The following is a 115,343-nucleotide window of genomic DNA, read 5'->3' on the forward strand; positions in this document are numbered from 1 at the left end:
GCTGTATCTAGGCCAGAGAAGGGAAGGACTGCTGACGCAGTGCTTCGTAGAGGACGATGGCGGCGGCGTTGGACAGGTTCAGTGACGGATATACTCTGACTGCGGGATTCGCAGACATTGCCCGGCGCGTGCCTGTGCGAATGCCCAGGGCAGTCCAGTAATGGGTTATTTTTTAATTATTGTCATTTTATTTTTGTTTTTGCTATTGATTAATAAAATTTAAAAAATACTCACCTATTTTTTGAGCCATTAATGGTGGAACAGCATTTCCAATTTGTTTTGCTTTAGAGACTTGAGTACCATAAAATTTATAATGCATAGGAAAAGTTTGTAATAAAGCAGCTTCTCTTAAAGAGATGGCTCTGTTCTGTTCAGGATGCCCATATCTTCCATTAGAATAACTTATACAACGTGTAGTTAAAACACTAGCTGGCTTATCCCAAGCCATTCTGGAATAAGTATCATTATGTCCTTTATATTTTTTATGGCAATTTAATTTAAGATGGGATGGCCAAGTTTCTCGACCACCACCTTCTTTGGTGTGTTTAATGCGTTCTAAATTTATTGTTGATAGCCTAGCTGCCTGATGATCTTCAATGTACATATGTTTTTCGCCTGCTTTAATTGCGGGTAAGTTATATATCCAATCTCGTACAGTCGAAAACTCATTATCTTGGAGATAGTTATGAAAAGGAAGTGTAATCTCTAAATTTTTAGCACCAATTAATACAAGACGTTTTCTATTCTGTGGAACTCCATACCATAGTGCTGAAACAATTTTAAAATCATAGCTATAGTTTAAATTTTTGAGTAGATTTAAAAAATCGTTGAATGGTGTAGGTAATTTTCCAACCTTTTGTATTCCAGGGACATTTTCAATAAATACTAAATCGGGTTGAAATTCTGCGACAAAACGACCAAACTCATTAAGTAAAGATCTTCTAGGATCAGATGCATATTTATTTTTATTTTGTTTAGAAAAGGGTTGACAGGGAGCGCAACCAGAAAAAAGAACAAATCCTTTCGATTGTGCTAATTCAACTTGTTCTCTTATCGAAGATGTTGGAATATTATGTATGTCATCGTTTATAACTTTTGCATGTGGAAAATTCAACTTAAATGTTTCGCATGCATCTTTATCATAATCTATACCTAACATGATATTCATTTGTGCTTGCTGAAATCCTTGACTGGTTCCGCCACATCCAGAAAAAAAATCAAATACTGATATAGACCTATGCTTCATAATTATTCAACATTTGTTTTATTTCTTCTAATTCCGCAGGATTAGTTTCAAAAATACGATTAATCAATGTTTTGGATATCGTGAAAATTTCTTCCGATGAAACCTCTCCATACCCGATTTCCTTTATTGTATACTCCTTGATTCGTTTTTTGAAATAATCTTTATTATCTTTGGTTTCAATATCTGGAATGTTGATTTTGTCATCTTTATCTAAAATTTCAACTATAAATTTTTCTGGGTAATCAAAATTAAAATAAAAAACATTGTTTTCAATAAATTTCCAGACTTGTGATAATAATTCATTTTTTTCTGTTTCATTACTACTGCCACTGCCACTTGGATATACTTTTACTTTTCCGTAATAATTTTCTATTGTTTCTGCCAATTTAGCTTGAGGAATATTTTCATGATTTGGAAATTGATTATTATTTTCTATATATGCTTTTGTTTTTTTATCACCATCTAAAAAAATAATGCATTTAATATTAGCAGCAGCAAGAACAGATGTAGCTTTTGTTGTTATTATATCACCGCCACCCACATAAAACTTACATGTAAATCTACTTGCCAAATTGTTATTTTGATCAATTATACGAGTTATGATTTCATGAGCGAGTTTATCTTCCACATAAATGACAATTTTTTCTGTTTGAACCCCAATTTCTTCAAATGCATGTAAATAATGAATATTTTTTAATATTTCTACTTTGTGTGTGCTTTGATTTTCAATAAATAATCTAATTGCACTTGGCGGTAAACCTTCAATTAAAGCAGGTGCATGAGTTGAAATAACGATCTGATGTTTATTTATTAATGCTTGATTCATTAAAAAATCCATTAATTGTACCTGAGCACTAGGATGTAACGAAACTTCTGGTTCATCTAATAGTATTAGACTTCTTTCCTTACAACGCATAATCTTGAAAATCAAAGAAACAATGGAATACTCACCACTACCCGCAAAAGCTTCAGAGTATGTTAAATTATGTGAATTTAGGATCGCTGTTCCGCCTTCAACTTTATCAAAAAATCTATGTTCTATATAGTGAATACTAGAATAATTTTTGCCTAAAATATCAGATATAATTTTCACTTCTTCTGGTTCTAACTGATAATTAATTTTGTTTATTATTTTCTCACTACCATTATATTTAACTTTAAAAAGATTTTTTTTTATTGCTTGACTAAGCCTATTAGTTCCTCTACGAATTACTTCTTTTTTATTTGATAATTGACTTAATTTGTTTGAATGATAAAAATATTTATCAAATGCGCTAATGTGAGCTTTGAAATTAACATATAAAACAGGTTTATTTAATTTTCTCCACCTAGTTTTAGTTTTTTGTGCTGAAGATGGATGTTTGTTGAAAAGCTTCATTCCATCTTTTAAAATTGGTCTAGATGTTTCCCAATAGTCAGAATCACTGGATTTTTGATTATTAATTTGTAATACTTCTGCAATTTCTTTAGTGTTTGGATCTTGATAGGTGTAAAAATATCTTGGGAATTCCTCTTCGGTATTAAAGCTATCTATTAATGTTCCAAACCAGTAATCGCTTAGATTAGTATTTTCACGTATAGCATATAGTGCCAAAAGTGCAGAACTTTTATTTGTTCCATTTTTTCCGATTAGTACAGTAATAGGAAAATCTAATTCTAATTCTTGCGATGAAGCAATATTTTTAAAATTATGAAATACAACCTTGCGAATGAATGGCTCAAAATTAGTCATTTGATTTTTATAGCATTGTGTTAATTTCTCCAAATTTGATTTATTCATAACTTCCTTTGGTCAACTTGGTCATATAGGTAATAAAAAATTAAATATTAACAAAATTAGAATGCTACTATTTTGATATCAACTTAAAAAAACAAATATAGAGTTAATTTATATAGAATTTATTGTTTTTTATAATTATTTATTGTTGTTTTAAAAATACAAAAATGAGTATTAAGACCAAATTTTATTATATAATTTATCTTGATCTAATTTTTACTGTTTATTTTATATTCAAAAGTTTTTTCTTTTTATTATATTATCCTAATTACATACATAACAATTTGAAAATAATGAATCAGCAAGATAGTCAGTTCTCATCTAATCAGTTATTTCTTTCGGTTATTTTAATGGTAGCAGGCGCACATCTGTGTAATGACCTAATTCAGTCGATGCTGACAGCTACTTATCCCTTACTGGAAGAAAAATATCAGTTAAGTTTCGCTCAGGTGGGTTGTATTAGTCTGGTATATCAGCTTACAGCTTCAATTTTACAGCCCGCAATCGGTTATTACACAGATAAGCATCCGAAACCTTATTTATTACCATTAGGTATGGTTTCAACGACGTTTGGCTTGTGCATGCTGGGTTTGGTCAGTCAATTCTATTTATTATTACTGGCCGCAGCATTTCTGGGAGTAGGATCATCTACTTTCCATCCTGAGGCATCCCGTGTTGCACGTAATGCTTCTGCTGGTCGGTTTGGCTTAGCTCAGTCGGCATTTCAGGTAGGCGGTAATCTGGGTTCATCACTTGGGCCGCTACTGGTGAGTTTGGTTGTGCTGAGATATAACCGGCAAAGTAATATTCTGTGGTTTATCGTTATTGGTGTAATTGCTATTTTGCTTTTGTGCCGCATCAGTGCATGGAGTGCTCGTCATCTGGCTGCAAATAAACACAAGGCAACATCAAATTGTACTTTACCTTATGATAAAAGTAAGACCGTTCTGGCCTTATTCATTCTTGCCGTACTGATTTTTTCTAAATTTTTTTATATGGCCAGTATGAGCAATTATTATAGCTTTTATCTAATTGAAAAATTTGCTCTAACTAAACAATCTGCAGTGTTATTTCTATTTTTATTTCTGGCCTGTGTGGCAATTGGTACGTTTGTCGGAGGTCCGGTAGGTGACCGTATTGGTCGGAAATATGTTATTTGGTTCTCTATTTTAGGGGCTGCGCCTTTTACTCTGGCCTTACCTTATGCAAATCTCTGGGGTACGGCGCTGTTAAGCTGTTTGATTGGTTTAATTATATCTTCTGCTTTTTCGGCAATTGTGGTTTATGCTCAGGAGTTGATTCCCGGACGCGTCGGGATGATTGCCGGTCTGTTTTTTGGTTTTATGTTTGGGATGAGTGGAATTGCAGCAGCAGTTTTAGGGTATGTGGCCGATAAAACCAGCTTACAACTTATTTTTAAATTTTGTTCTTTCCTGCCATTACTTGGAATACTGACAATTTTGTTACCGGATGTGGAGCGGTATAAACGCTAAAATACCCAAAGGCCACTGTTCATGGCCTTTTTGTTGACATACGAAATCAGATTAAATGATTTTGAGTTGTTTTAAAGACAGTTTCAGGAAAGCATAAAAGATAGGCGCAAAAATCAATCCGATTACGCCAAATAAGCTTTCAGACAATACCATTGCAATCAGCAGTTCGCAAATGCCGGCGTGGATTTTGTTACCAATTATTTTGGCATTGAGTATATATTCGATTTTATGGATGATAATTAGATATAACAGGACAATTACCGCCATCCAGAAGGAAATAGTAAATGCAACCAGACACATAATAGTATTGACTATGAGGTTGCCAATAATGGGGATCAGCCCAAGAACGAAAGTAGCCAGTATCAGGCTTTTGCTGAAAGGCAGATGAATACCGAATAAAGGTAATATGATAAGCAGGAAAATAGCAGTCAGAATGGTATTAAAAAAGGATATCACTACCTGTGAGAAGGCAACATATTGAAATACCAGTACCAGACGATTTAACCCCTCTTTGAGTGCCTGCATATAAATTGTTGATGAGGAATGGGTTTCAGTGATATTGCGTTTGTTCTGCTGATAGCCGGCAATCAAACCGATAACCATACCAATGATGATGATTAGCAATGAATGAAATAATTGCTTAACTACAGACTGAAGATATAGAACATGTTCTTTGATAAAGTTTAGTGCATTGGTTCGCAATTCAATCAGATTATCAGGAATATATTTATTTAGTTCTTTGGGCAGTGAGCTGGCAATGCTGTTAAATAAGCTTTGAATATGAGTAAGGGTTTGTTGCGGATCTTTGGCTACGCTGATTACCCAGCTAATCAGGTAACCAAAGCCGCTAATGAGTATTGCCATGATGAGCAGTGAAAGTAATAATACGGAAAAAAGTTTGGCTTTATTGCCCCAGCGATGCATTTTTTTGGCCAGAAAATCTTCAAGCTTCTGTGTCAGGGTATAGGTAAGTAAACCGGAAATAACACCGGACATTAAGTGTATTTCCATAAATATGATAAAAAAGACAGAATACATTACTACAAAAAACAGTCCTATTTTTTGTTGCTCATCTAACAGCATAATTTTTCCCGGGTTAATTTTTATAACAATAAAATTTTATTTCAGACAGAATTCATCTTGCTGGCTGTCTTGCTGCCAACGATACTCGATTCTGGTTGCGATTTGTCGGGCAACGGTTTCTCCGGCCCTGTCTTGTACAAAGGCTAAAGCCATATCCATACCTGCACTAATACCTGAAGATGTGTAGTATTTCCCATCTGTAACCCATCTGGCTTTTTCTATCCATTGAGTTTGTAACGATGAAGTTTTTACCCATTCGAAAGAGAGTTTATTGGATGTTGCTCGTTTTCCATCAAGTAATCCTGATTTAGCCAGTAGGGCACTACCCGTACATACTGTTAATACATACCGGCTTTTTTGTGCCAATTGCTTTAGCTGGTTGATATAGTCGGCTTCAAGGATAAGTGTTCTAGCTCCTGTTCCACCAGGAATGAAAAGCGTATCGATTTCGGACTGCGGCATCGTGTTAAAACTTTCGGTAGCAATCTGTACACCATCTCGATTGCTTATTAGGCCACCATCACGGGAATAAAACTGCATTTTCCAGTCTGGAACTTTTCCAAATATTTCTACAGGTCCGAAAACATCAAGGGTTTCGAAATCAGGATATAGAATAATAGAGATATGCATTATTTTTCCTTAGTGTAGACGGGTTGAAAAGATAAATTTCTGGATATTGTTTTGAATATGAGTAGCATATCATTTTTTCACTTCTCAGATGCTTATTTGTACTTGGATAGTGGAGCCTAAAATTAGGCAAATCCAAAAATATAGGATATGAATTTATCTAAATATAATTAAAATTCAGATTATTTTTCAGTTAGATATGAAGTTGTGAAGTATTCGAACTTAATCCGTGGATAATTCAGTTGTAAAAATATAAAAATGTTGTAATCAGAATAACTGGTAATGCTGAAATAAATTGAAAATGAGCTGACTGGCAGAGGTGAACTGAGAAAAGACGGTTGAAGAGTTTGAAGCTTATAAAACTGAGAATAACAATAAGCATACATGGATAATAGTTTTTCCAGTATTGCTTAAGTTTAGCTGATGTAATTTTGTTTTATAAATGCAGGATTAAAAAACACATAGGCTGTCAGGTTTAATAAAAGGCCAGACTTTGCTGATGCTCTTCTGACCTTTTATTAAGCAATTATGGCTTAATTGTTTTCAATAATGCGGTTATTGAGTGGCTGAACCGGCCGGTTGTTATTTTTCGGCAAATAATGAGAAATTTCTTCGATTTCATCCTTGGACAGGGTAATCGGCTGACGGAATAAGATCCACGTTACCGGTTCACTGCATGGTGGAGTGGTCAGTGAACCGGTATAGCGATAGTAGCTGTGATTTTTCGGATAAATGTGTTCAGGGTTGAATAATATATCGGTATTTTCACTGCTATTTTTGGCAAGTTGTTTAAATACGGATAATTTTTCAAAGTAGGAATTTTCTTTGCCTTCCTGTACAAATACGGCAATGACAAGATTACTGTGATCAGCAGCCTGATGAACAAAATGTAATTCCAGCGGATAGCGGACACCATTAATCGTGTGCTCAGCCGGTTCATGAGCATGAAACTGAACCAGTTTGTATGTTTTGTTTTCGTAGCTAAATGTGCTGTTTGCATCAAAGTTAAACTGGAGTGAATGACCATTATCAATAATTTGCTTAATATCGGCATGTTGATAATTAAATTTCAGTGCCGGTAATTGCTTATTGTTTTTGCTGTCAAAAATATCAATCGGAGATTGAGTTTTGCCTGATGCACAAGTTTGTGCATCAGGCAGGTTACCCCAGTTTTCCGGTGCATTATCACCTTGATAACCCCAGTGGGTTTGTTCTGCCATGGCAGAGGTAGCCAGACCAAGGCTAAGACATAAAGCTAAAATATTTTTTCTCATGATGTAGTTTCTATGGGTTTATTATTTTTTAGTTTAGTCTTATTTGGTAAAGCTGGGTAGTATTTTGTTGTTAGAATTTAATATATTATTAATATATTAAATATTTTTTATATGGTATTCTATTTCTGGTTTAAATCATGTTGAATCTAAATTTTAAATTACCATCCATAGGAACTGCAATTTGTGATGGTGTTATATAAAAAACATCTATTAATTTGCTATCAAATAAAATATATAAATCAAGTTTGCGACAGTACTTACTGTTAAATGGTAAACGTAGTATATGCAGAGCTCTTTAGATTAGTAAAATTAGTCTAATGCAGAACCTCAAAAAGTATTTTTGTATATCGCTAACTTTACTATTAAAAATCCATTCATCTTTTGAATAAGTATCTCCATCTGATATGAATTTTTTATATTCATCTTCAAAATCAATTAAAGCTACAATTTTGTATTTTCCTTCGTTATGTTGATATAACAATGCCCACCAATGGAGATGGGAATTATTATTTTGTATTTTGTGTAGTACGCCATTTTCTTGAAAATAAAAAATAGCTTCATTATCTCGCTTTATTAAATATGGTTGATTAATAGATTTAAGGTAATTATAAACTAAGAAGGAGTAATAATTGGCGTCATCGGCCATAACATAGAAATCATCACCCATATTAGTTTTTAACTTATTAATTGTATTTTCACTGGGAGTGACTAATATAACTATATCTTTGTCAAAAATAATTTTTGTTTTTTTCTCGAATAGTATTAAATTATTTTGTCCTGCTAAAGCCGTGTGGAAAGAAAAAAATATTAAGCAGAAAAATATAAATAATGTTTTTTTCATAATAATTAAAGCCCCCCTTCTAATTGTTGATTTATCTGGATATGATAGCAATCATTTTCAATTAAAGCATGAACTGCTTAAGCTCTTATTTGAGCTAAAAATTGCTTAGAATCAGTTAATCCAGAATTGACATCATGCTAAACATATATAATTAGTTTATCATCAAAAAGTTAATTTTTATTGTAAATCTCTATTTATCAATTAATAATACATTTAAATTTTTTCTACCTTTTGGCGTAATTGTCAATTCACGATTATTATCATTTTGTTTAAACCATTCTTGTTGTAGCATTGATTGAAGTAATAAAGCTCCTAATGGACCACCAATATGATCCCTATGCTCAGTAAAATCTATACAGCGCTTTCCAACACTAGCTGTATTAGAAGCGTTGAGTAATAGCTTATGTCCTTTAAAAAAATTTTTACCATGTTCAGTAACTATAAAAAAATTATCTTGTATAACAATAAATTCATTATTAATAAATGACTGCGTAAGTGCAACAGACCATGAACCGGCTAGATGTTTATAACATGTTCTTGCCTCTTTAAATTTTTCTTTAGTGTTAGTATTGGATAAAAATAAACACTCTTTCGGGGGAATAATATTAAAAGTTGATTCAATAAACATTGCGGTATCTTGATTTTTTATTTCATAGTAATGGTGTTTACCACATGCCCTGTGATGAATAAGATCAACATCTTCTAGTTTTTTTAAATGAAAACGCGTAGCCTGTGGTGACAGATTCAGTCGATTTGCTAACCATGAGGCTGAAAGAGCTCTGCCATTCATTAATTCAGTGATAATTATAACTCTACTGAAATCAGACATTGCGTCTGAAAATCGTATTAAATCCTTACAATATAATTTATTCACTCTTTAGAATCTCCATAAAAATCTATGATTTTTTTTATTATTATTCAATTTGAAATCAATTAAGCACAGCGAATTAATATACGCTTTTTAGCTAATTTGTTTAAATTTCTTTTTAAACATTATTCCTGAAAAGTAAATAAGCTAATCAGATATTTTCACCAATAAAAACAAGAGAGAAAAGATTTGAGTCAATATGAAAAATGGATATTTTATTATTGCAAATTTGATGGTTGGTTGAGGGTGAAATTACTTTCTTCTGCAGGCAATTAGCTAATGGTGTAATCAAATTAAGACGGGGACTATAAATGACTAAAGTAGTAGATAGTTCTAAACCAATATATTCTATTTATATTACATGTTGTTTAGGATTGTTCTTATCAACACTGGATACCGGTATTATAAACTTAGCTCTGAATACATTTTCCATCGACTTTGGCGTTTCTTTGGAATATATCGGATTGTCTGTTACTTTATATTTATTATTTTTAATTATTTTTCTTGTTCCTGGCGGTTGGCTTGGTGACTTTTGGGGGCAAAAAATAGCGTTAATAGCAGGTTTCGTGCTTTTTGGTCTAACCTCATTGATAGCTGGTTTTTCTGAGTCTGCCAATCAGCTTATTATAGCAAGATGCGGACAAGGAATTGGTGCCGCGCTATTGCAGGCAAATTGCTTGGGGCTGGCTGGTTTACAATCAAGTAAACAGAAAATAAGGTTAAATTCTTTCATAATGTTGGCGATAAGTTTAGGACCAGTTTTAGGGCCTTCTTTCGGCGGTGTTATTTTAAAATTATGGGGATGGCAATTTTTGTTTCTAATTAATGTTCCATTGTGTATTGTGGGATGTTTTTTTAATTTAAAAATAACTAAAGCAGTAAACACACTAAAAAGAGAGACTTTTGATTTAAAAGGAATGATACTTTTTTTTATGATGTTAGTGGCTTGTGTTTCTCTTATTTATTCTGATAATTTAAATCTGTTATTGATTGAAAAAAATTTTATTGGTATTTCTACTTTAATCATTTTTTTTATTTTTTTGAGGATAGAGTCAAAATGCTCCAATCCTTTTTTTCCTGTCAAATTATTATTCATCTCGTCAATTAGATACGTTTCAATTGGCAGTTTGATATTTGGGTTGACAGCGGGCATCATTTTTTCAGCGTCACCTCTCATGTTTATCAGAGAAGCTGGTTATCCAATCAATTATATAGGATTAATCTGTACTGCCGCACCCATTGGCGTTATTTTAAGTGTGTTTGGCAGAAAAGTAATAAATTCAAGTTGTAATAAAATTATACTAATTTATGCTTTACCGCTTATGCTATTTGCTTTTGCCTTGCTTTTCTTTGTGAGTTTTAATATTTCAATTTTTAATTATGTTATAGCTGCTTTGTGCTACGGTTTAGGGGGCGGACTGTTTCAAGGTTCATTAATTCAGATGGCGATGGATCAAAAAAAAGATAAACAATCAACGATTGGAGGCTTATTAAGGCTTTTTCAAAATGGAGGACTTATTATTGGGTCAGCATGTTCTTTAATGTTATTAGAAGCAAAGATTTCACCTTTAGAGAATATTTCTACCTATCAAAAATTATGGGGTATTACTTTTAGTGTACTCTCTATTATGTTTGTTTATTCATATGTCTCTTTATTTAGAATAAAAAAATAAATACAGTCTCATTTTTACTTATGTGGCTAACAATTCAAATAAATTCTTATTGAAGATAAATCATCATATGGAAAAGTACTCGAAGGAGTCGATCAATTACGTTCAATTGAGTAGAATAAATGATTATATAAGAATGCGTTGGCAGAGATGAGCACTGGTAATAATGCCTTTGTGTATTACCCCGTCCGCAGATATTGTTAAATCACCCGTTATTACATGAACGAACTTTGGTTATCGGTTGTTTGCTAAGTTGTTACATGCAACTGGCTGGAAAATAGGCTATTGTGTAGCAGCTGCTGTATTGATGACAGAGTTTCGCAAGGTTATCAGTTTGATGTATTTGGTATCCATACGCCTGTACTGTATGCTATTGCTGTTTATCTGGCAGATGCTTCACATTATGAAAAGTTAGGCTGCTTTTTTCAGCAAAAATACGATTTTATGCTAGCTGGGTTGCGTTATTCACGTTTTGAGGTTTATGTGCCTCAGAGAATATATTTTAGGGTACTCAATTACGGAGATGTCAGCACTGCGCCGGAAAATGAATTTGTGCGGAAATTGGTGATTACACATCGGGTAACTATGGTACTGCTGGCGGCATTTTATCATGATGGATTTAGCCAGTAGAATTATTGTGCACTGGGTAAAATAAATTATGGTAGTAAAAAATTAGGACAGATGATTTATCTGTCCTTTTTATTTATCAGTTAATGATAAAACAGACTGGTGATAATCTGAATATATAACCAGCAGCCAAAGCAGATGAATGCACAGCCGCCAATGCGGTCGATAGCCAGACTCCAGTGCAAATAATTGCGTTTAATAACAGGTAAGGAAAACAGCCATATCATTAAGCATAAAGTCAGTAAAACCTGTACCAGTAAAATAAGCATAATTTCATATTTTAATGTGGGTTTATGTACATTAGCCATAGCCATGGACATAACGCTGCCCAGATAAAAAATGATTTTCGGATTGGACAGATTGGTAATCAGACCTTTCCAGAAAAAATGCTTTTCCTGTATTGGTGCAGTAATGGAATTATTCTGGGGTATAACTGTACGCAGCATCTGGTAGCCGCAATAGATTAAGTATGAACCGCCAGCCAGCATCAGGATATTCTGTAACCAGGGCAGCTGCTGCAATAAGGCGCTATAACCTTCAATAGTCAGTAATAACCAGAAAGCCACGCCTGTAGTAATGCCAAGTGCTACGCAAAATGCAGCCCAGCGTGAATAATTCAGTGCGGTTTTGCTGATAAGCAGCATATCCGGCCCCGGAGATAGCTGTCCCAGAAGATTAAGCAAAACGATACTGGCAATCATAGATTGTGTTTGATTAAGCATAAACAGATTCAGAGTTAAAACGGCTATTTGTTACGACGTTTGGCACGCGGATGAGTACTGTCATAAATTTGTGCCAGATGATTGAAATCCAGCTTAGTGTATTGCTGGGTAGTGCTGATGGATTTATGCCCAAGCAGTTCCTGTACGGCGCGGATGTCGTGAGCATTTTGTAAAACATGGCTGGCAAAACTATGCCGCAGCATATGCGGTGATAAATGGCGATCGCTGCCATGAGTAATTGACCAGACATTTAAACGGTTTTGAATTTGACGCGCACTCAGACGTGTGCCGCGCTGACTGGTAAAAACGGCATTTTCTCCCGCAATGGCATAACGGTGGGGCAGGTAGCGCCGTAAAGCATCAATACTTTTCTGACCCAAAGGAACCTGACGCTGTTTGTTCCCTTTACCACTAACATGAACCCAGTTTTCATTCAGCATTAGGTGATGCAAATCCAGTTGCACGAGTTCGCTCAGGCGTAAACCACTGCCATACAGTAATTCGAAAATAGCCTGATCGCGCAGTGATAGAGTATCTTCGGCTGTGGGCTGGTCAAATGTGTGATTTAGTTTTTCCGCCGGAACGGCTTTAGGCAGACGTGCCCCCGCTTTAGGAGCTTTAATGTTGTTAGTTGGGTTGGTTTCAATTTTTCCATGGCGTTGCAGGAAATTAAAATAGGCTCGCCACGTACTGAGCTTACGAGCCAGAGAGGCAGGCTTATCACCCATCCCGCTAAGTTTTTTCAATGCACCGACCAGATGCAGCCGTGTAATGCTTTCAGCAGTAAGATTATCGGGCAGAATCCGGCTGAGTTGAATCAGGTCACGAGCGTAGGCAGTACAGGTTAAAGCAGACAGACCACGCTGCTGTAAGTGCTGAAAAAATTCATTCCAGAGTATCCAGTTGGGGGATGAAGTAGTCTGCATTTAATTACTCTGTGCAAGGAGATGACGAAAAGCCTCTGGTGTGCGACTGATACGCTGGCGTTCATAATTAAAAAAAGCCATACCGGTTTTTACCATGGCAATAGCAGCACCGTCACTGACACGGGTTATACGGTACAAAATACTGAAACCGGTGTTGCTCAGATCAGATATACCCAAATCAAAGTTTAATTCATCACCATAAAAGCTTTGTCCCTGAAATTGCAGAGCAGCATCAAGCATAATCAAACCGGTACCCCCAATATCCATTTCACTAAAGCCGAACGAGGCCAGCAGGCGCAGCCGTGCTTCATGGCACAGACGTAATACAGCATCATTGGCCAGATGATTACCATAATTAATGTCACCGATATATACCTTGATTGTGGTATGAAACAGCCAGTGTTCGGGTGGTTCGATATGAATACGGCTCATGGGTTTTCCTTACTGAATTCAGGCTAGATGGTAGCAGTTTTTGAGGTATTCTGTAGCCGGCTGGTGTTTGTATCAGGCAAATTTGTGCTAAGCTTTGCCAGTATTTCTTAGGTTGTATTGTTGTTTTTCAGTTTATTAACAAACGCAGTTATGGTTTGTCGGGCAGGGAGAATAACGATGTATCACAAAATTATGGTACCGGTAGATGAAAGTGCAGCTGCTATGCGAGCCTTGCAGGAAGCAATAATGCTGGCTAAATTATGTAATGCGGTTCTACGGGTAGTCAATGTTGTGGATCTGGCACAGTTTAGCTGGGGTGGTGTAGGAGCGCTGCCCTCTGAAGAAGTACGCAAAGCAGTTAATGCAGCAGGTAAAAAAGGTTTAGAGCAGGCAGAAAAACTACTTAAAGAATCCGGTATGCAGTATGAAATTGAAGTGCTGGAAAGTGCCGGTGATAAAGTGGCTGATATGCTGATTCAGGAAGCGACGGAACATAATGTTGATTTGCTGGTGATGGGTACTCACGGCTTCAGTGGTTTTATGCATATATTAATGGGCTCTGTGGCTGAAGGTGTTTTACGCCAGTCTGATATTCCGGTGATGTTATTACGTGTACGTGATGATGATTGATTAACAATTTGTTATTTCTATTGAAATCTGGCAGGCAATAAGCTCGGTTATTGCCTGCTATTTATTTATGTAAATATCAATTCTAATCAGGATGGATGATTTACTGGCGAAGATTCGGATTGTGGTGCAGTGATTCGAGGGCAATATTAATAAAATTAGGGGCAATACTGGTAATATCTATATTATCCGGGTCAGTCAGCCATAAATTGGTTAATCCCATAAACAGAGCCTGAAAATACAGGGCAGCCTGCTGGATATTGATATTTGCCGGCAAAATATGCTGCTGACAGCACATATGAAATACAGCACACAGATTTTGCCACCATAAATTTTGGTATTTTTGCAACAAAGCCACAATCGCATGGTTGTCAGCAGTGTGCTCACAATTTAAATGCAGGATATGACAGAATTTACGATAATTATTATCACTAGCCATACGTTGAAACATGTGTTTTAGCGCCTGCATCAGATTGTTCAATGCGTCAGGAGAACTGGTGTCAATGTCATGCTGCAATTGGCTGCTCAGTTTACTGAAAACCTGTTGGAATAACGCATCGAATAAGTCTTCCTTATTTTTAAAATGCCAGTATAAAGCACCGCGAGTCACGCCGGCTGCGCTGGCAATTTCTTGCAGTGAAGCACGGCTGACACCGCGCCGGTAAAATATATCCAGTGCAGCAGCCATGAGAGCCTCTTTGGTTTGCAGGGCTTCTTCTTTGGTCTTGCGCATAATAAATTTCCGTTTATCTGTAAATTAAATTAGGCAAATCTGTATTTAATTCAGATTAGCACAAGATTTTTTGATTAAAATAACTTAAGTATTAAATTATTGCATCTGGTATACATACATTGTTGCATGTATAATGCGCAGCGTAAAGCTATTCTTATTTAATCGTCTGTTGTCGCATTGCTGGCTGCCTGATATTTAGATTTCGGCAGCCCTAAGTGTTGGCACCAGCGCTATTTTTGTCATATTTTTAGCACAGTATAGTAAAAAGTTATTTAATTTTTAAAGTATATATGCACATATTGAGGTGAATATGGGAACGAATCGAAAAGCAGATAAATGGCGCATCAGTGCGATAGTACTGGCAAGTGCGCTGGCATTAGCTGCATGTGGCAAAGGCGACAAAGCACCAGCACCACCTGCACCAATGGTTAGTGTACTGACTGTACATCCGGAAACGGTGACTGTAGATACCGAGCTGACTGGTCGTTTGAAGCCGATTCGCGAGTCACAAGTACGTGCCCGTGTGGCTGGTATTTTGCTGAAACGTCTGTTTACAGAAGGTACTTATGTTAAAGAAGGCCAACCACTGTTTCAGATCGACAATGCGCCTTATGTAGCTTCTTTGCAATCGGCACGTGCCAGTCTGGCAACCGCACAGGCTAATGCGGCGAAGGCTGATGCCGATATTGTCCGTTATCGCCCGCTGGTTGCAGCTAACGCAATCAGTAAACAGGAATTTGATCAGGCAATCGCACAACAGCGCCTGGCGCATGCACAGATTGACAGCGCACAGGCTGCAATTAAAAGCGCACAGATTAATGTTGGTTATGCCTATGTCCGTGCTCCGATTTCAGGCCGTATTGGTAAGGCGCTGGTAACTGAAGGCGCTTTGGTCGGCCAGAATGATGTTACTCAGCTGGCGCTGATTCAGCAAACACATACTTTATATGTTGACCTGACCCAGACTGCCGCACAGGCAATGAAGATCCGTCAGGATATTGCTGCCGGTAAGATGAAAACCATCAATGGTGCCGTCGAAGTGGCCATCAAGCTTGATGACGGTAGTGAATATCCGCAAAAAGGTCGTTTACTGTTTACAGATATGACAGTAGATGAAGGTACCGGTGAAGTTAAAGTACGTGCCGAAATTCCTAATGATGATGATATGCTGCTGCCCGGACAGTTTGTACGTGTAGAGATTCCGCAGGCTGAAATTCAGAATGCCATCGTCTTGCCTCAGCAGGCAATAACCCGTGGTGCCAGTGGTGATACGGTTACGGTGGTTAATGCTGATGGCAGTCTGGCTGTGCGCAATGTAACCGTAGTACAGCAAAAAGGCACAAACTGGGTAATCAGCGGAGGTTTGCGTGCGGGAGATAAAGTAGCAATGGATGGTCTGGCACTAGTGCAGTTAACCGGTGCGAAGAAAGTACAGACTCAGCCGTGGAAACCTGCACCTGCTAATGGTGCGCCTATGCCTCAGGCTAAGGCTGCTTCTGCATCTGCACCTAAAGCTTCTGCGGCATCTGCCTCTCAGGCTCAGTAAGGAATCTGTAATATGTCACGATTTTTTATTAACCGACCGATTTTTGCATGGGTGGTGGCGCTGTTCATCATCATTGCCGGTATAGTGTGTATTACCAAGCTGCCTGTTGCCCAGTATCCGACAGTAGCTCCACCCTCCATCAGCCTGACTATTTCCTATCCGGGTGCTGATGCCCAGACCATTGAAGATACTGTATTGTCACGTATCGAACGTGAAATGAACGGTCTGGAAAACCTGGAATACATGGAAGCAAAATCGTTATCCAACGGTACGGGTACATTAACCCTGACCTTCTACCCGGGTACTGATGATGATATTGCACAGATGAATGTGCAGAATGCGCTTTCACGAGCAGAACCGCGTTTGCCGGCTATGGTCAAACAGACTGGTGTACAGATTGCTAAATCACGGAGTAACTTCCTGATGGTAACCATGTATACCAGTGATAGTCCTAATCTGACCCCGGCAGATATGGCAGACTATGTGGTACGTAACATTCAGCCGGAATTACAGCGTATTGACGGTGTAGGTAATGTAATGGTGTTCAGTTCTGAACGCGCCATTCGTGTCTGGCTGGATTCAGACAAGCTGCGCAGTGTTAATCTGACACCGGCAGCAGTTAATGCCGCAGTAGCTGCACAGAACCAGCAGATTTCTGCAGGTAGTCTGGGTGCTTTGCCTTCACCTGATAATATTCAGACTACAGCGACTATCATTGTCCCAGGTCAGCTGAAAACAGTTGAACAGTTTGAAAATATTATTGTTAAAGCCAATACCGATGGTTCACTGGTACGTCTGAAAGATGTTGCTCGTGTAGAGCTGGGTAAACAGGATTACTCTACTGGTGCCCGTTTGAATGGTAAAGACGTGGTGGGTGCAGGTATTCAGCTGACGACTAAAGGTAACGCACTGGCTACAGCCAATGCAGTTAAGGCTAAGCTGGCCGATTTGCAAAAATATTTCCCTGCCGGCATGAGCTGGTCTGCACCATATGACAGCTCCACTTTCGTTAGTATTTCCATTGAAAAAGTGGTACATACTCTGGTAGAAGCGATTGTACTGGTATTCCTTGTTATGCTGGTATTCCTGCAAAACATTCGCTATACCCTGATTCCGACGATTGTGGTACCGATTGCTTTGCTGGGTGCTTTTACCATCATGTACTTTGCCGGTCTGTCGATTAACGTACTGACCATGTTTGCCATGGTGCTGGTAATCGGTATTGTGGTCGATGATGCCATTGTGGTGGTGGAAAACGTAGAACGTATCATGGCCGATGAACATTTGCCGCCAAAGCCTGCTACAGAAAAGGCTATGGGGCAGATTTCCGGCGCTGTAGTCGGTATTACAGTGGTACTGATTACCGTATTTATCCCGATGGCGTTCTTCTCCGGTTCTACTGGTAATATTTACCGTCAGTTCTCTATTGTGATGTCGGTAGCCATTTTCTTCTCTGCTTTTCTGGCATTGTCGCTGACACCGGCCTTGTGTGCTACTTTGCTTAAACCAGTTAACGAACATGAAGCGGAGAAAAAGGGTTTTTATGGCTGGTTTAACCGCAAATTTACCAGCGGTGCCAAAAAATACGAATCCAAAGTGGCTTATGTACTGCATCGCAGCGTACGTATGTTCATCATCTATGCTGCTATCACAGCCTGTGCGTTATTAGTAATGGTACGTCTGCCGACTTCATTCCTGCCGGAGGAAGATCAGGGTTATTCCATTGCTTTGATTCAGTTGCCGCCGGGTGCGACTCAGCATCGTACACTGGATACTTTCAAGAAGATGGAAGAATTCACTCTTCATCAGCCTGAAGTGAAAAACATGGTATCCGTACTGGGCTTCAGTATGACCGGTCAGGGGCAGAACGTTGGTCTGAGCTTCCTTGTACTGAAAGACTGGTCAGAACGTAGCGGTGCGGAACACAGCGCCAATTCACTGGCTAACCGTATTACCGGTGCTATGATGGGTTCAGTACGTGATGGTTATATCTTTGCTCTGGTACCGCCATCCATTCCTGAACTGGGTACCAGTACCGGCTTTAGCTTCCGGCTGCAAGACCGTGGCGGTAAAGGTCATGAGGCGTTACTGGCCGCGCGTAATCAGCTGCTGGGTATGGCGCGTGAAAGTAAAGTGCTGACACAGGTACGTCCGGACGGTATGGAAGATGAACCGCAATTGCAGATTGATATCGACCGCGATGCTGCTAATGCACAAGGTGTGTCATTCGGTGATATTTCAACTGTATTAAGTACTGCTCTGGGTTCCAACTACGTTAACGACTTCCCGAATAAAGGACGTATGCAGCGCGTAATTGTACAGGCAGATGTGGCTTCCCGTATGACACCTGAAGACCTGAGCAAGCTTACCGTTAATAACGCACAGGGACAGCCCGTACCATTATCCGGCATCATGAAGACACGCTGGATTACCGGCCCGGCACAAACTGTCCGCTACAATGGCTATACCGCTATGGCGATTACCGGTAATGCTGCTCCGGGATACAGTACTGGTGATGCCATGAATGAAATGGAAAAAATTGCCAGCAAGCTGCCGGATGGTTTTGGTTATGAGTGGACAGGTCTGTCTAAAGAGGAAAAAGATGCGGGTAACCAGTCTACCATCCTCTATATGTTCTCACTGCTGGCTGTATTCCTGTGTCTGGCCGCACTATATGAAAGCTGGACAATTCCATTATCCGTAATGCTGGTAGTACCGCTGGGTCTGCTTGGTGTCGTGCTGGGTACATGGATGCGCGGTATGGAGAACGACGTTTATTTTCAGGTGGGGTTAATTACCGTAATTGGTCTGAGTGCTAAAAACGCCATTCTGATTGTGGAGTTTGCCAAGGAGTTGCAAGAGCAGGGTAAAAGTCCGCTTGAAGCTGCACTGGCTGCCGCTCACCTGCGTTTCCGTCCGATTCTGATGACATCCATTGCGTTCATTATGGGTGTAGTGCCTCTGTACTTTGCCAGTGGTGCCTCTTCTGCGAGTCAGCGAGCCATTGGTACCAGCGTATTGTGGGGAATGTTAGTGGGTACCTGTCTGGCTCTGTTCTTTGTACCTGTATTCTATTCAACTGTACGCAGTCTGTTCAGCAGGAAAAAGAACGACAAAAATGGCGGTACTCCTGACAATGACAAAAATCTGCCGATGACAGTAAACAGTGATGGCAGTGTCAGTGTGCAGTCTGCCAACCAGACAGACAAAGAGGATAAAGCATGAAACACATAGTGAAACCTACTCTGCTGGCTGTATTAGTTGCCGGAGTAGTGTCTGCCTGTTCGATGGCACCCCGCTATCATCAGCCGAAAGTAGAGCTGGCAGAAACCTTTCCAGGTGCAGCAGCCAATGACCGGTATGCCGGTTCAGTGGCTGCCGCCAATCTCGGCTGGCAGGACTACTTCGCTGATGAGCGTTTGAAACAGATTATCAATCTGGCTTTAATTAATAACCGTGATTTGCGTGTGGCCGCATTAAACGTGGAAGCGGTTCGGGCTCAGTATGCTATTCAGCGTGCAGACCGCCTGCCTGCATTAGGTGCGACAGGTAATGGCGGACGTTCGCGTGTTGCGCAGGACTTAAGTGCTATGCGCGATGCTGCGGGTCAGCAAACCAGCTATATTGCAGAATCATATAATGTCGGTTTAGGTGTAACCGCATTTGAGCTGGATTTATTCGGACGGGTTAAAAGCCTGTCTGATGCGGCTCTGAATCAGTATTTCCAGCAAAAGCAGGTGCGCGATTCTACCCAGATCAGCCTGATTGCCAGCGTGGCCAAAGCCTACTTTGCTGAGCGTATTGCTCAGGCACAAATGGACTTATCCAGCCGTGTATTAAAATCACGTGAAGAAAGCAAGCGTCTGACTGATCTGCAATTCAGATCCGGTGTGATTTCACAGGTACAGGTAGATGTAGCAGAAGCACAAATCGAAACAGCCCGTGCCGATTATGCTGCGGCTAAACAGGCGCGTGAACAGGCTCACAATGCCTTAACTTTGCTGGTGGGTAAACCATTGCCGGACGATTTACCGGCAGCAGCACCACTGAGCCGCCAGTTCGTGAATGTGGAGCTGCCGGCCGGCTTGCCGTCGACCATCTTGTATCAGCGGCCGGATGTACGTGCAGCTGAGTTTGCGCTTAAATCTGCTAATGCCAACATCGGTGCGGCACGGGCAGCATTTTTCCCGCGCATCAGCCTGACCGGCAGTATTGGCTCCGGCAGCAACGATATTGGTCATCTCTTCAATGGTCCGAACCGTACATGGAGCTTTACGCCACAGATTACCCTGCCGATTTTCACATGGGGGCAAAACAAAGGTAATCTGGATCTGGCAACAGCGCGTAAAAACATTGCTGTAGCCCAGTATGAGCAAACTGTACAGGCTGCTTTCCGTGATGTGGCCGATGCACTGGTGGCGCGTGATTCCCTTAAAAAGCAGTATGAGGCAAAATCACGTGGTGAACAGGCACAAACTAATCGCTACAAGCTCACACAGTTACGGTATAAACACGGCATAGCCAGCTCACTGGAACAGCTGGACGCAGAACGTGACAGTTATGCAGCACAGCAGGCATTACTCAATACACAGCAGACTCTGCTGGAAAACCGTGCCGATCTTTATAAAGCACTGGGTGGCGGCCTGAATCAGCAAACGGTCACACCTGCAGAAAACACTAGCGTTACCACGACAACTACTACCACAACCACAGTGCGGTAATTGTCTGAAATCCGGATGGCAGTATTACTCTGCCATCCGTCTGACGACATAAGCAGCTTACTGAAAATACAGTGCAGGCAGTAACCTGAACCGGTAATCAGCCTGTATCAGATCTGTACTTACTACAGTTTGCCTGATTCAACAGCAACATTTTCAGCTGTTCATGTCATACAAAATGATTTAACCCTTGAATAGATTCCGCTTTTCATGGTATAAATCGCGTTTTACAAAATTATTAGAAGTTTGGAGTTAACCATGGCACGTGTATGTAAAGTGACCGGTAAGCGCCCGATGAGTGGCAACAACGTGTCACACGCCAACAATAAAACCAAACGCCGTTTCTTGCCTAATCTGCAATCACGTCGTTTCTGGGTTGAAAGTGAAAACCGTTGGGTACGCCTGCGCGTTTCTAACGCCGCCTTGCGTACAATCGACAAGGTAGGTATCGATGTAGTATTGGCCGACCTGCGCGCTCGCGGTGAAGCTTAATCATATTGTGATTTAAGGATAGAGCAATGCGCGACAAAATTAAACTGGAATCTTCTGCTGGTACTGGTCACTTTTATACCACTACCAAAAATAAACGTACCATGTCCGGTAAATTTGAAATCAAAAAATTTGATCCGGTAGTGCGTAAACATGTACTGTACAAAGAAACCAAACTGAAATAATTATTTCTTACTGGTTTGAAAAACCTGAGCAGTTTATTGCTCAGGTTTTTTTATTACAAATAATCAAAATCAGATTATCTTTGCCGGTTAAGATTAAATAATTAAACAATGGACAATAATATGCCTGAAATTCTGGAAGCATTACAACACCGAATCGAAGAGTTGGAAATTGAAAGTGTACTACAGGCAGAAACTATCCAGGGCCTGAGTGATACCATAGCACGAATTCAGCAAACTCTGGATTTACAGCAGGCACAACTGCGTCTGCTTTATCAGCGCCTGCCGGACAAGATAGAAAATGGTAATGAACCATTTAATCCGGCTAATGAAATTCCGCCCCATTATTGATTAATTTTGTCCGGAATATTACAAAGCAGAAAATTTCAATTTCAGATGTACTGCGTTTTGATTAATTGGAAATCTGATTAATATAAATGTTGAAGCAGAGTTTTAAATAAACAATTTTTTATAGAGAATAAACAATCATACAATTTCTAGTGTTGTTTTAAAATTTAAATTTATTTTTAATAGAAATAATATTCTATATGAATATTATTAAACTTTCCCATCAGTTATCCTGACGGGAAAGTCATGTATATAAAATATTTAGTAGCTTTTATCCAGCCCCATTTGCCAGAAATCAGCTTCTAATTGCGTCGCTTTAGTAAAAATTTTGCTCAGTTGCTGAAAGCGCTGTGAATCAATATCGGCTAAACGCTGATTAATCCAGTCAATTTCTTCCTGCATGGCAATCTGAAATTCATCATTTGCGTACATTTCTACCCAGCTTTGATAAGGGTTATTAATTGTTTGATACCATGGCTGATCTTTAAGCCAGCAGGCAATAATTCCATATCCAATTAAGCATGGTGCCAGTGCAACATGTAAATCCAGTAATTCCCCCTGTTGTCCGGCATCAAGTATATAGCGTGAATATGCAATATTTGCTTTGGCTTCGGGCAGAGTACTAAGCTCCTGTTCACTGATACCCCATTCCTTACAATATTGTATATGTAATTCCAGCTCAGTATCCATAATAGCCTTGAGACCTGCTAATGCCTTGCGTATTTCAAATACATCATAGCTTTTATAAACCGCGAGTCCCCATGCACGCGCAAACTGAATTAAAAAAAGATAATCCTGTTTTAAATAATGCTGAAAACACGATTTATCCAATATTCCTTTACCCAGCTGGCGGATAAAATCATGCTGAATATAGCGGTTCCATTCATCCTGACAGGCTTCTGTGAGTGATTGAAATGATGGCATAAAAGCTCCTTTAATAAATAATATATTAAGGAGTAACAAAACAGACTTATTATTCGAAAAAAGCGTGTTTTATACTCCCTTCGGCGGTACTAACCGCATCAGGTTCTACGGGTGTAATCTCAGCCAGCGGCACCCCGGATAAATTAACCGGTAAAGGTTAAAAGAATGTCAGACAACTAGCAGAAAAAATATTGAACCAGCTATAAGATGTACTGACAACTATAGTATACAGTTGTTTTCAATAAATATATATTGAATAAATATTCTCTAGATAGAATATTGGGCATTATTCAGAGATCAAATTTTTATTTTATTATTCAAATTTATGTCTGAAATAGAATTAAGACTGATAAAAAATATGTTGCTTCTTGAGCGGAAAGTTTACCTGCCGTTATTGTAGCGGGCGAATGGTAGAGTCTACATTTAATTATCAATGGTAAATGTTTTGGTAAGATTACATCTTACACTTTGTTTTTATATTTATTACATAACTAAATTTTTTAAAATCATGTAATCAGAAAATGTAGCTAGTAAACTGCATATTAGCTGTATAGCATGCAGTTTACTGATAGAGAGTTGAAATTTAACTACAATAGTAGTGAAAATTTTTATATCTAAATATTTATTCATAAGAAAATTTATTTAGATATCCTCAGAAATTTTTCTGATTGTTATCTGCTTTAGTTGATGTATAAACTATTTTATTAAGTGTAGATTTTAGTATTCAAACTTTCGCTTCGGAAAGTGTTTTATATTTTGATATCAGTTGAATACAGTCGGATAACTGTATTTTTCCTTTGATTTCATATGCAGTTATCTCAATACGATTTTCTTTTTTATTACAATAATAGTCTATTTCTGCGCCGCAAAATTTAGGTTGCCCTAATTTAAATGCAGGGTTAAGACAAATTTTTAGCTTGATATGCATGTTTTTAATTATCTGATATGAGGTTATTTGTTCCCAGGGAATAACTTCATCAAAACAAGGAAGAACTAATCCTTGCGGCGTCATGGTAAGTAGTGCAGAACCTATACATTTATACAATTTGTAACATCTAGATGAAAAATAAATACTTATCAGAACTGAAGATATTTTACTTCCATAATCCATTTTATGACCAAATCTTATTATCAAATATGTCATAATAATGAAAAAGATTGCTATTAATGCGCGAAAAAATAATCGAATATATCCGCCTTGTATTATGGTAATGGTTTCTTGATTATGATCATAATTCACATGATGGTTTGGTTCACGCTGGTTCATTTTTATTACTTTCCGTGTATCAATTTGATGTAAATGTGCTGATTCATTATTAAATAGATTGCTTAGAGAAAGCTGTTTCACTGATATTGATAGGTTAACTGCATAAGCTATATTGTTCCTGTACTGATATTAAGATAGTTGTTGAACTAAAAATAGATCCTCTCTTAAAATAAATATATAAATATGCTTTTGTCTTTAAAGTTGTTAACTTATAACTCTTTAAATTTTGATATTTTTTTGATTAAATATCAAAAGATATTTTAAGTTAATTTATTTTAACAATAATATAATACAAATACAATTGAACTAAATTGGCTCTTTGTTGGGCTTGTATTGAGTCGTTTGGGTTGTACTATTATTCAAATTATTTCCTAGAACCGAAATTGATTGTTGCATATACATACACTGATATACAAATTAAAAACTCTGATAAAGTAAAGAATGCAGGACTTTGAACATATTTAATATACTAAAATTCGCTAATTTTAAAATTTATTCATAAAGAAATTACTTAAATATTGGTAAAAATTTTATTGATTATTATCAGTCGTAATTTATCTACTGATTATTTTTTGTTTTGTACAAATAACTGAAGCTCTATTCGGGCATGAACAACTCTTATATAGTCTGATATTAAAGACTCACAATCCGGTATCTTTATTTTGCCTCTGATTTCGTATGCAGATATCCGGATATGATTATTTTTTGCCATATTTTATTTTTGCGTAACATGGTTTGAATTCTCCCGGTTTGAATGCTGGATTGAGATAAAGAATTAGCTTTTTGTACATTTGGCCAGTTATCTCAAAAGAGTCTATTTGCTTCCATGGAATAGCTTTATCAAAGCAGGGAAGAATTAATCCGCGTGGCTTCATGGTAAGTAGTGCTGAACCAATGCTTTTATACATTTTGTAGCATCTGAATAAGCAAAAAGCACTGATCATTGAGAGGATAATGACACCTATCAGCCACTCTGAATCATGTGCTTTATTAGTTGTAATACAAGCATATGTTATTAAGATAAACAGACCAGCCAGCAGGGATCGCAGAAACGATCTGATTATTCCGCCCTGTTTTAAGGTAATGGTTTCCTGATGTTGACTACTGATATGTTTCAGATAACTTAATTTAGTTTCTGCTGTTTCCTGTATATCATTTTGATAATCTGATTGCAGGATGTTTAGTTCTTTACTAAATAAATCTTTCAGAAGCGTGGTTGGACTAATGTTGATGAGCAAACCACTCAAACGGTTTAATTCGCCATATTTAATGTAAGACAGTCGTTGAGCTAAAGTCGGGTGCCGGGCATAAACAGAAGGTGATTTTTTTAGAAGTTTGCTAAGCGATGGTGTTTCTGAGTGTTCTACATAGTGTGTAACATAATCTAAAGGCAGAAAGTTTATATGTGTTTTATAGTAATAATTTTCCAATGCCTGATTAATTCGTGTTTGCAAAAGATGCATTTTACTTAAGGCTAAAGCAAATTGCTCTTTATGGGTAACTTTTAAAACATTTAAATCCGCCATAGTTTCTGTGGAACGATACCACCAATGAATTGCTTTGTTGAACGAACAATAAAAATATTTGGCTAGCAAATATGGAGGGTAGAATAAATAATTTTCGAATAAAGAATAGGATAAATAATTCTGGTATAAAAAATTAGCTGTTTCAGTTAACTTATCAATCTGACGATTAAAATTTGCAGATACATTTAAATCATTACTGGCAATATGACTTAATCTCTGCGCAATTATGCTGGATAATTCTGCTAAGGTTAAATAATTAATATAAGTACTGTCCAGATATAAAGTATTTCCTGTTAATACTATTCTGTCCGGATACAGACGAACCGGTTTATTACTCACCCTGAAGCCATTTCCTATGCAAAGTACAATATGGTTTGGCATAGCGTTTAACCCAAGCTTTTGTACAATTTCCCTAATTAATTTCCATAATTCCGGATTGGTTTCAGTCGTGATCAGCACACCGCTTACTCTGGCTGTTCCTGTATTATCCTGTTTGTTATATCTGTGTAAATAGAAAAAGCATAATCCTGCTACAACAAACAGAGGGATGATTGCCTTCTCCGGTCTTGTACCATCAGTAAGTATTATGAAAACGAATAAAAAAGACAGAATAAGACTGATGGGCAATATCAGCAAAATTGCCTGTATCATATGCGACGCACGAGTAAAATTAATGCGCAATTGTTTTAAAGATTTATCTGCTTTTCTACCCAAATGCTGAATCAGGAATAAAGCAACTACTCCGGAAAAAAGACACACGATACCGCTAACTATGCCGCCTGTAGCGAGTGGTCTGGCATATGTAAGTGCGAAATTATGCTTTTTAATTTCTTGCTTTATTTGTTGACGCTTGCAGTTATTCTCATAACTTTCAGGCTGCTGTAGTAACTCTTGCTGTTGTAATGAAAGCTGAAAGATTTCCTGATTGATGCTCTGGATTTGTGATGAGGAGGGGTAATAGTAAATGCTTAGCCGAATGCTAATAAGTGGTAATAAAATGATGAAAAAAAAAGATAGATTTTCTCTTTGAGCGAAAAGATATGAAGATTTGTACTTTTATGCAAGATAATCACCTGCTATATTACTTTCTTTCGTAATCTTACAGAAAAAACAATATGAATCAGTTAACAATAATTCAGGATCTGTAATTTACCAAACTAAATACATTTCTACCATTAAAATACATAAAAACAAATGATTTTATATACTTTAATGTCTCATTTTTATTAAATTTACTGACCAGGTCAGGTATTTGCCTATTTATTATCCGGTTTTTCTGTTCCGGTTTGCAGAATAGCTGCTAAACCACCATCGTCTGCCAGAAAATCAAATGCCTTTACGGTTGGTTCGGTTAGTGTCCAGAGAATTTCTTTATAATTAAATCCCTGATCGATTTTTAACCGGATTAATCCGTGTCCGTCCAGATAGATAAGATTGCCCAGTACATGATCAAGGCTATGTTGTGTTACTAACTGGTCAAAAAATTCCTGCGATGAGGGATTCGGAAAACAATCGGTAAGTTCGGTAAGGATCTGATATTGAAGAGTACGGTCAAGTTGCATGGCTGTCTGTGATAATCAATATAAATAATGGAATAATTGTAATATAGCCTGATTAAGTTCTGGTAGCAGGCTGCTCGGTTTTGTAATCCGGATGTGTGATTTTAATTATGATGATGGTTTCAGGAAGTATTTTGTATTTGTCTGGTTCTCATTGATACATTTAGAATGTTAAAAAAATAATAATCTGAATTAGGCAGTGGTAAACCGACAGTAAGCGGTGATGAGAGATACTTATTATATAGAAATCAGCAAATTTTATTCTGATAATATAATTGATAAAATAAATTTTTTATTACTCTGAAAGATAAATTCAGAATATAAAATAACCTAAAACAAGGTTTGTATAATTTTATACAAGAGTAATTTTTAATAATTATGAAGAAGTGATGTTTTTATATTAATAAAAAATTATATTTTTGCAAGGCCGATCTGTCCGGATTTAAAACATATTTATGCTTACTGTCATTTATAAGAATACTGTAAAAAGCAGCTGAGCAGTATTAGAAAAATATGACTTAAAATTAATAAGAATAATTCCTATTTGCACTTGTATAAAAGAATCATTATTGATTACAATGCGGCATCTTTATATTAATTTGTGTCAAAAGGGGTTAACTTAATATGCGCCGCTCACCCAAGATTATTGCGCTGGCTGTAGCTTATATCGGCTTTCCTGCAGTAGTTTATGCCGAAGGCGAAGCTCATTTGCCAACAATTCATGTTGAGGGTAAACGTGTTACGCCAAGTGTATTCAAAGATACTAAAGTTAAGGCAGATACTATTAAGAAACAAGGTGCGGTGGATTTAAAAACGGCATTAAAAGATATTCCGGGTGTAGAGGTATTGGATACTCAGGGTACACGACAGGGTAATGATAGTGTCAATATTCGTGGTTTAAGTGGTAACCGGGTTGGTATGACCATTGATGGAATTGAGTTGCCTGAAGCAAATGAAATGAAGCATACGGGACAGTATGCGATTTTCGGTCGTGGTAATTTTATGGATGTTTCCGCGCTCAGTAGTGTTGATATCAGTAAAAATGCCCGTGGTTTTGGTTTGGGCGGTGTTGTTGCTATGCACACACTTACCCCCGATGAGATTTTGCAGGATAAAGATCAGGGTGGTTATATTGATACTCAGTATAACAGTGTGGATAAATCTACAGCGGTAACAGGTGTCGGTGCAATGAGAAGTGACCGCTGGCGCGGAATGGTACTGGGTACTTACCGTAAAGGTGATGAAGTGGATAACCGGGGTAATATTGGCGGCAAAGGGGCTTTGCGTACTAAATCAGACCCTGTTGATCACAATAGCCGGTATTTCCTTACTAAGCACGAATTTGATATTAATGACAAAAATACCCTGAATTTTACTGCTGAATATTTGAGCCGGAATCAGTGGACTGATTCATTGTCTCAGGTAAATAGTACCTATACTGATGTACGCGGTATAGATGACAACAAGAAAACACGGTTTTCACTGGGACATGATTATCACAGTGATGAGGGATTGATTCAATCAGGTAAAACTCAGATTTACTGGCAACAGACTAAAACAGATTCAAGTACCCAGCGTGACTATGTCAAAGGTTGTACCAGTATGGTTCCTGACCGGAATAATCGTTGCGTTTTTAACTTTACCAATAAAGATAATGTATGGGGATTGACAACAGACTGGTCATCGCATTTTGATACAGGTAGTCTGAGTCAGGAATGGCGCTATGGTCTGAGTTTTGCGCACCATGAATTAACTAGTGACTGGCAAGGATATTATGCCAGATCGAAGCCTAATGCCGATAACACTACTATTCGGGCCAGTGCGTATATAGATGCAGATCTGCAATGGGGCAATTTGGTTGTCAGTCCAGGTTTATCGGCTGCTTACTATAATATGAAGCCTAATTCCAATGGCTTTGTAACCGGAATCAATGGTGAAATCGGTGAATTGCGCAAAAAACATCAAAGTGCATTAACACCTCGTCTGGGTATTTCGTATCAGATTACTCCATTGCTGGTACCGTATTTTCAGTATGCCCGTGGTTTTAATGCGCCATCATCTCAGCAGCTGGCTTCTTCATGGAATCCGGGAAACTACAGCTCCTGGGGTAATCCGAATCTAAAAGCGGAAACTGCAAATAATTTTGAGCTTGGTTTACGCGGTAAAAATGATGTTTTTGAATACGGTATAGCCGGATTTGATAATCACTATAAAAACTTTATTGATTATGTAAATATTTCTGATGTGGTGAAGCTACCGGCTGATGCTGTATGGAGCCGTCCGGGCAGTAAACAGACGCTGGTATTGCAGGCACAGAATTTCAGTAAGGCACATATTTACGGCGGTGAAGCATATGCACGCTGGAAGTTCGCGCCAGACTGGAAAGTAAATGGTTCAATAGCCTATTCGCGTGGCTCGATTCGCCAGGAAGGCGTAGACAGACCGCTTAACTCAGTGATGCCGGTTAAAGTGAAACTTGGTCTTGCCTATGATAAGGAAGTGTGGGGAGCTAATGTTGATTTAACCTATGTGGCGAAAAAAGATGATAGCGACATTCAAAATGTTCCAAAAGGAACAAGTTACTATAATCCATCCAGAAATTACGCGCTGGTTGATTTGGGTGGCTATTGGAAACCAACTAAGCATCTGAGTTTCCGTGCCGGTGTGAATAATGTTTTTAATAAGAAATACTGGAACTGGGCAGATATTGCTTACATGATGCCGAATGTAAACAGTCAGTCGGGCACTTCTGGGCAAAGCGACGGCAATGCGACTAAGTTAACCAGAGACAATGCTGATTTCTATTCAGCTCCGGGACGGACATTTAATGTAGGGTTGCGCTACACCTTTTAAATAAATCTGAAATTAAAATAATTAGCTGAATTATTTGCTAAATCACTATCAATAATAACTTTGTAAAGGAACGAGACATGAGTTTATGGCAACAATATCTGGATAAAAAGGCAACTGTCGAAGGAGGAATGTACTTTCCGCGTCAGGCAGCAGCTGATCTGGGTGTGAGTGAAGGCGCATTAATGGCAGATGCTCCGGACTCTGTTTATCTGGGCAGCCGGATTCGCGATCTGGTACTTAAGCTGGAAACCCTGGGAGAAGTTTTGAGTGTGGTGCGTAATGATGCCGCAGTACATGAAAAAGTTGGTGTTTATGAACATGTAACGCTAACTGCGCGTACAGGGCTGGCGCTGAATGTGGGCGGGCTGGATTTACGTTTTTTCCTGCATAACTGGCATCATGCTATCGCTACAACTGTGGTGATTGGTGAAAGAACCATGCGTTCGATTCAGTTTTATGACGAATACGGCATGAGTATTGAAAAAATTTTCATGCGTGATGAAACTAAACTAGACGCATGGCAGGCTCTGATTGATGAATTCGCAACCAGTGGCAAACCGGAATTTCTGCCGGCACCGGAAATTAATGTAACGATACCGGAACCATTGTCACCAGAGCGCGAGCAGGCCTTTCAGGAGCGCTGGAATGAGCTGAAAGATGTACATCATTTTGGTGGTTTGCTGGAGACTTTTAAAATTGACCGCCAGCAGTCTTACCGTCATGCACCGGCAGGCAGCACTAAGCAGGTCGATCGCAGTGTATGGGAAGAAGTTCTGCAGTATGTTCAGGCAAATAATCTGGAAATTATGGTATTTGTCGGTAATCGTGGCTTAGTGCAGATTCAGACCGGTAAACTACACAATGTAGTACGTTCACATGGCTATCTGAATGTACTGGATGCCAAAGTACCGGAAGAAGGCTTTGATTTGCATCTGCGCGATAGTGATATTGTGGAAACCTGGGTGGTACGTCGTCCGATCAGTGAAGGTTATGTGACCTGTATAGAAGGTTTTGACAAAAATCGTCAAACTGTGGTGCAAATTTTTGGTCGCCGTGAAGAAGGTAATGATGAAATGCAATCATGGCATCAGCTGATGGATGGCTTGTTAGCAGGCTAAGCAGCCGGGGCAGATATGCATTTTGTAGTTATGGTGAAATCATAAATTACTAGGAATATGGATATCTGCCATTGTAATATGAGTAATTAAAGGGTGGATTATGAAAAAATTACTGTTGGCAGCGGCTATGTGCGCTGCTTTTCCATTTGCGTTTGCTGCTCGTATTGTTACGCTGACGCCTGATGTGGCAGATATTGTGGTGGAGTTGGGTAGTGCTAAAGAAGTAGTAGGGCGCGAGAGGGCTTCTACTAATCCGGCTTTAAAGAATGTGCCCAGTATCGGCTTGTTTCACGGGCTGAGTGTGGAACCGATTGCGGCCAGAAAACCAACTCTTGTTCTGGGTTCGTGGATGGCACAGCCAACCAGTATTTACGCCAATCTGAACCGGGTAGGTGTTAAAGCGGTGAATGTTGCGCCAAAGGATGATATTAATGGCTATGCGGCCGGTATTCGCCAGATCGGACAGCTTATTGGTAAGAGTAAAGAAGCCAATGCATTGGCAGATCGCTGGCTCAGTCAGGTGAAACAGATGCCGAAAACCGGTAAGCGCTATCTGATTAGCTATGATGGTCGTTATGTTTCCGGCCGGGGTACTGCTGCGGATGAACTCATCAGGAGGGCTGGTGGTATTAATGCAGCCGCTGCTATTGAAGGTATGAAACCGATGTCACGCGAGGCATGGCTGGCCGCGAAACCGGATATCATTCTGATTGCCGAACGCAACCAAAAACTGACAGGCGGCGTGCAGGGCTTGATTAAACGGCCGGAAATTGCTGCTTCTCCAGCCGCAAAACAAAAGAAAATCTATTTTATGCCGTCAAATGATATTTTTCGTTATGGCCTGAATACTCCGCAGGTTATTCCTAAACTTTATAAACTGGCACAATAATTATGACGCAAGTGCAGCAAACGGCCGGTACGCCTGATCACAATAGGGTGAAAAGTGCGTTCTGGCCTAAACTGGTTTGGTTTATCGCCGCTATATTATTCAGTTTACTGTTGAGCTGGTTTTGTCTGGGACTGGGTATGGGTGGCTGGCAATGGCCGCAATCCATGGATGAGATAACACTAGGTATCCGGCTGCCGCGAGTACTGGTAGCGCTGATAGTGGGTGCCGCACTGGCCGCTTCCGGTGCTGCATTGCAGGCATTATTTGATAATCCGCTAGCGGATCCGAGCCTGATAGGTACCTCCGGTGGTGCCGCACTGGGGGTTATTGCCGTCCTGGCAGGTGGCTGGGGTGCAGTAACAGTACCAATGGCTGCGTTTCTGGGGGCTTTGCTGGTATGTGTTCTGATTCTGACGGTACATCGTCTACTAGGCGGAGGAACATTGGGGCTACTGGTGATGGGTTTTGTTATCAGTGCCTTTTGTGGTGCATTGGTAAGCATGATTCTGTTTATGTCGGATGATATGGTTTTACGCAGTGCAACTAGCTGGCTTGCTGGCAGTCTGGCTGAGTCCGGCTTTACTTCACCATGGTATGCACTGGTAGTAATGCTGCTGGGGTTGTGTGTTCTGGTGGCAGTGGGCAGGCGACTGGATATTCTGATGCTGGGAGAAGAAACAGCCATTAGTATGGGTGTTGCTGTCGGGAGTACCCGGATATGGGCAGTGATAGGCTCTGCTCTGTTAACCGGAGCAGCGGTATCAATGGCCGGTATTATTGGTTTTCTGGGTATGATGGTACCGAATGTAGTTGCCCGTAATCGCGGCGGCAGCCGGCGTAAAATTATTCTGTTGTCTGCCTGGCTGGGAGCAATATTTTTGCTGCTGGTAGACAGTGTATCGCGCTGGCTGAGTTATCCGGTTGATTTACCTGTAGGTATCGTAATTTCTTTACTTGGCGGACCATTTTTCCTGTGGTTGTTTTTACAGCCATTGCGTCGCTAGGATCTGGATATGGAAAATTTATTTACCATTCGCAATGTACATGTACAACCACGTGGCCGTTGTATTTTATCGGTACCACAACTTGATTTACCGGCCAATCAGCATATCAGTATTATCGGGCCGAATGGTGCAGGTAAGTCAACTTTACTGCGTGCACTGTTAGGTCTGCATGGTTCCGGTGTCAAATTATTTGGAGAATCGGTTGACAATAGTTTAAAGCGCCGGCAGATTGCATGGGTGGGGCAGCACGGACAATATAATTTGCCGCTTACGGTAGTTGAGTATGTGCAGCTTGGCTGCTCTCCTCAGGGCGGTTGGTTTAAGAAAGCCCGGGCACCCGCAGCAAAGCTCCAGCAATTACTTGATGTTTTCGACTTATGCTCACTGGCACAGCAACGCATAGGCAGTTTATCCGGAGGTGAACAGCAGCGTGCTAATGTGGTACGTGCGTTGCTTCAGAATGCACCATTACTACTGCTTGATGAACCATGTAATCATCTGGATATTCGTCATCAGCACCAACTGATGCATTATTTACATGAGCATCACGATGATTTTTCTGTTGTTATGGTACTGCATGATTTAACTATGGCAGCAAATCATTCTGATTTTATTGTATTAATGAATGAAGGACAGATAGTTGCTTCAGGAACACCTCAGGATGTTATGCAATCTGCTTTGCTGAGTGAAGTATATCAATGGCCCATCCGGCGTATTGAAGAGGATGGTAAACTGTTTTTTCGTATGAACCATCAAGCGTTGCATTCGGCTGCCGCATAATATCACAATGAATCTCCATGGTTAGTATCAGCACGTTTCATGCTGAATCAGAGATAAAATGACCAATAATAACTTGGTATTTGTCTGCTATGTGTTCTGGTATTTGCAGCAAATACCTGATTGCCGGCAGATGAAAGTGTTAAAAAATTCCGGTATAGTGTGTATGACACAATTATCTAATACCTTTAAATCAGGAACTTTATATATGCAAAACGCCATACGTAATTTTTTATTTGGTTCTGTAGTTGCGGTGGCGTTAGCTGCCTGTGGTGGTGAATCTGCCTCAGGTACTGCTTCCAGCTCCGGTGAGAGTACAGGTCAAAAGGTAGTAATGGGGCTGGATGACAGCTTTCCGCCTATGGGCTTTCGTAATGAAAAAAATGAGTTGGTTGGTTTCGATATTGATATGGCTCGTGAAGCAGCCAAGCGTGCCGGTCTGAATGTTGAGCTTAAGCCAATCGACTGGAGTGCCAAAGAATCGGAGCTTAACAGTAAACGTGTTGATATGCTGTGGAACGGATTAACCATTACTCCACAGCGGCAGCAGCAATTATTATTATCCAAACCGTATATGGACAATCATCAGATTATTGTTGTCCGTCCCGATAGCGGAATTAATACTAAAGCTGATCTGAATGGTAAAATTGTGGCGGTTCAAGATGGCAGTAGTGCTGTTGATGCAGTAGAAGCTGATCAGAATACAGCCAAATCATTCAAAGAATTGAAGAAATATGCAGATAATGTGACAGCATTAATGGATGTATCCGCCAAACGTGTAGATGCACTGGTTGTAGATGAAGTAGTCGGTCGCTATTATGTTTCAAAAAAACCTAATGAATATAAAGTATTAGGTGATAATTTTGGTACGGAGCAATATGCTGTTGCTTTCCGTAAAGATGATCAGGCTCTGGAGCAAAAAATTCAAGGGGCTCTGGATAGTATGAAAGCAGACGGTACATCTGCTAAAATTGCTACGAAATGGTTCGGTAAAGACATCATTAAATAAATGTTGTTTTACTTTGGAATCAACGCTGCCTGAATAGAATTTATTCAGGCAGCGTTATTGTTGTTTTAAGGAATACACATGAATTATGTGTTAAATATGCTGCCTGAACTCTGGACAGGAGCAAAAATTACTCTGAGCCTGTTTGCCATTACTCTATTACTGTCTATTCCGTTAGGGTTGGTATTGGCATTATTGCGCCTTTCCGAAATCAGGGCGCTGGATTATATTGTTAATTTTTATATCTGGGTGATGCGCGGCACACCTTTAATGTTGCAGATTTTCTTTATTTACTTTGCTTTACCGGCAGTAAATATTTTACTGCCGGCATATACTACAGCGGTAGTAGCGTTTGTGCTTAACTATGCTGCTTATTTTGCAGAGATTTTCCGTGCCGGAATTCAGGGGGTAGGTAAGGGACAGTATGAAGCAGCAAAGACATTAGGGATGAGCTACGGCCAAACCATGCGTCGTATTGTTTTACCACAAATGTGGAAAAAAATTCTGCCGCCGTTAAGCAATGAAACGATTACACTGGTTAAAGATACATCGCTGGTATATGTGCTGGCATTACAGGATGTGATGCGGGTAACTTATCAGCTGGTACAGCGTGAATTTAATCTGATGCCGTTTTTTGTGGCGGCTGCATTCTACCTGATTATGACCCTGATTCTGACCTGGGGCTTCCAGAAAATGGAGAAACGCTATGCACGCTACGACGACTGATTTAATGATAGATGCCCGCGGTATTTATAAGGCTTTTGGTAATACTGAAGTACTCAAAGGCGTCGATATTCAGGTAGCACGCTCAGAAGTAGTTGCCATTATCGGTTCTTCCGGTTCAGGCAAATCTACATTACTGCGTTGTCTGAATTATCTGGAAAAGATAGATGCGGGCAGTATTGCCATTGAAAATGATTTTCTGGTACAGAACAATATCCACAATCGTGCTCATTATGTATCTGAAGGCCTGATAAAAAAAATCTGTACTCGGATGGGTATGGTTTTTCAGCAGTTCAATCTGTTTCCGCACATGACCGTATTACAAAATATCATTGAAGCTCCAATAACTGTGAAAAAAATGAAGCGTGATGAGATTGTTCCGCTGGCACAGGAGTTGTTGCGCAAGGTTGGTCTGGCTAATAAACAGGATTATTATCCGTCTCAATTATCTGGCGGACAAAAGCAGCGGGTTGCTATTGCCCGTGCACTGGCTATGCAGCCACAAATTATGCTGTTTGATGAACCTACTTCAGCTCTTGATCCTGAATTAACCGGCGAAGTATTGAAAACGATGCAGCAACTGGCTGAAGACAGAATGACTATGGTTGTGGTCACTCATGAAATGGGTTTTGCGCGTGAGGTGGCCAATAAGGTGCTGTTTATGGATAAAGGTGTGATTGTTGAATCGGGTGAAGCGAGAAGCTTTTTTGCTAATCCGCAGCATGCACGGACACAGGCGTTTTTGAGCTCGATGTTGAAGTAAATTTATTAATATTAAAGTTTATACAAGTTGTAGTTATTGTTTATATTAGATGTTTGATTAAATATCAATGCGGAGATATGCATTCCGTACTAAACAGTATGTAGTAATAAATATGACTAAAAGTAATTTGATAGCTACTAACAATACATATAATATTGAGAATCAGGTTCAATTAGCCTTAGATTTGGATGAATCTGCTAATAGTAAAGAAAAATCATTAGCAGATTATTATAATTCTTTTAGCCCATTTATTGTTTATGCAGATGAGAGCGGTACGCCAACTATGGATAATGATAAAAATTATCCAGTTTTTGTTTTGGCGTTTTGCATTTTTAATAAGCGTATTTATACTGAAAAATTGGTGCCTTTAATCCAAGCATTGAAATTTAAATTTTTTGGGCATGATATGGTTATTCTACATGAAAAAGAAATAAGAAAACATGAATACCCTTTCAATTTTAATTTCAAGGCTTTATCTGATGAATTCTTAAATGATTTGAATAAAGTAATGTGCGAAACTAATTTTATTTTAATTTCCACTATCATCGATAAACGCAAGGGTAAATATGAAGATAATTTATATAATGCAGCTATGGAAGTATGTCTGGTTAATCTTTATAATTTTATGAGAGAGAAAAATAGTCACCTTAGAAAAACTTATGTTGTCATAGAATCACGGGGCGCAAAGGAAGATAAAAGCATTGAATTAGCATTTAGGCGTATTTGTGATGGACATAATTCATTAAAGACTAATTTTCCATTTGAGATTTTGATTAAGAAAAAAGACGCTAATAGTACTGGATTACAGTTTGCTGATTTGTGTGCTAGACCTATTGGTAGGAATCATTTAGATTTTAATAATTCTGAGAGACAACTCAATAGGGCTTTTGAGGTATTAAAGTTAAAATTTTATTGTGAAGGTGGCCGGCTTAATGTAGGAAACAATTATCTGAATTATGGGCTAAATATTTTGCCGGAAAAATAAAGTCCAAAAAGCAGAAGAGCCTTGAGAATACTCAAGGCTACAGCGCCGACTGGGCTACCCAATCCATTTGTTTAAAGTATACCTAAGGTAAAATTTTAATTCAATAAAAATTTAGGAAAGTATTAATATCTTAAAATGATACTGGCATATACAAGATAGTTTGGTTTATCTTGATATTGGATTAATAAAAAGATATCTTACTTGTCAGTTGTTTTATTGCTTGATTTGCTCATCCAACTCTTTAATTTAACATTATGTTATTTAAGTATTGTATATTCTTTCTATATTCTAGAAAGAATATACTTGTTCTGGTTTAATGATAAAGTAATATTATAAATTAAGAATTACTAGAATGCTCTTCTAAGTTTAATTCAAAATAGATAAATTTATAATATATAGTTTGATATTATATTGCTGGTTTAATCCATAGCTGCTGGTTTTTCTGGTCTATTTTCACGCTATATTTTTTCAGGAAATCCACGCCAAGTAAGCCGTCTGATTCAAATTGTTCCGGCATACCGTCCATAATAGCCGCCCGAATGGGGAATTTACGGATAGATGGGTTAGTCAGAATGATTTTAACAGTCTGGGGATTGCCTTTTTTATTCAGGCGCAGGGTGGCTCCTTCGGATTTGGGTGCGGGTATTTTATTGCTGCTGTTGAATGATGCTGGCAGTAATTTTCCTTTGATAAAGGTCATTGATGCTCCGGTATCCAGAACAAGGCTGTATGTTTTTTTCTGGTCGGTAAGGTTGATGATAATGCCTTCTTTGGGATGAATGTTGTAGGGGAAAGCAATCCATTGCTGGTTTATCTGGGTAGAATCCTGACCATCGTCGATTATGATTTTTTTGTGCGCAAAATCTAGGGTAAGGATGTGATTCTGAAAGAGTGGCAAACCGATAACTGGCAGGTTGTCATCTGGTGCAGGTGCCTGTTGCGGTTCCGCAGTGCTGGAATAACTCCAGCCCCATGGTTTCAGTTCTTCTGCATTGATGTTGTCAAAGTTAAGCCCGTTGATATCTAAATGTTTTATCAGAAATTTTTGTGTTTCATTAATTTTTCCACTTAAATCCAGATTTTTATTGGTATTTTGGTTTTTGGTCGTATCTGGCAGTTGTTGCAGTGTATTTAGCGGTAAATGCAAGGCTGTCTGTGAACCTGTATCAAGCTGAAACTGGCTTGGTTTACCGTTGATATTTAAGACTACTTTGGCAATATGGGTATCTTTGGTAAAGGTTACCGGTAATACTACTTCTTTTGCCATGGCCATTTTTATGGCTATGCAGATAAAAATAAAAAACAGGCTTGATAAACGCATGGATTTTATCCTTTTTTACAATATGGGGTAATATTGGAACTATGCGTTTATACTTGGTTAATTGGTAATAGGCAAGAACAATTAAATTTAATAATCAGACAGATTGGTTATATTTTTTTTTTAAAGGCAGGAGCTACACACTTAGAATGTTTATTTTAATATTTATTGACTATTAATTTTTGTTAGTTGTTTAAGATAGAAATATTATTTTTGGTATAAAACTAAAATCTGGATTAAATATTCTTGCTTAAGTTTGCCATGGATTTTTTTATCAATATCGGAAGTTATTGATAGGTATTTTATTATTATGTGTTGGTTGGTGGCGATTTTCGCCTTATTCACCTCGGGTGGTTATGCCCTCATATTTAAATGACGGTGTGGATTGTTCACAGTTTCGGCCGATGGCTACGGGTGATGAACCATTGCAAACAGAAGTACCTACAGGAATGCAGCCATTTGTGTTATCAAAAGTGAAAATGACTCCTTTGGCTGGGTTTAGTATGCCTGCACGTGTACTACATCGCGCTTTTTATCTTTATGATGAACACACTAGTATCTCTACAACTGACTGGTTTGTGGGGTGGGGGTATGGCTAATGGAAAGGTAGTAAAGCGCCTGAAATTTGAGCAGAGAGCCCGTTTTGGTGGTGTTGCCGGCACTAAAGATGGGGCTCTATGCCATATCTTATGATGATATGTACCTGAATGCTTCGAATGTCCATTTGATTCCGGCAAATAAAAAAATAGCTACTCAGATTAGTGGTATTAAGGTTGGGGATAATGTTCGTGTGGATGGTTGGCTGGTTAGGGTCGATATGGGAAATAGATATGTGGTATCGTCATTGTCACGCACTGACAGGGGAGCGGGAGCGTGTGAAGTAATACTGGTGTGTAATTTTACCCGGCTTGCTTCTGAAAAGGTATGGCCGGATTATAAGTGACTTTTGTTTCAAGACAGCCATTAAATGAATATTGAATATCAGGATGTAGAAGAAAATTTTGGTAATTTAATTTCTTTACTAAATAAGAGTTTTATCTCTAAAGAAATAGATGAAATAAAAGATTTTGTTGATTATGGTGAATATGGATTAGCTTTAGATACTCTGATTGATATTATTAAGGAAGAAAATAAGGAAATAAATAATGATATTTTTCAATATATAGCAAAATTATCTAATCTCATGGAGCAAAATATGGAAGTTATAACTAAAGACTTAATTAAATATATAAATTTTGATATGGGGGCGGAATGATGTTTGCCAGATGGTTGCTTGCATTGATGCTGGCTGCTATGGCCAGTACGGTATGGGCTGATGTTTATTTAAAAGATGAATTGATTGATTTTAATCGTGATGCGGCGGCTGGTGGTAAGGGCACTTTGTATGGGCAGTTTGCATTCAGACGAGATGCGGCAAAGAGAGACGAAGCGATCAAGGAGATTGGCTGGATGACGTTGCAACCGGGTGATTCAATCGGTTTTCATCGGCATGAGCATAATGAGGATACTTATATTATTGTTTCTGGGATAGGTCTGTTTACTGATTCTGATGGTAAATCTTATCAAGTTACGGCTGGTGATGTGACGATTGCGCGTAAGGGGCAATCGCATGCTTTGGCCAATATAGGTAAGGAGCCGCTGGTGTTTATTGATGTGATTGCTGAGCAATAATTTCAGGTACAGTTTTACTGCTCAGATGGATAGCCGGAACGGCATGTTTTTGCTCTTTGAATCGTAATTTAATTGGATGGGGATGAAACTGTATACATAAAAAACCGTCAGACCTTGGGTGTGTCTGACGGTTTTTGTGTAAGCAGGTTTATTCTGCGTCAGCAGCCTTAGCTACAGTTACCATAGCAGGGCGTAATACACGGTCGGACAGGGTATAACCTTTTTTCATTACCGAAACTACTGTATTGGGTTCTTGCTCACTTTCTACACTTTGCAAGGCCTGATGACGGTGTGGATCAAGTTTGTCGCCGGCTTTAGGATCGATCTCTTTAATATTAGACTGATCGAAAGCTTTTTGTAATTCGGTCAGCGTCATTTGTACGCCCATTTTCAGTGCGTCAAAGTTACCGCTTTGATCTTGCAGGGCCATTTCCAGATAATCTTTAACTGGCAGCATAGCACTGGCAAATTTCTGTCCGGCAAATTTATGTGCGCTTTCCAGTTCATCCTGATGACGTCTGCGCAGATTTTGTTCATTGGCGAGTGAACGTAACTGTTCGTCTTTGAGTTGTCCTTCAAGTTCGCTAATACGTTCCTGTAACTCTTCTACGGTAGCTTCAGGAGCGACAATTGGTTCTGTGGTTTCGGTATTATCGTTAACCTGTGTTTCGTTTTCGGTATTGTTTTCCGGTTGCATATTTTTTCCTCTGCAAAAGGGTAAGTTATGTGATTAAATTGGGTCGTTGTATATCGATTTCAAGCGACTGTAACAGATTTGTAATCACTTTTACTTATTAATTTTAATACATTGATTTTTATAAAAATTAAATATATTTATATATCAATATCCAAGTATTTTATTTTGGATATAAAAATAAATATTTCATTGGAAAAATTTAGGTTATATGTACTGGTGATGAGCGGACAGAATGGAAATACTGTCCGCAAAACAGGATGATATCTAGCCGGTATTACGCAACCCTTGTGCAATACCATTAATTGTCAGATGGATGAGCTGGAGTATCTCACTATTATCCGGCTGCTGGCGCAGTTGTTGCAGCAGATGTATCTGCAACCAGTTCAGTGCATTCAGATACGGAATACGCAAGGCCAGAGAACGTGCCAGAGTGCGGTTATCACTCAGATAATGCTGACGTTGCAAAATATTAAGCAAAGCCTGCCGGCTGCGCTCAAACTCTTCAGATAGCATGGTGTAAATGGTTCTGGCAGCTTGCTGATCACTGGCAAGATCTACATAAGCCTCAGCAATAGTAAGATCGGCTTTGGCCATGACCTGATCCATGTTGGAAAGCATGGTTTGAAAAAACGGACTATTTTTGACCTGCTGCTGTAAGCGTTGCAGATTGGTGCTGTCCTGTTCAATCAGTTCCGCTACTGCACTACCGAAACCGTACCAGGCCGGCAGCATCAGGCGGTTCTGGGTCCATGAGAATACCCATGGTATGGCGCGTAAGTCTTGAATTTTGGCCAGTGTTTTCCGGCTGGCGGGGCGGCTGCCAATATTCAAGCTCGCAATTTCCTGAATCGGGCTAGTTTGCAGAAAATAATCAATAAAGCCCGGAAAGGTAATTAATTGCCGGTAATGTGTGAATGCGTTGGCAGACAATGCATTCATCAGTTCGCTGTCAGGCTCACTGTTGTGCATGGGTAAAACAGTAGCTTCAAGAGTAGCAGCAATGAGTGCTTCAAGATTACGTTCTGCATTGGTCGGATCAGCATATTTGGCGGTAATAACTTCTCCTTGTTCAGTAATGCGTATTTGTCCGGCTACGCTGCCAGCCGGCTGTGCCATGATTGCATCGAATGAAGGTCCGCCACCGCGACCGACACTGCCACCGCGGCCATGAAACAGGCGCAGACGGATATGGTGCTGACCAAACAGTTGTACCAGTCTCGATTCAGCCTGATAAAGTGACCACTGGCTGGTTACATAACCACCATCTTTATTACTGTCGGAATAGCCCAGCATAATTTCCTGCAGGTTATCACGACTACGCAAAAAAGCACGATACCAGGGCAGATTAAATAATTTATCCATAATACTGATGCAATTATGCAAGGCATCAATGGTCTCAAACAGAGGAACAATATTAATCCGGCTGGTCGGTTTCTCATTACTGATGCTCAGTAAACCAGTTTCTTTCAGCAATAACGCTACCACCAATATATCGCTAACGGTTTCGGCGTTAGAAATAATGCACTGATTGATAGCGGTTTCACCATAGTTATTTTTAATATTCGCCGCAGTCTGGAATATAGCCAGCTCACGCATGGTGTGCGGACTATACTGAATATAAGGGCTGTATAGCGGGCGCTGGGTGCTTAATTCACGTAACAGAACGCGCTGTTTGGCTGCTTCACTTAATGTCTCAAACGTTTCAAGACCGGCATGTGTAAACAGTTCGGCTACAACTTCGGCATGTTTGGCTGCATGCTGACGCAAGTCGATGGACATCAGATGAAAACCGAACAGGGAAACAGAACGAATCAGGTCAGCCAGTTTGCCTTGTGTGAGCAGGGCACTGCCATTTTGTTGTAAAGAACTGGCTATATTATTAAGCTCCTGCAAAAGTTCCTCTGGTTGTTTATATGGAGGCAGACCATGATGCTGCTTGTGTGGAGCAATATTCAGTTGCCGCGAGGTGGCATTTAGACGTGCCTGTATATAGGTAAGAGCACGGCGGTATGGTTCTTCGCTATGAGCCGTTGCGGTATCCGGTGACTGCTCGGCCATATGATACACGCTGCTGTCAATCTGAACACGACGAGAAGAAAGCGGCAGCAACTGATGCAGCTCATCCAGACATTGATGATAATGCTTTAACAAAGTATCACCCTGAAAGATGAAAGCTTCCTGTAAAGTATCTGCATTAACATACGGATTACCGTCACGATCTCCGCCAACCCAGCCACCGATACTGAGTACATCAGGAAGAGTTATTTGCGGATACGTGCTGGTGAGCTGCTGTTGCAGTTTGCGGTAAAGGGCTGGTACCGCTTTAAAAAAACTCAATGGAAAATAGGTAACACTATTATAAATTTCATCACTTACGCTGATTTTGAAATGGCGCGTTTCATCAGTCTGCCATAAGGCCAGCAGAATAGCTTCAGCCTGTTGCTTTAGCTGTTCGTTATAGTGATTATCAGAATGGTCGTATTCACTGAGAATGGTGCGGATATGACGCTGAAAGCACAGAATGCACTGGCGCTGTACTTCAGTCGGATGAGCGGTTAGCACTGCACTGATACTGGTTTGCTGCAGAATCTGTTCCAGTTGTGCAGCACTAATCTGCTGTTGCTGAATCTGGTTGATAACATGAGTAAAACTGGTGCGTCCGGGATGCTGTCTGTCATTTTCATATGCCTGGCGCCGCCGTTCATGGTGGGCATCTTCGGCAATATTCAGTACTTGTGCAAACAGGCTGCATGCACGAATCAAATCTTGCTGTTGTTGTAAATCCAGAGTAGGCACCACCTGTTGAATGATGGTTTGTGGCTGATTACCACTGAGTAGCTGGCGCAATACAGTTTGTACAGTAGCTGTGGTTTCGTTTTGCAGGACGTTAAATAGTGCTTCAGTCAGGAATTTGATATCTGCCGACAGGGGCGCATCTTTACGCTCGTCCAGAAGTGATGTTGGCATTGTGTTCTCGCTTTTGCAGACTTGTGTTTATATTGAATAACCTACGTCCATGATATTACGTGGTGATGATACGGGCAATACTACTGATTCGATAAGAGTTATAACCTCAGCTTCTTAGGTTACAAAAATATATTCTTTCTCAATCACCCGAACAGCCTTTTATATTGTTGGCTGATTCTGATTTAACAGAATGATTGAATTTATTTTTACATTCTGTTTTTTTGACTTATTAATCATTTTCTTGTTGTGGTTGGTATTTTGCGCTTGGAACATAGCCCGAACAGGATGCTTCCAATGTGTGCCGGTGTGTCTGATACAGCTACCGGTATTGTTTGTGCCTGCCAGGTCTGTGGGAGAAAAGGTTATGCTGTTTTTAAAACAGCCATCTGTACTGCCCGGTTTTTCGCTTAGTCTCGGCATAAGTGTGTTATCGCTGTCAGTACTGGTGCTGTTGCCATTTACGATGCTGGTATGGACTGTTACTGATCTGGGCTGGCATGGTTTTATACAAGTCATTTCTGAACCAAGGACACTTGCTGCGGTATGGCTGACTTTGAAAATGTCTTTACTGGCAATGCTGGCCAGTGTACTGCTGGGAACTTTGGTGGCATGGGTATTGGTACGTTACCACTTCTGGGGTAAGGATCTGGTTAATGCATTGGTAGATTTGCCGTTTGCTTTACCTACTGCAGTAACAGGGGTGGCTTTGGCTACCTTATATGCACCTACAGGGTGGATAGGTGCAGTATTAACCCGGTTTGGCTTGCAGATAGCATTTACACCGGCTGGGATCTGGCTGGCATTGTTGCTGGTAAGCCTGCCATTCGTCGTACGCGCAGTACAGCCGGTGCTGGCAGAATTATCAGGAGAATATGAAGAAGCTGCGGCTATTCTGGGTGCTTCCAGATTAACCATTGTATTCAGGGTACTGCTGCCGGAAGTTTTACCGGCACTGGTAATGGGGGCAGGTATGGCTTTTGCACGAGCTACCGGAGAATACGGTTCCGTAATTTTTATTGCCGGTAATGTGCCATTTAAATCAGAAATTCTGCCGCTGATTATTGTCAGTAAATTTGAATTGTTTGATTTGCCTGCAGCGGCAGCAGTCGCATTATTTATGCTAATAATTTCCTTTACCATTTTGTTTATGCTGAATTTATGGCAATGGCGTCTGAGCCGGCGTATGCAGGGGCGATACTGATGAGCACAGTTAAAACCAATGAGTTGCTTACTGAGCCGCGCTGGCTGCGCTACTTGCTGATAAGCATAACGCTGCTGTGTCTAGGTTTGCTGTTACTTTTGCCGCTGTTATCGGTATTCAGTTTTGCGCTGGCAAAGGGCTGGCAATTGTATCTGGCTGCTTTGACTGATGAAGAGGCACTCTCAGCCATTCGTTTGTCCTTGCTGATTACTGTTATTGTGGTGCCGGTGAATGTGATACTGGGTGTGGCAATGGCCTGGTTGTTAACCCATTTTTCATTTCGTGGTAAACAGTTATGGACAACCTTGCTGGATCTGCCATTTGCAGTCTCACCGGTCGTGGCGGGGCTGATGTTTGTTTTACTCTTCGGAAGTAACAGCTGGTTCGGTGATTGGATGGAAACACATGGAATACAGATTATTTTTGCAGTACCGGGTATGGTGCTGGCGACTCTGTTTGTTACTTTCCCTTTTGTGGCGCGTGAGCTCATCCCTTTAATGCAGGCTCAGGGAAGTAGTGAAGAACAGGCTGCACTGATACTGGGTGCCAGTGGCTGGCAAATGTTCTGGCGTGTCACATTACCCAATCTGAAATGGGCTCTGGTTTACGGCATTATTCTGACTAATGCCCGTGCAATGGGTGAGTTCGGGGCTGTCAGCATGGTTTCAGGCCATATCCGCGGTGAAACCAATACAATGCCTTTACTGGTAGAGATGATGTATAACGAATACAACATGGTAGGGGCATTTGCTGTTTCCAGTTTACTGGCCTTGCTGGCTTTATGCACGCTGGTATTACAGAAGTATCTCGACTGGCGGCAGACACGTTTGTTCAAAGATGCACGGCGCGAGCAGATTGCAGTAAGCGACTGAATAAGTAAAGTACCGTGCTGGGTAGCGATTATGAGTATTCGTATTAAACAATTAAATAAATATTATGGTGATTATCATGCCTTGCAGAATATTAATCTGCAGGTACCAACCGGTTCACTGACGGCATTGCTTGGTCCGTCCGGCTGTGGGAAAACCACCTTGTTACGCATCATTGCCGGACTGGAACGCGCAGATTCAGGTGAGCTGTTTTTTGCTGATGATGAGGTCAGTAATCTTCATGTGCGTGAGCGCCGGGTCGGGTTTATGTTTCAGCACTATGCCTTATTCAGGCATATGACCGTATTTGATAATGTGGCTTTTGGTTTACAGGTACTGCCTAACCGCATTCGTCCGAATAAAGCAGAAATAGCTGCCCGGGTGCATGAATTATTACAACTGGTGCAGCTTGACTGGCTGGCTAAAGTATATCCGCAGCAACTATCCGGAGGTCAGCGCCAGCGTATTGCTCTGGCACGTGCTCTGGCTACCAGACCAAAGCTGCTGCTGCTGGATGAGCCGTTTGGTGCACTGGATGCTAAGGTGCGCAAGGAATTACGCCAGTGGCTGCTGGAAATTCATCATCAGCTTGGGATTACCAGTGTACTGGTTACACATGATCAGGAAGAGGCGCTGGAAATGGCCGACCAGATAGTGGTGATGAATCAGGGAAAAGTTGAGCAAAGCGGAGCTGCCTCATCTTTGTATGATAATCCTGAAAATGTATTTGTTACTGAGTTTCTGGGTGAGGTTAATGTATTTGAAGATGCCTGTATTGAACACGGGCAATTGTGTCTGGGGCATTATCATGAACCTATTACCACAGGAGAAAAAGCCCGTCAGAATGTAGCTGTTTATATTCGGCCTCAGGAAATACAGGTATTAACACATATTCAGGATAATGTAATTGCCAGTGCATGCGTAGAAGAAATACATGCTATCGGTGCACAAATAAGGTTATGGTTGCGCCGAGAGGATAATAATCAGCGTATACAGGTATGGCTGTCGCCGGCCGAGTTTCGTACGCTGTCATTGCAGCCGGCTCAGACAGTATGGTTCAGACCTCAGCGGTTAACTATGTTCAGATTGCCGGAGATGGTAGATTACGTGATTTAATTATATTAATTTTATTCGGAAAGTATTTAAATAATTAAATTAGAATAAAATCTGATTCGGTTATATATATGTTTTTATTTATATAATTTCAAATATTTTAAGTCAGAGAATATTAATTGCAGGTATTTTTTATCTGCAGAAAAAAGATTAATTAAGTGGCAGCTAAGCTATCAATACCAATAAAGATATAATTCAAAAAAAATTATCACAATAAATATTGAATAAATAAAAAACGGCTACCGAAATGATATTCGGTAGCCGCTTTAATTAAATCATCTATGATTTAATTACCCCAATAGGCAGCAAAATTATTGTGCTGAACAAATTGTTGTATCTGATCTGGCATGCCGGAAAGAGAACTATCATGTCTGGCGGTAAAACCGGACATAGCTGAAGCCAGTTGCTGAGCCTGAGTGGCTACAGCCGGACTTTCATTTGCTACAGGAGTAGAATTTCTGGTCAATAAATCACGGTTAAGTAAACTTTTTGGAGTTATACCATAGCCGGATTTACCGGTTTGGGCAGACAAGTAATTTCCTTTAATAATATCTTGATAGCTGATGGTTTTATCATCAAATATAAAGTTGAAAGAATGGGCTCGTGCACTATAATCAAAGTATCTACTTAAAGTTACAGAATCATCAGTACCATATGCCCGCACGATCAGATCATAACCGGAACGGCTAAATACAGCATTGGTAAGATTTGTTCCCTCAAAAACAATATCATTATATTCACTGGATATATCATTCCCCCTATCATCGATAATATCCTGTCCGTGACCACGCTGAAACAGATAACGATCTTTTTCATTTCTACCACCATCCAGATAATCGTTACCGGCACCGCCATTCAGTATATCAAAGCCACTGTCTCCATGTAGGTAATCATCGCCGTTACCGCCATTCAGAATATCATTTCCGTCTTTACCATTTAGAATATCATTTCCATCATCACCATTCAAAATATCATCTTTGTCTTGACCATATAGCTTGTCATTACCATAACCGCCACTAATAATGTTTTTGCCCTTCCAGCCATTAATTGTGTCATTACTGCTATCGCCATAGGTAATATAGGTGTAATAATTCTGAAAATCTTGATAGGTGATAATTCTATCTTCAAAAATGAATTTATATGCATTATAATTGCCATTATAGAAATAATGATTAATAGTAACAGAATCATTCGAGTCATAGGCATGAATAATCAGATTTTCGCCAGAGCTGGTAAATACGGCATCAGCAAACTTAGCACCTTGGAAAACAACTTCATTAACATCATCGAAGGGATAGCTATCTTGAATAATGTCTTGCCCGTGTCCGCGCTGAAATAAATAACGGTCTGCGGAATAACCACCATCAAGAAAATCATTACCGGCACCGCCATTCAGGATGTCATTGCCACCGTCACCATACAAACTATCATTGCCATCACCGCCATTCAGAACCTCATCCACATTTCTACCTACTATGCCGATCAGAATGTCATTACCGGCACCGCCATTCAGAATATTTTTACCGTCTGCCCAGCCTGTGATTATGTTATCAGTATCATCACCATTTGCAGTAAAAGTAAAATTATTTCTGATATATTGATAATCAATGGATTTATCGTTAAAAATAAAATTGAACGCGTTAGTAGAATTATTAGTAAAATAGTCAGTTAGGGTAACAGAATCCTCAGTTCCATAGGCACGGATAATCAAATCTTTGCCAAAACAGGTAAAAACTGCATCGGCAAAATTGGCACCTTCAAAAACGATATCATCAATCTCATATGATTTATAATTATCTCCAGTATCATTGATAGTGTCCTGTCCGTGTCCGCGCTGAAACAGGTAACGGTCTTTTCCTCTGCCGCCTCCACTCAGGATATCATTACCGGTACCTCCGTTCAGTATGTCATAACCAATACCGCCATTTAAGATATCATTGCCATTACCGCCATTCAGGATATCATTGCCGTCTTCACCCCATAAGATATCGTTGCCATCATTTCCGTTCAGAGTATCATTGCCACTTTGTCCGTATAGAGTATCGTTACCCACACCTCCGTTCAGAATATCGTCACCATTGGTACCTGTTACTGTTTTATTGATATTCTCCGTGGGCGTAAAAGTGTAATTATTTTTAATATATTCATAATCGATAGTTTTATCTGTAAAAATAAAATTAAAAACTTGATCAGAACCGTAATTAAAATAATTAGTTAGCGTAACGGAATCATTTGAGTGATAAGCATGTATGATTAAATCTTTCCCGGAACGGGTAAAAGTGGCATCAGTAGAATAGGCATCTTCAAAGATAACGTCGTTATATAAGGTGTGGCTACTATTATATTCCCCAAAATCATTAATAATATCCTGTCCGTGACCATACTGAAACAGGTAAGTGTCTTTTTCATTATAACTACCGTATAGGAGGTCATTGCCTGCACCTCCGATCAGGACATTAGAACCACTGCCACCATATAATTTGTCATCGCCATCACCGCCATTAAGAATATCGTTACCGTTTTCTCCGTTAAGTTCGTCATCGCCATCATCTCCATTCAGAACATCATCTTTGTTTTGCCCATATAGAAAATCATTACCGCCACCACCGCTAAGAATATTTTTACCATCCCAGCCATAAATTTTGTTATTGGTATTATCGCCAGTAGCGGTAAAAGAATAATTATTATTAACAAGGTCGGAATAAGTAATTACTTTGTCATCAAAAACAAAATTATAGACATGATAACGATCTACATTATTATAAAAATAATTATTTATAGTCACGCAGTCATCGGTACCATAGGCATGGATAACCAGATTATTGCCAGAACGGGTAAACACTGCATCTGCAAAATGTGCCCCCTGAAAGATCACTGTATCTGTTTCCACGGCTATGCCCATATAATAACTTTCTTCGATGATATCCTGTCCGTGTCCGCGCTGAAACAGATAAGTGTCTTTTTCATTGCCCCCACCATCAAGAATATCATTGCCTACACCACCATTGAGGATATCCGAACCTTTACCACCATCTAATCTATCGTCGCCGGCACCACCATTAAGAGTATCGTTACCCTCTTGTCCATCTAAAGAGTCATCGCCGTCATCGCCGTTTAAAATATCATCTTTTTGATTTCCATATAGAATATCATTACCGGCGCCACCATTTAAAATATTTTTGCCTTCCCAGCCATTTTCCCAGTTTCTACGACTATCACCTATAAAAGTAAGGGTAAAATTATTTACTATATATTCATAATTAATAGTTTTATCATCAAAGATAAAATTAAAAGCCTGTTTATTGCTACCGAGAAAATAACCATTTATAGTAACAGAGTCATCAGAACCATAGGCATGGATAATCAAATCATCTCCATACCGGCTGAATGCAGTATTGGCTGAATAGGCTCCTTTAAAGATAAGATCATTACTGTTTGCTGTATCACTGGCAAAAATCCCTCGACCGATAATGTCTTGTCCGTGTCCTTTTTCGAACTGAAAAATGTCTTTTTGTCCGCCTCCTCCATAGAGTATGTCATTACCCGTCCCGCCGATAAGAATATCATTACTACCATCACCATATATTGTATCGTTGCCGGCACCACCATTCAGAATATTTTTGCCTTCCCAGCCTCTAATAATATTATTTTGATCATTGCCGTTAGCTGTAAAGGTATAATTATTTTTGAGATATTCATAAGTGATCGTTCTATCATCAAAGATAAAATTAAATGCGCGACTGTCTAACCTACTATCTATTTTACTATTTGCGCTACTGCCTAATATATAGTCAAAATAATCAATTAAGGTTACAGAATCATTTGAACCATAGGCACTGATAATCAGATTATTGCCAGAGCGGGTAAAGACAGCATCCGCAGATTTCGCACCCTGAAAGACAAGGTCATTAATTGCAGAAGTCTGATTAGGTTTACTCATATCGTTAATAATGTCCTGTCCGTGCCCTTTTTGGAACAGGTAACGATCTTTTTCAAAATCTCCGCCATTAAGAATATCATTACCGGCACCACCATTTAATGTGTCATAACCGTAGCCGCCATTAAGAATATCGTCACCGTTTTCTCCGTTGAGTTCGTCATTGCCATCGCCGCCATTCAGGATATCATCACCATTTCTACCCCACAGAACATCATTACCATAACCCCCGTTCATAATATCCTTACCTACCCAGCCGATAAGGGTATTGTCACCGGCATCACCATTGGATGTAATACCATAATCGGTTTTGAGATTTTCGTAAGTGATGGTTTTATCATCAAAGATAAAGTTAAAGGCACGGCTGCTTTTATTCTGATCAAAATAATCCGGCAAAGTAACGGAATCAGTAGTGCCGTAGGCACGGATGATCAGATCATTACCGGCACGGGTAAATAGGGCATTTACTGAATTGGCTCCCTGAAAGACCAGATCATTGCGTTTCTGTTGCCAGTAAGAAATGGCGTAATCATCCCCTTTATCATTGATAATATCCTGCCCATGTCCCTGCTGGAAGATATACTGATCTTTTTCGTAATCGCCGCCACTGAGGATATCGTTACCAGTGCCGCCATTGAGAATATCAAAACCATTGCCGCCAGTTATCGCATCATTGCCGGCACCGCCATTGAGCTGGTCATTGCCGGCATCGCCATAGAGAATATCATCGCCATCATTACCATTAAGAATATCGTTGCCATTACCTCCGCTCAGGGTATCGTTGCCGTAACCCCCATTGAGCTGGTCATTACCGGCATCGCCATAGAGAATATCGTCGCCATCATCGCCGTTGATAATATCGTCGCCATCAGCTCCATTCAGAGTATCATTACCGGTACCGCCATAAAGGGTGTCGTTACCATTACCACCATTTAAGATATCATTGCCGGCATCGCCGTAGAGAGCATCATCGCCGTCGTTGCCGTTAAGAGTATCGTTACCATTACCTCCATACAGGAGATCTTTACCCTGCCAGCCATTAATGATATTGTCATTATTATCGCCGTTTACACTAAAGGTATAACTACTTTTCAGATTTTCGTAGGTTATCGTTTTATCATTGAAAATAAAGGTAAATGCACGGCTGTTTTTGTTATAGTCAAAATAATCATTTAAGATAACAGAGTCTCTGGAGTTATTAGTGTAAATAATCAAATTATTACCGGAGCGTTTAAATAATGCCTCAGCGGAATTGATATTTTCAAAAACAATATCATTGCGTTGTTGTTGCCAATAAGAGTCAGAACTATCATATCCCTGATCACTGATAGTATGCTGTCCGTGGCCGTTTCTGAATACGTACCTGTCTTTTACCCAGTCATTACCCTGAATAAGACCATTAGTGTTTGCTGAATTAGGACTTTCTGCAAAAGCTGCTGATTTCAGAGAGTTTATTTCAGTTCTTGGCTGGGAATTATTTTGCTGTCTGTATAAATTGTTTAAAGTTTCCATAATCCTGAATCTCCTTGATTAAAGTTTATATTCTTAAATAAAGTTTGCTGACTAGTCAGAATCAGCGCTAATTATGATGTTTAAATTTTAATCATTATAAATCAAAGCTTTATGTATCATAATCTGAGAGTATATATACTCTGTATAACCGGTATAAAATTTGATTTATATCAAATAATATATATTTTTTTTAAAAATAATATGATTTTTTATTATGTAAATATCTGTTTTTTATTAAAAATTATGCATAATTAATTTTATTTTTAATTTATTTAATATATTTATGAAATTTAAAATATGACAAATTGAATTTTAATTGCTTTGTAATGTATAAAAGGACATATCTGGCTATATGCAGATATGCCCTTGCGATTTACTGATGATTAGTGGTCGCTGATGCGTTCAATAATTGCGCCCACTCCGCCTAGCTTCTGTTCTATATTTTCATAGCCGCGATCAAGATGATAAATACGTTCAACAGTAGTTTCACCACTGGCTACCAGACCGGCAAGTACCAGACTGGCAGAGGCACGTAAATCGGTAGCCATAACAGTTGTACCGGATAATTGATCTACACCTTCTACAATTGCAGTATTACCTTCAGCGGATATCCGGGCACCCATACGATTAAGTTCGGGTACATGCATAAAACGGTTTTCAAAAATGGTTTCTACTACTTTACTGTTACCGCTGGCAATACTATTCATTACCATAAATTGTGCCTGCATATCGGTAGGAAATGCCGGATAGGGGAGGGTGCGGATATCGATAGCTTTGGGACGCTGTTGCATGTCGATGCTGATCCAGTCGTCACCGGCTTCAATAATTGCGCCGGCTTCACTTAGTTTTTCCAAAATGGCCTGCATAGTTTTAGGTGCGGCATGTTTAAGAACGACTTTGCCGCCGGTCATAGCCACAGCACACAAAAAAGTTCCGGCTTCTATGCGGTCGGGAACGACACGGTGACTGCATCCATGCAATTTTTCTACACCGGTAATAGTAAGAGTCGGTGTACCTATTCCCTGAATATTGGCACCCATTTTAACCAGGCAATCGGCAAGATCGGTAACTTCCGGTTCCATGGCAGCATTTTCCAGAATAGTCGTTCCGTTTGCCAGTGTTGCAGCCATTAACAGATTTTCTGTGCCGGTTACGGTAACCATATCCATAACAATATGTGCACCTTGCAGACGTTTTGCCCGGGCTTTGACATAACCATGCTCAATACTGATTTCTGCCCCCATGGCTTCAAGCCCTTTGAGGTGCTGGTCTACCGGTCTCGATCCGATGGCACAGCCTCCGGGCAGGCTGACCTGAGCCTCACCAAAGTGTGCCAGTGTGGGACCCAGTACCAGAATAGATGCACGCATGGTTTTAACCAGATCGTATGGTGCACAGGTATTATTGATACTGTTACAGTTTATTTCAAATTCCTGAATATTATCTGTAAGTACACGTGCTCCCATGCCCTGTAACAGTTTTTGGGTGGTTTTAACATCACGAAGCATGGGCACATTGGTCAGATGCAGGGTATCACGAGTCAGTAAGGAGGCACATAACAAAGGTAAAGCGGCATTTTTAGCGCCGGAAATAACAATTTCACCGTGTAATGCGCCGTTAGCACGGATTTTTAATTTTTCCATATGGATTCTCAATTATGGCAATAGTGTCTGTTTGCCGGATTAATGCTGTTTGACAGCCCATTCGTCAGGAGTGGCGGCAGTGGTAATGGATAGTGCATGTAATTCATTACTGGCAATCTGCTGCGCTAGCCCGTCTTTAATCATACGATGGCGTGCCAGCCGGTTTTTTCCGTTAAAGGCACTGGATACAATCCGGGCAAAGAAATGATGACCATCACCTTCAACCTCAAGATATTCACAAGGTAGAAGGTTTGCAATCATGGTTTTAACTTCTTCTGGTGTTAACATAACGTGCTCCGGAATAGTTATTAATAAGGCGGCTATTATAGCGTTTTGCTGTGTCTAATTGCGTAATTTCCAGCCTGATTTCAGGATGCCGCAGACAAGAAAACACAGGACGATAGCAAAGCTGCCGACTACCGCTAGTGCAAGCCAGGGAGAGGAATCACTCTGGCCAAAAAAACCAAAACGGAAGCCGTCAATCATATAAAAAACCGGATTGAAATGGCTGAGTGAACGCCAGAATTCAGGCAGGCTGTTGATAGAATAGAATACACCGGACAGAAATGTTAAAGGCATGATAAGAAAGTTCTGAAAAGCGGCCAGCTGATCAAATTTTTCTGCAACAATGCCGGCAAGTAAGCCAAACATACCCATAATGGCACATCCGAGCAGTGCAAATGTTATTATCCAGCCGATATGATGTGGCATGGTTAATCCGAAAAAAGCTGTTACTGCTATGACTCCAATACCTACCATCAGTCCGCGTAGGATGGAAGCGCCGACATAAGCGCAAAAGAAAGCAATGGTACCCAATGGCGGCAACAGAATAAATATCAGATTACCGGTAATCCGTGACTGAATCAGGCTGGAAGATGAGTTGGCAAAAGCATTTTGCAGCATGGACATCATAGCCAGGCCCGGTATCAGAAATACATTGTAACTGACTCCCGGTAATATATCAGGACGCCCCTGCATTACATGAGCAAATATCAGCTGATACAGCAAGGCGGTGAGGATAGGAGCAGATAAAGTTTGAAACCCTACTTTCCAGAATCGCAATACTTCTTTTTTAAAAAGGGTGTAGCAACCAATTGTATTCATTTTGTGCCTTTCGCATGGTCACTGGTCAGGCGCAGAAAGACGTTTTCCAGATCGTTTTCCAGAATATTCAGATTGATAACATTAATTCTCTGATTCTGCAGAATTTGTAATAAGGCTGTTAGCTGGTTGTAGTCAGCGAGTTTGAGCAGATAATGGTTATTATCATCTTCTTTAATCAGATAATGACGTAAATTATCCGGTAATGTTTGATCTGTAGTTAATGCCAGCCGTAATTCTGTTTCGGTATCCAGTAAGTTGCGTGTGCTGTCAAGTGCAACAATTTCGCCATGTTTCAGCATGGCGATGCGATTGCATAATGATTGTGCTTCTTCCAGATAATGTGTGGTTAGAATAATGGTATGGCCGTCTGTATTCAGCCGGGTAATAAACTGCCACAGATTCTGACGTAATTCTACGTCTACTCCGGCTGTGGGTTCGTCCAGTACGATAACAGGCGGCCGGTGTACTAAAGCCAGAGCAACCATAACGCGGCGTTTCATCCCGCCAGACAGATTACGTGTGTTTGTGTCGGCTTTATCTGTCAGTCCGAGACCAGCGATAATTTCATCTATCCAGTCATCGTTATTGCGCAGACCAAAATAGCCGGACTGAAACTTCAGTGCTTCACGTACGTTAAAAAAAGGATCGAAAACCAGTTCCTGCGGAACGACACCCAGAAGTTTACGGGTAGTGTTAGCTTCCAGTTGTACATCATGACCACAAATGCTGATTTGTCCTGAAGTCAGGCGGCTTAGTCCCGCCATCGCGGAAATGAGAGTAGTTTTGCCGGCACCGTTAGGGCCGAGTAAACCAAAAAACTCACCGGGCTGGACGCTAAAGCTGACACCTTTTAAAGCAGTAAAACCATTAGCATAGGTTTTTACTGCTTGTTTAATACAAAGAGCAGGGGAAGTCATAAAATTGAATATTTGTGAGGTTATAAGTAATATTTGCCGCTGTTTATCAATGCTTTAATGGTGTTATTTCTTCACTTAGCGGCTGATCTTCATCGGCTGGCAGATTATAATTTTCACTAGCCCATGCTCCCAGATCAATCATTTTGCAACGCTCTGAACAGAACGGACGAAAGCGGCTGGACGGAGTCCAGTCAACATTTTTTCCGCATATCGGGCAAATAACAGTGGTGATTTTTTCAGTCATTATTTGATTACCGGATCAAAGCTGCACATGACCAGAGTAAATGGTATATCAGTGGTTAAAACCTGGCCACGTGCCTGTTGTTGTGATGCCTGTAAAAAGCGAATATGGGTAAAATATTTATTAGCAGATACTTCTGGCAGTGCAGTGGCATTCTGGGAAACATTAATACCCAGTAGGTGAATGTTCTGTCCAAGACTGTTATGCTGATAACTTCCGCTTGTTGCCAGACAGTCTACAGACAGACTGTTTTGACGCAGAATTTCCAGTAGCAATTTGATGGCTTCATAAGTAGGTAACAGACTCTGGATCCACTGGCGTAACTGTAATTCACGTTCTGCCGGCTTTTTTTGCTGCCAGTAATAATAGGAAGGCAAATCATACGGACTGGTACCGCCGGGTACGAACATGCGCTGCTTGATTGCCATCAGCCATTCATTTTCGCGCAAATGCTGTCCGAATTTTTGCTGAACACTTTGCAGATTTGTAATTGCAGTTTGTATATCTACCAGGACATTTTTACCTTCTTCACCACGTTGTCTGGCCAGACTTTTTTGTCGTTCCAGTTCTTGCAGAATATCCAGTTTCAATTCGGCACGTGCTGCTGCTTCCATGATTTCGAATAGTGAGAATAATGCACAATGATGTGCCCAGATTTCACTGCGTATCACTACTTCATGGAAGTGTTTGAACAGATGTGCTATGCGCAGGAAATTACGGACGCGCTCAGACAAAGGATGTTCGAAATGGATAATATCTGTCATAACTTGGCTGGTGTTAGAGCTTGATAGAAATGATGCAGCTGGATAACTTTCCGGTTTAGTTCCTGCCAGTTGCCATCGTTGATAATGATGTCATCGGCAATGGCTTTCCGGATATTGCTGTCAGCCTGCTGTGCCATGATAGCACGGATTGTTGATTCGTCCAGATTACTACGCTGCCGAACTCTTTGAATACATATGTTAACCGGTGCTTCGATAATGAGTATACGTTGTACCAGTTGTTGAAATTCCGGTTTTTCTGCCAGTAAAGGAATTTCAATAATTCCATAATGCTGATTCAAAACAATTTGCTGTTTTGCTTGCTGAAGGCTTTGCAGAATTAACGGATGGAGAATATTTTCCAGCAGAATACGATTCTGTGAATCGGCAAACACCCAATTACGCAGTTTTGGCCGATCCAGACTGCCGTCAGTAAGAAATAGATTATTCCCGCACTGTCTGCGGATTTCAGGTAACGCCAGACCGCCAGGAGCAGTAAGCTGGTGTGCGATTTCATCTGCATTCAGTACTGGTATGCCCAGAGCAGTAAAACAGCTTGCTACGGCAGATTTTCCACTACCTATGCCACCGGACAGACCTATCCAGAACGTCATGTACTAAACCCGGAAAGACGCAGCCACCAGTGAATCAACTGATTAATCTGACTGTTTGTCATCCACACAATCCAGCCTGCAATGGCCAGTGCCGGACCAAAAGCCATAGGCTGGCTGCGGGCAACTCTGAGAATAAGTGAAGCAATAATACCGACAATTGCTGCCATAAATACAATTAAAGGCAATGCAGAAGCACCCATCCACGCACCAAGGGCAGCCAGTAGTTTAAAATCACCATAACCCATACCATCTTTACCGGTTAGTAGTTTGAATAACCAGAAAAGTGACCACAAGCTCAGATAGCCTAATGCAGCACCCCAGACAGCAGAAGCTAAGGGAACAAATTCACAATACCAGTTAAACAGTAAACCCAGCCAGAGTAGAGGTAAGGTGATTTGGTCAGGTAACAGCTGGGTTTCGGCATCTATAAAGGTCAGTGCAATCAGTGCGGCAGTCAGTATCAGACCGCCCGCAGCAATAGGTGTGACATCATAACGCCAGACTACTGCAGCAAATGCAATACCGGTTAATAATTCCACGCAAAAATAGCGTGGGCTGATGGATGCTGAACATGAAGCACAGCGTCCGCGTAGCAGTATATAACTGACAAGAGGTATATTCTGCCACCAGCGGATTTTATGCTGACAGTGCGGGCAGGCTGAATGCGGAACACAGAGATTAAAGCGACTGGTGTGTTCTGCAGGCAGTTGCAATGCCATTCGTGCTTCTGCCTGCCAGCTTCGTTCCATCATAATGGGTAAACGATAGATCACAACATTCAGAAAACTGCCAACAGCACATCCCGATATTAATGCAATGACGCTAAAAAACAGAGTATCAGTTAACATCAGGTATTAACCTACGGCATTACCGATATTAAATAGCGGTAAATACATGGCAACCAGAATTATCCCGACAATACCACCGAGTACAACCATAATAATCGGTTCCATCAATGAAGACAGTTGTGCAACGGCAGTATCTACATCTTCTTCATAGAATTCTGCGGCCTTATTGAGCATGTCATCCAAAGAACCTGATTCTTCACCGATTGAAGCCATTTGCATCACCATGTTCGGAAACAACTCTGTTGCCTGCATGGCTGAGGTAAGAGAAATACCCTGATTAACTTTGGCACGGATTTCCTGAGTAGCTTCTTCATAGCGAATATTACCGGAAGCTCCGGCAACTGAATCAAGAACTTCTACCAATGGTACGCCTGCTGCAAATAGAGTTGCTGTTGTACGAGACCAGCGTGCAATGGTGGCTTTACGAACGATTTGGCCGAAAATAGGCATTTTTAACAGCATATAATCAAAACGTTTTTTCAGATCATCTGAGTTCTGATACCATTTAAATAAGCCAATTACACCACCTATCAGTGCAATGATGACAAATATGCCGTAATGTACAAAGAAATTGGAAATATTCATCATGAACTGAGTCAAACCAGGTAATGGTACGCCCATACTCTCGTAAACTTTACCAAATGAAGGTAATACGAACATCATCATGACGATTACCAGTGCGATTGCTACGACTACTACCACAGCTGGGTAGGTCAAGGCACTTTTAACTTTTTTCTTGATACCCTGAGTTTTTTCTTTATATACCGACAGCTTGTCAAGAATAGCCTCTAGTACACCACCGGCTTCACCCGCATGCACCAGATTACAGTAAAAATGATCGAAATATTTCGGATGTTTAGAAAAAGACTCTGCCAGAGATGTACCTTGCTCAACATCAGAGCGGATTTGCAACAGTAGCTGGGTCATTGCCGGGTTAGAATGCCCTTTGGCTGCAATATCGAAAGCCTGCATCATAGGCAGACCAGATTTCATCATGGTGGATAATTGTCGGGTAAAGACGGTAATATCTGCCTGACTGATTTTCTTTTGGCGCTGTTTTTTGACCTTGGCAATCTGTATTACACGAATTTGACGCCGGGTTAGCTTGGCGCGTGCATCAGCCTCGTCTTTTGCGACAACTTCTCCGCGTACAATCTGTTCAGTTTTAAGGTTTTTGCCTTCAAAACTGAAACTGGTACCTGAAGATTTGGTTTTGGATACTGCTACGGGTTTATTCATAGTGTTCTCTCACAGTATTGACTTAATTGTATAGGCGAACAATCAGTTTTAATCATTAGTGCTTGCAAGAATCTCGTCCAGAGACGTAATGCCTTCCATCACTTTCAGTAAACCGGCATGGCGTAAATCGACCAGACCTTCCTTGAGCGCCTGAGTGCTGATATCTACTTCATTACCATTATTCATGATAATACGTTGCATTTCATCACTGACCGGCATAACTTCATATACGCCGGCACGTCCTTTATAGCCTTTGCCCTTACACCTTTCACAGCCGACCGGCCGGTAAAATGTCCATTCTTTGGCGAGATCTTCATCTGAAAAACCTGCTTTTTTCAGTGCAAATTCAGGCGGACGCTCTGCCGGTGCCTTGCAGGTACATAAACGCCGCACCAGACGCTGTGCCATAATCAGATTTACTGAGCTGGCAATATTAAACGGAGCAACGCCCATATTCAGCATACGGGATAATGTAGCAGGGGCATTATTGGTATGCAAAGTTGAAAATACCATATGGCCGGTTTGTGCAGCTTTAATGGCAATATCTGCGGTTTCCAAATCACGGATTTCCCCCACCATAATGATATCCGGATCCTGGCGCAGAAATGATTTTAACGCAGCAGCAAATGTCAGTCCTTGTTTATCATTAACATTTACCTGATTAATACCAGGCAGGTTAATTTCCGCAGGGTCTTCAGCAGTGGAAATGTTAACACTGTCGGTATTAAGAATATTAAGGCAGGTATACAGTGATACGGTTTTACCGGAACCAGTAGGGCCGGTAACCAGCACCATACCGTATGGCCGGTGGATGGCCTCAAGCAGTAATTCTTTCTGAAATGGCTCAAAACCAAGTTGTTCAATATTCAGAGTAGCCGCATCCGAATTCAGGATACGCATTACAATTTTTTCCCCGAACAGAGTGGGCAGTGTGCTGACACGGAAATCAATCGGCTTGGCACCTTTACGGAACTGAACCTGAATACGTCCGTCCTGAGGAATACGTTTTTCTGAAATGTCCAGTTTGGCCATTACTTTAATACGTGAAGCGATCTGGCCGCGAATATTCAGTGGCATACGTACCACTTCACGCAACTGTCCGTCAACGCGAAAGCGTACTCGTGCCATTTCTTCATAAAATTCAAAATGGATATCTGATGCGCCGCTGTTTAATGCATCACCTAGTATTTTAAAAACAAATTTTGCAATTGGTCCATTTTCGCCATCTTCGTCATCTGCAGACATGGCGTTATTTTCTACAGCACTGGAGTCACCAATTGAATCCATATCTTCTAGAAGGTTGGTGGATTCCTGACCAAGATTTTCCAGTAATTGGCGTAACTGACTATCGCGGACTATAACCAGATTCAGTACGCAGCCGGCATCTGTGGCAATTTTCTGGTAATGCTGAATTGATGTAGGATCAGATACAGCCAAAAACAGTCGATTACCGCGCTTGAATAGCGGCACGCAAATGTATTGCTGCATAATTTTCAGATTAATTAAATCCAGCGGTACCAGACTTTGATTATATGGCTCCAGATTCAGGTAAGGAATACCGAATACACCGGACAGAAAGCTGGCCAGTTTATCAGCATTGATGGCTCCAGATTGTAGTAGTGCCGGTATAACCGGACGTTTTTGTTCCAGTTCCTGACGCAGTTTTTCTGCTTTTTCTGCGTCAATAATCTGGTGCTTATATAAAACCCTGATCAGTCCAAGACTCATACAAATTAATTCCCGTCTCCATAACTTCTGAGTTTACATTCTGGTAAATGCTGTACCTGTTCAGGTTTGACTGAAATATTACTGCATACAGCACACTTTTTTCTAACCTGTATCAGATAAAAGACCAGAGTAAATTCATGTTAATGTTTAATTGTGCTAATTATAAGTGAATTTGTGTATTTAAACAGCCTATATATCGGTTTAATTACAAATTTCCCAGTAATCTGCATATAACTGTAATTCCATTTGCTGGTGCCACTGGTTGGCAATTAGCCGGTAAACCACGCGAATATGTTCCGGTAAGGTGGCTGTACAGCGGAAAAACATAACTTCATATTCACAGTTGTTCTTGTGTAACACTGCTTTAATATGGCCGGTACCCACTATTTGTTGTCTGATTACTTTAAATTCATCGCAAAAACGGGGTTCAGGAAAATTCTGGCCCCATACCAGAGCCGCCAATTGCTGTGCTGTGGCTAAGTTCAGATATTGATTGTCTAATGAACCATCAGTCTGGTACGTATAGTTTAAATCCACCGGCCGGATGAGTTGCCGGCAGACTGCCTCAAATTCATTTTGGAAAACTGCCAGATGTATTTCGGAAATACTTAAGCCTGCAGCCATAGCATGTCCGCCAAACTTCTGGATAATATCCGGCCGGCGTTTACTGACCATATCCAGTGCATCACGCAGATGTAAACCGGTAATGGACCGGCCGGAGCCGCGTAATGTACCATCTTCCGCCTGAGCAAAAACAATACTAGGTCGATGAAAGGTTTCGCGTAACCGGCCTGCTAAAATTCCGGTTACTCCCTGATGCCAGTTATCATGATAAGCAACGATGCTATAGCTGTTTTCTGTATTGAAGCCGGCCAGTTGTAGATTAGCTTCATCCTGCATGCTGCGCTGAATCTGACGACGTTCATGGTTCAGATCATTCAGTTGTTCGGCCAGATCGGTTGCACTTTCCATATCATCGCTCAACAGACAGGCTATACCCAGACTCATATCATCCAGTCTGCCGGCAGCATTCAGACGGGGTCCGATAGCAAAACCCAGATCAAATGCATGTGCCTGTTGCGGATTGCGTTTGGCCACTGCAAACAAGGCACGAATTCCTGCTTGCATTTTATCAGCTTTAATTCGTCTGAGCCCCTGAGTTACCAGCAGGCGATTATTCTGATCAAGAGGTACCACATCGGCGATGGTGCCCAGTGCCACCAAATCAAGCCATTGAGCAAGATTGGGTTCCGGATGTTTACTAAACCAGTTTTGCTGGCGCAGATGGTAACGCAAAGCCATTAGTACGTAGAACATCACACCTACACCAGCCAATGCTTTACTGGGGAATTGATCACCTGGTTGATTAGGATTAACAATAATACATTCAGGCAGTTGTTCACCCGGCAGATGGTGGTCAGTAATCAGGACGTCCATTCCTAGCTGTTGTGCGCGTTGTACGCCGGCTACACTGGCGATACCATTATCCACGGTAAGCAGCAGGTTCGTACCTGCCTGAGCTGCAAGCTCAGCAATCTGTTCAGTTAAGCCATAACCATGTTCAAAGCGGTTGGGGACGAAAAAATCGGTTTGCGCTCCCATTGCCTGTAATCCGCGTATCCCTAAGGCACACGCTGTGGCTCCGTCTGCATCATAATCGGCAACAATCAGAATTTTTTCCTGCCGTTCGATTGCCTGAGCCAGTCGCTCACTGGCGGCCTGAATATTTTTCAAATTCTGAAACGGTAACAGCGCAGACAAATTGTATTCAGTTTCACTTTTGTTTTTAACTGCTCGTGTTGCATACAGTTTGGCCAGCAGAGGATCAACACCCTGAGCAAGCAGAGTTTGCAGAGCATCAGTATCTACCGAACGGGTAATAATATGTGCCGGCTTCATAAATTCAATCCGGTAAAAGGTTGGGTTTTAGTCCGGAACAAACGAAATTTGGGCTTGCGAATCTGAAGAAATCCGGTTTCACATCGGATATTCAGCTGGCGGATATGTCGGTTTTTTAATCCTGACAGCAAAGGTTGCCACCAGTCTTGTTCCCATTGATGCAGTATTTGTGCATAGGTATAAACATCACCCTGATTTACTGGTAAGCATAAACTATCATTAAACAATACAATTTCCTGCTGGCCTGAATCTGATAGAGTATCCATTAATGCTGCGTAATTTAGCGGTAATTCATGCGCATGCAATGCCCACGAACTATTGGTATAAAGTAGTGTGTCGTGCTTTGCTGTGCCAATAAGGTCTTTTTCAAACCATAAACCGTTAATCGTGGGCAGACCGCGTGTGCTGCGTTCCTGATTAAGCGGATGCTGATGCAGCAACATTTGCAGCTCAGTTTGCTGTTGCAGAATCAGAGTTGCATCTTTACCCGAAGGTTTGGCGGTGCCGTCTATGCAGCCTGACAAATCAAGTAAAGATGACAGGGTAAAATCAAGTACCTGTGGCATGGTAACTAGCCATAAATCCGGTCTGACCGGAAAAAACCGCCAGCCGTCTGGCTGTAACCATGTACTCAATACTTCACAGAAGGCTTTTGCCTCTTCTGGATTCAAACCAAGAGCATTTCCGTCAAGATACTGAAGCTGATGCATGCCGGCTGTCTGGTTTATAGGTGTGACAATAAAGCCGCAATATTCCGGGTTTAGGTTTAATTGCTGCTGAGCCTGTTGAACCCATGAACCTTTCCACAGATATTGCTGATATAACTGACTTCTGTTTATGGTTTGTAATGTATGTTTGCTCCATTGCCGCAGGGTATTCAGTGCTGGTAGCTGTAAGTCAGGTATCGCAGCTTCCTGATGTGGCCATAATAAACCCGGCAGAACGAGAGTTATACTTAAATCAGCAGACATGAATACACAATATTCCCAGTATAAAAATCAATATCACTTTGAGTTTTTATCAAATCAGATTGTTAATTTGATACTATATTTTTAATTCATTCCATCACGGAGTTATTCAAATACAGCCTGACGAATTTTTTCAACATCAACATTTTGGATATATCTTTGTATGTTTGGATAAATCTTGTAATGATGATTCAATTCCGGCTTCATCAATTCTTCGATAACCTGTTTTTTAGTCCAATTCTGAAAAATTAACCGATACATCGCAATAACTACTCCGGTACGATCACTGCCATGCCAGCAATGAATTAATACCGGTTTAGGCGAGTTTTTAATAGCTTTAAGAATTTGAATGATTTTTTCATCGGTTATATTCTCAGCCCGCATATCAATCCGGATTTCAGACATGTCCGTATTAGCAATTTTGTCCTGATCACTATGCCATGAACGCAAGTTAATTATTGTTTTAATCCCTAATTTATTAAGCTGTTCAGCCTCTTTTAAAGAGGGTTGTTCAGATCGGAATACATCATCAGATACTTTATAAAAATTGCCGGGTAACTGATTAGAATTAGCATAAGACTGACAACTGCTGATAATGAAACATACGCAGCACCATAAAAAAATGTTTGCTATTCTTGTCATTCTAAAACCATGGAAAGATAACGGTAAAAGTATGCGGATGAATTTAAGGCTGTGGCTGTAACCAACGCTGTAATAGCAATGCATTATCAATACTCAGCAACGCAGTATCAGCTAATGCTGCCTGTGGCAGTAAAGTAGTCTGTCGCAGTAAACCGTCACGGATGAAATGTATCCGTACTGTTTCACCAACATGAATACGTGCCCATTGCTGATTAAAATCGGTAATAATTTCATCATTAATAGCAATCAGCTGGTCACCGGCACTCATACCTGCATTCTCGGCACTGCCTTGATTAAATACTTGTTGCAGGCTGACACCAAATGAGGCTGGCTGAACGCGGGCACCCAGGTCTGCATCGGGCTGTTCGGCAACGGAATAATGCTCAATATATGCACCACCATGCTGGCGAGGCAAGGCAGCCCAGTAGAGCTGTACACCAGCCTGCTGTAATTGTTCTATCAAAGGCAAGTCTGCTGTGGTCATAATGTATTGCTGATAAACCTGAGTTAAGTCTATTCCGGTAGCTTGCTGGGCTATTTTCAGCCATTCATTTTCCGCCAGCCCCATACCCCGCTGACGCCAGTCCTGATACAGGGCACGCATAATATCATCCAGATTTTTTTGCTGGCCGGTATGCCGGCGGATATAGTGATCCAGACACAGAGCTGCCAGTGCGCCTTTCTGGTAATAGCTGACAATACTGTTGGCACTGTTTTCATTCTGTTTGTAATATTTTGTCCATGCAGTAAAGCTGGAATCTGCCAGACTTTGCTTTAAACGGCCGGCACCCTGTTGTACACGGGTAATGGTTTTGGCCAGTAATTGCAGATACTGTTCTGGTGTAATCACACCGCTGCGTACCAGAAACCAGTCATCATAATAGGAAGTGATACCTTCAAAAGCCCACAACAGCTGTGTATAAGCTTCATCATCCAGTTTGCTGTTTAAAAATGCAGAAGGAATAATAGATTTTACGTTCCATGCATGAAAATATTCATGGCTGAACAAACCTAGTAATGTAATATAAGCGTCGGTATTTTTTCCGTCTTTTTGCGGCAGATCATGCCGGTCGGCCATGAGGGCAGAGGAGGATTTATGTTCCAGTCCGCCATAAATGCCATTTCCGACAAAAAGTAAAAAGCTGTAGCGTTCAAACGGTGCCGGTGCGGCAAACATAGCAATTTCACTGGCACATATTTTGCTTACATCATCTACCAGACGCTGCTGATCGAAAGATGAGAAATGGCCGCTGATAACAATTTCATGTTCAATGCCGCCTGCACTAAATGGCAGACGCAGCAAATAGCCCATTTCCACCGGATAATCAATTAAAGAGCGGTAATTACTTACCTGATAAACATGGGGCTGTGTTGTTTGCGGCATGGTAGTGGCAATATCCCAGTTTTCAGGCAGGCCGGTAATGATTAACTGGCAGTTTTCCTGTTCACGCTGATTATGCCGTAAAAACAGACAGGCTCCGTCAAAGAAACCTCGTTCAGTATTTAAAAAAGAACCGCGCACTGAAGTATCGAAAGCATATACCAGATAAGTGATCTCCCAGTTACCTGCCTGTCCGTTGCAAGCCCAGGTATTTTTATTTATCTGTTCAGCTGATGCCGGTGTATTGTTGCAACTGGCCGATAAAGTGACAATATGACGGGCAAAATCACGAATCATGTAACTACCGGGTACCCAGCTGGGTAAACTCAGACTGAAATTCTGATTATCCAGTTGTGTAAAACTAAGGCGTACTTGCCACAGATGCTGAGTCAGAGAATGGGGTTGCAAATGATAGTTAAGCATAATTTGTGCCTCAATGAAGCGGAAAAGAAATATCAGCACTGTCTGTCAGAGAAAAATTGCCAAGATTAATATTAACCTGGTTGAATTTATTCTGGTGTTTGTATGGCAAACAGGTACTGATTCTGTTTGCCACAATAGGTACAGGCTGTCTGAAGCCTGTATAAGCGGATTCAGACAGCCTGTACTTCTGCTGGTGAAACGGGTTACGCGAGTGGAGTAACTTCCATGCCAAACATAGCACGTGCAGTATTCAGCATCTGGCAGCTAAAGCCCCATTCATTGTCGTACCACGCCAGTACTTTTACCATATTACCATTAGTAACTTTAGTTAATGTACTGTCAAATATGGAAGCCTGAGTTGTATGATTAAAATCGGTGGAAACCAATGGCAGAGTATTGTAGCCCAGAATATGTTTCATACTGCCTTCACTGGCTGCTTTAACTATGGCATTAACTTCTTCGACACTGGTGTTACGGGCGGCTTCAAACGTTAAATCAACCAGTGAAACATTAATTGTGGGAACACGTACTGCAAAACCATCAAACTTACCCTGTAATTCCGGTAATACCAGTCCGATAGCCTTAGCTGCTCCGGTTTTGGTCGGAATCAGATTTTCAACAGCACTGCGGGCACGGCGTAAATCTTTATGGCGAACATCAGTCAGTACCTGATCATTGGTAAATGAATGAATGGTTGTCATTAAGCCTTTTACCATTCCCAGTTCGTCGTTAATGGCTTTTGCCACCGGGGCCAGACAGTTGGTTGTGCAAGAACCATTGGATATTACTGTCATTTCCGGTGTTAATACCTGATGATTAACTCCGTATACCACGGTAGCATCCACATCGGCACCGCCGGGTGCGGAAATCAGAACTTTTTTAGCACCACTTTGTAAATGAATGCTGGCTTTTTCTTTGGTAGTAAAAGCACCGGTACATTCCAGCACCAGATCGATACCCAGTTCACCCCAGGGTAATTCTGCCGGGTTACGGGTAGAAAAAAAACGGATGCGGTCGCCATTAATAATTAAAGCATCATTATCAGATGAAACATCTGCGGCAAAACGGCCATGAACTGTATCAAATTTTGTCAGGTGTGCACTGGTTTCCAGTGAACCGCTGGCATTTACCGCAACAATTTCCAACTGGTTGCTCAAGTTATAGTCATAGATTGCACGCAATACCTGGCGGCCAATACGGCCATAACCATTAATGGCAACTTTTAACGTCATGCTTATTCCTTTTTAAATCAACAAAACCAATCAGGCAAATTTGGGATGTACAGAGCGAAATGGTTTAAACCGTACCAAAAACATCATGTATTATAGCTGAACCAGTCTGTTTCCACATCTGTATCAGCGCATACCTGTTCCAGCTGACTGTGCTTTCAGCATTTGCTGAAATGCATCTGACATGCTGTTAATATCCACCCAGCCCATGACACTGAATAATAATAGCAGTATGCCTCCGGCCAGACAGGTAATTAAGAAATAGATAATGTATCCCAAAAATACTTTAAATATATTTTGCTGACTGATGCGAACAAATCCAAAGATCTGTACTACCAATGTCCATAGTAGCCATAAAGACCCAGGAGTGGCTAATACCTGTGGCCAGTATAGTGTGGCTAGTGTAGGCAGGATCAGCACTTCAGTGGCCAGTACGTAACCATACCAGCGTCCTGGCTGCTTATTGTAATAGCCTAGAATAATCTCCATTGCCATGCTCAGAACACCCCAGCGCACTACCGTTAATACAATGACAAAGATGGTTATGCCGGTTTGCCGTCCCAGAATCTGTGACATATTGGCCATATTCAGCAGACCAAGCGCAAGTAAAACGGTAACGAAGATTAATGGATTGTAACGATAATGTGTTTTGGGATAAAAGCGCAGGCGCAGAGCAGCACAGGCGTCCAGAAAAAATTGATACATCAGGTTAATACCACAATTAGGGTTGTAAATAAGGATAGCTATTTTAACCGGCAGCCATTCTATCGCATCATAATCAAGTACAGACCAGAAGGCTGATATGTCTATTTTACCAAGCAAACATGTTTGTTGTTTTGTATGATGGCTGATATTATTGTGTAATCAATACACAATATAGCTTTGCCGATAACGTCACGATTGTTTTGTATCGTGAATTTCTGCTGCTTTCAATGTGTTTTCCATTAAGGTAGCTATGGTCATAGGGCCTACTCCGCCCGGTACCGGTGTAATCATAGATGCACGTTCTCTGGCTGCATCAAACTCTACATCCCCGCATAACTGTCCGTTTTCCAGACGGTTAATTCCCACATCTATTACTACAGCCCCGGGTTTAATCCATTCACCTTTAACAAAGTTCGGAATGCCGACGCCTACAACCACAATATCAGCAGCAGCAACTTCCTGTGCCAGATTCCGGGTAGCACTATGACAGATTGTGACTGTCGCACGTGCCAGAAGTAATTCTAACGCCTGCGGTCGGCCGACAATATTTGAAGCGCCTACTACAACAGCTTTTTTACCGGTGATTGGTACCTGATAGGCATCCAGTAATGTCATTACCCCTTTAGGTGTACATGGACGCATTAGTGGCATTTTTACCGCCAACCGGCCAACATTATACGGATGAAAACCATCTACATCTTTATGGGGTACAATCCGTTCCAGTACCTGCTGACTGTCAATATGTGCAGGCAGTGGTAATTGCACCAGAATTCCGTCTATACCATTATCTGCATTCATTTCGTCAATCAAGGCCAATAATTCGGCTTCTGTGGTATGTACAGGCAGCTCGTAACTGCGGGATTCAAAACCAATGGTTTCACAGGCACGCTTTTTATTGCGTACATATACTGTACTGGCCGGATCTTCACCAACCAGAACCACAGCCAGACAGGGGCGGCGTAGCTGATTATCCAGACGCTGCTGTACACGAATGGTTAATTCTTGCAGGATTTGTTGAGAAATTTTTTTACCATCAATGAGTTGAGCGGTCATGAGAAAATTCCAGAGAAAAAGATTATGCCGATGGCAGGTAATTATCAGCTAATATTTACAAGAATAGCATTGTCGCATTTTTTTTAAGCGGTTTCATCTGCTTTTATATATAGCCATTCATATAAATCAGCCATATTTCAAAAATATGGCAAAAAAATTTACTTTACCTCTTGACGATAGTTTTTCATGGCTGTATAGTTCGCCTCTCTCGTCGGGGTGTAGCGCAGTCTGGTTAGCGCATCTGCTTTGGGAGCAGAGGGTCGTGAGTTCGAATCCCACCACCCCGACCATATCGACCGAATCCTTGTCCGGATAGATTTGAGAGTACGCGCCCGTAGCTCAACCGGATAGAGCACCGGCCTTCTAAGCCGGGGGTTACAGGTTCGATTCCTGTCGGGCGCACCAAAGTTTGAAAAGTTTTATGGTGGCTGTAGCTCAGTTGGTAGAGCCCTGGATTGTGATTCCAGTTGTCGTGGGTTCGAGCCCCATCAGCCACCCCAATATAAAAGCCCAAGCCGTTTGCTTGGGCTTTTAATTTTTATGGTACCCTTCGGGAATACACTATCGCCTGCTAAACATGCTATCTATTACGTCTTACTATAATAGTTGCTTATAAAACTGCTATCCTGCTATGAATAAAGCTGCAACTGAACTTCCCATTTTAACCATAGCCTTGTGTGCCGGCGAAGCATCTGGTGATTTACTGGGTGCCCATTTGATGAATGCGATTCGTACACGATATCCGCGGGTACAGTTCGTTGGTATTGGCGGACCGCGGATGCTGGCAGCCGGAATACAAAGTCTCTATGATCAGGAAAAACTGGCAGTACGCGGTTTTGTTGAAGTTGTCAAAAAATTACCGGAAATTCTGGCCATTCGTCGCGGCCTGATTCGTTCACTGAAACAAATCAGACCACAGGTATTTGTCGGTATTGATGCACCGGATTTCAATCTGGGTGTTGCCGAAAGTTTAAAACAGGCCGGTATTGCTACCGTACATTATGTCAGTCCGTCTGTCTGGGCATGGCGGCGTAAACGGGTAAAAAAGATTGTTAAACAGGTGGACGAGGTATTATGCCTGTTTCCGATGGAACCGGAACTATACCGGCAGGCAGGCGGACGGGCACGTTTTGTCGGGCATCCTCTTGCCCAGACTTTGCCACTGGTTATTGACAGAAAGGCGAAAAGGCAGCAGCTGAAACTGTCTGAACAGGCTCCAGTGTTTGTTTTAATGCCGGGCAGCCGGGTCAGTGAAATTGATTTCATGGCACCGATTTTTTTACAGGCTGCTGAAATTATTCACCAGCGTTATCCTCAGGCCCAGTTTTTACTACCACTGGCTACGGCGGCAACACGGCAGCGTATGCAGGATATCCTGGCTCAGCCGGTATGGCAAAAATTGCCGATACGTTTAATGTCTGCACATGCAGAAATGGCCTGTCAGGCAGCCGATGTTGCACTGGTTACCAGCGGTACGGCCACGCTGGAAGTGGCTTTATGCCAGTGCCCTATGGTAATCAGCTATAAAATCTCACCTTTAACCTATGCATATGTCAAACATAAAATTAAAGTGCCGTATGTTGGTTTGCCTAATATTCTGTTAGACAGAGGTGTGGTACCTGAATTACTGCAAAGTAATGCAACACCACAAAAACTGGCAGAGGCTGTGATTCACTGGTACGAATCGCCACAGGAAGTACAGGATTTGCAGGCAGACTTTTCAGCACTACATCAGCAGCTGTGTTTGAATACTGATGAACTGTCTGCACAGGCGGTATTGCAGCATGCAACGGAGCAAATATGAATACAGAGCTGATGGTATTACCCAGCCATGCCGGTGTAGACGAAGCCGGTCGTGGTCCGTTAGTTGGCAGTGTATATGCAGCAGCTGTTATTTTACCGGCAGATTATGATTTACCCGGTCTTACTGATTCAAAAAAATTGTCCGAGAAAAAGCGTGATGAGCTGGCAATATTAATTAAGCAGCAGGCAACTGCATGGTCTGTAGCTGCAGCAGATGTGGCAGAAATACACCAGTATAATATTCTGTTTGCAACTATGCGTGCCATGGCTCGTGCTGTAGCCGGTTTGCATATTCAGCCGACCAAAGTGTGGATAGATGGCAATCGCATACCTGCTGATATGACTTTGCCGGCAGAAGCAGTAGTTAAGGGCGATCTCAAAATAGCTGCTATTTCTGCTGCCTCTATTCTGGCCAAAACGGCACGTGATGCAGAAATGTATGAGCTGGATAAATATTATCCGCAGTATGGTTTTGCCCGTCATAAAGGCTATGGTACAGCCGCACATCTTGCTGCATTGCAGCAGTTTGGTGTACTGCCACAGCACCGGCAGGATTTTGCACCTGTGAAAGCCTTGCTGGCGCAGGGAAAATACTGTTTCTGAGGCTATTCAACCGCGGGATTGTACTTTTTATGTTTAACCTGTACATCGCTGTTATATCAACATTTTATGATTTCTATTGAATTAATATCAAATAATTAGCAGCAGTTAATAATTAAGTAAATCAGCGGTGAGACATGCATTATCGCAATGATGATATGTAGCAATAATGCAAAAACGCTTCCCGGCAGGAAAGCGTTTTTAGTCCATAACAGATAAATTAATCTACAAACTGTTTTTTAATTCGTTCACGCCGTTCCTGCGCTTCTACCGACAAAGTTGCAGTAGGGCGAGCGAGTAGCCGTTTCAGACCGATAGGTTCGCCGGTATCCTGACAAAAGCCATAATCGCCTTCGTCTAGTTGGCGCAATGAAGCCTGAATTTTACTTAATAACTTACGTTCACGGTCACGGGTGCGCAGTTCTAATGCATATTCTTCTTCCAGTGTTGCGCGGTCTGCAGGATCAGGCGTAGTAGCCTGCTCCTGTAAATGTCCGGCCGTATTGTTGGCATTATGAATCAGCTCATCCTGGAGTTTTAACAGCAAATCACGGAAGAAAGCTTGGTGTTCTTCATTCATGTATTCTTCTTCAGGGCCATTCCAGGCCTGGATGTCTTGTTCTGTGAGTTTGGCCATTGTACAGTCTTTCTTTTGCATAGCTCGATTAAGCAATTAGCTCAGGAACTGACAGCTTAATCTGGATTTGAAAATAACAGATACTGGATTTCAGGCTGTTAAAAAAGTTCGGGCATAATAGCATGTTTTTATAATTTATTAATAATTTTGCATTCGACAACATTATCCGAATATCAGCCAGTATGAAATCTTACTGCTTGCCTGCGGCAGCCACCATTCGAGACAAAGCCAGAGCACAAGCAGAATAATTGTCGCAGAAAAATCATATTTACCAATACGCATAAAGGCAAACGGACGGGTTAACGGAGCATAGATACGCTGCAAGGTAAATAGCAGTATTGAATAAGGTTTGCTCAGACTTAAAAACATTCTTATTACCAACCCGATGAATAATACATAGCACAGTGCTTTCAGGGAAAACAGAATGCAAAGAGCCAGACTGGCTGCAATAGTGCGAATATCCGGTAATACCCATCTAAGGCTGATAAACAGATTTAACGTACATGCCAGGTAATAAATAATGATAGTAGCCAGAATGCAGGCAATATCCCATTGGTACAATGGTGGTATAATTTTACGCAGAGGGCGTACCAGCCAGTTGGTACTACGTACACAAAACTGAGCCAGAGGATGCAGAAAAGGTAATTTAGCCCACTGTAACAGAAGCCGGGCCCAGCATATAATACTTAGTGCACTGGCTAATAAAAATAATGTTTTACTAATCACATATTGCCTTTAATGTCCGACGGATATTGAACTTTCTTTTTATAGAAAAAGATTCGGGCGGATTATATTATGGAAAAATTTGAACAAACAAATTCTGACTTAAGATTATATTGTATACAATATAAGAGATAAATAATGATATTTGATAAATATCATTTTTTTATTTAAAGTCGGATTTACCGCTGTAATAATACAATCCATAGTGGGCAGAACTCATAGTCTAAAAATCTGATCTGAATTGCAGTGCTATGATATGCGCAGCTTTTCTTGGTTTTGAATTTTGCTCTGACTGTTAAAGCATATCTGTAGCAGCTAATAAAATTTTTTCTTCTGCACACCGAGCAAATATTGGTTTACTTTAACTATATTTAATAATCAAATCATGTATTGTTATTTTATTCATTTTGTACCCTTCACAAGAGTACATTTGTTTTGCTAATTAATATATTTGATGAATTTTTATCGATGATTAATACAGTGCCAATAATTGCATAGAGAGAAAGTATTTTAATTTTACTAATTAATCAAAACCAATAAATTAAATATGTAAAATAAATTATTGTTAAGTAAAAGCCAGAAATATAGATTTGGATTCGTCGATTAACATTGAAGTATTTTTAAAACTTAATATAAACAAGATAAAATATCAATAAATGAAGTACATTATAAGTGAATATGTTAAAAATATACTCTTTAATGTACTTCATAAAAACGCCTGAAGTTTTTAATAATTAGGTCAAAATAATCTAATTAATGTGACTCTATATCAAAATAATATCTTTTAAAAATGTGCAAGTTGTTGCTGCATTTCTTCTGCTCGCGCAACACTGGCAGCCACACCGTCAATTACAACCTGTGTCAGCTGATGCTGGTCAAAAACTGAAGTCGCAGCAAATGTGGTGCCACCTTTAGATGTTACATTTTTTTGTAGTTGAGCAAATTCGGTGCCAGACTGTTCTGCCAGATTTACAGCACCTTTGAATGTTCCAAGTGTTAAACGGTGAGCTTCTTCAGGGCTGAAACCCTGCTGTATGGCAGCCTGTTGCAGGGCATTAAGAAAATAGAAGACATAGGCCGGACCACTGCCACTGATACCAGCGATACGATTAATGCCACTTTCTTCTTCCAGCCATACTACTTCGCCTGTTGTGCGCATGATATTTTCTGCTATGGTTTTGTCTGCTTTACTTATGCCTGCCGGTGCATACATACCGGAGATTCCCTGACCAATCTGGCAGGGGGTGTTGGGCATAATACGGATAATACGCTGATGATTACCCAGAAACTGACTTAAAGTACTTATTGTTAAGCCTGCTGCTATGCTTAATACTAGCGCACCGTTAAGCCGGATACCGGTTGTAGCCTGCTGCATATCTTGCGGTTTAACTGCCAGTACCAGAATATCTGTGGTTGCCAGTTCTGTTAATTTAGCACTGGTACGTACCTGATATCGTTCGCTTAGATATTGTCGTTTATTCTGATTACGGTCAATTACTTCAATTTCATAACCGCCTTGCTGAGTCATACCGGCAACAATCGCTGTTGCCATATTACCACCGCCAAGAAAATATACGTTCATAAGATTTTCCTCAGTTTTTATTAAAAATAATTAACTTAACCGGTAATATTGTCTTAATTGAATAAATTTAAACAATATTGGTTTGTAAAGACTTTTATATTCAATATTAGCTTAATTATAGGTTCAATGTGTAATGGATAAAGTCAATATGGATTGCAGCTTCAGATTCAGCAGCTGAATATTAACTAATTAATATCTTATTCTACTGATTTTATTGATTTTAAAGCTGAAAAGAACCAAATAAAATTACTGGTGTTAATTTGACTATTATGTTAATAATGTATTTTTATCTGATAAATAAAGAATATTTATGTTAAAAATAAAATCAATAGGTCGTAAGGCTTCTTATGGTTTAGTCTTGGTGTTATTAACCAGCATACTGAGTGCTTGTAATACGGCTGGCACCAGTAGTAGGGATAGGGTTAGTAGTACGGATAGCACCAGCAATCAATCAGATTATCGCCATGAAAAAAAGTCATCGGAATTTCTGGGCTTGTCTGCTGCTGCCTATAAGGTACGTGGGGCAGGGAGTATATCTTCATCCATCGAGGGGTATGATTCCAGAATAGGATTCAGGGGGGCAGACTATCAGAGTCCAGGCTTAAGGGCTGTATTTGAAACTCAGCAGCCGGATACTGCGCAATATAAAAATTATTCTGATAACCCGGTAAAACAGGTAGTTACTGAACCTGTCAGTACATTCAGTCTGGATATGGATACAGCCAGTTATGCAAATAGCCGACGGTTTATTGCACATGGCCGGATGCCGCATCCTGATGCAGTGAGAGTAGAAGAGTTCATTAATTATTTTCCAAGTGCTTCGAATGAGAAATTAACGTCAATAACGGGTTCTCCTTTTTCTGCCGGTTATGAGCTGGCACCCAGCCCATGGAATACAGATAAGGTTCTGTTAAGAGTTAATATTAAAGCAAATGATGTCAATTTTAATCAATTACCGCCGTCGAATCTTGTTTTTCTGATAGATACGTCCGGTTCGATGGATGGTGAAGACAGGCTGGATTTGCTTAAACAGTCATTAAAGTTACTGGTAAATGAACTGCGTCCGCAAGATAAGGTTTCTATTGTTACTTATGCCGGAAGTGCCGGAGTGGCGCTGGAATCTACCTCTGGTAGTAATAAAGCCAAAATTATGGCTGCCATTAATAAACTTGAAGCTAGGGGCAGTACCGCTGGCGGAGAAGGGCTGCAGCTGGCTTACAAGATGGCTGAACGGGGCAAAGTAAAAGGTGGAATCAATCGGATATTGCTGGCTACTGATGGTGATTTTAATGTTGGTATTAATAGCACAGAAGAGCTGAAAGCATTTGTCAGCAGAGAAAAAGAAAAGGGTATAACATTATCTACACTTGGTTTTGGTACTAATAATTTCAATGATGCAATGATGGTTCAGATTGCCGATGCAGGTAATGGTAATTACAGCTATATCGATAGTCTCGAAGAAGCGCAAAAGGTATTGCAGGAGGAGATGAGTGCCACTTTGGTTACGGTAGCTAAAGATGTCAAAGCTCAGATCGAATTTAACCCGGCTCAGGTACTCGAGTATCGCCAGATTGGTTATGAAAAACGGCAGTTAAAGCAGGAAGATTTTAATAATGATAAAGTTGATGCAGGTGATATTGGTGCAGGGAAAAAGCTGACGGTTTTATATGAACTGACGCTGGCCGGTGGTAAACCAAGTATTGATCCTTTACGTTATCAGAGCAAAAAATCTGCAACAGCTACAAATGCAAACAATAATGAAATTGCTTTTCTTAAATTACGCTGGAAAGCACCACGTGGTCAAAAAAGTGAACTGGCTTCCCTGCCTATAGAAAAGAAAGCTCTGGCCAGTTCTTTTGCTAAAGCCGGAGTAGAAACACGGTTTATGGCCGCAGTAGCAGCATACGGACAAAAATTGCGTAATAATCCTGAACTGTCTAAAACATCTTATCAGCAGATAGCAAGCTGGGCAAATAATGCCAAAGGTGAGGATAAGCAGGGCTACCGTGCTGAATTTGTAAAATTAGTCAGAAAGGCAGCTGCTCTGGAAGATAAAAACAACTAAGGTATGATTCAGTAGCATATTAAATTCTATTTCTAATAGAAAATAAACAGAGTTATTGAACCGGATAGTTTAATAACTAAAAAAGCCAGTTTTTTAAAGCTGGCTTTTTCGTTTTTATTGCTTATGAATCAGTCTTGTTTGCTCACTACAATTATCAGATTTGATAGATACAAACATTTATGCTTTTGAAGTAATTTAAAGGTTGTAATTTATTTCAGTAATAAAAATAATTATTTTTAGTTTAATTCAATTCAACTATTGTCTGGTTTATGTTCTGCAATCAGAATCTGTATTGTTCAGGTCATGATATGCAGTATGTATTCTGAATGTATAAAACCAATAATTATTGGGAAAAAATAAAATACAAGGTTTGGCTGTTAGATGAATATCTGTGTATTTTGTAAATAAATTTTATATCGTATTATTTTTGCAATGCTAGAGATAAATCCGGACAAATTATGTCGTAATTAGTGTGTATACAGGTATGAAAAGCAAGATTCCGGGCTGAGGTGTTGATATAAGTAATGATTTATCCGAACCAATATAATCTGAGTATAATCAGTTTTGTCAGCATGTTTAGCTGATTATCAGGTTTTTATGAAATCCGCCGGGTAAGCACTCATCGGATTGTAAATGGCATTATTATGAAAAATATACTTTCAATTCAGTCTCACGTGGTATTTGGTCATGCAGGTAACAGTGCTACTGTTTTTCCTATCCGTCGGTTAGGTGTCAATGTCTGGCCATTAAATACAGTACAGTTTTCTAACCATACTCAGTACAAGCAATGGAAAGGTATGGTAATGCCGGCTGCACATTTACTGGATATTGCAGATGGTATTGCTGCAATTGATGAATTAAAAAATTGTGATGCTGTACTAAGTGGTTATATGGGTTCAGCTGAGCAAGGCAATGCGATTACTGATATTGTCAGAAAAGTGAAACAGGCTAACCCGCAAGCCATTTATTTTTGTGATCCGGTAATGGGACATCCGGAAAAAGGCTGTATTGTGGCAGGTGGTGTAGCTGAATTTTTGTGTGATGTGGCTTTGCCGCTGAGTGATATGATTGCGCCGAATCTGTTTGAGCTGGAAGAATTGAACAACAAACAACGTATTCATAATGTTGAGGAAGCAGTTGCAGCCTGCCGTGCTTTATGCAATAAAGGTCCGCGGGTGGTTCTGGTGAAACATTTGAGCCGTGCCGGCTATAAGACAGACTGTTTTGAAATGCTGCTGGTCACTGCTGAGGAAGCATGGCATATTCACCGGCCACTGGTGGATTTTGGTGAGCGGCAGCCGGTAGGTGTGGGAGATATGACCAGTGGTATTTTTCTGGCTGACTATCTGTCCGGTAAGACCTTGCTGGAGTCATTTGAGCATACTACTGCTGCAGTATACGGCGTTATGCTGGAAACTCTAAAATGCCGGCAGTATGAGTTGCAAGTGGTCGCTGCTCAGGAAGAAATTGCTCATCCTATACATCGCTTTCAGGCTGAGAAAATAGCCTGATTGATTTATATATTTATCATAATGATGATAATTTTTGTGCTGCCGGTAAGAAATCCTTACCGGCATAATTTTATTTCTAAGAATTATTTTCTGTTTGAGTGTAGTTGCGCTGCCCAAAAATTGCACTGCCTACCCGTACATGAGTAGCTCCGCAAGCTATAGCAATACTTAAATCCGCGCTCATACCCATTGATAATACATCAACAGCAAAACCGGCCTGGTGCAAGTACTGTAACAGGTTTTGCATCTGATGGAACTGTTGTTGTAATTCAGTGTCTGTGCTACCAGCCTTGGCTACACACATAAGTCCGCGCAGTTTAAGACGCGGTAATTCGCTGATCATATTAGCCAGTGTCAGTAATTCGCTTTTATTTGGGCTAATACCATGTTTATTGCTTTCTGCTGAAATATTCACCTCAATACAGACATTGAGGGGCGGTAAATATTCAGGACGCTGCTCATGCAGCCGCCGGGCAATTTTTTCACGATCAATAGTGTGTACCCAGTGTGCCCGTTCTGCCACAATTCGGCTTTTATTTGACTGAATATGCCCTATCATGTGCCAGACAACATCCAGCTCAGCGAGCTGACTGGTTTTTTCGCTGAATTCCTGAATATAGTTTTCACCAAAATCATGCTGACCAGCCTCATATAAAGTAATGATATCATTGGCAGGAAAGGTTTTACTGACAGCAATCAGCTGTACCGGCTGTGGAGCCGCAGTTTGCCGACAGACATCATTTATGTTTGCCAGTACCTGTTGCCAGTGTTGAATTAAGATGTCTGTATTTTTCATAATTAATGGTGTTTTTCAAATTTTCTGATTAAATCTAAGTATATTTGTAAAAATTTTGACATAGTCACAAATATTTTCATTTTAAAGATACGACAACTTGATTAAAATAAGAACCATATTTTGTGCCTGTATCATGCAGGCAAGCATAATGGAGTAAATATGCAGATAACCGATTTATTGGCCTTCGGCGTTAAAAATAAAGCTTCCGACTTGCATCTGAGTGCTGGTCTGCCTCCCATGATACGCGTTAATGGTGATATCCGCCGTATCAATCTGCCTGAACTGAGTGCAGAAGAAGTAGGCAAAATGATTGCTTCTATCATGAACGATTATCAGCGCAAGGAATATCAGCAAAACCTAGAAACTGACTTTTCGTTCGAATTGCCCAATGTATCGCGGTTCCGTGTGAATGCCTTTAATACTGAACGCGGTCCTGCAGCCGTTATGCGTACTATTCCGAGTAAAGTTCTTACACTTGAAGAACTGAGGGCTCCGGCAATTTTTCAGAAAATTGCAGAACTGCCGCGCGGGCTGGTACTGGTAACCGGTCCTACTGGTTCCGGTAAGTCAACTACACTGGCAGCAATGATCGACTACATCAATAATAATGATGCCGGTCATATTCTAACAATTGAAGACCCGATTGAGTTTGTACATCAAAGTAAAAAATCGTTGGTAAACCAGCGTGAACTGCATCAGCATACTCATAGTTTCGCCAATGCCCTGCGTTCGGCACTGCGTGAAGATCCGGATGTGATTCTGGTAGGCGAAATGCGTGACCCTGAAACGATTGGTCTGGCCTTAACTGCTGCCGAAACAGGTCACTTGGTGTTTGGTACTTTGCATACCACAGGTGCTGCTAAAACCGTTGACCGTATTGTGGATGTATTCCCTGCAGGCGAAAAAGAAATGGTTCGTTCTATGCTGTCAGAAAGTTTGCAGGCAGTGATTTCTCAGACTCTGCTAAAAACCAAAGATGGTAACGGCCGTGTGGCAGCACATGAAATTATGATCAGTAATCCGGCAGTACGTAACCTGATTCGGGAAAACAAAATTGCTCAGATCAACTCTACTTTACAAACTGGTCAGAAATTCGGAATGCAGACACTCGATCAGTGTTTACAGCAATTAGTGCGTGAAAACCGTATTAGTATAGATGTTGCACGTGCCAAAGCAGTAAGTCCGGATCAGCTGGTAGGCTAATTGTTTGTTGTTTTTATATAGGAAAGTGTATTGATATGGGTACGTTGAAAGGTTCTGCTGAGGAGTCGTCCGCTTTATCTGATCTACTTGCAGATATGGTTAATCATTATCAACATCCTGCAGCAACCGGTGCTGCCGATACTTCTGCTTCCGGTACAGCTGCCAATACATCCACAGTGACAACAGAACAACCGGTTTTGCAGTCTAATGCTGTTGCAAAAGAGGTTACGGTAACGACAGCAAACCAAATATCAGCGCCGAATACAACAGCCACAACAGCAACTGCCGGAAATATGACAAAATCTGCTGTTACAGCAGTATCACAAACTGAAAAAGCTGTATCTGTACCGGTTGCAGAACGTATTCCTGCAAAGACTTCCGTTACTTCTGAAATCAATACAATGACAAAACCTACAAGCACAATGACAGATTCACATACACCCGATATCAGTGCAGCAGCTTCTGCCAGTACTCATACTTCCCTTACTCTGGAACGGGAAACTATCCATCTTCATCCGGTACTGGAAAAAATGGCTGTGGAAGCTGTGCGTTTAAATGCTGCTGATATCTTTATCAGTCCCGGATTCCCGCCATCATGGAAAATTGATGGTAAGATCACACCGGCGCCTACTAAGCCTTTAACTGCTGATGAAACTGCCAAAATTGCTATGTCAACCATGACCATGGCGCAACGTCAGCGGTTTATCCAAGAACTGGATCTGAACTATTCCATTATTGCTAAAAATGGCGTGCGCTTCAGGGTAAATGCCTATCATGAACAAGGTCGGGTAGGCATGGTACTGCGCCGGATTACCACCGATATTCCAACTACTGAAAGCCTTTTTCTCCCACCGGTGCTAGACGAGCTGGTAATGAAAAAACGCGGGCTGATTATTCTTGCCGGTCCTACCGGTAGCGGTAAATCCACTACTATGGCTGCTATGCTGGATTATCGCAATGCTAATTCTGCCGGCCATATTCTGACTATTGAAGATCCGATTGAATATGTTCATAAACCTAAGAAAAGCATTATTACTCATCGCGAGGTAGGCGTAGATACGCTGAGCTGGGATAATGCTATGCAAAGTGCACTGCGTGAGGCTCCTGATGTAGTCTGTGTGGGGGAGGTGCGCAGTGATGAAAGCATGGAGTATGCATTAAAGCTGGCTCAAACTGGCCACTTATGCTTTTTTACTCTGCATGCCAGCAGTGCAAATCAGGCTATTGAACGTATTCTGAACTTTTATCCGGAAGAGCAGCATAAACAAGTATTGATGGATTTGGCACTGAATCTGGTATGTATTATTGGTCAGCGCCTGGCTTCGAAAAAAGATGGTAAAGGCCGTCGTGCTGTGGTTGACTTGCTTATTAATACTGCTACTGTTCAGGACTATATCTACAAAGGTGAATTAATGCAGATAAAAGAACTGATGGCTAAAGCAGGTAATGATGGCATGCAAACTTTCGATCAATGTCTGTTCCAGTTATATGCTGATGGTATTATTGATTTTGACGAAGCCTTACGTCAGTCTGATTCACCCAATGACTTACGTTTACGTATTAATCTGTATGAACAGGGTGAAAAGGGTGCGGCAATCTTTGATACTGGGGCAGATTTGAATCTGATTTAAACTGATTAAATTTATTAATCAGCTATGATTTCGAATATTCAGGCAAAGCTATATGCTTTGCCTGTTATATTATCGGCTTGATCTATCAGCTTGTAATTTTAACTGTATTTACTACGGAATAATCAATCACCATGAAAGCCATGATTCTTGCTGCCGGACGCGGTGAGCGTATGCGTCCACTGACAGATACTTGTCCGAAACCATTGCTGAATGTTGGTGGTATACCTTTAATTGCCCATCATTTACGGCGGTTAAAGGCAGCCGGATTTACTGATATTGTTATTAATCATGCCTGGCTTGGACAGCAAATCGAAGATACTCTAGGTTCAGGGCGTACTTATGGCGTGAATATCCGTTATTCTGCGGAAGCTGAGGGTGGGTTGGAAACAGCCGGAGGGATTGCCACGGCCTTACCTTTATTGGGGCATGCCCCTTTTCTGGTCATAAACGGAGATGTTTTAACTGATATTGATTTTGCACAGGCGTTAAAGATTAGTAAAAAGTTACAGCAAACAGGTAAGCTGGCACATCTATGGCTGGTTAATAATCCGGTACATCATCCGGAGGGTGATTTTAGTCTGACGGACCAAGGAGATGTTGTTGAACGGCAGCCAGAAAACCTGACATTTACTTTCAGTGGTGTAGGTGTTTATCATCCTGCTCTTTTTAATGAGATACCAAGATATACCCGGGCTAAACTGGCACCTTTGTTGCGTACAGCTATGCAAACCGGGCTGGTGAGCGGAGAGTATTATGACGGTTATTGGCTGGATGTAGGTACAGTAGAGCGATTGCAACAAGCAAATCAATGGTTTGCTAAAAAAATATCATGAATCACTAACAGGTATGATTAATATACGGTAACATAATTTACTCAACTGGCAGAGCGAATATCCGTTTTATAAGATAGTGTCACAACCTGTCAGCATAAATTATTGTTTTTCAGTGATTAAGTAGTAAAGCATGCAAAAACAGCCGACAGAGCAAACTCATATTCGAATTCTGGGCGTTGATCCTGGCAGCCGAGTTACCGGCTTTGGAGTGATTGATGTCATCGGTAGCCAGCATATTTATGTGGCTTCCGGTTGTATTAAAACGACTTTAGGTGCCCCATTAGCTGAGCGTATCCGCATAATCGTTCAAAATTTACGTGAGGTGATTACAACCTATCAGCCAACGCAAACTGCTGTAGAACAGGTTTTTGTCAATGTTAATCCTGCTGCAACACTGGTACTGGGACAGGCTCGTGGAGCAGTATTGGCAGCATTAACCCTGGGAGAGCTGCCTGTATTTGAATATACTGCATTACAGGTCAAACAGGCTGTGGTAGGTAAGGGGAAAGCTGCTAAAGAACAGGTGCAGCATATGGTGGTGCAAATGCTGTCACTGTCGGGTACGCCTCAGGCTGATGCTGCGGATGCTTTAGCGGTAGCACTAACTCATGCTTTACGAAATTATAGTCTGGCTTCAAGAATTCAACAGGGACTAACCATTAAATCTGGTCGTTTTCGTTGAATTCTGTCCGCCAGACGATATTCTACTATTTGTCAAAGTACCTATTTCTATTTTCTATGTGCAAAACAATACTATTAGTAACTTATAATTTTTGTTGATAAAATCTATAACGCTGTTGGTGGTAAATAGATGGTAAATTCGTTGATAGGCTGAAGTAAAACGCTGTAGGGATGCTGCTGTTCATCCTGATTAACTAAATTCATTCTACTTAACAGGCCAAATTGTGCTGACTCAAGTTTTGCCGGCTTTACGTCCAGTCGATCATGCCAAACACGGTAAGTTCCCAATTTGCCATTACGCCGGTAGTAGAAGCCGGCCAGTGGATGAGTCAGATATACCAATGCAGTTTCATTATCAGGAAACCCCTGAAAATGAAATTGTTGGTCTGGCTGCTGGCTTAATTGTACCTGTGCAGGTGCCCAGTCAGACTCTGTATGCATTTCATAATGCTGGTAACATTTGTAAAGTGGGTCAAAGTGACAATTGAAACTTATTTTGCCCCGATGCCAAGGTAATTTCCATACATTACGGGGTACCATAATCGTCCAGGAATCCAGAGTTGTGCCTAAAAACCAGACACAGCGTTCACCAGTAGTGGTATCTATAATATAAATTCTATAGTTGGTTTGCCCCATGGTAAAAACAGGGAATGGATAAACGGCTGAAGTGAAATCAACATCCATAAAAGGTACTACTGATAACAAGCCTTTTTGCTCACCATTAATTATGACACTATCCAGCTGAAAACGTGATGGAAATAATCCTGCAAATCTTTCTGCATCAATCGCGTAAGTAATAATAGCAAAATGTTTTAATTTACAGTCTACATCTATGCCTGATGGAGCCGGACGCGGATGCAGAAAATCTTTAAATTTAAGAGGCGTTAGCATATCAATACCTTTAATTCTTATCTGGAAATCTAATCAGTATCAGGAGTCATAAATTTTCCTAAATTTAGTATATATATTAAATTTACAAAAGTAAACATTAATTAAAATAAATTATTAAATTTATTTTAAATATTACATTATAAAAAATAATAATTTCATATCATAAATTAATTTTTGTATATATAAAGAATATTAGATAAAATTATATTTTTAAAAGCTAATTAATTAGCTTATGGTAAACGGGGAATTATCTATTTAATATGTTTGTCATAATTGTAAAATTATTTGATTTGAATATTATGTGAATAAATAATAATAAAAAACAAAATTTGTTTATTTTTAATAATTTTGTCATAATCAAATGTAATAAATATTAAAAATATAATATGGATACACAAGAACGCCTAGCCTGGATTGAATTGGCATTGACTCCGTATGTAGGTGCTGAAACTTTTCTTCGCATAATTAAATATTTTGGTTCCGCGCAAAATGCTCTTAGTGCATCGGCTGCTGAAATATCGCCTTTTTGTCAACGGCAAATCAGTAAGTATTGGCATAGTGATGTAGCAAAGCAGGCAACTGAAGCAGCTATAGAATGGGAGCAAGCGCATACTGATGCACGTTTATTACTACTAGCAGATAATGATTTTCCGGCAATGCTAACCAAGGGTTTAACACCGCCTCCATTATTGTTTGTTCGTGGTGATAGTCAGTGTTTGCATCAACCTGCTTTATCAATTGTTGGTAGTCGGCATGCAACACCACAAGCCATGCGCATTACACATGATTTTGCAGCTGCACTGGCACGGAAAGGTGTAACAATTGTTTCAGGTATGGCTGGTGGCGCAGATACAGCAGCACATCAGGGTGCTTTGCAGGCGATGGGTACAACAGTGGCAGTTTGGGGTACAGGTATTGACAGAGTATATCCGGCACGCAATAAAAATTTAGCGGCACAAATTGCTGCTCATGGCTGTATTATTTCTGAATTTCCTTTAGGTACTCGTCCTTCTCCGGGAAATTTTCCACGACGTAACCGCTTGATTGCTGCACTTAGCCAGGGTACGCTGGTAGTTGAAGCCGCTACTGAATCAGGTTCATTGATTACTGCAAGACTGGCCGGAGAAATGGGGCGGGAAGTTATGGCGATACCCGGTTCTATTGATAATCCTTTAAGTAAAGGCTGTCACGCATTAATCAAACAGGGTGCCAAATTAGTAGAAAATCTGGAAGATATTTTGCAGGAATGTCCACGCCTCTTGCAAAAAAAAGATTTGCAATCATATAGCAATCGTCCTCATCTGCAAACTGATGATATAAGTAAATCATCTACAAATACTGATAGTTCAGAAGATTTATTATCAGTTCATTCATCAGATTGTATACTTAACCCGATGGAGCAGCAGGTGCTGGACGGACTGGGTTACGGCATAATGCATCCGGATATGTTAGTTACAGCACTTGGCATGGCTGCTACAGATGTGTATGCTCATCTCGTGACATTGGAGCTTGGTGGCTGGATTACCACTCTGCCAGGCGGCTGTTATCAACGCATTAAATCTTGAGAGGAAAGCAAATGATTGATGTAATAGCGTTTTTGATTGAGCACTTTCAAGACGTTGATGCATTTCCACCGCGTAAAGACTTAGGCGTATTGTTGGAAGAAGTCGGTTTTAATGATGAAGAAATCGGCGACGCTTTATCCTGTCTGGACGATTTGCGTTTTGAACCATTAATTCCGGCAGAAAAGTTACGCAATAGCACTGGATCACGCATTTATAATAATGAAGAGCTCGATGCGCTTCCGCTTGAAGTGCGTGGACTGGTACATTTTCTGGAGCAGAATGGTGCTCTTAATCCTGAGCAGCGTGAATTTGTACTCAATGCCCTGATGAACTTACCTTACGAAGATATTACGGTGGATCATGCTAAAGTATTAGCTTTACTGGTGTTATGGGCACACCGCTCAGAATTACCGGTGCTGATAGGTGATGAATTAATGGCTGCGCTCAATGGTGAAGCCGTCATGCAGTAAGTTACTGAAGCGATACAGTTGCATGAAAGCTTTCAGTCAGCGTGTCTGAAAGCTTTTTGCATTGTTCAAATGTATTTATTAGAATAATCCAGACTAACAACATATCACAAATATTTAAATTACGAATGTGAGCCTGAACTAATGGCAAAAAACCTGTTGATTGTTGAATCTCCATCTAAAGCGAAAACGCTGAAGAAATATTTAGGTAGCGATTTTGAAATTCTCGCTTCCTACGGTCACGTGCGTGATCTGGTTCCTAAAAGCGGTGCAGTGGATCCAGAAAATGACTTTACTATGAAATACCAGTTAGTAAGTCGTAATGCCAAACATCTCGATGCAATTGTGGCTGCAGCTAAAGAGGCTGATGCATTGTATCTGGCTACCGACCCGGATAGGGAAGGTGAAGCCATCTCATGGCATTTGCAGGAAATACTGAAATCCAAACGTGGTCTGAAAAACTTGCAGCCAAAGCGGGTAGTGTTTCATGAAGTGACCAAAAAAGCTGTACTAGATGCAGTAGCCCATCCGCGTGAACTGTCACAAACGCTGGTAGATGCGCAGCAGACAAGACGGGCACTGGATTATCTGGTAGGTTTTAATCTGTCACCTTTATTGTGGAAAAAAATTCGTCGTGGCTTATCTGCTGGCAGAGTACAAAGCCCAGCATTACGCATGATTTGTGAACGAGAAGAGGAAATCCGCGAGTTTACTGCACAGGAATACTGGACTGTACACCTTGACAGCCATAAAGCACGTACTAAATTTACCGCTAAACTAACCCATTGGCAGGGGCAGAAGCTGGAACAATTTGACATTTCTGATGAAGAACGTCAGCAAGGTATTGTTTCAGCTTTGGCCGGTCAACCAGCACATGTATCTAACGTAGAAAAGAAAAAGCGCAGCCGTAATCCTGCTGCTCCATTTACCACCTCAACTATGCAGCAGGAAGCAGTACGTAAGCTGAGTATGACAACTGATCGTACCATGCGTACCGCACAGCAGTTATATGAAGGTGTGGATGTCGGACAAGGAGCAGTGGGTCTGATTACGTATATGCGTACCGATTCAGTTAGTCTCTCAGATGAAGCTGTAACAGAAATACGTCATTATATTGACAACAAAATCGGTAATGAATTTTTACCTTCATCGCCCAAAATATACAAAACCAAATCTAAAAATGCACAGGAAGCGCATGAGGCTATTCGTCCTACCTCAGTGTATCGCACGCCAGAAGCAGTAAAACCATTTCTGACTGCCGACCAGTTTCGCCTGTATCAGATGATATGGCAGCGGGCAGTGGCCTGTCAGATGGCGCCTGCACGCTTTGATACTACCAGTGTTGATATTGTTGTAGGTAAAGGTATCTTCAGAGTAACCGGTCAGGTACAAACTTTTGCCGGTTTCCTCAGTGTCTATGAAGAGGGTGTGGACGACAGCGAAGAAGATGAGAATGCCAAAAAATTGCCGGAACTTCATGAGGGTGACATTTTGCCGGTTGACAGGATTTTTGGCGAGCAACATTTTACCCAGCCACCACCGCGTTATTCTGAAGCCAGTCTGGTTAAAGCATTGGAAGAATATGGTATTGGTCGCCCATCAACTTATGCCAGTATTATTTCCACACTAAAAGAGCGGGAATACGTTACTCTGGAACAGAAACGTTTTATGCCCACTGATACCGGTGAAGTGGTTAATAAATTTCTGACCGAACATTTCGGTCAGTATGTGGATTATAACTTTACTGCCAGACTGGAAAATCAGCTGGATGATATTGCCGGCGGTAAGCGGGAATGGAAACCCGTAATGCAGCAGTTCTGGAAAGGCTTTGATAAAGAAATCAAAGCTAAGGAAGATATACCCCGCGCAGAATTAACTGCCGAAAATCTGGATGAAATCTGTCCTAAATGCGGTACCCATCAATTACAAATTAAATTTGGTAAGCGCGGGCGTTTTATTGCATGCAGCGGTTATCCGGAATGTGACTACACCCGCAATGTTAATGAAACAGCCGAGGAAGCAGCAAAGGCAGCAGAAGAACCGACAGTTGTAGAAGGGCGGGTTTGCCCGAAGTGTGAAGGACAACTGGTATATAAACGCGGACGCTACGGTAAATTTATTGGTTGTGCCAATTATCCTAAATGTAAATATATTGAACCGCTTGAAAAGCCAAAAGACACGGGTATTGAGTGCCCTAAATGTCATAAAGGCAGTCTGATTGAGCGTAAAAGCCGTTATGGTAAATTATTTTACAGTTGTAATACTTATCCGGATTGTGATTATGCTGTCTGGAATCCGCCGGTTAAAGAAAACTGTCCGCAGTGTGGCTGGCCAATAATGACCATCAAAACAACTAAGCGGCGCGGAACTGAAAAAGTGTGTCCGCAAAAAGAGTGCGGTTATACGGAGCAGATTGAGCCACCTGCACCAAAAGAATAAATCAGGCTGCTTTAAGAAATTAGATGTATCAAGACTTTCAGAATGCCTGAAAGTCTTTTTTTATCGGAGTGAGTATACGTGGCAAAAGTACAGCATCAGCATCGCAATCAGGTACGCATTATTGGCGGTACTCATCGCGGACGTAAATTAACATTTCCGGCAGCCGAAGGATTGCGTCCGACTGCAGATAGCGTGCGTGAACGATTGTTTAACTGGCTGGGACAGGATTTAACCGGAATGGCAGTTCTGGACCTTTTTGCCGGTAGCGGGGTAATGGGGCTGGAGGCTGCATCACGAAATGCTGCCAAAGTTACTATGATAGAAAAAAATCGTCAGGTTGCTGCGGCAATAAAAAGTAATGTGCAACAATTGAATTTTGGGCAGATAGAGCTTATCTGTACAGAAGCACACAGTTTTCTCATAAATAATCACCAACAATTTAACATAGTATTTCTCGATCCGCCGTATGTCTGGCAGCAATGGCATGAACTGCTGGATGCTCTTTCATTACATTTGCTTCCGAATGCGCGCGTATACATGGAAAGTAACACATTACCTGTACTTCCTGCTGGCTGGGAGGTACTTAAACAAGGAAAGTCAGGTATAAGTCGTTTTGAATTATTGACTTATCATAAAATTGATGCTGAATAGAGAGAAAGGCGGGATTGCAGGAGAGAAAACAAAATAGTGCTATAATCCGCGCCCAACGGTTTAGAGTTAAATTTAACGATAAAGGAAAAACATGTCACTCTTGATAACAGATGAGTGCATTAACTGCGATGTATGTGAGCCTGAGTGCCCGAACAACGCTATTTATCAGGGTGATGAGATTTATGAAATCACCCCGGAGCGCTGTACACAGTGTGTAGGCCATTATGATGAGCCGCAATGCCAGCAGGTTTGCCCGGTAGACTGTATCATTATTGATGAAGAACATCCGGAAAGCGAAGAAGAGCTGGAAGCAAAATATCAGCAGCTAATGGCGGAAAAAGAGTAAATTTTTCCAAGCATGAAATGTATTTGAAACAGTTAATTACTATTTAAAGCAAAAAAAAATGCTGAATAGACTTGACGAAGTGGCAAATGAACATTATCATGCCGTTCTCTTTTGGAGGGATTCCCGAGCGGCCAAAGGGGGCAGACTGTAAATCTGTTGCGAAAGCTTCGAAGGTTCGAATCCTTCTCCCTCCACCAAAATTCCAGTCTTACTTGTAGTTTTTTTAAGTGAGTATGCGGGTGTAGCTCAATGGTAGAGCAGAAGCCTTCCAAGCTTACGGTGAGGGTTCGATTCCCTTCACCCGCTCCAGATAAGTAAATACCTACCGTACGCCCATGTAGCTCAGGGGTAGAGCACTCCCTTGGTAAGGGAGAGGCCGACAGTTCAATTCTGTCCATGGGCACCATTAGAATTGATAAACCTAATCATCTTTAGATAGGAAGTAGCCATGGCTAAAGAAAAATTCGAGCGGAGCAAACCGCACGTAAACGTTGGCACCATTGGTCACGTTGACCATGGTAAAACCACTTTGACAGCTGCAATGTGTACCATTCTGTCCCAGAAATTTGGTGGTGCGGCCAAAGCTTATGATCAGATTGACAATGCCCCGGAAGAAAAAGCCCGTGGTATTACTATTAATACATCACACGTAGAATACGAAACCGCAGAACGTCACTATGCGCACGTTGACTGCCCGGGACACGCTGACTACGTGAAAAACATGATTACCGGTGCTGCCCAGATGGACGGTGCGATTCTGGTGGTTTCTGCAGCTGACGGTCCAATGCCACAAACCCGTGAGCACATCCTGTTAGCCCGTCAGGTAGGTGTACCTTACATTATCGTTTACATGAACAAATGTGACATGGTAGACGATGAAGAGTTGCTGGAACTGGTAGAAATGGAAATTCGTGACCTGTTGTCAAGCTACGAATTCCCGGGTGATGATGTTCCTTTGATTAAAGGTTCAGCTCTGAAAGCACTGGAAGGTGACCAGTCAGACATTGGTGAGGCTTCAATTATGGCTTTGGCAGATGCACTGGACAGCTATATTCCTACACCGGAACGTGCAGTAGACAAACCATTCCTGTTGCCGATTGAAGACGTATTCTCAATTTCAGGTCGTGGTACCGTGGTTACTGGTCGTGTAGAACGCGGTGTAATCAATGTAGGTGACGAAATTGAAATCGTTGGTTTGAAGGATACCCAGAAAACCACATGTACTGGTGTTGAAATGTTCCGCAAATTGCTGGATCAGGGTCAGGCAGGTGATAACGTAGGTGTATTGCTGCGTGGTACCAAACGTGAAGAAGTAGAACGTGGTCAGGTACTGGCAAAACCGGGCAGCATCACTCCGCACACCAAATTCAAAGCAGAAGTATACGTACTGAGCAAAGAAGAAGGTGGTCGTCATACACCGTTCTTTGCGAACTACCGTCCGCAGTTCTATTTCCGTACAACAGACGTAACTGGCGCAGTAAGTCTGGCAGAAGGTGTGGAAATGGTAATGCCGGGAGAGAATGTAACGATAGATGTAGAACTGATTCATCCGATTGCGATGGAAGAAGGCTTACGCTTTGCGATTCGTGAAGGTGGCCGAACAGTTGGTGCCGGTGTGGTTGCTAAAGTTATCGCTTAAAGTTTTGTAGGCCAGTAGCTCAATTGGTAGAGTATCGGTCTCCAAAACCGAGGGTTGGGGGTTCGAGACCCTCCTGGCCTGCCAAAAAATCAGACTAATCGGCCAATGGTCGGTTAGTCTTTTTTGTATTAATTAAAAGGTGGTTATATGGACAACAAAACATCGAAAGATGTAGGAGCCAAAACCAAAGCACAATTAAAAGCTGAAGCTAAGCAACAGCAGGAGTTGGAAGTCAAACGTAATAAATGGTTTGATTTATTGAAATATCTTCTCTCTGCTATATTGGTTGCCGCTGGTATTCAGGCATTCTATGCTCTTGATGCGCAATTGCCACTTTATATCCGTTATTTATTTCCATTGGTAGGTGTAGTAGCAGCCATTGTAATTGTATTTTTTTGGAGTACGGGTGGACGCAAACTTACTGCTTATGTGCGCGACTGTGTATCGGAAGCCAGAAAAGTAGTTTGGCCAGAGCGTAATGAGGCATTGCGCATGACCCTGTTTGTGCTGATATTTGTTGCTGTCTTGTCGTTATTTATTTGGGGTGTTGACAGCCTGATTTCATGGTTGTTATTTGACATCTTTATGAGGAGAAGCTGATCATGGCAAAACAGTGGTATGTTGTACACGCTTATTCCGGTTTTGAAAAAAATGTACAAAAAACCTTAAAAGAGCGCATTGAGCGTGAAGGAATGGGTGAATATTTTGGTCAGATACTGGTGCCGGTTGAAGAAGTTGTAGATATAAAAAACGGGCGTCGCAGTATTACTGAACGTAAATTTTTTCCTGGTTATGTTCTGGTAGAAATGGATATGACCGATGCTTCATGGCATTTGGTTAAAAATACACCACGTGTGACTGGCTTTATTGGTGGAACAGCCAATAAACCATTACCTATTTCAGCTCGTGAAGTGGATGCTATTTTGCATCAGGTGCAAAGTGGAGTAGAAAAACCGAAACCAAAAGTCCTCTTTGATGTTGGTCAGCAAGTGCGGGTAAATGAAGGTCCGTTTAAAGACTTTAATGGTGTTGTAGAAGAAGTCAATTACGAACGCAATAAACTGCGTGTTGCTGTGCAGATATTTGGACGTGAAACACCGGTTGAGCTGGAATTTTCTCAGGTAGAGAAAATTTAACTGCAATAATGCAACATAAACTAACCTGTGCTTGTAAGGAAAAGGTTTTTTCTTTATAATCACGGGTCTTGCTTTTGGGGAGCAGCATTTGCTGCGTCATACCCGTTTATTTGGAGTTTAAATCAAGTGGCAAAAAAAATTGTAGGCTATATCAAACTGCAGATTCCTGCAGGTAAAGCCAATCCGTCTCCTCCGGTAGGTCCGGCGCTGGGTCAGCGTGGTCTGAATATTATGGAATTCTGTAAAGCCTTTAATGCGGCTACGCAGAATGTTGAGCCGGGTCTGCCGGTTCCGGTAGTGATTACTGCATTTGCAGATAAATCATTTACCTTTGTAATGAAAACGCCACCGGCTTCTATTTTGCTGAAAAAAGCAGCTGGTCTGCAAAAAGGTAGTTCAAATCCATTAACCCAGAAAGTGGGTAAAGTGACTCGTGCACAATTGGAAGAAATCGCCAAGACTAAAGAGCCTGATTTAACTGCTGCTGATCTGGATGCGGCGGTACGCACCATTGCCGGTAGTGCCCGTTCAATGGGTTTAGATGTGGAGGGTGTGTAAATGGCTAAGCTTTCAAAACGCATGCAGGCTATTCGTGCTGCTGTGGAAACCAATAAATTATATGCTATTGATGAAGCACTGAGTCTGGCTAAAGCTAATGCTACGGCCAAATTTGATGAATCTATCGATGTATCTTTCAATCTAGGCATTGATCCACGTAAATCTGATCAGATTGTTCGTGGTAGTGTAGTACTGCCTAAAGGTATCGGTAAAACTGTACGTGTAGCTGTATTTACTCAGGGTGCTAATGCCGAAGCTGCAAAAGCGGCTGGTGCTGATGTGGTTGGTTTCGATGATCTGGCTGCTGAAGTAAAAGCAGGTAATCTGGACTTTGATCGGGTAATTGCATCTCCTGATGCTATGCGTGTGGTAGGTCAGCTGGGTACTATTTTGGGTCCGCGTGGTTTGATGCCAAATCCGAAAGATAGTACTGTTACACCGAATGTTGCTGAAGCTGTTAAAAATGCGAAAACTGGCATACGGTATCGTACAAATAAAGATGGTATTGTACAAGCAACTATTGGTCGTGCTTCTTTTGATGTCGCTGATCTGCGTGAAAACTTTAACGCATTACTAGACGCCATTGTTAAAGCTAAACCTACTGCAGCAAAAGGTCAGTATTTGCGCAAAATCGCCGTATCCAGCACGATGGGTACAGGTCTGCGTGTTGACAGTACTTCTGTAAATAATTAAGAAGTATCGTTGAATTTTGGCAGTTTGGTCTCATATCAGACTGCCTTAAAAATTCATATAAATGTCTTACATTTATATGTTGGGCTACTTAGAAATAAGTAGATGTCCAAGACCGTAGGGAATTTGTGGTAGTAAAACAAATTTTAAAAATTAACCCTACGCAGACGGTAGTCCCGGATAATCTTGTGTAAGCTTTGCTTACGGATGTCTTTTTGGGTTGCCGCGCTGGGTGGAGTGGTATTCATATCGCTCTGATTAAAAACAGTGGGAGGTAGACCTTGAGTCTCAATATTGAAACCAAGCAAGCAGCCGTAGCCGAAATCGTAGCAGCCATTGCTAACGCTCAAACTATGGTTATTGCCGAGTATCGTGGTATCAGTGTTGCCAGTATGACCGAACTGCGTGCCAATGCTCGTAAAGCAGGTGTATACCTGCATGTGTTGAAAAACACATTAGCCCGTCGCGCTGTTGAAGGTACATCATTTGCCGCTCTGGCTGATCAGATGGTTGGTCCGTTGGTTTATGCGGTATCTGAAGACCCGGTTGCTGCTGCAAAAGTACTGCACCAGTTCTCGAAAAAAGATGAAAAAATTGTACTGAAAGCAGGTTCATATAATGGTGATCTGCTGGATGTTGCTCAGGTAGCAGAACTTGCTTCTATTCCGAGCCGCGACGAATTGCTCGCGAAATTGCTGGGTATTATGCAAGCACCTGTTTCCGGTTTTGCCCGTGCGCTTGCTGCTTTGGCTGAGAAAAAAGCCGGTGAAGAAGCTGCCTAAATTTCATCTGATTTATATTTAAATTTTTATTCTCAATTATTGGAGTTTAATAGCATGGCTATTACTAAAGAAGACATTCTGGAAGCAGTTGGTAACCTGACCGTTATGGAATTAAACGATCTGGTTAAAGCTTTTGAAGAAAAATTTGGTGTATCTGCAGCTGCTTTGGCTGTTGCTGGTGGTGGTGCTAGCGGTGGTGCTGCAGCTGCCGAAGAAAAATCTGAATTCGATGTAGTATTGACTTCTGCCGGTGCTCAGAAAGTTGGTGTGATTAAAGTTGTTCGTGCTATCACTGGTCTGGGTCTGAAAGAAGCTAAAGATCTGGTTGACGGTGCACCTAAAACTCTTAAAGAAGGTGTTTCTCAGGCTGAAGCTGACGACATTAAAAAACAACTGGAAGAAGCCGGCGCTTCTGTCGAAATCAAGTAATTTCAGTTGCGTTTTACAGGCTGGTAGCTTAGGCTACCAGCCTGCTTTCGCTTGTCTACCTCAAGTGATATTTTATAAATATTTACAAAAAAACCTTTAATTTACCTAATTTTACTCTTTTGATATTAACAGTTATCTGAGTATTTATAAAACCTTACTTGCCAAACCTCCCTACTGGAGACTGTACATGTCCTACTCTTTTACTGAAAAAAAACGTATCCGTAAAAGCTTTGCCAAACGTGCGAATGTATTAGAAGTGCCGTTTTTATTGGCTACGCAGTTGGATTCTTATACACAGTTTTTACAGATGGAAACACCCTACGACCAGCGTGCAGATGTTGGTCTTCAGGCTGCTTTTCAGTCTATTTTTCCGATTATCAGTCATAACGGTTATGCCCGCCTTGAGTTCACCCATTATGTATTAGGTGAACCAGTGTTTGACATTCCGGAATGTCAGCTGCGTGGTATTACTTATGCAGCCCCGTTGCGGGCACGTATCCGGCTGGTGATTTTGGACAAAGAGTCATCCAAACCTAATGTGGTTAAAGAAGTTCGTGAAAATGAAGTTTATATGGGTGAAATTCCGTTGATGACACCCAGTGGTTCATTCATTATTAACGGTACTGAACGCGTCATTGTTTCACAGTTGCACCGTTCTCCGGGTGTATTCTTTGAACATGACAGAGGTAAATCACATTCATCTGGTAAATTATTGTTTTCAGCACGGATTATTCCTTACCGCGGTTCCTGGCTTGACTTCGAATTTGACCCGAAAGATTTGCTGTATTTCCGTATCGACCGTCGTCGTAAAATGCCGGTAACTATTTTACTGAAAGCTCTTGGGTTTACACCGGAACAGATTCTGGACATGTTCTATGACCGTGAAAGTTACCACCTGTCTAAAGATGGTGTGCATACTGATCTGATTCCGGCACGTCTGAGAGGTGAAACTGCCAAGTTTGATCTGGTAGATAAAGACGGCAAAGTACTGGTACAAAAAGGCAAACGTATTAATGCCAAGAATATCCGTGACATTATTGCTGCAGATATTAAATGGCTGGAAGTTGAACCGGAAAGTCTGATTGGCAAGGTACTGGCTGCTGATGTGGTTGTTCCGGATACCGGTGAAATACTGGCTAAATCCAATGATGAAATCACGGAAGAGTTGCTGGCACAGTTTGATATACAGGGAATCAAAGAAATTTCAACGCTGTATATTAATGATCTGGATCAGGGTGGTTATGTTTCAAACACTTTGCGTACTGATGAAACTGAAGGTCAGCAGGCTGCACGTATTGCAATTTATCGCATGATGCGCCCGGGTGAACCGCCAACCGAAGACGCTGTTGAGGCATTGTTTAATCGCCTGTTCTTTAGTGAAGACAGCTATGACTTGTCACGTGTCGGCCGGATGAAATTCAACACCCGTACCTATCAGCAAAAATTGCTGGAAGCACAGCAAGAGTCATGGTATGGCCGTCTGATGACACAAATTTTTGCCAATGCTGATAAAGAAGGCAATCATGTACTGACTATTCCGGATATTGTATCCGTAATTGCTACACTGGTTGAATTGCGCAACGGACATGGTGAAGTAGATGATATTGACCATTTGGGTAACCGTCGCGTACGTTCTGTGGGTGAGCTGGCTGAGAACCAGTTCCGCAGTGGTCTGTCTCGTGTAGAACGTGCCGTTAAAGAACGCCTGAATCAGGCTGAATCAGAAAATCTGATGCCGCATGACCTGATTAATGCCAAACCGGTTTCTGCTGCAATCAAAGAGTTTTTCGGATCCAGTCAGTTGTCTCAGTTTATGGATCAGACTAATCCGTTGTCTGAAGTCACCCATAAACGCCGTGTATCTGCATTGGGACCCGGTGGTCTGACCCGTGAGCGTGCCGGTTTTGAAGTGCGTGACGTACATCCGACTCATTACGGTCGTGTATGTCCGATTGAAACACCTGAAGGTCCGAATATTGGTTTGATTAATTCGCTGGCAGTTTATGCCCGTACTAATAAATACGGCTTTCTGGAAACCCCTTATCGTCGAGTTGTCGACGGTAAAGTAACCAATGACATTGATTATTTGTCTGCTATTGAAGAAGGTCGTTTTGTTATTGCCCAGGCGAATGCCGATCTGGATAAAGACGGCCGGATTATCGGTGATTTGGTAACTTGCCGTGAAAAAGGTGAAACCATAATGGCAACACCGGATCGCGTACAGTATATGGACGTGGCTACCGGTCAGGTGGTTTCAGTAGCGGCTTCACTGATTCCGTTCCTTGAGCATGACGACGCCAACCGTGCTTTGATGGGTGCCAACATGCAACGTCAGGCAGTACCTTGCCTGCGTGCTGAAAAACCATTGGTTGGTACCGGTATTGAACGCTCTGTGGCTATTGACAGTGCTACAGCTATTGCGGCCAGTCGCGGCGGTGTTGTGGAATATGTGGATGCAAACCGTGTCGTAGTACGTGTTAATGATGACGAGGCTACTGCTGGTGAAGTGGGTGTGGATATTTACAATCTGGTGAAATTCACCCGTTCTAACCAGTCAACCAATATTAATCAGCGTCCTGCCGTACAGAAGGGTGATGTTATCCAGCGCGGTGATGTTATTGCGGATGGTGCTTCTACTGATTTAGGTGAGCTGGCATTGGGTCAGAATATGACTATCGCCTTCATGCCATGGAATGGTTATAACTATGAAGACTCAATTCTGATTTCAGAACGTGTCGTTGCCGGTGATCGTTATACTTCAATTCATATTGAGGAATTGAATGTGGTATCCCGTGATACCAAGCTGGGCGCCGAGGAAATTACCCGTGATATTCCGAATTTGTCTGAGCGTATGCAAAATCGTCTGGATGAATCCGGTATCGTTTACATTGGTGCTGAAGTAGAAGCCGGCGATGTACTGGTAGGTAAGGTGACACCTAAAGGTGAAACTCAGCTTACACCAGAAGAAAAACTGTTGCGTGCTATTTTTGGTGAAAAAGCCAGTGATGTAAAAGATACTTCACTGCGTATGCCTACCGGCATGAGTGGTACTGTTATTGATGTTCAGGTATTTACCCGTGAAGGTATTGAACGTGATAAACGTGCTAAAGCGATTATCGATGCAGAACTGAAACGCTATCGTCAGAATCTGACTGATCAGTTGCGCATTTTCAATGATGATGCTTTTGACCGTACTGAACGTCTGATACTGGGACAAAAAGTCAATGGCGGACCATTGAAACTGGCTAAAGGTGCAGAAGTTACTAAAGAATATCTGGCTTCATTGCCGAGCCGTCATGACTGGTTTGATATTCGTCTGAGTGATGAAAGTATTGCGAAGCAGGTGGAACTGATTAAGGAAAGTTTGCAGGCCAAGCATGAAGAATCAGATGCTCTGTATGAAATCAAGAAGAAAAAACTGACACAAGGCGATGAATTACAGCCGGGTGTACAGAAAATGGTTAAGGTGTTTATTGCCATTAAACGTCGCCTGAAAGCCGGTGACAAAATGGCCGGCCGCCATGGTAATAAAGGTGTGGTATCCCGCATTCTGCCGGTTGAAGATATGCCTTACATGGCCGACGGACGCGCTGTGGATATCGTACTGAATCCGCTCGGTGTACCAAGCCGTATGAATATTGGTCAGATTCTGGAAGTACATCTGGGCTGGGCTGCCAAAGGTATTGGTGAGCGTATTGACCGTATGCTGACAGAAAAACGTGCTGCTGATGATATTCGTGCTTTCCTTGAGAAAGTGTACAACAGCAGTGGTAAGAAAGAAGATTTATCGCAGTTTAATGACGATGAAATCATCAATCTGGCTCAGCATTTGCGTAAAGGTATGACTGTAGCTACACCGGTATTTGATGGTGCGGAAGAATCCGAAATCAAAAACATGCTGGCACTGGCTTATCCAGAGGATGATCCGGAAATTCAGAAACTGGGCTTTAATGATACCCGTACGCAGATGACACTGTATGATGGTCATACCGGAGAAGCCTTTGACCGTAAGGTGACTGTAGGGGTAATGCATTATCTGAAACTGCACCATCTGGTTGATGAAAAAATGCATGCCCGTTCTACTGGTCCGTACAGTCTGGTCACTCAGCAGCCGCTGGGTGGTAAAGCTCAGTTCGGTGGTCAGCGTTTTGGTGAGATGGAGGTTTGGGCACTGGAAGCTTATGGTGCTGCCTATACTCTGCAGGAAATGCTGACTGTGAAATCAGATGACGTCACCGGTCGTACCAAAATGTATGAAAACATTGTTAAAGGCGAGTACAAGATTGATGCCGGCATGCCGGAATCATTCAATGTGTTACTGAAAGAGATTCGCTCTTTAGGCCTGGATATGGATTTGGAACGTTACTAACCGACACCGGTCGTATACAGTGTGTCAGGCATACTGTATACGGCATCGTCAGGAGCAAATATGAAAGCTTTATCAGACTTATTTAATCCGCTGCAAAATGCCAGTGCCGAAGAAGAATTTGACGCAATTAAAATCGGCATTGCTTCGCCGGATACCATTCGTTCTTGGTCGTACGGTGAAGTGAAAAAACCGGAAACGATTAATTACCGTACTTTTAAACCGGAACGTGACGGCTTGTTTTGTGCCAAGATTTTTGGCCCGATTAAAGATTATGAATGTTTGTGTGGTAAATACAAACGTCTGAAATTTCGCGGGGTAACCTGTGAAAAATGTGGTGTGGAAGTAACCTTGTCCAAAGTACGCCGCGAGCGCATGGGACATATCGAACTGGCTGCACCGGTTGCGCATATCTGGTTTTTGAAATCTTTGCCATCCCGTCTGGGTATGGTATTAGACATGACTTTGCGTGATATTGAACGTATTCTGTATTTTGAAGCTTATGTGGTAACTGACCCGGGGCTGACTTCATTACAGCCGCGTCAGCTGCTCAGTGAAGAAGAATACATTACCAAATATGAAGAGTCTGGCGGCGATTTTGAAGCCAAGATGGGTGCTGAAGGCATTCGCGATTTACTGCGAGCTATGGATATTGCCCATGAGGTTACTGTATTGCGTCAGGAACTGGATTCAACCAGTTCAGATACAAAAATTAAGAAAATTGCTAAACGACTGAAAGTTCTGGAAGCATTTCAGCGTTCCGGTATGAAACTGGAATGGATGATTATGGATGTGCTGCCAGTACTGCCACCGGATTTGCGTCCGCTGGTACCGCTGGATGGCGGCCGTTTTGCTACTTCTGATTTGAATGACCTGTATCGTCGCGTCATTAATCGTAACAACCGTTTGAAACGCCTGCTTGAACTGCGTGCACCGGATATCATCGTACGCAATGAAAAACGTATGTTACAGGAAGCGGTAGATTCATTACTGGATAATGGCCGTCGTGGTAAAGCCATGACTGGCGCTAATAAGCGTCCGCTGAAATCCCTGGCAGATATGATTAAAGGTAAGGGCGGTCGTTTCCGTCAGAATCTGCTGGGTAAACGTGTCGATTACTCCGGTCGTTCTGTGATTACCGTTGGTCCGTACCTGCGTCTGCATCAGTGCGGTTTGCCGAAGAAAATGGCTTTGGAACTGTTCAAACCATTTATTTTCCATAAACTTGAACAGTTAGATCCGACCGTAACTACCATCAAAAAAGCCAAAAAGATGGTGGAACAGGAAGAGCCGATTGTATGGGATATTCTTGAAGATGTTATTCGTGAACATCCGATTCTGCTCAACCGTGCACCAACCTTGCACCGTTTAGGTATTCAGGCATTTGAGCCGATTCTGATTGAAGGTAAGGCAATTCAGCTGCATCCGCTGGTATGTACTGCATTTAACGCCGACTTTGACGGTGACCAGATGGCTGTGCACGTACCACTGAGTCTGGAAGCACAGATGGAAGCGCGTACCCTGATGCTGGCTTCGAATAATGTATTGTCACCAGCCAATGGTGAACCTATTATCGTACCGTCACAGGATATCGTATTGGGTCTGTATTATATGACCCGCGATAAAATTAATGGTAAGGGTGAAGGCAGCCTGTTTGCTGATGTAAAAGAAGTACACCGTGCCTACCAGACTCGTCAGGTAGAGCTGGGTACTAAAATTACTGTACGTTTGCGTGAATGGGTGAAAAATGGTCAGGACGAATTTGTACCGGTAGTTAACCGTTATGAAACTACTGTCGGCCGTGCTCTGCTGTCAGAGATTCTGCCAAAAGGTTTGTCTTTCGATCATATTAATAAAACGCTGAAGAAAAAAGAAATTTCTAAGCTGATTAATGCTTCATTCCGTCGCTGCGGATTGCGTGATACTGTCATTTTTGCTGACCACCTGATGTATACCGGTTATGCATTCTCAACTCGTGCCGGTATTTCAATCTGCGTTGACGATATGCTGGTGCCTGAAAGTAAACCACAGTTGCTGGCTGAAGCTAATGCTGAAGTTAAAGAAATTGAAGACCAGTACCGTCAGGGTCTGGTAACTAATGGCGAACGTTACAATAAAGTAGTCGATATCTGGGGTCGTACCGGTGACAAGATTGCTAAAGCGATGATGGATAATCTGTCTACTCAGAAAGTAATTGACCGCGAAGGTAATCTGGTTGATCAGGAGTCATTTAACTCAATTTACATGATGGCTGACTCCGGTGCCCGTGGTTCTGCCGCTCAGATTAAGCAGTTGTCAGGTATGCGTGGTTTGATGGCGAAACCGGATGGTTCCATTATTGAAACACCGATTACTTCTAACTTCCGCGAAGGTCTGACAGTATTACAGTACTTTATTTCTACTCACGGTGCCCGTAAAGGTCTGGCTGATACGGCATTGAAAACAGCTAACTCCGGTTATCTGACCCGTCGTCTTGTTGATGTGACACAAGACTTGGTGGTAGTAGAAGATGATTGTGGTACCAACGACGGCTTTGTGATGAAAGCAGTGGTACAGGGCGGTGATATCATTGAATCATTACGTGATCGCGTACTGGGACGTGTTACTGCTGAAGATGTAGTTGACCCGACCAGTGGTGAAACTTTAGTTGAAGCAGGTACGCTGCTGAACGAAAGTCTGGTTGATCTGATTGATAACTCAGGTGTCGATGAAGTTAAAGTACGTACTCCGATTACCTGTAAAACACGTCATGGATTGTGTGCTAAATGTTATGGCCGAGATCTGGCGCGCGGTAAATTGGTCAATGCCGGTGAATCTGTTGGTGTGATTGCTGCTCAGTCTATTGGTGAGCCGGGTACTCAGCTGACTATGCGTACCTTCCACATTGGTGGTGCCGCTTCACGAGCTGCAGCCGCTAGTCAGGTAGAGGCTAAATCTGGTGGTACGGTTCGCTTCTCCAGCCAGATGCGTTATGTAGCCAATAACAAAGGCGAATTGGTCGTTATTGGTCGTTCATCCGAAATTGTGATTCATGACGATATTGGTCGTGAGCGTGAACGCCATAAAGTACCTTACGGTGCATTATTGCAGGTAAAAGATGGTGGTGTGGTGAAAGCCGGTCAGACACTGGCTACGTGGGATCCGCATACCCGTCCGATGATTACCGAGTTTGCCGGTCGTGTCCGCTTTGAAAATATCGAAGAAGGCGTTACTGTAGCTAAACAGACCGATGATGTTACCGGTTTGTCTACACTGGTAGTTATTGATGGTAAACGTCGTTCCTCTACTCAGTCTAAACTGTTGCGTCCGACAGTAAAACTGCTGGATGACAAAGGCGAAGAAATTCGCATGGCAGGAAGTGAAACCGCTGTTTCCATGGCCTTCCCGGTTGGTGCGGTGATTACTGTACGAGAAGGACAGGAAGTAGGTAAAGGTGATGTACTGGCCCGTATTCCTCAGGCTTCATCCAAAACCCGCGATATTACCGGTGGTCTGCCGCGTGTAGCTGAATTGTTCGAAGCACGTACTCCGAAAGATGTGGGTATGCTGGCTGAAGTAACTGGTACTGTTTCTTTCGGTAAGGAAACCAAGGGTAAACAGCGTCTGATTATTACTGATGCAGACGGTGCTGCTTATGAAACCCTGATTTCCAAAGAAAAACAGGTTCTGGTACATGATGGTCAGGTGGTGAATCGCGGTGAAGTGATTGTAGATGGTGCAGTCGATCCGCATGATATTCTGCGTTTGCAGGGTATTGAGGCGCTAGCTCGTTATATCGTGCAGGAAGTACAGGAAGTGTATCGTCTGCAAGGTGTGAAGATTTCCGATAAACATATCGAAGTGATCATTCGCCAGATGCTGCGCCGGGTAAATATTGCCGATGCCGGTGACAGTCACTTCATTACTGGTGAGCAGGTTGAACGCGGTGATGTAATGATTGCCAACGAGAAGTTGCTGGCAGAAGGTAAAGAACCGGTACGCTTTGACAATGTATTGCTGGGTATTACTAAAGCATCATTGTCTACCGATTCGTTTATTTCTGCTGCATCCTTCCAGGAAACTACTCGTGTGCTGACTGAAGCGGCTATTATGGGTAAACGTGATGATTTGCGCGGCCTGAAAGAAAACGTAATTGTTGGTCGTCTGATTCCGGCCGGTACCGGACTGACTTACCATCGCAGTCGCCGCCAGAAATGGCAGGAGCAGTTGGCTGCTGAGGCTGCAGAGAAAAGCGAATAAGCTTTAATATCTGTTGTAAATAAAACCGCTGAAAGCCATTCAGCGGTTTTATTTTACACATGGTTTTATATAGTTGTTTTTTCAACAGATATAAAGCGTTTAAAGTTTGATTATCTTGACCGTAATAAAACAGGAATGCTAGAATACCCGTTTTGCCGGCATGGTGCCGGCATATATTGACTCAACAGGATAAAGAGAAAATATGCCTACTATCAACCAATTGGTACGTAAAGGACGTCAGGCTCCGGTTTACGTCAACAAAGTACCTGCTTTAGAGGCTTGCCCTCAAAAACGTGGCGTATGCACCCGTGTATACACCACTACTCCGAAAAAACCAAACTCAGCGCTGCGTAAAGTATGCAAAGTGCGTCTGACCAACGGTTATGAAGTGATTTCATATATCGGTGGTGAAGGCCACAACTTGCAGGAACACAGCGTAGTACTGATTCGCGGCGGTCGTGTGAAAGACTTGCCGGGTGTGCGTTACCATACTGTACGCGGTTCTCTGGACACTGCAGGTGTTAAAGACCGTAAGCAGTCCCGTTCTAAATACGGTGCTAAACGTCCTAAATAATCGGACGCATCGGCAGATCATCTGTCGAGTAAGTGAATATTTACATAAATATTCGCGGGCTATGCCCAGCTGAATAGTTTAAGGAAATTGAAATGCCAAGACGTAGAGAAGTCCCAAAACGTGACATATTGCCAGATCCGAAATTCGGCAGTATCGAATTATCCAAATTCATGAATGTGCTGATGATTGACGGTAAAAAATCTGTAGCAGAACGCATTGTATACGGCGCTCTGGAACAGATTGAAAAGAAAACCGGCAAAGAAGCCATTGAAGTGTTTAACGAAGCCATTGCCAATGCCAAACCGGTGGTAGAAGTAAAAAGCCGTCGTGTTGGTGGTGCTAACTATCAAGTTCCTGTTGAGGTTCGTCCTGCCCGTCGTCTGGCTCTGGCCATGCGCTGGGTACGCGATGCGGCTCGTAAACGCGGTGAAAAATCCATGGATTTGCGTCTGGCTGGTGAATTAATTGATGCGGCCGAAGGTCGCGGCGGTGCATTGAAAAAACGTGAGGAAGTACATCGCATGGCTGAAGCCAACAAAGCCTTCTCTCACTTCCGCTTCTAATGCAGAAAGGCAATTATCGTGGCTCGTAAAACCCCTATTGAGCAATACCGCAATATCGGTATTTCTGCACATATTGATGCTGGTAAAACCACCACTTCAGAACGTATTCTGTTTTACACCGGCATGACTCACAAACTGGGTGAAGTACATGACGGTGCAGCCACCACCGACTGGATGGAGCAGGAACAGGAACGTGGTATTACCATTACCTCTGCTGCTGTTACCACCTTCTGGAAAGGTATGGCAGGTCAGTTTAAAGAACACCGTTTAAATATTATTGATACCCCGGGACACGTAGACTTTACTGTTGAAGTAGAGCGTTCTATGCGTGTACTGGATGGTGCGGTAATGGTTTACTGTGCTGTGGGTGGTGTACAGCCTCAGTCTGAAACTGTATGGCGTCAGGCCAATAAATACAAAGTGCCTCGTCTGGCTTTTGTAAATAAAATGGACCGTCAAGGTGCCAACTTTTTCCGCGTGGTTGAACAGATGCAGACCCGTCTGCGTGCCAATCCGGTACCGGTTGTCATTCCGGTAGGAGCTGAAGACGGTTTCGAAGGCGTGGTGGATTTGCTGAAGATGCAGGCTATCGTATGGGATGATGCAACTCAGGGTTTGAAATTTGAGTATGCTGATATTCCTGCTGACCTGAAAGACGTTGCCGAAGAATGGCGCGAAAAAATGGTTGAAGCTGCAGCAGAAGCCAATGAAGAACTGATGGAAAAATACCTCGGCGGTGAAGAGCTGAGCGAGGATGAAATCGTTGCTGCCCTGCGTGCACGTACACTGGCCGGTGAAATTCAGCCGGTTCTGTGCGGTTCAGCATTCAAGAATAAAGGTGTACAGCGTCTGCTGGATGCTGTGGTTGAGTATCTGCCAAGCCCGACAGACATTCCGCCAGTAGCCGGTGAAAAACCGGATGGTGAAAAAGACAGCCGTAAAGCTAGCGACGATGAGAAATTCTCTGCGTTGGCATTTAAACTGATGAACGATAAATACGTTGGTCAGCTAACTTTCATCCGCGTGTATTCTGGCGTGGTGAAATCTGGCGATACTGTAGTGAACTCTGTTAAAGGCACTAAAGAACGTATTGGTCGTCTGGTACAGATGAAAGCCAATGATCGTGATGAAATCGAAGAAGTACGTGCCGGTGACATTGCAGCTGTAATTGGTCTGAAAGATGTAACTACTGGTGAAACGCTGTGTGATACTGACGCTCCGATTATTCTGGAACGTATGGAGTTCCCGGAACCGGTTATCCACGTTGCAGTTGAACCAAAAACTAAAGCTGACCAGGAAAAAATGGGTCTGGCTCTGAACCGTCTGGCTAAAGAAGACCCGTCTTTCCGTGTGAAAACAGATGAAGAATCTGGTCAGACTATTATTTCCGGTATGGGTGAATTGCATCTGGAAATTATTGTAGACCGTATGAAACGTGAATTTGGTGTAGAAGCCAATGTGGGTGCACCACAGGTAGCTTATCGTGAAACCATCCGTAAATCAGTGGAATCCGAAGCCAAATACGTGAAACAGTCTGGTGGTAAAGGTCAGTATGGTCATGTAGTGATCACTATGGAACCTCTGGAACCGGGTGGTGTAAACTACGAATTCATCGACGAAATTAAAGGTGGTGTGATTCCACGTGAATTTATTCCGTCTGTGGATAAAGGTATTCGTGATACCATGACTAATGGTATTCTGGCCGGTTATCCGGTTGTGGATATCCGTGTGCGTCTGACTTTCGGTTCATACCATGATGTGGACTCTTCGCAAATCGCGTTTGAATTAGCTGGTTCTATGGCATTTAAAGACGGTATGCGCAAAGCTTCTCCGGCATTGCTGGAACCTATCATGGCGGTTGAAGTAGAAACACCGGAAGACTACATGGGTGATGTAATGGGCGACTTGAATCGTCGTCGTGGCATCGTGCTGGGTATGGATGATGATGGTATCGGCGGCAAGAAAGTTCGTGCCGAAGTACCACTGGCAGAAATGTTCGGTTACTCAACCGACCTGCGCTCTGCTACTCAGGGGCGTGCTACTTACTCCATGGAGTTCAAGAAATACGCTGAAGCACCAAATAATGTAGCCGAGCAGGTAATTGCTGCACGTAAAGGCTAACTTATTTACCGATAACCTGAAAGTACCTGTACTTTCAGGTTATCATCGTTCTTTAATGATCTTTATTCAAGGAAACTTAGCTCATGGCTAAAGAAAAATTCGAGCGGAGCAAACCGCACGTAAACGTTGGCACCATTGGTCACGTTGACCATGGTAAAACCACTTTGACTGCTGCAATGTGTACCATTCTGTCCCAGAAATTCGGTGGTGCAGCCAAAGCTTATGATCAGATTGACAATGCCCCGGAAGAAAAAGCCCGTGGTATTACCATTAATACATCACACGTAGAATACGAAACCGCAGAACGTCACTATGCACACGTTGACTGCCCGGGACACGCTGACTACGTGAAGAACATGATTACCGGTGCTGCCCAGATGGACGGCGCGATTCTGGTGGTTTCTGCAGCTGACGGTCCGATGCCACAAACCCGTGAGCACATCCTGTTAGCCCGTCAGGTAGGTGTACCTTACATTATCGTTTACATGAACAAATGTGACATGGTAGACGACGAAGAGTTGCTAGAACTGGTAGAAATGGAAATTCGTGACCTGTTGTCAAGCTACGAATTCCCGGGTGATGATGTTCCTTTGATTAAAGGTTCAGCTCTGAAAGCACTGGAAGGTGACCAGTCAGACATCGGTGAAGCTTCAATTATGGCTTTGGCAGATGCACTGGATAGCTACATTCCTACACCGGAACGTGCAGTAGACAAACCATTCCTGTTGCCGATTGAAGACGTATTCTCAATTTCAGGTCGTGGTACCGTGGTTACTGGTCGTGTAGAACGCGGTGTAATCAATGTAGGTGACGAAATTGAAATCGTTGGTTTGAAGGATACCCAGAAAACCACATGTACTGGCGTTGAAATGTTCCGCAAATTGCTGGATCAGGGTCAGGCAGGTGATAACGTAGGTGTATTGCTGCGTGGTACCAAACGTGAAGAAGTAGAACGTGGTCAGGTACTGGCAAAACCGGGCAGCATCACTCCGCACACCAAATTCAAAGCAGAAGTATACGTATTGAGCAAAGAAGAAGGTGGTCGTCATACACCGTTCTTTGCGAACTACCGTCCGCAGTTCTATTTCCGTACAACAGACGTAACTGGCGCAGTAAGTCTGGCAGAAGGTGTGGAAATGGTAATGCCGGGAGAGAATGTAACGATAGACGTAGAACTGATTCATCCGATTGCGATGGAAGAAGGCTTACGCTTTGCGATTCGTGAAGGTGGCCGAACAGTTGGTGCCGGTGTGGTTGCTAAAGTTATCGCTTAATCAGGAAGAATATAGATATGAAAAACCAGAAAATCCGTATTCGTCTGAAAGCTTATGACTACGCTCTAATTGATCGTTCTGCTCAGGAAATCGTAGACACTGCCAAACGTACTGGCGCTGTGGTAAAAGGTCCGATTCCTCTGCCAACCAAAATCGAACGTTTTAATCTGCTGCGTTCTCCTCACGTGAATAAAACTTCACGTGAACAGTTGGAAATTCGTACTCATCTGCGTCTGATGGACATTATCGACTGGACTGATAAAACCACTGATGCATTGATGAAACTGGACTTGCCAGCTGGTGTTGATGTTGAAATTAAAGTTCAATAATTAATTGAATTACTAAAACGGACTGGATATTATCCAGTCCGTTTTTTATTTATTCTTAATTCGGGTAATTGAACAGGTTAGAATAACCAATCCAGAATTTTAGGAAAAATCTGTGCTGTGACAGGTGAGGTGGATATTTTGCGGTTAATGATTCTTCCATTAATGCAGAATTTATTAGCCAGTTTCAATTGGTGTGCAGAGTATTTAATTAATAGTTTAAGCCATAAAAAAACCAATACCATACTGGGTATTGGCTGTGGTGGAAAAAACAGATTAATGCAGTTTGCTAATATTTCACAGCAATTGTTGTTGAATGTGATGTTTAATTATATCTGCCATTTTTTTTATCCCTGTATCGATTTTTTCTTCTGAAACAGTTACAAAAGCCAGCCTTAAACAATTATTTTTTTCACCGTGTACATAGAAAGTTTCACCGGGAGCAAAAACTATTTTTTGAGCAATGGTTTCTTTGAGTAATTCAGTAGCATTAATATATTCAGGTAATTCAACCCAGATAAACATACCTCCTTCAGGTTGATTCCAGCTAACTTCTTTGGGCATATACTGTGCTAATGATTGCAACATATACTGGCAGCGGGCATTATAGAGCTGGCGGATTTTCGGAATATGATGATTGAGAAAATTATTTTTACTAAGAACCTGATAAGCAATGTACTGAGTCAGGCTAGGGGTATGTAAATCCGAAGCCTGTTTTAGCGGAAGCAGTTTACTGATGAATTGCTTATTCGCAACCAAATATCCTAAGCGGAGTCCCGGCGCTAAAATTTTGGAAAAAGAACCTAAATAAACAGTGTTTTCTGGTGCCAGCGTATATAAAGCAGGCAAACGCTGACCCTGATAATCCAAATCGCCATAAGGATCATCTTCAATCAGCAATAAATTATTCTGTTTTGCTTTTGCGACTAAAGCCTGTCGCCGGTGTAATGGTAACCGACGTCCGGTAGGGTTTTGAAAGTTTGGAATACTATATAGAAATTTTGCAGAGCTTGCCAGTTCATTATCAATAGTTTCAGGAATTAAGCCTTCATTATCACTGGCAATAGCTACATATTCGGGATTGTATTGATTAAAGGATTGTAATGCCCCAAGATAAGTCGGAGTTTCTACCAATACTGTATCGTTAGTATCAATTAGTGCTTTCCCGATTAAATCCAATGCCTGCTGTGAACCAGTTACTATCAGAACTTCATCACTACTGACAGATACATGATCACGTTCTGATAAATAATTAGCTATCCATTGCCGTAAAAGTGTATAGCCTTCACTTGGTCCATATTGTAGTGCACCATAAATATCCTGGTTCTCCAGTAGGGCATTCGCTGCATGTTTGATTTCTGATAATGGAAATGTATCTGGTGCCGGTAAGCCGCCTGCAAATGAAATAACATCTGTCTGTTCGGTGACTTTAAGGATTTCTCTGATGGTTGAGCTTTTTAAATTTTGCGCACGTCGGGAAAATTTCCAGGACATTAATCTGACCTTTTTAGATGATATCTGCTTAATTGTTAAAATATATTTATCTTATTTGATTTTAAAATTATTTTTTAATTTTAGTTTGGATAATACAACGAATTTTTCTATCGTACTTATAAAGTAGTAATATCAGCTGGAGAATATTCAATATCTGAAAAGCTTTTTCAGCGAGTAACATAAAATTAGCATAGCGTCTGTGCAAAAATACTGGCAGATGACGCTATACTTGTGCTTCATTATTACAATAAGTATGAATTATTCATAAGCATGCTGTTTCGGTAGCCAACAGACTGTCAATTGTTTCTCGCTGACGAATCAGATGATGTTCTGTACCATTAACCAATACTTCAGCGGCACGACAGCGAGTGTTATAGTTACTTGCCATACTGGAAGCATATGCCCCGGCACTTTGTATTAACAGTAAATCACCTGCTTTAGCTGCAATAGTTCGATCTTTGGCCAGAAAATCTCCGGTTTCGCAAACTGGTCCGACGACATCAGCAACAAATTTATCTACTGTTGTCGGACTGGCGTTAATAATATTGTGATAGGCCTGATATAGTGAAGGTCGCATAAGATCATTCATGGCCGCATCTACAATCACAAAGTTCTTTTCTTCACCTTGTTTAATGTATTCAACTGTAGTGAGCAAACTGCCGGTATTACCAATCAGACTGCGCCCGGGTTCCAGTATTAATGGCAGGTTACGCCCAGATAACAATTTGCTGACTGCTGCTGCATAAGCATTCAGATCAGGCACATTTTCGTTTTGATAAACAATACCTATGCCACCACCCAAATCAATATGCTCTATCCGGATTCCCAGTTCGTCTAGTTTGTCTACTAGTACTAATAATCGTTGTAATGCTTCGATTAAAGGTGATAAATCAGTTAGTTGTGAGCCAATGTGACAGTCAATTCCTGTGATTTTTAAGTGCGGTAACGTAGCAGCAAGCTGATATGCTGCTAATGCATCCTGACTGGCAATTCCGAATTTATTGGCTTTTAACCCAGTAGAAATATATGGATGGGTATGAGCATCAACATCAGGATTAATACGCAATGATACCGGAGCAATTTTATTCAGACGCTGGGCAATACTATTAATACGTTCCAGCTCAGCCAGTGATTCAACATTAAAACAGCGAATATTGTTTTTCAGGGCAAATTCAATTTCAGCACTGCTTTTGCCTACACCAGAAAAGATGATCTTGTCGGCAGCTCCGCCAGCCAGTAATACCCGCTCTAATTCTCCGCCTGAAACGATATCAAAACCGCAGCCCAGACTGGCAAAATAGCGCAGAATAGATAAATTTCCATTGGCTTTGACTGCGTAACATATTAAAGGTTTTAAATCTGCAAAAGCCTGTTGATAAAGATTAAAAGCATCTGTTATTGCTTTCTGGCTATAAACATATAATGGTGTACCATACTGTGCAGCCAGTACAGAGTAGGGTACTTGTTCACATTTCAGGGAATTAGTCATGTTTAGGTAAATTTTTCTGATCAATCGGATCAATAGTCAGTCCGGTTTGTACAGGTCCGTATTTGGCTTTATCTCCCTCTTTTGGCAAATAAAGATCACCCTTATAACCACAGGCCGCTAAACAACTGGTTGCAATTACAGTTAAAAAGAAGAAACGAAACATTAATCTGACCTATTGTAGTTAAGCTGGCAGTGAACAGCTGTACTGCCAGAACGGATAAAACTAGGATTTAAACATATTATATGGCAAGATAACAGTGTGAATGTAATAAAATGCAGGGGTATGGTAAGTAAGATGACCGAAAGTGAATTTTTGCAATATAGTGATGATTTGTTTGGCTATATTGAGGAAAAAATAGATGAAGGCGGTTGGGATCTCGATTGTGAAGCTGGCGGAAATGTACTCACAATTGAAGCAGAAAGCGGAGAGCAGATTATTGTAAACCGGCATGCTGCTACTCAGGAATTATGGATAGCAGCAAAAAGTGGTGGTTATCATTTTGCCTGTAAGAACGGTCAATGGCTTTCAGCACGGGATGGCAGTGAATTTTTTGCGGTCTTAAATCAGGTACTGTCTGCCGCCTGTGACGATGACATATCTATTCCGGTTTTGAGCTGATTTCTGATAAGGGGAAATAGTGATGTTGCATACCTTGATTAAACATGATTTGAAGGCTTTACAGGCATTTGTGGCCATTGTTGAATGTCAGGGTGTGACTGCTGCACAGAAACGGCTGAATATGTCACAATCGGCAATCAGTATGCATTTGGCGCATCTGGAAGAAAGTCTGGGGGTGATATTATGCCGACGCGGTCGTTCCGGTTTCGGGCTGACTAAAGCCGGACATCAGTTATATGAAGCTTGTACATTACTTTTACAGGCAACATCTGAGTTTCATCGGGAAGTACAGAATATTAAATGGCATCGTTCTGTGCTTTCCGGTAAGTTGCGAATTGGCTTAGTTGAGTATTTACCACCTGATTTTCAGCGTATTTTTAATCAGGTCATTGCCAGTGCCTATCAGCATTATCCGGAGCTGCGTCTGACTATTGATATTTGTGCGCCACATGATATCGAAACCGCTATTGCCAATAATCAGATGGATTTTGGTATCGGCTATTACTATAGCCTGCTGAAAAATTTGCAATATCAGATAGTTTTCGAGCAGCGTGAGCATGTTTATTGTCATGCAGAACATCCGGCTGCAAAAGTTAAGGATTTAACGTTAAATCGGCTTGCTGAAGAATATCACTGGGTAAAACGTACCTATGCTGATTTTCCCGCTAATGCTGGCTTTTCTGCCGGAGTAACTACGGCTACTGCAGATAAAGAGCGGGCAACATTGTTGTTTATTCTCGCAGGCAGCCATCTTGGTTTTTTGTCACAAGATATGGCTGAGCCTTACGTTCGTACAGGTGAACTGGTGCCATTACTGGCACAGCAGGCGACTAATATAGTAAATCATTTTGCTGTTACCCGTCCTACGCCTGATCCACGGGTAAACTGGTTTCTGGGAGAGTTAAGCGGTCTGTTGCCTTAAAGCAGTTAAGAACGGAGTACTCCTTTAAATTAGATAGCTAGCCGAAAAAATTACAAAGCAATAAATAATAAGTGAATTTTTATCCAAAGTAAGTATTTAAACAAAAATAGAAGACTGAGAAACGCTAAATCAATAATATGTATAACTTCTAAAAGAGATAAATATTTTTATAGGTTAAATGGGATTAAAAACGAATTATGTATGGTTTTTATCCTAAGAAAAATATTTATCTCTTTATAGATTATTTACTATTGATAATGTTTTCAATTAATGAATATACTAACTTAATATCTTCAATAGTAGTACGCCAGTTTACAAATGCTGCACGAATGCCTTTTTCATGATTAAAAGTGGTTGGTGTCATAAATACAAGACCAGTTTTATTTAATTTTTGCAGAAATTCAGCGGTATCGTATGCAGCAGTAACTTTAAAGCAGACAATATTTAAACGTACTTCAGCCAATAATTCAAAATAGCTGCTTTTACGTATATAGTTACCAAATTCTTGAGCCAGCTTAATAGAATTATCCACAATATACCGATACCCTTCTCTGCCATAGGCTAACAGACTGAACAATACTGGTAATGCTTTTAGTCTTCTGGAATTTTCCGGCAACATATTCATAAAGTTAAAATTTTCCAGTTGATTTTCCAGATAAGGAGCACTGCTGTTTTTAAACTGGTTAAACTGTAAACTGAAATGCGCCTTTCATATAAAAAAGCAGGCATTTTCATAAGGTACGTTTAACCATTTATGGCAATCTATGGCAATGCTGTCAGCCATTTCCCAACCATTGAGTAAATGCGGATAGTGTGAAGAGCAGGCGGCAAATGCTCCAAAGGCAGCATCAATATGTATCCAACAGTTATAGCTATGCTTCAACTCCATAATTTCCGCAATAGCATCAAAATCAGCTGTATTGGCTGTACCCGCATTTAAAACCAGAATAAATGGCTGATGTTTGAAATGATCTTCAATAAACAGTTTTAAATCGGCTACGTTAATGGCTTCACGCTGATTTGAAAGAGTAGGAATAGTAAGTTATTTCTGCCTAAACCAAGCATAGCCAATGATTTTAATACTGATGAATGAGGGGTAGCCGATATAACCGGCAGTGACAGATTTATTAAACCGTCTGCAGCAATATCCTGCTTAAACTGAGTACCAAACCATTGTCTGGCCACAGCCAGCGCAGAAAAATTTGCCATGGTCTTGCCGGTGACAAATCCGCCGGTAAATTCCCTTGGCTGATTGAATAAATCCAGTAATAAATCAGTTGTGTGAATTTCGATACGTGCAGATACATCTCCCTCGCCGCTGATAGCCTGAGTATTCTGATCGTAAATAGTGGCCAGAATATCACCTATTATTGCAGCCGGTGTACTGCCTCCGGA

The 115,343-nt window shown here is 41.3% G+C and carries 100 protein-coding genes, 7 tRNA genes, 1 pseudogene and 1 riboswitch (1 of these 109 running past the window's edge); of the genes and pseudogenes, 62 read left to right on the forward strand and 46 right to left on the reverse strand.

What is annotated here, in order from left to right; all coding sequences use genetic code 11:
* Positions 1–202: 202 nt before the first annotated feature.
* Both H3V00_RS09085 and H3V00_RS09090 read right to left on the reverse strand, forming a co-directional pair.
* Positions 203–1,246 carry a DNA cytosine methyltransferase gene (locus H3V00_RS09085; RefSeq protein WP_041879922.1) on the reverse strand — a complete coding sequence of 348 codons (1,044 nt, stop codon included), beginning with the start codon at positions 1,244–1,246 and terminating at the stop codon, positions 203–205.
* Positions 1,236–3,026 (reverse strand): ATP-dependent endonuclease, encoded by a 1,791-nt coding sequence (locus H3V00_RS09090; RefSeq protein WP_198207741.1) that lies wholly within the window; start codon positions 3,024–3,026, stop codon positions 1,236–1,238. The genes H3V00_RS09085 and H3V00_RS09090 overlap by 11 nt, the downstream gene beginning before the upstream one ends.
* 290 nt (positions 3,027–3,316) lie before the next feature.
* Here H3V00_RS09090 and H3V00_RS09095 point away from each other — a divergent pair, with 290 nt between their 5' ends.
* Positions 3,317–4,516, forward strand: a complete 1,200-nt coding sequence (locus H3V00_RS09095; protein WP_198207742.1) for an MFS transporter — start codon at positions 3,317–3,319, stop codon at positions 4,514–4,516.
* Positions 4,517–4,567: 51 nt separating this feature from the next.
* Here H3V00_RS09095 and H3V00_RS09100 read toward each other — a convergent pair whose 3' ends face one another.
* The 5 genes from H3V00_RS09100 to H3V00_RS09120 form a co-directional block, all read right to left on the reverse strand.
* Complete coding sequence (locus H3V00_RS09100; protein ID WP_198207744.1) at positions 4,568–5,599, reverse strand: AI-2E family transporter; 1,032 nt, start codon at positions 5,597–5,599, stop codon at positions 4,568–4,570.
* Between the two features lie 36 nt (positions 5,600–5,635).
* The gene (locus H3V00_RS09105) at positions 5,636–6,229 is read right to left on the reverse strand and encodes a DJ-1/PfpI family protein (protein WP_084552699.1); all 594 of its coding nucleotides are present in this window, start codon (positions 6,227–6,229) and stop codon (positions 5,636–5,638) included.
* 530 nt (positions 6,230–6,759) lie between these two features.
* Entirely contained in the window at positions 6,760–7,500 is a 741-nt protein-coding gene (locus H3V00_RS09110) for a carbonic anhydrase (protein ID WP_037393121.1), read from the reverse strand.
* Between the two features lie 295 nt (positions 7,501–7,795).
* Complete coding sequence (locus tag H3V00_RS09115) at positions 7,796–8,341, reverse strand: hypothetical protein (RefSeq protein WP_198207746.1); 546 nt, start codon at positions 8,339–8,341, stop codon at positions 7,796–7,798.
* A gap of 190 nt (positions 8,342–8,531) precedes the next feature.
* On the reverse strand, positions 8,532–9,215 hold the full coding sequence (locus H3V00_RS09120) for a winged helix-turn-helix domain-containing protein (RefSeq protein ID WP_198207748.1): 684 nt from the start codon (positions 9,213–9,215) through the stop codon (positions 8,532–8,534).
* 305 nt (positions 9,216–9,520) lie between these two features.
* Here H3V00_RS09120 and H3V00_RS09125 point away from each other — a divergent pair, with 305 nt between their 5' ends.
* Positions 9,521–10,882 (forward strand): MFS transporter, encoded by a 1,362-nt coding sequence (locus H3V00_RS09125; protein WP_198207750.1) that lies wholly within the window; start codon positions 9,521–9,523, stop codon positions 10,880–10,882.
* Between the two features lie 282 nt (positions 10,883–11,164).
* Complete coding sequence (locus tag H3V00_RS09130; RefSeq protein ID WP_041879946.1) at positions 11,165–11,509, forward strand: hypothetical protein; 345 nt, start codon at positions 11,165–11,167, stop codon at positions 11,507–11,509.
* Positions 11,510–11,589: 80 nt separating this feature from the next.
* Here H3V00_RS09130 and H3V00_RS09135 read toward each other — a convergent pair whose 3' ends face one another.
* The 3 genes from H3V00_RS09135 to H3V00_RS09145 are packed head-to-tail and all read right to left on the reverse strand — an operon-like array spanning position 11,590 to position 13,586.
* The gene (locus H3V00_RS09135; protein ID WP_198207752.1) at positions 11,590–12,228 is read right to left on the reverse strand and encodes a LysE family transporter; all 639 of its coding nucleotides are present in this window, start codon (positions 12,226–12,228) and stop codon (positions 11,590–11,592) included.
* Between the two features lie 23 nt (positions 12,229–12,251).
* Positions 12,252–13,154 carry a tyrosine-type recombinase/integrase gene (locus H3V00_RS09140; protein ID WP_198207754.1) on the reverse strand — a complete coding sequence of 301 codons (903 nt, stop codon included), beginning with the start codon at positions 13,152–13,154 and terminating at the stop codon, positions 12,252–12,254.
* Positions 13,155–13,586, reverse strand: a complete 432-nt coding sequence (locus H3V00_RS09145; RefSeq protein ID WP_037476084.1) for a thioesterase family protein — start codon at positions 13,584–13,586, stop codon at positions 13,155–13,157.
* 177 nt (positions 13,587–13,763) lie between these two features.
* Here H3V00_RS09145 and H3V00_RS09150 point away from each other — a divergent pair, with 177 nt between their 5' ends.
* Positions 13,764–14,216, forward strand: coding sequence for a universal stress protein (locus H3V00_RS09150; protein WP_084551508.1), 453 nt, complete (start codon positions 13,764–13,766; stop codon positions 14,214–14,216).
* Between the two features lie 100 nt (positions 14,217–14,316).
* Here H3V00_RS09150 and H3V00_RS09155 read toward each other — a convergent pair whose 3' ends face one another.
* Entirely contained in the window at positions 14,317–14,946 is a 630-nt protein-coding gene (locus H3V00_RS09155; protein ID WP_025329830.1) for a TetR family transcriptional regulator, read from the reverse strand.
* Between the two features lie 310 nt (positions 14,947–15,256).
* On the opposite strand from H3V00_RS09155, the gene H3V00_RS09160 reads away from it, so the two are divergent.
* The 6 genes from H3V00_RS09160 (at position 15,257) to H3V00_RS09185 (ending at position 22,232) form a co-directional block, all read left to right on the forward strand.
* Entirely contained in the window at positions 15,257–16,492 is a 1,236-nt protein-coding gene (locus tag H3V00_RS09160) for an efflux RND transporter periplasmic adaptor subunit (RefSeq protein WP_100125991.1), read from the forward strand.
* A 12-nt stretch (positions 16,493–16,504) separates the two neighbouring features.
* Entirely contained in the window at positions 16,505–19,717 is a 3,213-nt protein-coding gene (locus tag H3V00_RS09165) for an efflux RND transporter permease subunit (RefSeq protein ID WP_078475051.1), read from the forward strand.
* Positions 19,714–21,213, forward strand: a complete 1,500-nt coding sequence (locus H3V00_RS09170) for an efflux transporter outer membrane subunit (protein ID WP_096766069.1) — start codon at positions 19,714–19,716, stop codon at positions 21,211–21,213. The genes H3V00_RS09165 and H3V00_RS09170 overlap by 4 nt, the downstream gene beginning before the upstream one ends.
* 255 nt (positions 21,214–21,468) lie before the next feature.
* Positions 21,469–21,702: a 50S ribosomal protein L28 gene (gene rpmB, locus H3V00_RS09175; RefSeq protein ID WP_002216391.1), complete on the forward strand. Its 234-nt coding sequence runs from the start codon at positions 21,469–21,471 to the stop codon at positions 21,700–21,702.
* A 26-nt stretch (positions 21,703–21,728) separates the two neighbouring features.
* Positions 21,729–21,884: a 50S ribosomal protein L33 gene (gene rpmG, locus H3V00_RS09180; protein WP_025329834.1), complete on the forward strand. Its 156-nt coding sequence runs from the start codon at positions 21,729–21,731 to the stop codon at positions 21,882–21,884.
* A gap of 120 nt (positions 21,885–22,004) precedes the next feature.
* Positions 22,005–22,232 (forward strand): SlyX family protein, encoded by a 228-nt coding sequence (locus H3V00_RS09185; protein ID WP_198207756.1) that lies wholly within the window; start codon positions 22,005–22,007, stop codon positions 22,230–22,232.
* Between the two features lie 258 nt (positions 22,233–22,490).
* Here the strand turns inward: H3V00_RS09185 and tenA are convergent, their stop codons facing one another.
* The 4 genes from tenA to H3V00_RS09205 form a co-directional block, all read right to left on the reverse strand.
* Positions 22,491–23,153: a thiaminase II gene (gene tenA, locus H3V00_RS09190; RefSeq protein ID WP_198207758.1), complete on the reverse strand. Its 663-nt coding sequence runs from the start codon at positions 23,151–23,153 to the stop codon at positions 22,491–22,493.
* A gap of 57 nt (positions 23,154–23,210) precedes the next feature.
* Positions 23,211–23,300, reverse strand: a riboswitch (TPP riboswitch).
* Between the two features lie 577 nt (positions 23,301–23,877).
* Positions 23,878–24,420 carry a hypothetical protein gene (locus H3V00_RS09195; protein ID WP_038648597.1) on the reverse strand — a complete coding sequence of 181 codons (543 nt, stop codon included), beginning with the start codon at positions 24,418–24,420 and terminating at the stop codon, positions 23,878–23,880.
* 698 nt (positions 24,421–25,118) lie between these two features.
* The gene (locus tag H3V00_RS09200) at positions 25,119–26,705 is read right to left on the reverse strand and encodes a M48 family metalloprotease (protein ID WP_198207760.1); all 1,587 of its coding nucleotides are present in this window, start codon (positions 26,703–26,705) and stop codon (positions 25,119–25,121) included.
* 497 nt (positions 26,706–27,202) lie between these two features.
* Positions 27,203–27,508: a hypothetical protein gene (locus H3V00_RS09205; protein WP_198207762.1), complete on the reverse strand. Its 306-nt coding sequence runs from the start codon at positions 27,506–27,508 to the stop codon at positions 27,203–27,205.
* 621 nt (positions 27,509–28,129) lie between these two features.
* On the opposite strand from H3V00_RS09205, the gene H3V00_RS09210 reads away from it, so the two are divergent.
* The 9 genes from H3V00_RS09210 to H3V00_RS09250 all read left to right on the forward strand — a co-directional run bounded on the left by H3V00_RS09210 (position 28,130) and on the right by H3V00_RS09250 (position 37,623).
* Positions 28,130–30,358 (forward strand): TonB-dependent hemoglobin/transferrin/lactoferrin family receptor, encoded by a 2,229-nt coding sequence (locus H3V00_RS09210; RefSeq protein ID WP_198207764.1) that lies wholly within the window; start codon positions 28,130–28,132, stop codon positions 30,356–30,358.
* A 77-nt stretch (positions 30,359–30,435) separates the two neighbouring features.
* Positions 30,436–31,476, forward strand: a complete 1,041-nt coding sequence (locus H3V00_RS09215) for a ChuX/HutX family heme-like substrate-binding protein (protein ID WP_198207766.1) — start codon at positions 30,436–30,438, stop codon at positions 31,474–31,476.
* Positions 31,477–31,576: 100 nt separating this feature from the next.
* Positions 31,577–32,365: a hemin ABC transporter substrate-binding protein gene (locus H3V00_RS09220; RefSeq protein WP_025329843.1), complete on the forward strand. Its 789-nt coding sequence runs from the start codon at positions 31,577–31,579 to the stop codon at positions 32,363–32,365.
* Positions 32,366–32,367: 2 nt separating this feature from the next.
* A complete protein-coding gene (locus H3V00_RS09225) occupies positions 32,368–33,369 on the forward strand; it encodes an iron ABC transporter permease (protein WP_025329844.1) in 1,002 nt (333 codons plus the stop codon).
* A gap of 9 nt (positions 33,370–33,378) precedes the next feature.
* Positions 33,379–34,149: an ABC transporter ATP-binding protein gene (locus H3V00_RS09230; protein WP_198207768.1), complete on the forward strand. Its 771-nt coding sequence runs from the start codon at positions 33,379–33,381 to the stop codon at positions 34,147–34,149.
* 205 nt (positions 34,150–34,354) lie between these two features.
* Complete coding sequence (locus H3V00_RS09235) at positions 34,355–35,155, forward strand: amino acid ABC transporter substrate-binding protein (protein WP_025329846.1); 801 nt, start codon at positions 34,355–34,357, stop codon at positions 35,153–35,155.
* Between the two features lie 78 nt (positions 35,156–35,233).
* A complete protein-coding gene (locus tag H3V00_RS09240) occupies positions 35,234–35,878 on the forward strand; it encodes an amino acid ABC transporter permease (RefSeq protein WP_025329847.1) in 645 nt (214 codons plus the stop codon).
* A gap of 4 nt (positions 35,879–35,882) precedes the next feature.
* Positions 35,883–36,638, forward strand: coding sequence for an amino acid ABC transporter ATP-binding protein (locus tag H3V00_RS09245; protein ID WP_037393151.1), 756 nt, complete (start codon positions 35,883–35,885; stop codon positions 36,636–36,638).
* Between the two features lie 112 nt (positions 36,639–36,750).
* Positions 36,751–37,623 carry a DUF3800 domain-containing protein gene (locus H3V00_RS09250; RefSeq protein ID WP_198207770.1) on the forward strand — a complete coding sequence of 291 codons (873 nt, stop codon included), beginning with the start codon at positions 36,751–36,753 and terminating at the stop codon, positions 37,621–37,623.
* A 406-nt stretch (positions 37,624–38,029) separates the two neighbouring features.
* Here the strand turns inward: H3V00_RS09250 and H3V00_RS09255 are convergent, their stop codons facing one another.
* Positions 38,030–38,944: a hypothetical protein gene (locus tag H3V00_RS09255; protein WP_078475037.1), complete on the reverse strand. Its 915-nt coding sequence runs from the start codon at positions 38,942–38,944 to the stop codon at positions 38,030–38,032.
* A 353-nt stretch (positions 38,945–39,297) separates the two neighbouring features.
* On the opposite strand from H3V00_RS09255, the gene H3V00_RS09260 reads away from it, so the two are divergent.
* The 4 genes from H3V00_RS09260 (at position 39,298) to H3V00_RS09275 (ending at position 40,612) form a co-directional block, all read left to right on the forward strand.
* Entirely contained in the window at positions 39,298–39,540 is a 243-nt protein-coding gene (locus H3V00_RS09260; protein WP_198207772.1) for a hypothetical protein, read from the forward strand.
* Positions 39,541–39,608: 68 nt separating this feature from the next.
* Positions 39,609–39,884, forward strand: coding sequence for a hypothetical protein (locus tag H3V00_RS09265; protein WP_198231802.1), 276 nt, complete (start codon positions 39,609–39,611; stop codon positions 39,882–39,884).
* Between the two features lie 24 nt (positions 39,885–39,908).
* Positions 39,909–40,196, forward strand: coding sequence for a MafI family immunity protein (locus tag H3V00_RS09270; RefSeq protein ID WP_078475034.1), 288 nt, complete (start codon positions 39,909–39,911; stop codon positions 40,194–40,196).
* Positions 40,197–40,222: 26 nt separating this feature from the next.
* Positions 40,223–40,612: a cupin domain-containing protein gene (locus tag H3V00_RS09275; protein WP_232335980.1), complete on the forward strand. Its 390-nt coding sequence runs from the start codon at positions 40,223–40,225 to the stop codon at positions 40,610–40,612.
* A gap of 148 nt (positions 40,613–40,760) precedes the next feature.
* On the opposite strand, the gene grpE is transcribed toward H3V00_RS09275, so the two are convergent.
* Positions 40,761–41,309 (reverse strand): nucleotide exchange factor GrpE, encoded by a 549-nt coding sequence (gene grpE, locus H3V00_RS09280; protein ID WP_037476114.1) that lies wholly within the window; start codon positions 41,307–41,309, stop codon positions 40,761–40,763.
* 264 nt (positions 41,310–41,573) lie between these two features.
* The gene (gene ppc / locus H3V00_RS09285; RefSeq protein WP_198207775.1) at positions 41,574–44,276 is read right to left on the reverse strand and encodes a phosphoenolpyruvate carboxylase; all 2,703 of its coding nucleotides are present in this window, start codon (positions 44,274–44,276) and stop codon (positions 41,574–41,576) included.
* A gap of 364 nt (positions 44,277–44,640) precedes the next feature.
* On the opposite strand from ppc, the gene cysT reads away from it, so the two are divergent.
* From cysT to H3V00_RS09300, 3 genes are read left to right on the forward strand one after another with little or no spacing between them, the layout of a single operon-like run.
* Positions 44,641–45,477, forward strand: coding sequence for a sulfate ABC transporter permease subunit CysT (cysT, locus tag H3V00_RS09290; protein ID WP_037393176.1), 837 nt, complete (start codon positions 44,641–44,643; stop codon positions 45,475–45,477).
* Positions 45,477–46,349, forward strand: a complete 873-nt coding sequence (gene cysW / locus H3V00_RS09295) for a sulfate ABC transporter permease subunit CysW (RefSeq protein ID WP_084565130.1) — start codon at positions 45,477–45,479, stop codon at positions 46,347–46,349. The genes cysT and cysW overlap by 1 nt, the downstream gene beginning before the upstream one ends.
* 30 nt (positions 46,350–46,379) lie before the next feature.
* On the forward strand, positions 46,380–47,462 hold the full coding sequence (locus H3V00_RS09300; protein ID WP_037476118.1) for a sulfate/molybdate ABC transporter ATP-binding protein: 1,083 nt from the start codon (positions 46,380–46,382) through the stop codon (positions 47,460–47,462).
* 283 nt (positions 47,463–47,745) lie between these two features.
* Here H3V00_RS09300 and H3V00_RS09305 read toward each other — a convergent pair whose 3' ends face one another.
* The 18 genes from H3V00_RS09305 to folD form a co-directional block, all read right to left on the reverse strand.
* The gene (locus tag H3V00_RS09305) at positions 47,746–52,908 is read right to left on the reverse strand and encodes a calcium-binding protein (RefSeq protein WP_198207777.1); all 5,163 of its coding nucleotides are present in this window, start codon (positions 52,906–52,908) and stop codon (positions 47,746–47,748) included.
* 383 nt (positions 52,909–53,291) lie between these two features.
* Positions 53,292–54,551 (reverse strand): UDP-N-acetylglucosamine 1-carboxyvinyltransferase, encoded by a 1,260-nt coding sequence (gene murA / locus H3V00_RS09310; protein ID WP_198207779.1) that lies wholly within the window; start codon positions 54,549–54,551, stop codon positions 53,292–53,294.
* Positions 54,552–54,590: 39 nt separating this feature from the next.
* Complete coding sequence (locus tag H3V00_RS09315; RefSeq protein ID WP_025329856.1) at positions 54,591–54,839, reverse strand: BolA family protein; 249 nt, start codon at positions 54,837–54,839, stop codon at positions 54,591–54,593.
* 54 nt (positions 54,840–54,893) lie between these two features.
* The gene (locus tag H3V00_RS09320) at positions 54,894–55,655 is read right to left on the reverse strand and encodes an ABC transporter permease (RefSeq protein WP_084551528.1); all 762 of its coding nucleotides are present in this window, start codon (positions 55,653–55,655) and stop codon (positions 54,894–54,896) included.
* Positions 55,652–56,572 (reverse strand): ABC transporter ATP-binding protein, encoded by a 921-nt coding sequence (locus tag H3V00_RS09325; RefSeq protein ID WP_198207781.1) that lies wholly within the window; start codon positions 56,570–56,572, stop codon positions 55,652–55,654. Before H3V00_RS09325 ends, H3V00_RS09320 begins: the two co-directional genes overlap by 4 nt.
* A 46-nt stretch (positions 56,573–56,618) precedes the next feature.
* Positions 56,619–56,816, reverse strand: a complete 198-nt coding sequence (gene yacG / locus H3V00_RS09330) for a DNA gyrase inhibitor YacG (RefSeq protein ID WP_078475027.1) — start codon at positions 56,814–56,816, stop codon at positions 56,619–56,621.
* Positions 56,816–57,568: a cell division protein ZapD gene (zapD, locus tag H3V00_RS09335; RefSeq protein WP_025329860.1), complete on the reverse strand. Its 753-nt coding sequence runs from the start codon at positions 57,566–57,568 to the stop codon at positions 56,816–56,818. Before zapD ends, yacG begins: the two co-directional genes overlap by 1 nt.
* A 5-nt stretch (positions 57,569–57,573) precedes the next feature.
* Positions 57,574–58,188, reverse strand: a complete 615-nt coding sequence (gene coaE, locus H3V00_RS09340; protein WP_198207783.1) for a dephospho-CoA kinase — start codon at positions 58,186–58,188, stop codon at positions 57,574–57,576.
* A complete protein-coding gene (locus H3V00_RS09345; RefSeq protein ID WP_110413805.1) occupies positions 58,185–59,036 on the reverse strand; it encodes an A24 family peptidase in 852 nt (283 codons plus the stop codon). The genes coaE and H3V00_RS09345 overlap by 4 nt, the downstream gene beginning before the upstream one ends.
* 6 nt (positions 59,037–59,042) lie before the next feature.
* Positions 59,043–60,275, reverse strand: a complete 1,233-nt coding sequence (locus H3V00_RS09350; RefSeq protein WP_025329863.1) for a type II secretion system F family protein — start codon at positions 60,273–60,275, stop codon at positions 59,043–59,045.
* Positions 60,276–60,323: 48 nt separating this feature from the next.
* Positions 60,324–62,003 (reverse strand): type IV-A pilus assembly ATPase PilB, encoded by a 1,680-nt coding sequence (pilB, locus tag H3V00_RS09355; protein ID WP_025329864.1) that lies wholly within the window; start codon positions 62,001–62,003, stop codon positions 60,324–60,326.
* A gap of 201 nt (positions 62,004–62,204) precedes the next feature.
* Positions 62,205–63,902, reverse strand: a complete 1,698-nt coding sequence (recJ, locus tag H3V00_RS09360; protein WP_198207786.1) for a single-stranded-DNA-specific exonuclease RecJ — start codon at positions 63,900–63,902, stop codon at positions 62,205–62,207.
* Positions 63,899–64,873 carry a hypothetical protein gene (locus tag H3V00_RS09365; protein ID WP_198207788.1) on the reverse strand — a complete coding sequence of 325 codons (975 nt, stop codon included), beginning with the start codon at positions 64,871–64,873 and terminating at the stop codon, positions 63,899–63,901. The genes recJ and H3V00_RS09365 overlap by 4 nt, the downstream gene beginning before the upstream one ends.
* A gap of 102 nt (positions 64,874–64,975) precedes the next feature.
* Entirely contained in the window at positions 64,976–65,512 is a 537-nt protein-coding gene (locus H3V00_RS09370; RefSeq protein ID WP_198207790.1) for a tyrosine-protein phosphatase, read from the reverse strand.
* Positions 65,513–65,555: 43 nt separating this feature from the next.
* Positions 65,556–67,316, reverse strand: coding sequence for a M61 family metallopeptidase (locus H3V00_RS09375; protein WP_198207792.1), 1,761 nt, complete (start codon positions 67,314–67,316; stop codon positions 65,556–65,558).
* 203 nt (positions 67,317–67,519) lie between these two features.
* Positions 67,520–68,548: a type I glyceraldehyde-3-phosphate dehydrogenase gene (gene gap / locus H3V00_RS09380; RefSeq protein ID WP_084585186.1), complete on the reverse strand. Its 1,029-nt coding sequence runs from the start codon at positions 68,546–68,548 to the stop codon at positions 67,520–67,522.
* A gap of 123 nt (positions 68,549–68,671) precedes the next feature.
* Positions 68,672–69,367, reverse strand: coding sequence for a hypothetical protein (locus H3V00_RS09385; RefSeq protein WP_198207794.1), 696 nt, complete (start codon positions 69,365–69,367; stop codon positions 68,672–68,674).
* A 72-nt stretch (positions 69,368–69,439) separates the two neighbouring features.
* Entirely contained in the window at positions 69,440–70,303 is an 864-nt protein-coding gene (folD, locus tag H3V00_RS09390; protein ID WP_198207796.1) for a bifunctional methylenetetrahydrofolate dehydrogenase/methenyltetrahydrofolate cyclohydrolase FolD, read from the reverse strand.
* A 212-nt stretch (positions 70,304–70,515) separates the two neighbouring features.
* Between folD and H3V00_RS09395 the strand changes: the two genes are divergently transcribed.
* The 5 genes from H3V00_RS09395 to rnhB all read left to right on the forward strand — a co-directional run bounded on the left by H3V00_RS09395 (position 70,516) and on the right by rnhB (position 72,709).
* Positions 70,516–70,593: transfer RNA gene (locus H3V00_RS09395), tRNA-Pro, on the forward strand.
* Positions 70,594–70,631: 38 nt separating this feature from the next.
* Positions 70,632–70,708, forward strand: a tRNA-Arg gene (locus tag H3V00_RS09400).
* 19 nt (positions 70,709–70,727) lie between these two features.
* Positions 70,728–70,803: transfer RNA gene (locus H3V00_RS09405), tRNA-His, on the forward strand.
* A gap of 131 nt (positions 70,804–70,934) precedes the next feature.
* On the forward strand, positions 70,935–72,107 hold the full coding sequence (gene lpxB / locus H3V00_RS09410) for a lipid-A-disaccharide synthase (protein ID WP_198207798.1): 1,173 nt from the start codon (positions 70,935–70,937) through the stop codon (positions 72,105–72,107).
* Positions 72,104–72,709, forward strand: a complete 606-nt coding sequence (rnhB, locus tag H3V00_RS09415; protein WP_198207800.1) for a ribonuclease HII — start codon at positions 72,104–72,106, stop codon at positions 72,707–72,709. The genes lpxB and rnhB overlap by 4 nt, the downstream gene beginning before the upstream one ends.
* Before the next feature lie 217 nt (positions 72,710–72,926).
* Here rnhB and dksA read toward each other — a convergent pair whose 3' ends face one another.
* The 3 genes from dksA to proC all read right to left on the reverse strand — a co-directional run bounded on the left by dksA (position 72,927) and on the right by proC (position 75,648).
* A complete protein-coding gene (gene dksA, locus H3V00_RS09420; protein ID WP_025329875.1) occupies positions 72,927–73,343 on the reverse strand; it encodes an RNA polymerase-binding protein DksA in 417 nt (138 codons plus the stop codon).
* A gap of 162 nt (positions 73,344–73,505) precedes the next feature.
* Positions 73,506–74,069, reverse strand: coding sequence for a YggT family protein (locus tag H3V00_RS09425; RefSeq protein WP_084565114.1), 564 nt, complete (start codon positions 74,067–74,069; stop codon positions 73,506–73,508).
* A 781-nt stretch (positions 74,070–74,850) separates the two neighbouring features.
* Positions 74,851–75,648, reverse strand: coding sequence for a pyrroline-5-carboxylate reductase (gene proC / locus H3V00_RS09430; protein WP_198207802.1), 798 nt, complete (start codon positions 75,646–75,648; stop codon positions 74,851–74,853).
* A 310-nt stretch (positions 75,649–75,958) separates the two neighbouring features.
* Here proC and H3V00_RS09435 point away from each other — a divergent pair, with 310 nt between their 5' ends.
* On the forward strand, positions 75,959–77,713 hold the full coding sequence (locus tag H3V00_RS09435; protein ID WP_198190466.1) for a VWA domain-containing protein: 1,755 nt from the start codon (positions 75,959–75,961) through the stop codon (positions 77,711–77,713).
* 644 nt (positions 77,714–78,357) lie between these two features.
* Complete coding sequence (pdxY, locus tag H3V00_RS09440; RefSeq protein ID WP_198207804.1) at positions 78,358–79,224, forward strand: pyridoxal kinase PdxY; 867 nt, start codon at positions 78,358–78,360, stop codon at positions 79,222–79,224.
* A gap of 76 nt (positions 79,225–79,300) precedes the next feature.
* On the opposite strand, the gene H3V00_RS09445 is transcribed toward pdxY, so the two are convergent.
* Complete coding sequence (locus tag H3V00_RS09445) at positions 79,301–80,020, reverse strand: YggS family pyridoxal phosphate-dependent enzyme (RefSeq protein WP_198207806.1); 720 nt, start codon at positions 80,018–80,020, stop codon at positions 79,301–79,303.
* Between the two features lie 159 nt (positions 80,021–80,179).
* Between H3V00_RS09445 and H3V00_RS09450 the strand changes: the two genes are divergently transcribed.
* From H3V00_RS09450 to ruvC, 4 genes are all read left to right on the forward strand, one after another.
* Complete coding sequence (locus tag H3V00_RS09450) at positions 80,180–81,223, forward strand: type IV pilus twitching motility protein PilT (RefSeq protein WP_025329881.1); 1,044 nt, start codon at positions 80,180–80,182, stop codon at positions 81,221–81,223.
* Between the two features lie 401 nt (positions 81,224–81,624).
* Complete coding sequence (locus H3V00_RS09455) at positions 81,625–82,854, forward strand: PilT/PilU family type 4a pilus ATPase (RefSeq protein WP_198207846.1); 1,230 nt, start codon at positions 81,625–81,627, stop codon at positions 82,852–82,854.
* Between the two features lie 131 nt (positions 82,855–82,985).
* Entirely contained in the window at positions 82,986–83,687 is a 702-nt protein-coding gene (gene murU / locus H3V00_RS09460) for an N-acetylmuramate alpha-1-phosphate uridylyltransferase MurU (protein ID WP_198207808.1), read from the forward strand.
* A gap of 130 nt (positions 83,688–83,817) precedes the next feature.
* On the forward strand, positions 83,818–84,369 hold the full coding sequence (gene ruvC, locus H3V00_RS09465; RefSeq protein WP_084587023.1) for a crossover junction endodeoxyribonuclease RuvC: 552 nt from the start codon (positions 83,818–83,820) through the stop codon (positions 84,367–84,369).
* A 104-nt stretch (positions 84,370–84,473) separates the two neighbouring features.
* On the opposite strand, the gene H3V00_RS09470 is transcribed toward ruvC, so the two are convergent.
* Entirely contained in the window at positions 84,474–85,259 is a 786-nt protein-coding gene (locus H3V00_RS09470; RefSeq protein ID WP_198207810.1) for a DUF2071 domain-containing protein, read from the reverse strand.
* Between the two features lie 386 nt (positions 85,260–85,645).
* On the opposite strand from H3V00_RS09470, the gene dprA reads away from it, so the two are divergent.
* The 23 genes from dprA (at position 85,646) to rpsJ (ending at position 109,427) form a co-directional block, all read left to right on the forward strand.
* Positions 85,646–86,824: a DNA-processing protein DprA gene (dprA, locus tag H3V00_RS09475; RefSeq protein WP_198207818.1), complete on the forward strand. Its 1,179-nt coding sequence runs from the start codon at positions 85,646–85,648 to the stop codon at positions 86,822–86,824.
* Between the two features lie 11 nt (positions 86,825–86,835).
* Positions 86,836–87,294, forward strand: a complete 459-nt coding sequence (locus H3V00_RS09480; protein WP_025329887.1) for a DUF494 family protein — start codon at positions 86,836–86,838, stop codon at positions 87,292–87,294.
* Positions 87,295–87,435: 141 nt separating this feature from the next.
* A complete protein-coding gene (gene topA / locus H3V00_RS09485; RefSeq protein ID WP_198207820.1) occupies positions 87,436–89,730 on the forward strand; it encodes a type I DNA topoisomerase in 2,295 nt (764 codons plus the stop codon).
* 78 nt (positions 89,731–89,808) lie between these two features.
* Complete coding sequence (gene rsmD / locus H3V00_RS09490; RefSeq protein WP_174831062.1) at positions 89,809–90,381, forward strand: 16S rRNA (guanine(966)-N(2))-methyltransferase RsmD; 573 nt, start codon at positions 89,809–89,811, stop codon at positions 90,379–90,381.
* 91 nt (positions 90,382–90,472) lie between these two features.
* Positions 90,473–90,727 (forward strand): YfhL family 4Fe-4S dicluster ferredoxin, encoded by a 255-nt coding sequence (locus H3V00_RS09495; RefSeq protein ID WP_037392355.1) that lies wholly within the window; start codon positions 90,473–90,475, stop codon positions 90,725–90,727.
* 113 nt (positions 90,728–90,840) lie between these two features.
* Positions 90,841–90,924: transfer RNA gene (locus H3V00_RS09500), tRNA-Tyr, on the forward strand.
* 38 nt (positions 90,925–90,962) lie between these two features.
* A tRNA-Gly gene (locus tag H3V00_RS09505) sits at positions 90,963–91,036 on the forward strand.
* A gap of 22 nt (positions 91,037–91,058) precedes the next feature.
* Positions 91,059–91,133: transfer RNA gene (locus H3V00_RS09510), tRNA-Thr, on the forward strand.
* A gap of 42 nt (positions 91,134–91,175) precedes the next feature.
* Positions 91,176–92,366, forward strand: coding sequence for an elongation factor Tu (gene tuf / locus H3V00_RS09515; RefSeq protein ID WP_025329891.1), 1,191 nt, complete (start codon positions 91,176–91,178; stop codon positions 92,364–92,366).
* An 8-nt stretch (positions 92,367–92,374) separates the two neighbouring features.
* A tRNA-Trp gene (locus H3V00_RS09520) sits at positions 92,375–92,450 on the forward strand.
* A gap of 63 nt (positions 92,451–92,513) precedes the next feature.
* Entirely contained in the window at positions 92,514–92,966 is a 453-nt protein-coding gene (gene secE, locus H3V00_RS09525) for a preprotein translocase subunit SecE (protein WP_084563545.1), read from the forward strand.
* A 2-nt stretch (positions 92,967–92,968) separates the two neighbouring features.
* Positions 92,969–93,502, forward strand: a complete 534-nt coding sequence (nusG, locus tag H3V00_RS09530) for a transcription termination/antitermination protein NusG (RefSeq protein ID WP_025329893.1) — start codon at positions 92,969–92,971, stop codon at positions 93,500–93,502.
* Between the two features lie 126 nt (positions 93,503–93,628).
* On the forward strand, positions 93,629–94,060 hold the full coding sequence (gene rplK, locus H3V00_RS09535) for a 50S ribosomal protein L11 (protein WP_025329894.1): 432 nt from the start codon (positions 93,629–93,631) through the stop codon (positions 94,058–94,060).
* On the forward strand, positions 94,061–94,753 hold the full coding sequence (gene rplA, locus H3V00_RS09540; protein WP_198207822.1) for a 50S ribosomal protein L1: 693 nt from the start codon (positions 94,061–94,063) through the stop codon (positions 94,751–94,753).
* A gap of 278 nt (positions 94,754–95,031) precedes the next feature.
* Positions 95,032–95,532 carry a 50S ribosomal protein L10 gene (gene rplJ, locus H3V00_RS09545; RefSeq protein ID WP_025329896.1) on the forward strand — a complete coding sequence of 167 codons (501 nt, stop codon included), beginning with the start codon at positions 95,032–95,034 and terminating at the stop codon, positions 95,530–95,532.
* A gap of 54 nt (positions 95,533–95,586) precedes the next feature.
* A complete protein-coding gene (gene rplL, locus H3V00_RS09550; RefSeq protein ID WP_084547966.1) occupies positions 95,587–95,961 on the forward strand; it encodes a 50S ribosomal protein L7/L12 in 375 nt (124 codons plus the stop codon).
* Between the two features lie 187 nt (positions 95,962–96,148).
* Positions 96,149–100,330, forward strand: a complete 4,182-nt coding sequence (rpoB, locus tag H3V00_RS09555) for a DNA-directed RNA polymerase subunit beta (RefSeq protein WP_198207824.1) — start codon at positions 96,149–96,151, stop codon at positions 100,328–100,330.
* Positions 100,331–100,390: 60 nt separating this feature from the next.
* Entirely contained in the window at positions 100,391–104,566 is a 4,176-nt protein-coding gene (rpoC, locus tag H3V00_RS09560) for a DNA-directed RNA polymerase subunit beta' (RefSeq protein WP_084552760.1), read from the forward strand.
* A 202-nt stretch (positions 104,567–104,768) separates the two neighbouring features.
* On the forward strand, positions 104,769–105,140 hold the full coding sequence (gene rpsL, locus H3V00_RS09565; protein WP_025329900.1) for a 30S ribosomal protein S12: 372 nt from the start codon (positions 104,769–104,771) through the stop codon (positions 105,138–105,140).
* 92 nt (positions 105,141–105,232) lie between these two features.
* Positions 105,233–105,703, forward strand: a complete 471-nt coding sequence (gene rpsG / locus H3V00_RS09570; protein WP_025329901.1) for a 30S ribosomal protein S7 — start codon at positions 105,233–105,235, stop codon at positions 105,701–105,703.
* Positions 105,704–105,721: 18 nt separating this feature from the next.
* Positions 105,722–107,824, forward strand: coding sequence for an elongation factor G (fusA, locus tag H3V00_RS09575; protein WP_078474524.1), 2,103 nt, complete (start codon positions 105,722–105,724; stop codon positions 107,822–107,824).
* Positions 107,825–107,907: 83 nt separating this feature from the next.
* A complete protein-coding gene (tuf, locus tag H3V00_RS09580) occupies positions 107,908–109,098 on the forward strand; it encodes an elongation factor Tu (protein WP_025329891.1) in 1,191 nt (396 codons plus the stop codon).
* 17 nt (positions 109,099–109,115) lie between these two features.
* Positions 109,116–109,427: a 30S ribosomal protein S10 gene (gene rpsJ / locus H3V00_RS09585; RefSeq protein WP_025329903.1), complete on the forward strand. Its 312-nt coding sequence runs from the start codon at positions 109,116–109,118 to the stop codon at positions 109,425–109,427.
* Between the two features lie 294 nt (positions 109,428–109,721).
* Here the strand turns inward: rpsJ and H3V00_RS09590 are convergent, their stop codons facing one another.
* From H3V00_RS09590 to H3V00_RS09600, 3 genes are all read right to left on the reverse strand, one after another.
* Entirely contained in the window at positions 109,722–110,918 is a 1,197-nt protein-coding gene (locus H3V00_RS09590) for a PLP-dependent aminotransferase family protein (protein ID WP_198190469.1), read from the reverse strand.
* 262 nt (positions 110,919–111,180) lie between these two features.
* On the reverse strand, positions 111,181–112,407 hold the full coding sequence (gene lysA, locus H3V00_RS09595; RefSeq protein WP_198207826.1) for a diaminopimelate decarboxylase: 1,227 nt from the start codon (positions 112,405–112,407) through the stop codon (positions 111,181–111,183).
* The gene (locus H3V00_RS09600; protein WP_078474526.1) at positions 112,400–112,570 is read right to left on the reverse strand and encodes a lipoprotein; all 171 of its coding nucleotides are present in this window, start codon (positions 112,568–112,570) and stop codon (positions 112,400–112,402) included. Before H3V00_RS09600 ends, lysA begins: the two co-directional genes overlap by 8 nt.
* A gap of 132 nt (positions 112,571–112,702) precedes the next feature.
* On the opposite strand from H3V00_RS09600, the gene cyaY reads away from it, so the two are divergent.
* Positions 112,703–113,026: an iron donor protein CyaY gene (cyaY, locus tag H3V00_RS09605; RefSeq protein WP_025329906.1), complete on the forward strand. Its 324-nt coding sequence runs from the start codon at positions 112,703–112,705 to the stop codon at positions 113,024–113,026.
* Positions 113,027–113,048: 22 nt separating this feature from the next.
* A complete protein-coding gene (locus H3V00_RS09610; protein WP_198190472.1) occupies positions 113,049–113,948 on the forward strand; it encodes a LysR family transcriptional regulator in 900 nt (299 codons plus the stop codon).
* 241 nt (positions 113,949–114,189) lie between these two features.
* Here H3V00_RS09610 and H3V00_RS11475 read toward each other — a convergent pair.
* Positions 114,190–114,984, reverse strand: a pseudogene (locus H3V00_RS11475) (aspartate aminotransferase family protein).
* Positions 114,945–115,343: the 3' portion of a hypothetical protein gene (locus H3V00_RS09625; protein ID WP_198207830.1), read on the reverse strand. It continues 33 nt past the right edge of the window; only the last 399 of its 432 coding nucleotides appear in the window; the start codon falls outside the window, past its right edge; it ends in the stop codon at positions 114,945–114,947. Before H3V00_RS09625 ends, H3V00_RS11475 begins: the two are co-directional and overlap by 40 nt.

The sequence above is a fragment of the Snodgrassella sp. W6238H11 genome, assembly GCF_016100525.1.
GTDB lineage: Bacteria > Pseudomonadota > Gammaproteobacteria > Burkholderiales > Neisseriaceae > Snodgrassella > Snodgrassella alvi.

Excerpts from the sequence above, each read along its gene's own strand:
- H3V00_RS09480 (WP_025329887.1), top strand. The coding sequence starts at position 86,836 with ATGATTGATGTAATAGCGTTTTTGATTGAGCACTTTCAAGACGTTGAT.
- H3V00_RS09590 (WP_198190469.1), bottom strand. The coding sequence starts at position 110,918 with ATGTCCTGGAAATTTTCCCGACGTGCGCAAAATTTAAAAAGCTCAACC.
- rplL (WP_084547966.1), top strand. The coding sequence starts at position 95,587 with ATGGCTATTACTAAAGAAGACATTCTGGAAGCAGTTGGTAACCTGACC.
- H3V00_RS09095 (WP_198207742.1), top strand. The coding sequence starts at position 3,317 with ATGAATCAGCAAGATAGTCAGTTCTCATCTAATCAGTTATTTCTTTCG.
- cysW (WP_084565130.1), top strand. The coding sequence starts at position 45,477 with ATGAGCACAGTTAAAACCAATGAGTTGCTTACTGAGCCGCGCTGGCTG.
- H3V00_RS09240 (WP_025329847.1), top strand. The coding sequence starts at position 35,234 with ATGAATTATGTGTTAAATATGCTGCCTGAACTCTGGACAGGAGCAAAA.
- H3V00_RS09195 (WP_038648597.1), bottom strand. The coding sequence starts at position 24,420 with ATGAACCAGCGTGAACCAAACCATCATGTGAATTATGATCATAATCAA.
- H3V00_RS09125 (WP_198207750.1), top strand. The coding sequence starts at position 9,521 with ATGACTAAAGTAGTAGATAGTTCTAAACCAATATATTCTATTTATATT.
- dprA (WP_198207818.1), top strand. The coding sequence starts at position 85,646 with ATGGATACACAAGAACGCCTAGCCTGGATTGAATTGGCATTGACTCCG.
- H3V00_RS09135 (WP_198207752.1), bottom strand. The coding sequence starts at position 12,228 with ATGCTTAATCAAACACAATCTATGATTGCCAGTATCGTTTTGCTTAAT.
- H3V00_RS09160 (WP_100125991.1), top strand. The coding sequence starts at position 15,257 with ATGGGAACGAATCGAAAAGCAGATAAATGGCGCATCAGTGCGATAGTA.
- tuf (WP_025329891.1), top strand. The coding sequence starts at position 91,176 with ATGGCTAAAGAAAAATTCGAGCGGAGCAAACCGCACGTAAACGTTGGC.
- H3V00_RS09085 (WP_041879922.1), bottom strand. The coding sequence starts at position 1,246 with ATGAAGCATAGGTCTATATCAGTATTTGATTTTTTTTCTGGATGTGGC.
- H3V00_RS09150 (WP_084551508.1), top strand. The coding sequence starts at position 13,764 with ATGTATCACAAAATTATGGTACCGGTAGATGAAAGTGCAGCTGCTATG.
- H3V00_RS09230 (WP_198207768.1), top strand. The coding sequence starts at position 33,379 with ATGGAAAATTTATTTACCATTCGCAATGTACATGTACAACCACGTGGC.
- H3V00_RS09470 (WP_198207810.1), bottom strand. The coding sequence starts at position 85,259 with ATGCTAACGCCTCTTAAATTTAAAGATTTTCTGCATCCGCGTCCGGCT.
- rplA (WP_198207822.1), top strand. The coding sequence starts at position 94,061 with ATGGCTAAGCTTTCAAAACGCATGCAGGCTATTCGTGCTGCTGTGGAA.
- rpsL (WP_025329900.1), top strand. The coding sequence starts at position 104,769 with ATGCCTACTATCAACCAATTGGTACGTAAAGGACGTCAGGCTCCGGTT.
- H3V00_RS09260 (WP_198207772.1), top strand. The coding sequence starts at position 39,298 with ATGCCCTCATATTTAAATGACGGTGTGGATTGTTCACAGTTTCGGCCG.
- murA (WP_198207779.1), bottom strand. The coding sequence starts at position 54,551 with ATGGAAAAATTAAAAATCCGTGCTAACGGCGCATTACACGGTGAAATT.
- ppc (WP_198207775.1), bottom strand. The coding sequence starts at position 44,276 with ATGCCAACATCACTTCTGGACGAGCGTAAAGATGCGCCCCTGTCGGCA.
- H3V00_RS09350 (WP_025329863.1), bottom strand. The coding sequence starts at position 60,275 with ATGAATAAACCCGTAGCAGTATCCAAAACCAAATCTTCAGGTACCAGT.
- H3V00_RS09090 (WP_198207741.1), bottom strand. The coding sequence starts at position 3,026 with ATGAATAAATCAAATTTGGAGAAATTAACACAATGCTATAAAAATCAA.
- rpsJ (WP_025329903.1), top strand. The coding sequence starts at position 109,116 with ATGAAAAACCAGAAAATCCGTATTCGTCTGAAAGCTTATGACTACGCT.
- H3V00_RS09365 (WP_198207788.1), bottom strand. The coding sequence starts at position 64,873 with ATGTCTGCTGATTTAAGTATAACTCTCGTTCTGCCGGGTTTATTATGG.
- H3V00_RS09165 (WP_078475051.1), top strand. The coding sequence starts at position 16,505 with ATGTCACGATTTTTTATTAACCGACCGATTTTTGCATGGGTGGTGGCG.
- H3V00_RS09115 (WP_198207746.1), bottom strand. The coding sequence starts at position 8,341 with ATGAAAAAAACATTATTTATATTTTTCTGCTTAATATTTTTTTCTTTC.
- H3V00_RS09435 (WP_198190466.1), top strand. The coding sequence starts at position 75,959 with ATGTTAAAAATAAAATCAATAGGTCGTAAGGCTTCTTATGGTTTAGTC.
- H3V00_RS09235 (WP_025329846.1), top strand. The coding sequence starts at position 34,355 with ATGCAAAACGCCATACGTAATTTTTTATTTGGTTCTGTAGTTGCGGTG.
- H3V00_RS09375 (WP_198207792.1), bottom strand. The coding sequence starts at position 67,316 with ATGCTTAACTATCATTTGCAACCCCATTCTCTGACTCAGCATCTGTGG.
- murU (WP_198207808.1), top strand. The coding sequence starts at position 82,986 with ATGAAAGCCATGATTCTTGCTGCCGGACGCGGTGAGCGTATGCGTCCA.
- cysT (WP_037393176.1), top strand. The coding sequence starts at position 44,641 with ATGCTGTTTTTAAAACAGCCATCTGTACTGCCCGGTTTTTCGCTTAGT.
- H3V00_RS09245 (WP_037393151.1), top strand. The coding sequence starts at position 35,883 with ATGATAGATGCCCGCGGTATTTATAAGGCTTTTGGTAATACTGAAGTA.
- grpE (WP_037476114.1), bottom strand. The coding sequence starts at position 41,309 with ATGCAACCGGAAAACAATACCGAAAACGAAACACAGGTTAACGATAAT.
- H3V00_RS09450 (WP_025329881.1), top strand. The coding sequence starts at position 80,180 with ATGCAGATAACCGATTTATTGGCCTTCGGCGTTAAAAATAAAGCTTCC.
- rpoB (WP_198207824.1), top strand. The coding sequence starts at position 96,149 with ATGTCCTACTCTTTTACTGAAAAAAAACGTATCCGTAAAAGCTTTGCC.
- cyaY (WP_025329906.1), top strand. The coding sequence starts at position 112,703 with ATGACCGAAAGTGAATTTTTGCAATATAGTGATGATTTGTTTGGCTAT.
- H3V00_RS09300 (WP_037476118.1), top strand. The coding sequence starts at position 46,380 with ATGAGTATTCGTATTAAACAATTAAATAAATATTATGGTGATTATCAT.
- tuf (WP_025329891.1), top strand. The coding sequence starts at position 107,908 with ATGGCTAAAGAAAAATTCGAGCGGAGCAAACCGCACGTAAACGTTGGC.
- pdxY (WP_198207804.1), top strand. The coding sequence starts at position 78,358 with ATGAAAAATATACTTTCAATTCAGTCTCACGTGGTATTTGGTCATGCA.
- gap (WP_084585186.1), bottom strand. The coding sequence starts at position 68,548 with ATGACGTTAAAAGTTGCCATTAATGGTTATGGCCGTATTGGCCGCCAG.
- H3V00_RS09325 (WP_198207781.1), bottom strand. The coding sequence starts at position 56,572 with ATGACTTCCCCTGCTCTTTGTATTAAACAAGCAGTAAAAACCTATGCT.
- H3V00_RS09315 (WP_025329856.1), bottom strand. The coding sequence starts at position 54,839 with ATGTTAACACCAGAAGAAGTTAAAACCATGATTGCAAACCTTCTACCT.
- ruvC (WP_084587023.1), top strand. The coding sequence starts at position 83,818 with ATGCAAAAACAGCCGACAGAGCAAACTCATATTCGAATTCTGGGCGTT.
- secE (WP_084563545.1), top strand. The coding sequence starts at position 92,514 with ATGGACAACAAAACATCGAAAGATGTAGGAGCCAAAACCAAAGCACAA.
- H3V00_RS09145 (WP_037476084.1), bottom strand. The coding sequence starts at position 13,586 with ATGAGCCGTATTCATATCGAACCACCCGAACACTGGCTGTTTCATACC.
- recJ (WP_198207786.1), bottom strand. The coding sequence starts at position 63,902 with ATGAAGCCGGCACATATTATTACCCGTTCGGTAGATACTGATGCTCTG.
- rpmB (WP_002216391.1), top strand. The coding sequence starts at position 21,469 with ATGGCACGTGTATGTAAAGTGACCGGTAAGCGCCCGATGAGTGGCAAC.
- H3V00_RS09495 (WP_037392355.1), top strand. The coding sequence starts at position 90,473 with ATGTCACTCTTGATAACAGATGAGTGCATTAACTGCGATGTATGTGAG.
- pilB (WP_025329864.1), bottom strand. The coding sequence starts at position 62,003 with ATGAGTCTTGGACTGATCAGGGTTTTATATAAGCACCAGATTATTGAC.
- H3V00_RS09600 (WP_078474526.1), bottom strand. The coding sequence starts at position 112,570 with ATGTTTCGTTTCTTCTTTTTAACTGTAATTGCAACCAGTTGTTTAGCG.
- H3V00_RS09255 (WP_078475037.1), bottom strand. The coding sequence starts at position 38,944 with ATGCGTTTATCAAGCCTGTTTTTTATTTTTATCTGCATAGCCATAAAA.
- H3V00_RS09220 (WP_025329843.1), top strand. The coding sequence starts at position 31,577 with ATGAAAAAATTACTGTTGGCAGCGGCTATGTGCGCTGCTTTTCCATTT.
- rpmG (WP_025329834.1), top strand. The coding sequence starts at position 21,729 with ATGCGCGACAAAATTAAACTGGAATCTTCTGCTGGTACTGGTCACTTT.
- H3V00_RS09320 (WP_084551528.1), bottom strand. The coding sequence starts at position 55,655 with ATGAATACAATTGGTTGCTACACCCTTTTTAAAAAAGAAGTATTGCGA.
- rpoC (WP_084552760.1), top strand. The coding sequence starts at position 100,391 with ATGAAAGCTTTATCAGACTTATTTAATCCGCTGCAAAATGCCAGTGCC.
- H3V00_RS09265 (WP_198231802.1), top strand. The coding sequence starts at position 39,609 with ATGGGGCTCTATGCCATATCTTATGATGATATGTACCTGAATGCTTCG.
- proC (WP_198207802.1), bottom strand. The coding sequence starts at position 75,648 with ATGAACGTATATTTTCTTGGCGGTGGTAATATGGCAACAGCGATTGTT.
- topA (WP_198207820.1), top strand. The coding sequence starts at position 87,436 with ATGGCAAAAAACCTGTTGATTGTTGAATCTCCATCTAAAGCGAAAACG.
- H3V00_RS09345 (WP_110413805.1), bottom strand. The coding sequence starts at position 59,036 with ATGTTAACTGATACTCTGTTTTTTAGCGTCATTGCATTAATATCGGGA.
- H3V00_RS09205 (WP_198207762.1), bottom strand. The coding sequence starts at position 27,508 with ATGCAACTTGACCGTACTCTTCAATATCAGATCCTTACCGAACTTACC.
- dksA (WP_025329875.1), bottom strand. The coding sequence starts at position 73,343 with ATGGCCAAACTCACAGAACAAGACATCCAGGCCTGGAATGGCCCTGAA.
- H3V00_RS09270 (WP_078475034.1), top strand. The coding sequence starts at position 39,909 with ATGAATATTGAATATCAGGATGTAGAAGAAAATTTTGGTAATTTAATT.
- H3V00_RS09140 (WP_198207754.1), bottom strand. The coding sequence starts at position 13,154 with ATGCAGACTACTTCATCCCCCAACTGGATACTCTGGAATGAATTTTTT.
- H3V00_RS09250 (WP_198207770.1), top strand. The coding sequence starts at position 36,751 with ATGACTAAAAGTAATTTGATAGCTACTAACAATACATATAATATTGAG.
- H3V00_RS09210 (WP_198207764.1), top strand. The coding sequence starts at position 28,130 with ATGCGCCGCTCACCCAAGATTATTGCGCTGGCTGTAGCTTATATCGGC.
- lpxB (WP_198207798.1), top strand. The coding sequence starts at position 70,935 with ATGAATAAAGCTGCAACTGAACTTCCCATTTTAACCATAGCCTTGTGT.
- coaE (WP_198207783.1), bottom strand. The coding sequence starts at position 58,188 with ATGACGTTCTGGATAGGTCTGTCCGGTGGCATAGGTAGTGGAAAATCT.
- nusG (WP_025329893.1), top strand. The coding sequence starts at position 92,969 with ATGGCAAAACAGTGGTATGTTGTACACGCTTATTCCGGTTTTGAAAAA.
- H3V00_RS09225 (WP_025329844.1), top strand. The coding sequence starts at position 32,368 with ATGACGCAAGTGCAGCAAACGGCCGGTACGCCTGATCACAATAGGGTG.
- H3V00_RS09215 (WP_198207766.1), top strand. The coding sequence starts at position 30,436 with ATGAGTTTATGGCAACAATATCTGGATAAAAAGGCAACTGTCGAAGGA.
- H3V00_RS09105 (WP_084552699.1), bottom strand. The coding sequence starts at position 6,229 with ATGCATATCTCTATTATTCTATATCCTGATTTCGAAACCCTTGATGTT.
- H3V00_RS09110 (WP_037393121.1), bottom strand. The coding sequence starts at position 7,500 with ATGAGAAAAAATATTTTAGCTTTATGTCTTAGCCTTGGTCTGGCTACC.
- H3V00_RS09305 (WP_198207777.1), bottom strand. The coding sequence starts at position 52,908 with ATGGAAACTTTAAACAATTTATACAGACAGCAAAATAATTCCCAGCCA.
- H3V00_RS09155 (WP_025329830.1), bottom strand. The coding sequence starts at position 14,946 with ATGCGCAAGACCAAAGAAGAAGCCCTGCAAACCAAAGAGGCTCTCATG.
- H3V00_RS09275 (WP_232335980.1), top strand. The coding sequence starts at position 40,223 with ATGCTGGCTGCTATGGCCAGTACGGTATGGGCTGATGTTTATTTAAAA.
- H3V00_RS09185 (WP_198207756.1), top strand. The coding sequence starts at position 22,005 with ATGCCTGAAATTCTGGAAGCATTACAACACCGAATCGAAGAGTTGGAA.
- H3V00_RS09445 (WP_198207806.1), bottom strand. The coding sequence starts at position 80,020 with ATGAAAAATACAGACATCTTAATTCAACACTGGCAACAGGTACTGGCA.
- H3V00_RS09170 (WP_096766069.1), top strand. The coding sequence starts at position 19,714 with ATGAAACACATAGTGAAACCTACTCTGCTGGCTGTATTAGTTGCCGGA.
- lysA (WP_198207826.1), bottom strand. The coding sequence starts at position 112,407 with ATGACTAATTCCCTGAAATGTGAACAAGTACCCTACTCTGTACTGGCT.
- rpsG (WP_025329901.1), top strand. The coding sequence starts at position 105,233 with ATGCCAAGACGTAGAGAAGTCCCAAAACGTGACATATTGCCAGATCCG.
- yacG (WP_078475027.1), bottom strand. The coding sequence starts at position 56,816 with ATGACTGAAAAAATCACCACTGTTATTTGCCCGATATGCGGAAAAAAT.
- H3V00_RS09610 (WP_198190472.1), top strand. The coding sequence starts at position 113,049 with ATGTTGCATACCTTGATTAAACATGATTTGAAGGCTTTACAGGCATTT.
- H3V00_RS09455 (WP_198207846.1), top strand. The coding sequence starts at position 81,625 with ATGACAAAACCTACAAGCACAATGACAGATTCACATACACCCGATATC.
- H3V00_RS09100 (WP_198207744.1), bottom strand. The coding sequence starts at position 5,599 with ATGCTGTTAGATGAGCAACAAAAAATAGGACTGTTTTTTGTAGTAATG.
- rnhB (WP_198207800.1), top strand. The coding sequence starts at position 72,104 with ATGAATACAGAGCTGATGGTATTACCCAGCCATGCCGGTGTAGACGAA.
- tenA (WP_198207758.1), bottom strand. The coding sequence starts at position 23,153 with ATGCCATCATTTCAATCACTCACAGAAGCCTGTCAGGATGAATGGAAC.
- folD (WP_198207796.1), bottom strand. The coding sequence starts at position 70,303 with ATGACCGCTCAACTCATTGATGGTAAAAAAATTTCTCAACAAATCCTG.
- H3V00_RS09370 (WP_198207790.1), bottom strand. The coding sequence starts at position 65,512 with ATGACAAGAATAGCAAACATTTTTTTATGGTGCTGCGTATGTTTCATT.